The following is a 113,181-nucleotide window of genomic DNA, read 5'->3' as shown; positions in this document are numbered from 1 at the left end:
CTGACGGTTGTGCGCCACTTCGGCGAGGACCTTGGCCGTCTCAACAGTGAATCGTGGCTGGGGGACGCTTGCGTCCGTGGTTCCTGTGTCTGGCATGGTTCCAGCCTACGCGCCTAGGCGCCTGTGGCCGCGCCTGCTCCGGTGCCCGCGCCTGTGCCCGTGCCTGTGCCCGTGCCCGGAACACCGGGCCATACCCACGGCTCCCGCGGCAGCGCCGACGGGTCAAAGGATGGCAGGACCCGCGGCAGCGGGCCGGGCGGGAGCCCGAGCGATTCCAGGATGATGTCCCGGACCCGGCCGGCGTCCAGCCCGGCGTCGGCCAGGTCGGCCAGCGTCACCGCACCGTCGCGCTTGGCCAGCCGGGCGCCGTCGGAGTTAACCACCAGCGGCACGTGGGCATATTCCGGAACGGGAATATTCAGGAGTGAGGCCAGGTACGCCTGCCGGGGCGTGGACGGCAGCAGGTCGTCCCCGCGGACCACCTGGTCAATACCCTGCGCGGCGTCGTCCACCACCACTGCCAGGTTGTAGGCAGTCACCCCGTCATTGCGGCGGAGCACAAAGTCGTCCACCACGCCCGTGTAGGTGCCGTGCAGCAGGTCCTCCACCGTCCAGCCGGTGACGGCCGAGCGCAGCCGGACAGCGGCAGGCCGGATGGTCCTCTTGAACTCACGCTCCGCCGGGTCAAGATTCCGGCACGTCCCCGGGTAGGCGCCCTGCGGGGCGTGCGGCGCGGACGGCGCCTCCTGGATTTCACGCCGGGTGCAGAAGCATTCATACGTCAGCCCGGCGCCAGCCAGGCGGCGGATCGCCTCCGCATACAGCGGCTCGCGTTCCGTCTGGCGCACGACGCCGCCGTCCCAGGTCACGCCGACGGCCGCCAGATCGCGGAGCTGCTCCGCCTCTGCACCCGCACGGGCACGGTCCAGGTCCTCCACGCGCATCAGGAACCGCCGGCCGGTGGAGCGGGCGAACAGCCAGGCGAGGATCGCCGTCCGGAGGTTTCCGACATGGAGTTCGCCGGAGGGGCTCGGGGCAAAGCGGCCGGCTGAAGTCATGGCTCCAGCCTAGGCGTTTTGGCCATGGAGGTTGGCAGTGCCCCAGACATAAGCCCGGACGACACAAGAGCCCCTCAGCTACCGATGACTTCGGGGATCCGACGTCGGGAGCTCAGGGGCTCTTGCCGTGTTTGCGGAGAGACGATGCGTGAACAAGAGTCAATCAGCGGCAGCCTCCTTGCGGGAAACCTTTTCCAGGGACCGGGTGGTGTGCCGGGGGTCCTGTAGCCTGCGGGATCCGGCGGTGGCCTGCGTCCCTTTGTTGCCATCATTTCAGCAGAAGACCTACAGTAGGCGCAACGAGCATGCGTTCTACTGGTCAGACTGATCAGTCGCCAGGGCGCCAGCAGGCAGGAAGTGATCAGATTGCAGGAACTCGATCCAACGGACCGGCGGATCCTTGCCGCACTGGACGACGACCCCCGCGTGCCCATCATGGTGCTGGCACAGAAGCTGGGCCTGGCGCGCGGAACTGTGCAGTCGCGCCTGGAGCGGATGACGGCGTCGGGCGCCCTCCGCCCCAACAGCAGCAGGGTGCTGCCTTCGGCGCTGGGCCGCGGCGTGGCCGCAGCGGTGAGCGCCGAACTGGACCAGAGCCACCTGAACGAGGCAATCGCCGCCCTGCGCAAGATCCCCGAAGTCCTGGAATGCCACGCGCCCGCCGGCGACACCGACCTCCTCATCCGCGTGGTGGCCAAGAGCCCGGATGACCTCTACCGCGTGTCCGAGGAGATCCGCCTCTGCCCCGGAATCGTCCGCACGTCCACCAGCATGTTCCTGCGCGAAGTCATCCCGTACCGCACCACCGGGCTGCTGGACGCCTGAAAGTGCGAGGCGGGGTGCGCGGGGTACTTCTCCCCATCGCCGCCTCCAGCCGGAGGCATTAGGCTGGCCGTGGACTTCAACAGGGGGAAATGTGGCGGGGAACTTCTACGGTGCGGACGTCGCACAGCTACGCCAGCTCGCAAAAGAGTTGGCGAAAAGTGCCAGCCGGCTGGACCAGCTGGGACAGCAGTTGGGCACCTCCATCGCCTCCAGTCCGTGGAAGGGCAACGACGGCGACCGCTTCCGCAGTGATTGGAAGGGAGCCCATTCGAAGGTGCTCCGGGAGGCTGCCGCCGGGATCCAGAACGCCTCCAAGGCCTTGCTGCGGAATGCCGACCAACAGGATCAGGCCAGCACGAGTTCAACCGGCGGCAGCAACGGCGGCAACGGCGGGCCGGCCGGGCCCGGCGGCGGCAATCCACAGACGGACGGCGCCGCTCAGGAACTGACGGACAAACTCAACGGCATGACCGCCGAGGAACGCCAGGACTACCTGGAAAGCGATGAGTTCAAGCAGTGGGCGCTGGCCAACCCGGACGCCGCAAAGTCCGCCCTGGACGCAGCGGCCGACTCGGGACTGATCGAGAAGAATTCGCCGGCGTATTCGGCGTTCCTCACCGACTACTGGAACCAGCAGGCCATGCGGGACATGGGCATCGATCCCGCGGACTGGGATACGTCCAAGGGCACGGAATACAACTGGGAGACCATCAAGAAGGTCTACGACTTCTACGGGCAGGCCTACCTGTCCAACCCGGACCTGCAGTGGGCCGGGATGGCCAACATGATCGGACCGTCGTTCGCCGGCGGGTTCAAGGACATGGCCATGCTCCGGGACCTTGCGCAGCAGATCGCGGACAACCCGGCGTCGGACATTCCAGTGCCGGTCCTGGACCAGATCGAACAGCTGGCAGGCATGACCGACCAGGAAATCAAGTTCTACGAGACCAGCATGCTGGACATGAACAAGGAGATCTTCCTGGACCAGGCCCGGCAGCACCAGGCCTACATGAACGGCGGCCTGGCGGAGATCAACCGGCTCCGCGACTCCGGCGCCATCGACTACCCCACCGCCCGCGCCTGGGCCCATGTCGATTCCGGCGACCCCGCGCAGGTGCAGGCAGGAAACACTGCCCTCCTCTACCGGGAGCAGAACGAAATCATCGCCGACGACTACGACACCATGCGCAGCCATCCCGGCGGCGAAGCCGTGACCTACATGGTGACCTTGGCCGGGGAACCGTCCATCCCCGGCGCCAGGAGCTACCCGGAAGTGTTCCCCTACAAGTTCAGTGTGGAAAGTCCGGGCCCGGAAGACGTGCCCTTCACCAACTGGGACAACCCCACCCAGTTCCGCACGGACTTCACCACCGGCTTCCCCGATGGGAACATCGCCAATGCCGACCAGCGCTGGGAGCTCATCAAGCAGGACACCCTGCCGGCCTACCAAAACCTGCTGGCCACTGACCCGGCAGGAGCCCGGCAAATCATCGGCTCGGATTTCAACGACCGCGTGGACCAGTACCGTCCCACGAACAATATTCCGGGCATCATGGACCGCTTTGCCTCGGGCTTCGACGCCGAGGTGCACCAGTGATGCCCGCGCTGCCGGCTGTCCGCCCGCGCCTTAGGCGGCAGGCCGCCGTCGTCCGCCGTGTCCTGGCCGTGCTGGGCCTGGCCGGAAGCCTGGCCCTCACCGGCTGCCAGCCCAGCAGCCCCAACACCACCGAACCGACGTCCGCCGCATCATCTTCTGCAGGGAGCACCGTGAGCACCTCCGACTTTTCCACCCTCGACGCCGCCGGAGTGGACCGGATCCGCGCCACTAGAACCGCGCGGCTGGACATGAGTTCGGGTTCGCTGAAGAAGGCTGACGTGCGGGTCACCGAGGACAGCTCCGGTCCGGAAATCAACACCCGCGACGCGGGCAAGATCGCGCTGACCATTGTGGCCCCCAACGGCGAGATCGCGGGCGACACGGACCGGATCCGCTTCAACACCACGGACCAGAGTCCGGATTTCAGCGAGGTGACCTACTTCCTGACCGCAGATTCGGCGGCTGAGTATTTCGGCCTGATCCGCGACGGCGTTCAGCGCTATGGAATCGACAGCGACTCCGCTGAGCGGTGGATTTCCTCGACGGAGAAGGACCCTGAGGGAAAGAGTGACTTTTCCATCACTCCGGGAACGTCCACGGGGTTGGAGGTCAACTACGACCTCCGGTACGACGGCGCCAAGGACACCCAGGTGATCATCGTCCACGTCAGCCCGGCAGCCTGACCGGCAGGCTTCGCCGGAATCCGGGACGCCTAGACCGGCGGACCGGCGTTCGACTTCAGGTTCTTCATCACCAGCGTTGACGTCAGCCGCTCGACGCCGGGCAGCGACGTGAGCTCGGAGTCGTAGAAGCGCTGGTAGGCGGGCAGGTCCTCGGCGATAACCTTCAGCAGGTAGTCCGGCGAGCCGAACAGCCGCTGCGCCTCCACGATATTGGGATTGTCCGCCACCCGGTTCTCGAAGATCTCCATGGTGGGCCGGTCCACCTGCCGCAGCGTCACAAAAACGATCGCTTCAAAACCGAGCCCGACGGCGGCCGGGTCGATGTCCGCGCGGTAGCCACGGATCACCCCCGAGGACTCCAGGTCACGCAGCCGCCGGTGGCACGGCGCGACGGTCAGTCCCACCTTTGCGGCAAGCGCGGTGGCCGTCATCCGGCCATCCGTTTTCAGGTGACGCAAGATATTTCTGTCAATGTGGTCAATCACGCAATTATTTTACCCACCGGCGGCATTTCCTGAGTAAATCAGGGAACACTTGTGGCGGCAATTTACCTAGAGTTTCTCCTATCAGCACACCGTAGGAGGCCGCCCGTGAATCCCCAGTTGTTCCTCGCATTCCTGGTGGTTGCCGGCGCCCTGGCCTGCACCCCCGGAGTGGACTGGGCCTACTCCATTGCGGCCGGCCTCAAACAGCGCAGTTTCGTCCCCGCCGTGGCCGGACTTTGCAGCGGCTACGTCCTGCACACGGTGCTCATGGTGGCGGGGCTGGCTGCCCTGCTGGCCGGCGCGCCCGGCGTGCTTGGCTGGCTGACTGTGGCGGGAGCCGCTTACCTGCTGTGGCTTGGCTTCGGCACCATCAGGTCATGGCGCGGCGCCAGTTTTGGCCCCGGAGCGGCCTCCCCGGCAGGCTCTAATCCGGCGGACTCCAAACAAGCGGAATCCAACCAGTTCCGCACCTTCCTGCAGGGCGTCGGCACGAGCGGCATCAACCCCAAGGGGCTGCTGTTCTTCGTGGCACTGGATCCCCAGTTCGTCAGCCCGGAAGCGTCCCTGCCGGTTCCGGTGCAGTCCGGGCTGCTGGGCCTGACCTTCGTCCTGCTGGCGGGCGTGGTGTACACCTGCGTGGCCCTGCTCTCCCGGAAGCTGCTGCACTCACGGCCCGGGGCTGCCCGGCGGGTGACCCTTGCCAGCGGGATCATCATGGTGGCGCTGGGCACCGTGCTGCTGTCTGAGCAGCTCATTCCGATGGTGGCCGGGATCGCCTGGCAGTAGCACCGCCGTCGCACTCTCAGACCTTGCGCTCCATGAACCACTCGGTGAAGGCGGACGCGCGGCCGTCCGGGCCGAGCCGTATCACCCAAAGGTTCTCGTAGCTGGGGCGGTCACCCAGGTAGTTGGTGCGGCCCTGGACAAAATGCAGGTCGCCGTCCGAGCCGAGCGGTTCCCATTCGAAGGTCCACTCCTCCGGCTCGTCGGCCTCGGTCAGCCAGTGTTCCACGATCTGCTCATGCCCGCGCCACGCGTGCGGATCGTACGGCCGGGTGGCGTAGACGGCGTCCTCCGTGAAAAGAGCGCGGATATCGTCCGGCTTGTTGGTGGTCCATGCGGTGACGTACTTTTCCATCCACTGCCTGATTGCATCGCTCATTGGTCCGTTGTACCGCGGCCCGGCATTGCCCACAAGGGCCCGCTGCGCCGGGCCGGCCTGCCCCGGACGAGGAGCTCTATTCCCGATCCAGCTGCTTCCATTCCTGTTCCCACAGCCTGCGCTCCTCGACGTCTTTGCGGATGACTTCGAAGGTCTCGAGTTCGGCCGGCCGGCCCCGCAGCCAGTCCCGCGGGTTCAGGGATTTGCGGCCGTTGTCCAGCAGCAGGAGCGCGCGGTCGGTCATGGCGTCGTTCCGCAGCGACAGGTGGGTCTTGCGGCGCCGCAGGACCTCCTTGAGGGCCGACTGGGCGGCGGCGCCGGCCCCCAGCCGGCGGAGGGAACGCGCCCGCACCAGCAGCAGCGCGGCGGAGAGGTCATCGGAGTTGAGGAGCCCTTCCGTCCACACCACCACCTCCTTGTCGCGTCCCAGCGCGTGGGCCAGTGAGCACCGGGCCAGGGCCGCCGGCAGCGACGGCGGCAGCGAGGCCACGGTTTGCAGCGCCGCCTCAAGGTGGCCCGTTTCCCGCAGTGAGTGCGACAGCGCCAGGAACACGGCCTCTTCGCTGAACAGGACCGGCACCTCGATGCGTTCGGCGACTTCAACCCGGGTGACCACACGCGTCAGGTAGCCCGACGCGAACTGGTTGGCGTCGTCGTCGTTCCTGGTGGTGAGGCCCCGCTGCAGGAGCTCGGAGGCCCGCAGGTAGCCGCCCTGTTTGTAGGCGAGGAGCCCGGCCATAACGTAGCAAAGCCCGGCCCAGCCGGGATAGGCGCGGCCGGCGGCGATCAGCCAGTTGGGGTCGGCGTTGTGGAAGACCGCCTCGTACACTGCCTTGGCAGCCTTTCCGGGGAGCCGCTTCATCCGGGGGACGGGGCCGTCCACGCTTAGCAGCGCGGCGTTCCGGCCGCCCAGGGCGCTGTGCAGGATGCCGCCCACGCCGTCTGCGATGTCACGCACCGGCGTGCGGACCAGCCCGTCGCCGAACGGGGTGAGGTCGCGCTGGTCGCGATAGATCGGTCCTGAGGTCTGTCCGGCGCTCATTCTTCCATGCTAGTGGTGCACGCTTGGCGGCTGCTGGGAGGGCCTCCGCGCAGCTAGCTGGCTGCGGCCACCCAGACGCCGATCACCCAGGTGCTCGCCGCCAGGCAGGCCAGGCCGAACTCCACCAGCATGCCCAGCCCGGTCGCTTTCAGGGCAGCCCAGCTGGTTGTCATGGCGGTGCGGAAATCGCGGGTGCGGTGCGATTCACTGAGCAGCAAACCGGCGGCGAATCCGACAAAGAGGCCCACCACCGGGATGAGGAACATGCCCACCACGCCAAAGACGAGACCCGCCACCACGCTGCGGCTGGGGATGCGGTGTTCCTTGAGCTTGCGTCCCGTCAGGACGGCACTGGCCGCCATTCCTGCCAGGACGAACACCAGTCCGATGCCGAAGACCACCCAGCCGGCCGTTCCGGCGCCACCCCAGATGGCCCAGGCCAGCAGGCTCAGTCCGATGAGGATGCTGCCCGGCAGCACGGGAATGACGGTGCCGGCTACGCCCACCGCGATGGCAAGGCCGCAGAGGACAGTCACGAGGATCTCGGGGTTCATGCCCCCAGTCTAGGGTTGCCCGGCGACGGTTCCGGCGGGGATGCCCGCCAGGGCCCCGCGGGCACCTGCGCGGGGTCCTTCCTGGCGCCCGGCGGGCAGGACGCTGTCAGATGCGACGACGGCGGCGCCACCCCAGCACGGGAGGCGCCGCCGTCGAACTTTCTGGCGGAACGTGTTCCGCGGTTACTCGGCTTCGACCGCTGCGGCGACAGCGGCGGAAACGGCCGGTGCGACGCGCGGATCCAGCGGGCTGGGCACGATGTAGTCGGCGGACAGCTCAGGCTCGGCCAGCGCAGCGATGGCGCGCGCCGCGGCGAGCTTCATGGCGGGAGTAATCCGACGGGCACCGGCATCCAGCGCGCCCCGGAAGATTCCCGGGAAGGCCAGCACGTTGTTGATCTGGTTGGGGAAGTCGCTGCGTCCGGTGGCCACCACGGCGGCGTAGCGGGAGGCGACCTCGGGCAGGACTTCGGGGTCCGGGTTGGACAGCGCGAACACGATAGAGCTGTGGTTCATGAGCTTGAGGTGCTCCTCGGCCAGCTGCGAGGAGGAAACGCCGATGAACACGTCCGCGCCGAGCAGGGCCTCGCCCGGGCCGCCGGTGATGCCGCGCGGGTTGCTGCGCTGCGCCATCTGGGCCTTCTTGCTAGCGGGATCGGCCGCGATGTCCGCACGGTCCTTGTTGATGACGCCGCGGGAGTCCAGCAGGACAACGTCCTGGATGCCTGCAGTGAGCAGGATTTCGGCGACGGCGATGCCGGCCGCACCTGCACCGGACACGACAACGCGGAGTCCTTCGAGTTCACGGCCGGTCACCTTGGCAGCGCCGGTCAGCGCCGCCAGGACCACGACGGCGGTGCCGTGCTGGTCGTCGTGCATGACCGGGCAGTCCAGGGCTTCGATGAGCTTTTCCTCAAGCTCGAAGCAGCGCGGGGCGGAGATGTCCTCAAGGTTCACGGCGCCGAAGCTGGGGCGCAGGCGGACCAGCGTTTCCACGATTTCGTCCACATCGGTGGTGTTGAGGACCAGCGGGATGGAGTCCAGGTCGCCGAAGGACTTGAAGAGCGCGGACTTGCCTTCCATGACGGGCAGGGACGCGCTGGGGCCGATGTTGCCGAGGCCCAGCACGGCGGTGCCGTCGCTGACCACAACCACCAGGCGCTGGGCCCAGGTGAGGGTCTTGGCAAGCTCCGGATCGGCGTGGATGGCGCGGCTGACCTGGGCAACGCCCGGCGTGTAGGCAATGGAAAGATCGCGCTTGGTGGCCAGCGGGACCGTGCTGGAGATGGACAGCTTGCCGCCCTGGTGGGATTCGAAGATCTCCTGGTCGGTCAGTACGGTCGGCTGCTCGGCGGAGGCGGTACCGGCGGAAATGCCGTCAGCGGGAGTGATGGTTTCAGTGGACACTTCGTTGTCTCCTGGGGCTAGCCGTGGGCGCACGGCACAAATGACGCTCAAGCACATAGGAGGCTCAAGATGGGCTGGCTGGAACTTGTGCGGCCCAAGGGATGGCGGGACCGCGGTGAAGCTCCTGCGAGGTACGGGCTGCTAGCCACTCCGGTCCTGCAATGGTAAACAGACGCGCAGCGGCCGAATGGACACTGGGCCGACCACCGGCCGTGATAAAACGTTTTTTCATTCATTTAGGTGATCCACGTCACAGAAACATGCCTCCAGAAGCGAGCCACTGGTCTAGACCAGTTACGCGTCGCTACTGGCAAAGCGTCGCTACTGGAGAAGCGTGGCTAGCGGAGAAGGAGTGCCCCGGGCGCTCCTCATGGACTAGCACCGGGTCAGCAGCGAGCAGGCTTTCTTCAGGTCTTCCTCGGCCTCAAACAGCGACAGCCGGCGGCAGCGGACTGACTGCACCAGGCCGGAGACCGTCAGCAACAGCACACGGGACTTGGCGGCGTCGCCGCTTGCCACCGTCACCGCCTGCTCGGCCAGGGCGTCGATCTCCCGCAGGAGAACCGTGGTGTCCTTGTCCTTCGCGTAGACGCCCTTGCTCAGGCACTGCTCCACGGCCGGCTGCATCAGCCGCATGTGGAAGATCTCCATCACCACGCCTGCCAGGGAATGCACGCGGCTTCCGTCCGACTCCGGCCAGCTTCCCACCTGCAGCTCGCCCAACTGCTTCCGGTACAGCCCCAGCATCAGGTGCGTGGGGGACGGAAAATACCGGTACAGGGTGCCCAGCGGGACGTTGGCCTTGTCCGCGACCTCGGAGAGGCTGACGGAGTCCAGGCCCTTCCGGGCAAATCCGGCGGCGGCATCCAGGATCCGGGCATAGCGGATCTGTTGTCGGGGCAGGGTCGGCGGCGCAGCCATGGGGGGAAGATCTGAATTGAGTTCAAGCATCAGCAGCGTTCCGGGAGTGGGTTTCGTACAGCGGTCAGGCGATCCCCATCAGAGCACTGCCGCAGCAATTCGAGTCCACTATACGGCACCGTTCCCGGCGCTCATTAGTCAAAACGGTGTGCTCTGCCGCGGCGCCCCGCGGCCGGTTTCAGTCCACGCCCTTGATCTTCACTACGAACACGGCGCCCAGCAATCCGATCACCGCGGCCGCGATATACAGCGACACGTAGCCGCCCCACAGCGTAACGAACGGGAACGCAATCAGGGGTGCAAGGACCTGCGGGAGCGAATTGGCGATGTTGATGACACCGAGGTCCTTGCCGCGGTCCAGAGCACTGGGAAGGACCTGGGTGATGAGGGCAAAGTCCACAGCCAGGTAGGCGCCGAAGCCGATGCCCAGGACCGTGGCGCCCGCAATGGCACCGACCCAGGTGGGGGCGAACGCGAGAATCAGCGATGCGACGGCGATGATCACGGACGAGGCGATGACCAGCGGCTTCCGCTTGCCCATGCGGTCGCTGAGCGGGCCGCCGATCACGCTGGTGATGATCACCATGACCGCGTACAGGCCGGTGAGGATCAGGACGCCGAAGGCCGGTTCGATCCCCTGCGTCTCTTTCAGGTGGACCGCATCCGCCAGGAAGAACAGCAGGTAGAGAGTCACCATGTGATTGCCGATGTTCACCAGCAGCCTGGTCAGCCATGCCCACGCAAAGTCCGGGTAGAGAACAGGCGAGATCCAGAAACCCCTGGCAAAGCCAGCCAGGCTGAACGGCGGGCGGGCCTGCGCGGGCAGCGGCACGTCATCGCTCTTGAAGAAATACAGTGCGACACCGGCAATCAGCGCCGCCGCACACACCAGGTATCCCAGGCCGAAGTTCCCGCTGACGACGGCCGCGATCACCGCGCCGATCAGGATTCCTACCGTCTGCCCCATGGCGGCGAGCCCGCCCACGGCGCCGCGCTGAGGCACAGGCACGCGGTCCGGGATGGCCGCGGTAATGGCGGCATACGCGCCGTTGCAGCCGGCCTGGACCAGGCACCAGAGGATGGTCATAACGGCGACGTTCGGCGCCCCGGCAAGGGCGATCAGTGCGGCGGCACCCAGGATGGCCCCGAACACCACCCACGGGACGCGGCGGCCCAGCCGTGACGTGGTGCGGTCACTGAAAGCGCCGAAGAGCGGATTCGCCACAAGGGACACAGCGGCGCCAGCTCCGGTGACGAGCGCCAGGATGGCTTCCTTGTCGCCCTCGCTGAAGTGCGCGGCCTGCTGTCCGAGTAGAACCTGGATGGGGCCGAAGAACGCCGCGTTGATGCCCACGTTCACCAGCACCACGCCGGTGGTCCAGAGTGGACGGACGCGCCGTTCGGGCTCGGCGAGCGCCGCCGTCGAACCTCCGCCCGGCGACGCAGCAACAACGGAGGGGTCCGGGACGTGCCCCGGCAGATCGGACAGGCTCATTGCGGCTCCCCCGGGAACAGATGATCGGTGTCCGATCAGACTATCGTGGGCATGACAGCCTGCATGCGGGTTGTCCACAGCCAGTTCCGAGGAGGACCAATGACCGCTTCCCCCGCAGACACCCCCGAGAGCCGCAGCATCAACACCGCCGACCTTTATGACGAGCGGGGCGAGGAACTCGATTCCATCGCGCTCCAGTTCCAGTCGCTGGGCGGACTCTCCCACTTCAGCGGGCCGGTGCGCACCATCCGGTGCCTTGAGGACAACGCCCTCGTAAAGTCCACCCTGGGAACCCCCGGCGAGGGTGCCGTCCTGGTGGTGGACGGCGCCGGATCCCTGCGAACGGCCCTGATGGGGGACATGATTGCGGCGAGCGCGGTCGCAAACGGCTGGGCCGGCGTCGTCATCAACGGGGCCGTCCGGGACCGTGAGGTCCTGGCGGACCTGCCGCTCGGCGTCAAGGCGCTGGGCAGCAATCCGCGCAAGAGTGCCAAGGAAGGCGCCGGCGAAACGGATGTGGAGCTGGAGATCGACGGCGTCACGGTGCGCCCCGGCGCCATGATCTGGTGCGATCCGGACGGAATCCTGGTGGAACGCTAAGTTAATTCCTCATTTCGGCGGGGCAGGGGAACAAATCTCAAAGTAAGATAGTTACTGAAAGCAACTATCAAGCTTGATTCCCTTTTCTTTGTAATGGAGCAGTCATGTCCAAAACCGCCGCCGGGCCCGTAGCCGGGGACGTCCTGACGAAGCGTCAGACCATCACAGTGATGGTGGGTCTCATGCTCGGCATGTTCCTTTCCTCGCTGGACCAGACCATCGTGTCCACGTCGATCTACACCATCGCCAACGACCTCGACGGGCTCTCCCTGCAGGCGTGGGCCACCACCGCGTACCTCATCACCTCCACGGTGAGCACCCCGCTGTACGGCAAGCTCAGCGACATCTTCGGACGAAGGCCGCTCTACCTCGCCGCGATCGTGATCTTCCTGGCCGGCTCCCTGTATGCCGGCTCCGTGCACTCCATGACCGAACTGGCCATCGCCCGCGGCATCCAGGGCATGGGCGCCGGCGGCCTGCTGGCCCTCGCGCTGACCATCATCGGGGACATCGTGGCCCTGAAGGACCGGGCCAAGTTCCAGGGCTACTTCATGTCCGTCTTCGGCATCTCCTCCGTCCTCGGCCCCGTGGTGGGCGGCGCGTTCGCCGGCTCGGAGTCCATCCTGGGCTTCGACGGCTGGCGCTGGGTGTTCTTCATCAACCTGCCCATCGGCCTCGCCGCACTGGCGGTCGTGTTCCTTTACCTGCACCTGCCCGCCAAGCACGTCAAGCAGAAGATCGACTACTGGGGCGCCGCCGCCATTACGCTGGCCATCGTTCCACTGCTCCTGGTGGCCGAGCAGGGCCGCAGCTGGGGCTGGACCTCGGCGGCTTCCCTCCTCTGCATCGGGCTGGGCGTCGTGGGCATCATCGCGTTCCTGCTGGCTGAGAAGCGCGCCGGCGACTACGCCCTGATTCCGCTCCGCCTGTTCCGCAACCTCACATTCGGTCTGTCTTCGCTGCTGAACTTCATCATCGGCATCGGCATGTTCGGCGCCATCGCGATGCTCCCGATGTACCTGCAGCTGGTCAAGGGCCTCACCCCCACCGAGGCCGGCCTCATGATGATCACCTTCACCGTGGGCATCCTCACCGGTTCCATCACCGCCGGCCGGACCATCTCGGCGTCGGGCACCTTCCGGATCTTCCCGATCATGGGGACGGCCGTCCTGACCGCCGCCGCCGTCGTGATGGGCTTCTCGCTGGGCGTGGACACCGGGCTCTGGGTTCCGGGCGTCATCGCGGTGTTCTTCGGCCTGGGCCTGGGCTTCTGCATGCAGCCGCTCACGCTGGCCATGCAGGTCTCCGTCCCGGCGAAGGACATGGGCGTGGGCACCTCCTCGGCCGCGTTCTTCCGGTCCATGGGCGGCGCAGTGGGCACCGCGGTGTTCATCTCCATGCTGTTCAGCCTGGCCGCGGACAAGATCGCCACGGGCATGAAGGACGCCATGCAGAACGCCGACTACCTGAAGGTCCTCAAGGACCCCGCCATGGCCGCCGACCCAGCCAACGCCAAGCTCTACGAGTTCTTCCAGAACGGCGCCACCAACGATTCCCTCAACGACACCAGCTGGCTGCACACGGCCAATCCCGTGCTCACCCGCCCCATCACCGAGGGCTTCGCGCAGTCAATCGACGCCGTGATGCTCACCGCCGCAGTGCTCACCGGTATTGCCTTCCTGATCAGCTTCGCCCTGCCGAACAAGAAGCTGACGGACCCGAAGGCCGTCTCCAAGGAGTCGGTACCGGCGCACTAGGCCACCCGTTCGCGCGAACGTCACGGCAGGCAGCCTTTCGGGCTGCCTGCCGTTTCGTTTCCGCGGAAGTCCGGGACGGCCGTCGGCCACGGCCGCTAGAAACCTGCACAGCGTGACGCCGCGGATGAGGCCCCCGGCCAGGCCGGAGACGACGACGGCGGGACCACCCGCCGTCGTCGGCCCTCCTTCCCTAAGTGGAACCTCACAGCGTGAAGTGGCACACTGTTTAGCGCGTGTGCGCCGGCCAACAGGGCCGGTTCCGTGGTCAACGATGTCCGCACAGCCAAAAACCCAACGCGTCAAAAGCCCAAGGGAGATCCATGTCCACATCCAGCACTGAAGGCCGCCCTGGCGTTCCCCGCAAGGTGATCGGCCTCGCAATCGCGGGAGCAGTGGGAGGGTTCCTCTTCGGCTTCGATTCCTCCGTCGTCAACGGCGCCGTAGATGCCATCAAGGGCGAATTCGCCCTCAGTGAGGCCGTCACCGGCTTCGCCGTGGCCGTCGCCCTCCTGGGCTGCGCCGCCGGCGCCTACCTGGCGGGCAAGGTGGCCGACAAGTACGGCCGCATTCCCGCCATGAAGCTCGGCGCCGTCCTGTTCCTGGTGAGCGCCGCCGGAACCGGCTTCGCTTTCGGCGTCTGGGACCTCATCTTCTGGCGCCTGGTGGGCGGGCTCGGCATCGGCCTGGCCTCGGTCATTGCCCCGGCGTACATCTCCGAGATCTCGCCCCGGCACGTCCGCGGCCGGCTCGCCTCGCTCCAGCAGCTTGCCATCACCACGGGTATTTTTGCCGCCCTGCTCTCCGACGCCCTGTTTGCCAACACGGCCGGCGGCGCGGACCAGCCGCTGTGGCTCGGCATCGACGCCTGGCGGTGGATGTTCCTCGCCGGCGCCGTGCCCGCCGTCGTGTACGGCTGGATCGCGTACACCCTGCCGGAATCCCCGCGCTTCCTGGTGTTCAAGGGCAAAGAGGACGAGGCCCGCAAGGTGTTCCAGACCATCGCCCCGTCCGAGGACACCGACCGCCACATCCGCGAAATCCAGTCCGCCATCGAGGAAGACAAGCTCGCAGGCCAGAAGGGCTCGCTCCGCGGCAAGGTGTTCGGCCTGCAGGCCGTGGTGTGGATCGGCATCACGCTGTCCGTACTCCAGCAGTTCGTCGGCATCAACGTGATTTTCTACTACTCCACCACGCTGTGGAAGGCCGTGGGCTTCCAGGAGAAGGACTCGCTCACCATCTCCGTGGCCACGTCCGTCACCAACATCCTGGTCACGCTGGTGGCCATCGCACTCGTGGACCGCATCGGCCGGCGCCCCATCCTGCTGGCCGGCTCCGTGGGCATGGCGGTTTCGCTGGGCGCCATGGCCCTGGCCTTCGCCTCGGCCACCGGCTCGGGCGAGGAGATTTCGCTGCCCGGCGCCTGGGGTCCGGTTGCCTTGGTGGCCGCGAACGTCTTTGTGATCAGCTTCGGCGCTTCCTGGGGCCCGCTGGTGTGGGTGCTGCTGGGCGAGATCTTCCCGTCCCGGATCCGCGCCCGCGCCCTGGGCCTTGCCGCGGCTGCCCAGTGGATCGCCAACTTCGCCATCACGCTGAGCTTCCCCGTGATGGCGGCAGGTTCGCTGCCGCTCACGTACGCCATGTACGCGCTGTTCGCGGCGGCGTCGTTCTTCTTTGTGATGTTCAAGGTGCCGGAGACCAACGGCATGTCGCTGGAACAGGCGGAAACGCTGTTCGTGCCGAAGGGGACCGTCAAGGTCTAGCCGACGCTCTCAGCACCCCGCGCGAGCGGACAGATAAGGCCCATGCTCTTCGCGAGCATGGGCCTTATCTGTCGCCGGGACCTTCTCCGGGACTGTCTCCGGGGGTCCGCCTTAGACCACGTGGGGTTCGTGGGCTGCCAGGTATCGCCGTCCGCCGAAGGCAACGGCGATGGCCGCCACCATGGCCAGCGCCCCGGCGAAGAACGGAACCTGCGGGCCGAAGTGCTCACCCAGCTGGGCCGCGGCAAAGGGTGCCAGGGCGCCACCCATCCAGCGCACGAAGTTGTACCCGGCAGACGCCACCGGCCGCGGTGAATCCGAAACGCCCATGGCCAGTTCCGTGTAGACCGTGTTGTTGATGCCCAGCAGCGCCCCGGAAACAACCACCAGGACGACGACGGCAGGCACCGAGTGCCCGGCAGCCAGCCCCAGCCCGGCCAGGTCAAGCATGAGAACGGCCAGGGTGCCCATCAGCACCTTTGTGGCCCCGAAACGGTTCTGCAGGACGGGGGCCACAAAGACGGAGAACACCGCGACGGACACACCCCAGCCGAAGAACACCCCGCCGATTCCGTAGGCGTCCATGCCGAGGATGAACGGCGTGAAAGCCAGGATGGTGAAGAAGCCGTAGTTGTAGAACAGGCCGCTGGCCGCCGTCGTGCGCAGTCCCTTGTGGCCCAGGGCCAGCAACGGGTCGCGGAGCCGGACCTTCCGCTCCGGGAGCGGGGTTTTGGGCAGCAGGGCGATGAGCGCGATGAAGGCTGCGGCCATGAGCACCGCGGTTCCGAAGAACGGGGCACGCCATTGCCAGCCGCCCAGCAGGGCGCCGAGCAGCGGGCCGAGGGAGATGCCCAACCCCAGTGCCGCCTCGTAGAGGATGATGGCCGTCCCCGCGCCGCCGCTCGCGACGCCCACAATGACGGCCAGGGCGGTGGCCACGAACAGCGCGTTGCCCAGGCCCCAGCCAGCGCGGAAGCCGATCAGTTCACCCACGCTGCCGGACAGTCCGGACAGGGAGGCGAAGACCACGATCACGGCGAGGCCGATGAGCAGGGTCTTCTTGCCGCCGATCCGGGAGGACACAAAGCCGGTGATCAGCATGGCCACGGCAGTAACCAGGAAATAGCTCGTGAACAGGAGCGAGACCTGGCTGGGCGTGGCGTCCAGGTTCTTGGCGATCGCCGGGAGAATCGGATCCACCAGGCCGATGCCCATGAAGGCGAACACGGCAGCGAGCGCCGTGGCCCATACCGCCTTTGGCTGCCTGATCAGGGAGGCCTTTTCAGCCTCGAGGGTTTCTTCCACTGCCGGCCGCGTGGCGGCGAGCTGGCCTTCCATGAAGGGTTCTCCTAAGTCTGGGATTCTAGTTCTGAACGGTGCTGTTGATTTTTTCGATCACCGGCAGTGCCGCGGCCAGTGCCTGACGTTCGCTGTCGCTGAGGGTCACCAGGATTTTCGCCATCACGGCATTGCGCCGCTCGTTTGCGGAGGCGACGGCGGCCCGGCCTTCCGCCGTCAGCACAACGCGCACGGCGCGGGAGTCGTCGGGGTCGGGATCGCGCCGCACAAGGTCTGCTTTTTCCAGCTTGATGATCTGCTCGGTGGCGCTGGGCACCTTGACGCCAAGGTTCCGGGCAATCTCACCCACGCGGACGCCGTCGTGAAGCAGCATCTTGAGCGTGCTGAGCTGGGCGGCGCTGAGCTCACCCTCGTTATCGAGGCGGCGGACCAGGTAGACGCTGTGCCTGAGGGCCTCGCGGAATTCCTGGGCGAGGTTCTGCAGGGAGGCCGGCGGTAGTTCAACATCACTCATAGTTAGGTAGCCTAATAGTTAGGGTACCTAATAGTCAAGAAGTCAGCTCACTGGATTAGAGCGTGAGTTTCATGCCCTCGTGGCTGGCCGCAAAGCCTAGGCGTTCGTAGAAGCGGTGGGCGTCCTTGCGTGACTTGTCGGTGGTGAGCTGCATCAGGGCGCAACCCCGGCGGCGGGACTCCTCCGCGGCCCACTGCACCATGGCCGCTCCGATCCCGAGGCCACGCAGCCGCGCCGACACCCGGACGGCTTCGAGCTGGCTGCGCCAGGCGCCGCGGCGGGAGAGGCCCGGGATGAAGCTCAGCTGGAACGTGGCGACAACCGCCCCGGCCGGTTCCCCCGGCTCCCCCGTCTCCAGGAGCTCGCCGACGACGAGAAGGTGGGCCGGATCGCCGTCGATCGCCTCGAAGGCACGCTCGTACGGCGCCATTTCCGAGCTGTCCTCGCGCGTTGCACCCAGCTGGTCGTCGGCCAGGAGTTCCAGGATGTCGGGAAGGTCTGCCCGGGTGGCGTGGCGGAGGCGGAAGGTCCCGCCGTCGACGTCGAGGGTGAGCAGGGCGGATGGGTCATGTTGCGCTGAAGTCACCAGCCCAGCCTGCCACAGCCAACGCTCTCTCACTCCCTGTCCCCAAGCCCCCAACGCTCTCTCACCTTTCGCGCGGAAACCACAAACGCTCTCTCACCTGATGAACTGCGGTGAGAGAGCGCCTGCGTAAACCGGACCGGATCTAAGAGAGGGTCGCCGAAAAACCGACGGAAAGTGAGAGAGCGTCGGGCTCTGGGAAGTGCGCGCTAGACCTTGGCCTCCGCTTTGACTTCTTCCACCAGTGCCTCCACAGCCGCGAAGAGCGGGTGCTCGGCGGTCAGGCCGGTCACCTTTTCCGTGGCCTCCGCAGCCGTGGACGATGCCACGATCTGCGCCAGCTCGGCTGCTTCGGCGTCCGCGGGGTCGTTGAAGCGCAGGGCCGCCGCAATGGCTCCCAGCAGCGCCTCGGGCACGATTCCGCGTTCGGCCAGCTCCGCCGCCGGGCCGATGAACCGCTCGTGCCGGCTGAGCTTGCGCAGCGGCGCCCGCCCCACCCGGTTCACGGTGTCCGGCAGGTGCGGGTTGGTGAACCGGCCCAGGATCTTCTCGACGTAGGCTTCCTGTTCCTCGCGGTTGAAGCCGTGCTTGTGGATCAGCAGCTCCTTGGTCTCGTCCAGGACTGCACGCACATCGGCGGCGACGTCCTGGTCCGCCATGGCCTCGGAGATCTTCCCGAGCCCAGCCTCGAACCCAAAGTAGGCGGCCGAGGCGTGGCCGGTGTTCACGGTGAACAGCTTCCGCTCGATGTACGGCTCCAGGTTGTCCACAAACGTGGCACCCGGAATGACCGGCGCATTGTCCCCGAAAGGCGTGCGGTCGATGACCCACTCGTAGAACGTCTCCACCGTGACATCCAGGCCGTTGCCCGGCTCCTGGTTGGGGACGATCCGGTCAACGGCCGTGTTGGCAAACACGGCCGCAGCCTCGAGCGGTCCCGCGGCGGCGTCCCATTGAGCCGCCACTTCGTCCCGCAGGATGTCGGTGGCATTGATGGCGTTCTCGCACGCCATCACCTGCAGCGGAGCCAGCCCCGCCGCCCTGGCAGCAATGCCCTTGGCGATCACCGGTGCCACGAACTTCAGGATGTGCGGCCCCACCGCGGTGGTGACCACGTCCGCCGTCGCGATTTCCGCCACGACGTCCGCCTCCTGGGTTCCGGAGTTGAGCGCCCGGAAGTTGTCCACGGTACGGACCGTGGGGTTCTCCCCCACTTCGTGGACGTCATAGCTGTCCGCGGCGGCGAGCTGCGAGATCAGTTCCTCCGCGACGTCGGCGAACACGAGCTCGTAGCCTGCCTGGTGCAGCAGCAGCCCCACGAAGCCCCGGCCGATGTTCCCGGCCCCAAAATGAACTGCCTTCACTATGCGTTGACCTTTCCGAAGAGTTCCAGCACTTCGTCCACCGTGGTGGCCGCCTCAAGCTGGGCCACCTGGGCCTTGTTGGTGAAGACCTTGGCGATGGATGACAGGATCTGCAGGTGCTCGTTGTTGATGCCGGCGACGCCCACTACGAACTTGACCTCCTTGCCGTTCCAGTCGATGCCGTTCGGGTAACGGATCACGGACACCGCGGATTTCATGATGTGGTCCTTGGCGGCGTTGGTGCCGTGCGGAATGGCCAGGAAACTGCCCATGTAGGTGGACACGGATTCCTCGCGTTCGTGCATGGCATCGATGTAGCCGCTGTCCACGGCGCCGCGGTCCAGCAGGAGCCTGCCCGCTTCGTCGATGGCGCCGTCACGGGTGGTGGCCGTGCCGTTGAGGATCACACTGTCTGCCACCAGGATGTCCGACGGCGGTGCGGCCTCAGGTGCGGCCTCAGCAGTTGCCGGGGCGGCAGCAGCGGCGGCAGGGGCAGCCGCTCCTTCGGTGTTGCTGCTCTTGACCAGCTCCACGATCTCGTCATACCGCGGGCTGTTCATGAAGTTGTCGACGGACACGTGCACGGCACTGGCCGTGGCGGGCTTGGCCCGTTCGGTCAGGTCCTGGTGCGTGATCACAACATCGTAGGTGTCGCTCAGGTTGGCGATGGCGGAGTTGGTGACCTTGACGTCGGGGAAGCCGGCCGCCTTGATCTTGTTCCGCAGCACCGAGGCGCCCATGGCACTGGAGCCCATGCCGGCGTCGCAGGCAAACACAATGTTCTTGATGGGACCTGCCATCACGGCGGTGGTTGCTCCCGCGCCGGTCAGGGTGGAGGAGACGGAGCTCTTCTTGCCCTTCATGGCTTCCATCCGGGAGGTGGCGGCGCTGAGGCTGTCCTCCTCGGTTTCACCGACGGGGGTCTTGCTGGACTTCAGGATCACGGAGGCGATCAGGAAGGACACCGTGGCGGCGAGCAGCACGGACAGTGCCACCCCGAAGTAGCTGTCGCTGGCGGTCGCGGCGAAGACGGCGATGATGCTGCCCGGGGCTGCCGGGGAGCGCAGTCCGGCGCCGGTGAGCACCAGGGTGAAAATGCCGGTCATGCCGCCGCCGATTGCGGCGAGGATGATGATGGGCTTCATCAGCACGAACGGGAAGTAGATTTCGTGGATACCGCCGACGAACTGGATCAGGGCAGCACCGGGGGCTGACGCCTTGGCCAGGCCCTTGCCGAAAATCATGTAGGCCAGCAGGATGCCCACGCCGGGGCCGGGGTTGGCTTCGAGCAGGAACAGGATGGACTTGCCATTTTGCAGGGCCTGTTCCGTGCCGAGGGGTGTCAGGATCCCGTGGTTGACGGCGTTGTTCAGGAACAGCACCTTGGCGGGTTCGATGAAGATGCTGGTGAACGGCAACAGGCCGTTGGTGACGAGCCATTCGACGACGGCACTGGCGCCGTTGCTGAAAGTCTTCACCACCGGGCCGATCACCAGCATGCCGAAGATGGCCATGAGGGCGGCCACGATGCCGGCAGTGAAGTTGTCAATCAGCATCTCGAAGCCCGGCTTGACCCGGCCTTCCCAGACCTTGTCCAGCTTCTTCATGATCCAGGCGGTCAGCGGTCCCATGATCATGGCGCCGATGAACATGGGGATGTCCGTACCGACAATCACGCCCATGGTTGCGGCCGCGCCGACGACGCCGCCACGCACGCCGTGGACCATCCGTCCGCCGGTGTAGCCGATCAGGAGCGGCAGGAGGAAGGTGATCATTGGCCCGACGAGCTTGGCCAGTTCTTCATTGGGAGTGAAGCCGGCCGGAATGAAGAAGGCCGTGACGATGCCCCAGGCGATGAAGGCGCCGATGTTCGGCATGATCATTCCGGACAGGAACGTCCCGAATTTCTGGACGCCAACCCGCAGGCTGGTGCGGGGTTTTGCAACTGTCTCTGTTGCCATGTGATTTCCTAACCGTGATTCCTGCTGCACCGCAGGATGGTCCGATATTTTCGACGACTTAGCTGGAGGAACTGGTGGAGATCCGGTGGAGCCATTCGAGAAAGAGCTTGAGTTCCGAGCTGGAGAGCTGGTCCGAGTGCGACGCCTGGAGCGCGGCGTTCAGGGCGATTGCTGCCACCACGACCGACGACTTTCCGGAGTCTTCCGGGGTGCCGCTGGCCTGTTCCGCGGACACCGCAAAAATCATGGCGTCCCGGGTCATGGTGGATAGTTCAAGGTTCCGGTCCGCGGCAGGCTCCGCGATCAGCATGAGCGTCACGCCCACGTTCGCCGCCAGGATGCTCCTGGCTGCCTCACGCGGCTGGACGTTCAGCTGCCCCGCCACCGCAGCCTTGTTCAGCATTTCCTCCATGAGGGCCTCGGCATCGGCGACGATGGCCGGGCGGCTCTCAGGGCGAATGTTGCCAAACATGACCAGGTAGAGTTCCGGCTGGTTCAGCCCGAACTGGACATGGTTGTCCCACATCCGCCGGATATCTTCCAGCGGCTGGCCGGACGGCGCGAAATCGCGTTCACCGGCCACGTACTCTTCGAACCCCGCCGCGACGACGGCGTCGAACAGCCCTTCCTTGTCACCGAAGTGGTGGTAGAGCGTCGGCGCCGAGACTCCTGCCAGCTGCGTGATCTGGCGGGTTGAAACGGCCGCGCCCGCCGATTTGGCCAGCAGCTCGGCGGCCGCACGCAGCAGCCGAACTTTGGGCGGAAGCTGGCCATCGAAACTCATAACCGCTACCCTAGCACCTATAGCAACGCTATATGAAGTGCATCACATACAATTTTTTCAGGCACCGCAAACGCCGTCGGACGTAGCCGTTGCGACGGTCCGGGCAACCGCCCGGGCAGACGAACGGCGGGGCCTGCTTACCGGCAGAGAATGAGGACCTTCAGTGCAGAACTTCCCAGGAGTAGGCGTCAGCCCCGGCCGCATCATCGGCACCATCCGCCAAATGCCCAAGCCCATCAGTGAACCGCCAGCGGGCGAGCAACTGCCCGCCGGAGTCACGGCCGAGGACGCCACTGCCGCCCTCAAGACGGCATCGCAGGCCGTGCATGACGAGCTGAAGGCACGCGCCGCCCACGCCACGGGCGACGGCAAGGCCGTCCTGGAGGCCACGGCACTGATGGCCAAGGACACCATGCTGATCAAGGGCGCGGCCAAACTGGTTGCCCGCGGCGTCTCGAGTGAGCGCGCCATCTGGGAGTCCGGCTCCTCCGTTTCTGAAATGCTCCACAACCTGGGCGGCTACATGGCCGAGCGCGCCACCGACGTCCTGGACGTGCGCGCCCGGATCGTCGCCGAGCTGCGCGGCGTGCCCGCACCCGGAATCCCCGCCTCCAACACGCCGTTCGTCCTGGTGGCCGAAGACCTGGCGCCGGCCGACACCGCCACCCTGGACCCGAACAAGGTCCTGGCTCTCGTCACGGCGGGCGGCGGACCCCAGTCCCACACGGCCATCATCGCCCGCTCCCTTGGCCTGCCGGCCGTTGTGGCGGCAGTCGGTGTGGACCAGCTCCCGGACGGCATGGAAGTCTATGTGGACGGCGCGGCCGGTACCATCACGGCCGAGCCCGACGATTCCCTGCGTGCCGCAGCAGAAGCCTGGGCGGCCACCGCTTCCCTGCTCGCCGAATTCAGCGGAACGGGCGCGACGGCGGACGGGCACCTGGTGCCCCTCCTCGCCAACGTCGGCGGCGGCAAGGATGCCGAAGCGGCAGCCAAACTCGGCGCGCAGGGCGTAGGGCTCTTCCGCACCGAATTCTGCTTCCTGGAACGGGACACCGAGCCCTCCGTGGAAGAGCAGGCCGCGGCCTACAAGAGCGTCTTCGATGCCTTCCCGGGCAAGAAGGTTGTGCTGCGGACGCTCGATGCCGGCGCCGACAAGCCGCTGCCCTTCCTGACCGACTCCACTGAGCCCAACCCCGCCCTGGGCGTCCGCGGCTACCGCACGGACTTCACCACGCCCGGCGTCCTGGACCGTCAGCTGGAAGCCATCGCGCTGGCCGAGAAGCAGTCCGAGGCGGACGTGTGGGTCATGGCCCCGATGATCTCCACGGCGGAAGAAGCCGCGCGCTTCGCCTCCATGTGCGCCGACGCCGGGATCAAGACCCCTGGCGTAATGGTGGAGGTCCCCTCGGCCGCCCTGACCGCCGAATCCATCCTGCGCGAGGTGGGCTTCGCCAGCCTCGGCACCAACGACCTCACGCAGTACGCCATGGCCGCCGACCGGCAGCTCGGCCCGCTGGCCGCGCTGAACACCCCCTGGCAGCCCGCCGTGCTGCGCCTTGTTGGCCTCACTGTGGAAGGCTCGCGCGCCGAGGGCCACAACAAACCCGTGGGCGTCTGCGGCGAAGCGGCAGCGGATCCCGCCCTCGCCGTCGTGCTGACGGGACTGGGTGTCACCACACTGTCCATGACCGCACGCTCGCTGGCGGCTGTGGCCGCCGTGCTCAAGACCGTCACACTGGCCGAAGCGCAGGACCTGGCCAAACTGGCGCTGTCCGCACCGAGTGCCACCGAAGCCCGGGCCTGGGTGCGCGAAAAGCTGCCCGTCCTCAACGAACTCGGCCTCTAACGGCCGCCGCCCACTCATAACCCTTTCAGGAGAAGCAATGCCCGAACGTACCGCAACCATCGCCAGCCGATCCGGCCTGCACGCCCGCCCGGCCGCACTTTTTGCCGAGGCGGCCGGCAATGCCGGCGTTGACGTCACCATTTCCATGCAGGGCGAGCCGGCGGACGAGGCCCTCGACGCCGCCAGCATCCTTTCGCTCATGACGCTGGGGGCGGCCAAGGGGGACGTCGTGGTACTCCGGGCCGACGGCGACGGCGCGGACCAGGCGCTGGATTCCTTGGTCGCGCTCCTGGAGACGGACCTCGACGCCGAATAGCGCCGCCGGTTTCCGGATCACAGGACAAGGCCGGGTCGCGCGGGGGCGCTAGGATTTCCGCATGGCACTGATTGCTCCCCGCGTGACCGCCGGGCTCCCCGGCGATGAAGCCTTGAAGCTGAAGCACGCCCTTAACGACAGTCACGACATCACGGTGTTTGTGGACGGCACGGTCCACCGGCTGCCGCCCCAGGCACGGGACGCCGTCGTGGACCTCCTGAGCCGCTTCAGCCGCGGCGAAGCCGTCACGGTCAGCAGCGTTGAGGAAATGCTGACCACTTCCCAGGCCGCTGAACTCGCCGGGATTTCGCACACGTACCTTCGCAATATGACGGACCGCGGGGAAATTCCCGTGGAGTACCGCGGCACGCACCGGCGGATCAGGCTGGCGGCCGTCATGGAATGGCTGGAAACGCAGAAGAAGGCCAAGGCGGCCGGCCCCGACGAGCGGGTTTGATGTAGCGCCGGACGCAATTTGTGAAGCAGTGATAAGGATCAAGCAACGATCCCCGTTCTTCGCCAAAACGCCGTAAAGGCCGGGGTTACCCTTTATTCGTGGGTAAGTTCAGAGGGTGGCATATTGTGGCGGGATTCGCCGCGATGCTGCTGACTGCCGCCCTCGGACGGGTCATGGGACTGAACGACACGGCCGCGTTTACGGCGAGCTGCGTGGCCTTCGTCGCGGTCTCCAAGGGCCTGGAAAGCCATCTAGCCCGGCGCCGCCGCGAAGCTGCCGAGCGCGACGGCGGCTCGTCATAGCCGGGCGCAATCGCCAGCGTCCGCCCCGGATCCCGGCCTACGTCTGAACGGCGGAATGCCATTGACACGTGGCGGACCCGGTCAGCAGAATTGTTAGCGATAACACAACCGCCGGTGGACGTTGGTCCGGCGCGAAAGGGATGCGATGCGCACTGAGGCCACCGAACTGCCCGGACTGGACAGCCACCCGGTCAGCTCCAGCATGACCCGCGGGGCCGTGCCGGAACTGAATTGGGCCGGCAATTACCGCTACACCGCGGCTGCCATCCACCGCCCACGCACTCTCGAGGAAGTCCAGGAAGTGGTGGCCGGCGCCTCGAAGATCCGCGCACTCGGCTCCCGGCACTCCTTCAACGACATCGCCGACTCCCCCGGCTCCCTTATCTCGCTGGAGGACCTGGACCCGGGCATCCGCATCGACGCCGCCGCACGCACCGTCACGGTATCCGGCGGGACCCGCTACGGCACGCTCGCGGAAAAGCTGGAGACCAACGGCTTTGCGCTGCCCAACCTCGCCTCCCTTCCGCACATCTCCGTGGCCGGCGCCATCGCGACCGCCACCCACGGTTCCGGGGATGCCAACGGAAACCTGGCAACCTCCGTGGCGGGGCTGGAAATCGTGGCAGCGGACGGAACCGTCCACCATCTCAGCCGGGGCGGCTCGCCCGACTTTGACGGCGCCGTCGTGGGCCTCGGCGCGCTGGGCGTGGTCACCAAGGTGACCCTGGACATCGAACCCACCTTTATGGTCCGGCAGGACGTCTTTGAAGCACTTCCGTGGGAGATGGTGCTGGAGGATTTCGACGCCGCCACCTCCAGCGCGTACAGCGTCAGCCTGTTTACGGACTGGAGCGGTGACGCCCTCGCCCAGTCCTGGCTGAAGAGCCGCGTGCCGGGCGCCGACGCTGCCGGCTCCGGCCTGCCGGCGTACCGCGGCGGGACGTTCTTCGGCGGCACCCGTGCCACGGTTGCCAGGCACCCCCTGCCCGGAGTTTCGGCCGAAAACTGCACCGGGCAGCTCGGAGTCCCCGGGCCGTGGTCGGAGCGCCTGGCCCACTTCCGGATGGCGTTCACGCCAAGCAGTGGCGAGGAACTCCAGAGCGAGTTCTTCGTCCGCCGCGAGGACGCCGTGGCCGCCATTGCGGAACTGCGCGCCCTCTCGGACCGGATCACGCCGTTGCTGCTCGTGTCGGAAATCCGCACCGTGGCAGCAGACCGGCTCTGGCTCAGCACGGCGTACGGCCAGGATTCGGTGGGATTCCACTTCACCTGGAAGCAGCGGCAGGCCGAAGTGGAGGAGCTGCTCCCGGTGATGGAGGAGGCACTTGCGCCATTCAGCGCCCGCCCGCACTGGGGCAAGCTGTTCCATGCGGGCGCCGACTCGCTCGCAGGACTCTACCCGCGCTTCGCCGACTTCAAGGACCTTGCCGAACGGATGGACCCGGAGCATAAATTCCGCAACGACTTCCTGGCCCGGAAGGTCTTCGGCGAGTAGGGACCGGGAGTTAAATCCGGGGCCGCCCGGACCAGCGGCGGGCCTTGAGCGCCGCGTGGAGTTCCAGCCGAACCATGCCCTTCAGCGGGTCCACGCCCAGTACCTGCCGGATGCGGCCCAGCCGGTTGTAGATGCTGCTCCGGTGCAGGTGCAGCTTGGTGGCGACGTCCTGCACGGACCCGTCGTTGTCGTACAGGAGTTCCAGCACGGGGAGCAGCTCGCCGTTCCGGTCGTGGTCTTCGAGGATGCGCGAGTAGACGGAGCCGGCGTCGGTCCACGCCCCGGCGCCGCCGCCTGCCGAAGCCAGCAGCTGGTAGACGCCCGTGGCCCGGCAATCCACCAGCTCGCCCAGCTGCGGGTCCACGGCTGCGGCCTGGGCAGCCTGCCTGGACTGGGCGTAAGCATCCGCCAGTTCGCGCGGCTTGGCGAAGCCCTCACTCGTGCCGAGGATGATCCGGCGCACCGGCCGGCCGGACCGCTTGGCGAGTTCAAGCTGGTAGTGCACCAGCACCTGTGCGTGGGCCGCACGCCCGGTGGACTCCCGGAACAGGACCACCGCATGTGTTTCCGTGCCTGCGCTGAACAGCGCCGCGTCCACGCCGATGGTGGCCTGCAGCGCCGCGGAACGGTGGATCAGCGTTGAGGCGATGGGATCGGATCCCTCCGCCCAGCCGTCGGCGTCGAGCACGGTGACCAGCTGCCACGGACCGCGCCCCTGCACTTCCTTCCACCCGCCCACAGCTGCCACCGCATTCGTTTCGCCCCGGCACGCGCTCAGGAACTCCTGCTCCCTGCGGCGCCTGAATTCCGATTCAGCGGTGTTCGACTCCAGGAGAAGTCCGGACAGCAGCTCGAGTTCGTCCCGGACGCCGGGCAGCTGGGTGAGGATCGCCGTCGCGCTTTGGTCTTCGATGTCCTGCTGCACCCACAGGTAGCCCACGCGGAAGCCGCGCACCAGCAGCGGGACGCAGACGCGTCCCAGCATGCCCAGCTCCTCGTTGGCGGGCACGACGACGGGACGCACCGCTGTCGCGATCCCGTGCGAGAGCTGCCACGCCTTCACATCCGCCGGCACACGCTTGCTGAGCAGGAAGTTCACGCGGACGCGGTCCGCGTGCGACTGGTTGGAGCTGTAGGCGAGCAGGACGCCGTCGAGATCCTCCAGCGAAAGTCCACGGCCGAGCTTCTCGGCCACCTGCTCAACGAGCTGTTCCACATCCTGCTGGTGCATGGTGCCACCTTACTGCCCGGCGCCGACGGAACGTGAACGGACACCAGGCGACACCTGACGCTTCACCACTCGACAGATGTCTAGGCCGCGGGCGGGAAAACCCCTGAAACAAGCGGAAGACACCTTGTCCGAACTGCGGCATCGTGTCGGCTACCTCACATGCGGATTTATTCTGGAAGTACCAGATTCCCCGCACATCCGGCCCACAAAGCCCACCAACGATGGAGCCCAAGAAATGATCATCGGCGTCCCCAAAGAGATCAAGAACAACGAATTCCGCGTGGCCATCACCGCCGCCGGAGTCCACGAATTCCGCACCCACGGCCACACCGTTCTGGTGGAACGCGGCGCAGGCCTGGGCTCCGGAATCACTGACGAGGAATACGCCATCGCCGGCGCCGAAATCGTCATCGAAGCCGACGATGTCTGGGCGCGCGCCGACATGGTCATGAAGGTCAAGGAGCCCATTGCCGCGGAATACCACCGCTTCCGCAAGGGCCTGATCCTCTTCACCTACCTCCACCTGGCTGCCGAGCCGGAACTGACCCGCGAGCTCATCAACTCGGGCGTCACCGCCATCGCCTACGAGACCGTCCAGGAAGGCCGCACCCTGCCGCTCCTGGCCCCGATGTCCGAAGTGGCCGGCCGCCTGTCCGTCCAGGTCGGCGCCACCTCGCTGATGGCACCCGCCGGCGGCAAGGGCGTACTGCTGGGCGGCGTCCCGGGCGTCCGCCCCGCCAAGGTGGTTGTCCTCGGTGCGGGCGTGGCCGGTACCAACGCCGCCGCCATGGCCCTGGGCCTCGGCGCCGACGTCACCATCCTGGACATCAACATCAACCGCCTCCGCGAACTCGACGCCCTGTACCAGGGACGGCTGAAGACGGTCGCGTCCAACAAGTACGAAATCGAAAAGTCCGTGGTGGACGCGGACCTCGTGATCGGCTCCGTGCTTATCCCGGGCGCCAAGGCACCCAAGCTGGTCACCAACGAACTCGTCTCCCGGATGAAGCCCGGCTCCGTCCTCGTGGACATCGCCGTGGACCAGGGTGGCTGCTTCGAAGACACCCACCCCACCACGCACCAGGAGCCCACCTACCGGGTCCACAACACGATCTTCTACTGCGTGGCAAACATGCCCGGCGCCGTTCCCAACACGTCCACGTACGCACTCACGAACGTGACCCTGCGCTACGGCGTGGCCCTCGCCAACCTCGGCGTCAAGGCCGCGTTCGAGAAGGACCCCGCACTGGCCGCCGGCCTCAACATTGCCGCCGGCCACGTGGCGCACCACTCGGTCTCCGAAGCGCACAACCTGCCGCTCGTAGCCGACTGGCACGAGCTGGTCTCCGCGTAAACCTTAGTTCGTCCGGCTGCGCTGGACGACACACATCCTCGGCGTGCTCGCTCTTTCGTCGCTTAGACGCACGCTGCCGGATGTCTGTCGTCTAGCGCAGTTTTGGTTAAGCCGTCGCCGTCGCCAGTTCCCGTGCTTGTTCGATGAGTTTGAGGACCTCGATGGGGCCGGCCGGGTCCACAGGCAGCGGCAGGGGCGAGGCCGTGCCGCCGTCGTGGATCTTGGCCGCGAGGAGCCGGTAGAACTCCGGGTAGGCGCCGCGCTCGGTGGGCAGGCGGTCCAGGTGGCCGTCCCGGCCCAGGAGCCCTGCCCAGTCCGTGTCTTCGATGCCGTATTCGGGGTCGAGCGGGCTGCCGCCGGCCACGATGTAGGGCTCCTGCGGGTCGACGCCGTGCTTGGTAAAACCGCCCTCGGAGCCCAGGAGCCGGTACCGCGGTCCCTGCTGGGCGCAGAGCATGTTCATCCAGAGGTGGCTGACCACGCCCGAATCATGCTGCAGCGCCACGAACACGTCATCGTCGGTCCTTTCGCCCGGCCGCCGGGCCCGGAGTTCCGCATGCGCCACCGTCGCCGGGCCGAACAACTGCAGCGACTGGTCGATGAGGTGCGTGCCGAGATCGAAGAGCACCCCGCCGCCGTCGTCCGCCGTGGCTTCCGCTTTCCACGCCTTCGAGACCTCCGGGGACCAGCGCTCGAACCGCGATTCGAACCGGGTCACGCCGCCCAGCACGCCGCTTTCCAGCAAGCCCTTCACCGTCAGGTAGTCGCCGTCCCAGCGGCGGTTCTGGAAGACGGTCAGCACCCGCCCCAGCCGGGCGGCAAGCTCCAGGAGCTCCTGCCCTTCGCTGCTGCGCACCGCAAAGGGCTTGTCGACGACGACGTCGAGCCCCGCCTCCAGCGCGGCCCTCGCCAGCGGGTAGTGGGTGGCCGGCGGCGTCCCCAGGACCACCAGGTCAAGGTCCTCGGCCAGCCCCAGGATGTCGGCCGGGGTGTTCACGAGGCGGGCGGCAGGGTAACCGGCGGACGCCTCAGCCTGCCGGCCGGCGTCGGACGTTGAAATAACGTCCAGGGAATATGACGGATTGGCGGCGATCAGCGGCGCGTGGAACACGCGGCCCGAGAGGCCGAAGCCGGCGACCGCCGTCCGGATCGCGGGTTTGCCCGGGCCGGTGCCGGGGGTTGCTTCAGTGCTCATGGTCCAACGCTACCCCCGCACGCCCCCGCGGGGACGGCGAAGGCCGGCACCCCGCGTGAAGAGTTCGTGTGAACAGATCACGGGAATGCCGGCCCTGGCGTTACTGCTGTCAGGCTATGGTTACTTCTTTTCCCAGCCGAGGGTGGTCCAGTCCGGAACCTGGGACAGGCTCTTGAACAGGGACGGGCCGTAGTTGGCCAGGCCGGTGCGGACGAAGGAGATCTGCGGGCCGTTCATCACAACACCCATGGAGAAGTACTTGGCCATGTGCTTCTTTTCAACTTCCATGGCCGCCTTGTTGCGCTCGGCGTTGTCTTCAATGCTGCTGAGCGCCTTGATCTCGGCATCCAGCTCGGCGTCGCCCAGCTCGTTTTCGTTGGTCTTGGAGTCGTAGAACTGCTTGACGGCGTCCGTTGCGTCGGCACCCACGGTGTAGCCGGAGACGCTCAGGAAGAAGTCGCGGCTGCCCAGGACCTTGCCGAAGTCGGCAGAGGCGCGCTGGTCGATCCCTACGTCCATGCCGCCGGCCTGGAGCTGCTTCTGCAGGGTCTGCACGAATGCCAGGGTGGTGGGGTCGTCGCCGAAGTTGCTGATCTTGAAGGCGGCCGGAACGCCGTCCTTCTCCATGATGCCCGCAGCGTTGGGCTTGTAGCCGGCATCGGTCAGCACCTTCTTGGCTGCTTCTGCACCGGATTCCGTGGCCGGGTAGTTGTCCTGGTAGTACTTGGAGAACGGAAGCAGCATCATGGAGCCGGAGCTGGTTTCTTCCCAGTTCAGACCGTTGAAGCGGACCTTGCGCAGGGCTTCGCGGTCCACGGCGGTGAAGATTGCCTTACGGATGGCGACGTCCGTGAGCGGAGCCTTCTGCGCGTTGAGATTCAGGCCGCCGGCGAAGAGCCGCTGGCCGCGGCGGATCTCGGAATCCTTGGTGCCGTCCAGCTGCTTGTACGGGGTGATGGTGTTCGCGGAAACGCCGTCAATCTCGCCGTTCTTGAAGGCGGCGATCGCAGCGCTGCTCTCGAGCTGGCGGAACACCACCTTGTCGAGGACAGGCTTGTTGCCCCACCACTTGTCGTTCTGGGCCAGGGTCACGGTCTTGGCGGCGCTGTCGTACTTGTCCAGCTTGAAGGGTCCTGCCATCCACTCCGGGTGCATGTCGCCGGTGAACCCGGTGTTGAATATCTCGGGAGTGTTCACGGCCGGGTGGATCAGGCCGGTGAAGAGGGCATCCAGCGGGTAGACGGGCTGGGTGGTGGTGACCACCACTTCCTTGTCACTGGAGCCGGCCTTCACGGAATCAACAAACTCGTAGGCGCCGGAGCTGACGATGTCGATGTCCTTGTTTTCGCCCTTGAGCATGTTCCAGGTGTTCTGGAAGGCCTTGACGTCGATCGGCGTGCCGTCGTTGTAGGTGGCTTTTTCGTTCACCTTGATGGTGATGGTCTGCTTGCCGTCCTTGACTTCGCTCTTGACGTCTTCGCAGAAGTCCTTGTTCGGAGTCGCCGTGCCGTCGAAGTCGAAGTTCCAGCAGCCCCAGGTGCCGGCCTGGTCGATGGGGCGGTGCAGTGCGGTGTTGTCCGCGCTGTTGCCGTTGTTGGAGAAGCCGTTGAAGTCCGGACCGATGTTGCCCAGCGGAAGCGTCACGGTGCCGCCGGGTTCCAGGTCCTTGGCATCCTTGGCGTTAATGCTGATCAGCTTGGTGAGGTCACTGCCGGCTTCCTGGCCCTTGCCTGCGTCGGGACCCGTGGGAGTCCCGCCTCCGCCACAGCCGGTGAGCGCGAGCGCTGCCGCTACAGCGGCCACCCCGCCAATCTTGGTCAGATTCTTCATTGTTTTCCCTTCATTCTTTGGTGCGAGAGTTGGTGCTTTGGGGATCGGGCAAGTTAGGGGCTGTCGTGGACAACAAGCATGTCCGCGTCGAGTTCACCGTCCGGGAAGAAGCAGGCGAACTGCTGGTCGGCGGTCTGGACGGCCGCCCGGGCCGCCCGGACGGCCGCGGCGGCAGTGGCCGCGGCGGCAGTGGCCGCGGTGGCCGGGGCCGCTTGCGGCGAAGAGACCGGTTCCAGCGGCGGCTCGAGGGTGAGGCATTTTTCCTGTTTCGCGGCAGGGAGCGCGGCAAACACCGGGCAGCGGGTGGCGAAATTGCAGCCCTTGGGCGCATCGAGCGGCGACGGGAGGTCGCCTTGCAGGATGATGCGTTCGCGGGTTCGTTCCAGCTGCGGGTCCGGCACCGGGATTGCGGACAGGAGTGCCCGGGTGTACGGGTGGCGCGGGTTGTCGAACACGTTGTCCACGTCGCCAATTTCCACGATCTTGCCCAGGTACATCACTGCCACGCGGTTGGAGATGTGCCGCACCACGGACAGGTCGTGGGCCACCATGAGGTAGCTCAGGCCGAGTTCCGCGCGCAGCTTGTCCAGGAGGTTGATGACGCCGGCCTGGACGGAGACGTCGAGGGCGGACACGGGTTCGTCGAGGACCACCAGCTTGGGGTTCACCGCAAGCGCGCGGGCGATGCCGATGCGCTGCCGCTGGCCGCCGGAGAACTGGTTGGGGAACCGGTTGACGTGGTCCGGCTGGAGGCCCACCAGTTCCATCAGTTCCATGATCCGCTTCCGGATCGCGGGCTTGTCCAGGCCGGCGTTTTCGAGCGGCTCGGACAGGACCTCAAAGACGGTGAAGCGCGGGTCCAGCGCACCGGTGGGATCCTGGAACACCATCTGGAGTTCCTTGCGCATGGCGGTTTTGGTCCGGGCATCGGAGGCAGCCTTGTTGCTCAGCCCGCCGATGGTCACCTCGCCGTCCTGGTCCTTGTGGAACTCCATGATTTCCAGCAGGGTGGTGGTTTTCCCGCAGCCGGACTCGCCCACGATGGAGAAGCACTCGCCCTCGCGGATGTCGAAGCTCAGCCCGTCCACGGCCTTCACGGTGCCGATCCGGCGCTTGATGAGCGACCCCTTCAGGAGCGGGAAGTGCTTCCTGACGTCCCTCAGTTCCAGGACCTTCCTGCGTTCAAGCCGCGGGACGGCATCGAAACGCGAGACCGGCACGGCCGGGGCGTGGAAGATCTCGTGGACGTCCACTTCGGCACCCAGTGAGTCGGTCTTGATGCAGGCCGCCTTGTGGGCACCGCTGCCGGCCATGCCGCTTCCCGCTCCCCGCGGACCGCTCACCGGCCACAGCTCCGGTTCCCCCTTCAGGCAGGCGTCGCTCACCAGCGGGCAGCGCGGGGCGAAGGAGCAGCCGGTGGGCTCGTGGATCAGGTTCGGCGGGATGCCTTCGATAGGCACCAGCGAAGCCTTTTCGGCAATGTCCACGCGGGGCACTGCGCCCAGCAGGCCCATGGTGTACGGCATCCGCGGGCTGTAGTAGATATCGTCCACGCTGCCGGTCTCCACCGGCTTTCCCGCGTACATCACCATGATGTCGTCCGCCATGCCGGCCACCACGCCAAGATCGTGCGTAATCATGACGACGGCGGCGCCGGTCTCCTCCTGCGCCGTGTGCAGCACCTCCAGGACCTGCGCCTGGATCGTGACGTCCAGCGCCGTCGTCGGCTCATCCGCGATGAGCACCCGCGGGTTGTTGGCGATCGCGATCGCGATCATGACTCGCTGGCGCATGCCGCCGGAAAACTCGTGGGGGAACGCCTTCAGGCGGTCCTTCGGGCTGGGAATGCCCACCATGCCCAGAAGTTCGACGGCGCGGGCTTCCTTGGCCTGGTTGCTCATCTTCGGGTGATGGACCGTCAGCGCCTCGATGATCTGGTGGCCCACCGTGTACACGGGGGTCAGGGAGGAGAGCGGGTCCTGGAACACCATGGCGATGTCGTTGCCGCGGTACCGGCACATGGCCTTGTCGCTGAGGCCCAGCAGTTCCTTGCCGTTCAGCTTCACCGAGCCGCTGATTTCGGCGGTGGTGGGCAGCAGGCCCATGATGGCCAGGGAGGTCACGGACTTGCCTGAACCGGACTCGCCCACGATGCCGAGCGTCTTGCCCGGCAGGAGGTCGAAGTCGACGCCCCGGACGGCGTGGACCACGCCGTTCTCCGAGTTGAACCGGACGTTCAGGTCCCGGACGGAGAGGACGGCCCCTGCCGCGCCGTCACCTGCGGCATGCAACCCGGCGACGTGCAGGCGCTCGGCGGTCATTTCGGCGCCGGCGGTGGTTTCGCGGCTCATTTGTTCCTCTTCCCTGCAGTCTTTTTGGCGCTGCCGACGGAGCTGGAGCTGGGATCGAAGGCGTCGCGCAGGCCGTCGTTCATCATGGCCAGCGAACCGGTCAGCAGGAACATCACCACGAGCGGGACCCAGAACATCCACGGGAACGTCTGGACCTGGGACGTTGCCTGGTTGATGAGGACGCCCAGGCTGACGTCAGGGACCTTGATGCCGATGCCGATGAAGGAGAACGCGACTTCGGCCAGGATGGCGCCGGTGACGCCGCGGGTGACGTCCAGGACCAGCAGCGATCCGATGTTGGGGACCAGGTGCCGCCAGACGATCCGGCGGGCCGGGATGCCCATGTACTGGGCTGCCTTGACGAAGTCCCGCTGCATGAGCGACATCGACAGGGAGCGGATCAGCCGGGCGGTGCCCATCCAGCTGAAGACCAGGAGCACGATGATCAGCAGCAGCCAGCTGGGCAGGTTTTCCCGGAGGCCGTTGCCGCCGCCGCTGGTGGCGACCGCCACGACCAGCAGTGCCGGCATCATGATGAGGGCTTCGAGGATGAAGAGCATCACCTTGTCCACTTTGCCGCCGAAGTAGGCCATGGTGCAGCCGTAGACGGCGGCGATCAGCACCGAGACCAGGCCGACCACCAGGCCGATGAGGATGGAGATCCGAGTGCCTTCCACCATCAGGGCGTAGAGGTCGATGCCGGCCTGGGACGTACCCAGGAGGTGCTCCCCGGACGGCGGCATGCCGATGTTGAAGGGGTCGATGGTTTCCTTGTCCCAGGGGGAGAGGATGCCTCCCACGAAGGAGAAGACCGTTAAGGCGAGGAAGATGACCAGGCCGGCCACGGCGGTCTTGTTCCGCAGGAAGCGCCGCAGGATGATCGCGGACTTGGCGATCACGACGTCGTCGTTCTCTATCCTTGCTTCCTCGGCCACGGCGGCGGGGTCGATCGCGTTCAGGTTGGTCATGGCTACTGCACCCGCACTCTCGGGTCGACAAGGGTAGTGGCGAAGTCCGCGAGGATCGCGCCGATGGCGAAGATCACCGAACCGTACGCGAGGGTGGCCGTGGCCGCGTTGACGTCCTGCAGGGCGATGGCGTCGATGCTCCACGAACCCACACCCGGCCACGCGAAGATCTTCTCTGCGAAGAAGCCACCGGCGAAGATGGCCGGAATGGTGAAGGCGATGCTTTGCGCCACCGGGATGAACGAGACGCGCAGGGCATGGCGGGCGATGGCCTGGTTTCGGGTGAGTCCCTTGGCCCGGGCCGTCCGGACGAAATCCGCGTTGACGTTGTCCAGCAGATACTGGCGCTGGGCGATCTGGTACGTGCCCCAGCCCACCAGGGTGATGGCCAGGGTGGGCACCGTGTAGTGGGCCACCATGTCAACGAACTGGACCCAGGCGCTGCCTTCCAGCCCGGGCGTGGAAATTCCGGTGACGAAGAAGATCCGTTCGCCGATGGTTTCGTTGACGTTGATGGCGCCGAGCTGCACCAGGAAGTAGGCGATCGGCGCAGGCACGATGTACACAAGGTAGCTGTAGGACGTGATCACACGGTCCTGGAACTTGTACTGCCGGGCGGCGGTGTACACACCCAGCGCAACCCCGATGACGAGGGTCAGGACGATGGAGGCCAGGAACAGCCGGGTGGAAATCCACACGCGGTCACCGAACTCGGCGTTGATGAAGGCGCCGTTGGGGCTTCGTCCCCAGTCCCAGCGCGTGACCACTGCCGTCAGCCAGTCGACGTAGCGTTCCCAGGGGCTGAGAGTCGGATCAAGGCCCTTGAGCCGGAAGGAGTTTGTCACCTGCTCGGGCGTCGGCCGTGGAATGCGTTCCTGCTCCAGCAGCGCGGGCTGAAGCGTACTGACGGCCAGGAAGTACCCCGCCGTCGTAGTCAGGAAGATCATGAGCAGGTAGGTGGCTGCCCTTTTGGCGAGGTAACGGAACATGTCTGCCTAGCTCCGGATCGCCGGTGCCAGTCCCGCGCCGCGCAGTGACGGCGGCTCCTCGGATGAGCCGCCCCGGGCCGGTGTCATATCAGCATTCACAGCAGGTGATCCTTCCGTTATCTCCCGGACCGGCAGGGGTTCCGCCGCCGATCCGGGATCATGGCCAGCGGGTGTCTGGCCGCCCGCAGGCCCTGGGGGCCTTGTCCTTGTGGACTATGTTGCGGGTCACATTCCAGAGGAAACTACCACATATGGGGAACCCTCCACGGTGCCTAAAAGCGGAAACACGGGCGTCCTGTACCAGATCGTTATGAATAAATCACGAGGATTGATTTGACTGGCCGGACGGGGCGCCATGGACTAGCCTTCGTCCGGTTGAGACACGCCGTCCGGGCGGGGGACGCCTCCGGGGCAGCTGACCACGCGCGTGACGAGTTCGCGCCATGACTCCGCGAGCCGTTCCGGGGCCACATGGTGGACCCGCACCGCGTACAGCAGCCGCTCCGGGTCCAGGGTTGAGCTCAGCGACATCGCCATCAGCCAGGGATCGGCGGTGACGCCCGCGGCCTGCAGGAGCATTTCGATGTGCCGGTGCCACAGGACGGCGGCCGGCACGTCGTAGCGGTTGTAGGCGGAGGCGTCCGCGGCCCGGGCCAGCTCGCCAAACTCCAGCACGTAGGCGATCCGTTCCGCGCCGAACGCCACAAGCCGGTCCAGCGGCGGCGCCCCGGGGCCCAGGGGCGGGGGCCCGAACATGAACCGGCCCTGGAATGCGGCCTCCGAGTCGCTGAGCAGCGTCATCATGAGCCCCGCGCGGGAGCCGAACCGCCGGAAGACCGTGCCCTTGCCGACGCCGGCGCGCCCGGCCAGCCTGTCCATGGTGAGGCCGTCCGCACCGCACTCCTCAATGAGTTCGCGGGCAGCCTTGAGCAGCAGCTCCCGGTTTCGGGCGGCGTCGCTGCGTTCCGCTTCCCCGCCGAGCGGCGATCCGGAGCGGATTGGGATGAGGCTCACAAGAAATATTCTAGCCCCGGGAATAATATGCGGACCGCAGTCCGTTTAGCATGGATGAAGGCACCAACAGCCTCCGCAAACCAAACAGCCGGCGGATCCCTCCCGCGGCCAGATACTAGGAGTTCACATGTCCAAGAGCACCGTACTTACACTGGTCGGCAGCCTGCGCGCCGAATCCACCAACCAGAAGCTCGCCGAGGCCATCCAGCTGAACGCGCCCGAGCAGGTTGAAGTTGTCATCCACGAAAGCCTGGGCAACATCCCGTTCTACAACGAGGACATCGACGTCGAAGGCCAGGTTCCGGCTGCTGCCGCCGCGCTCCGCGCCGCCGCGAATGACGCCGACGCCCTGCTGCTGGTCACCCCGGAGCACAACGGAACCGTGCCGGCCTCACTCAAGAACGCCATCGACTGGCTGTCCCGCCCGTTCGGCGCCGGTGCCCTCAGCGGCAAGCCCACCGCCGTCGTCGGCACCGCCTTCGGCCAGTTCGGCGGCGTCTGGGCACAGGACGAAGCCCGCAAGGCTGTCGGCATCGCCGGCGCCCGTGTCGTTGAGGACGCCAAGCTGGCCGTTCCCGGCTCCATGGTCCGCTTCGCCGAAGTCCACCCCAAGGACGACGCCGAGGTCGTGGAGCAGATCAAGGGCGTTTTCGCTGCCCTGGCCAAGGCCGAAACTGCTGCCGAAGCAGCCTGATTCGCCACCCCTGAAGCCCCCGGCAACCGCCGGGGGCTTTTGCGTCACCAATCCGTGATGGAGCTGACGCAAAACCGTCACTTGGCACCTGTTCCGCACACCGACGCCCCGCCGTAACGTGGAGACGGGGGACGTGCGAGAGCTGGAAGTGCGGTGCCTTCATGATGGTGATGCCTGGGGTCCGGGCAGTTGCGGCGGCCGCCGCGTTGATACTTCCGCTGTGGCTCGGATCCTGCTCGCTGCCCCTGTCGGCAAACCCGGCCGGCACCACCGCCCAGCCCGGCAGCGTGCCCGAACCGCAACCACTCCCGCCGCCATTTCCCGGGGCCACAACCGAGGCCCCGCTCCCGGCCTCAGCCGGATCGGAAATTGCGGCCTCCGGCCCCACGGCCAAACCCAGAACGGGCGGCAGCATCACGCCGCAGGCCGGCGGCGACGACGGCGCCGCGATCATTGATGACTCCGGCTCCGTCACCGGCTCCGCGTCCACAGCTCCGGGCTCTCCCGCTGCGGGCCGTTCGGGCAGTTCCGGATCCGGGAACCCGGCGGCGCCGACCAAAGCCGCCGACGACGACCAGGCTGCGCGCGGGCGGTTGTCCGGCGGGACGCCGGTCTACTTCGTGGCACTGGATGACGGCGGCAGCTCAGGCGTGCGGTTCGGTTGCAACGACAGCCTCGTGGCCGTTACCCATGACACCGCCGCGGCCCAGGAACCACTCCAGGCAGCCCTCGATTTCCTGCTCGGCGGCAGCGATCCCCCGGAGGGCCTGTACAACTCGCTGGCCGGCTCCGCGCTGAAGTACGTTTCCGCCTACTTTGACGGCACCACCGTGGTGGTGAACCTGACCGGGACCATCCGGCCGGGCGGCACCTGCGACATTCCCCGGCTGGAAGCCCAGCTCACGCACACGGCCGTTTCAGCCGTCGGTGCGGCGCGGGCGGAGATCTATGTGGACGGACGGCGGCTGGCGGACGTCCTGAGCCTCCGGTGAGCCGCCTCCGCCGGGCCGGGGCCGCACTTGCCGCCTAGCCTTTCCGGAACAGCCCATCCATGGCCTCGTGGCTGCGGGCGCCGGCCAGTTCGGACCAGTTGCCGTCCCCGAGCACGTCGTCCGCCACCCGGGACACGGTGGCATAAGCAGCCTTCGCCGTGTTGCCGCCGATGCTGACCCGGCGGACGCCGGCGTCGTGCAGTTCGCCCACGGAGGGCGCTCCCAGGCCGGCCAGCGCGTTCAGGGGCGCGGCGATCCGCCGCGACAGGTCATGGAGCAGGTGCAGGTCCTGCACGCCGGGCACGAAGATCCCGTTCGCCCCGGCCGCAAGGTATGCCTCCGCACGCTGAAGCGTTTCCGGGAAGGCGGTCTCCGGAAACCGGCCGGACAGGTAGGTATCGATGCGGGCGTTGATGAACAGGTCAACGCCTCCTTCCTCCGCTGTGCGGCGGACGACGGCGATGCGTCGCGCCTGCTCGTCAACGTCCGTTAGCGGATCATCGCCTGAGTCCTCGAAGTTGACGCCCACAGCTCCGGCCGCCAGGACGCTGCGGATCGTTTCCTGCAGCTCAGCATCGTCGAACGCACCGCTCGAACTTGCATACCCCGTCTCAATATCCGCTGTGACCGGCAGCGCCGTAGATGCCGCAATCCGGCCCAGGGCAGCCATGGCGAGTTCCCGCGGCAGGTGGTTGCCGTCCGGAAAGCCGAGGCTCCAGGACAGGGCGGAACTGGAGGTGGCCAGCGCGGTCGCCCCTGCTTCTTCCACGAGGCGGGCGGAGGCCACATCCCAGACATTGACCAGGACCAGCGGCGCCGGGCCGTCGTGCAGTGCGTGGAAGGCGGCAGCCAGGGGTCCGAGGCGACTCTGCGTTGTCATGGCTCTATTCCATGCCCTGCGCCGTCCCAGGTAAAGCAATTCGGTCCCCGCGCCGAGGGATGATTCAGATTTTCAGCAACAAACGTTGCCTAATTGACAACAACTGGCTGTATCCTGTCAGTGTGACCCACGAAACACTTGATGCCGCCGCAGACATCCTGCCGGCCGAGGCAATTGACGCAATCGAACGCGCGGCAACGTCCGCCCACCGCCACGATGAACTTTTCTCGGAGCGCGCAGCAAACATCAAGCAGTCCGCCGTCCGCGACGTCTTCGACATCTCCCTGCGCCCCGGCCTGGTATCGCTGGCCGGCGGCAGCCCCTACCTGCATTCGCTGCCGCTGGAGCGGCTAGGCCAGACAGCGGCGAAGATCATTGCCGAACAGGGCATGACCGCCCTCCAGTACGGCAGCGGCCAGGGGACCGAAGAACTCCGCACCCAGATTTGCGAAGTGATGGCAGCGGAGGGGATCCTCGACGCCGATCCCCGGAACGTGGTGGTCACCGCCGGCTCACAGTCAGCACAGGACGTGGCCACCAAGGTCTTCTGCGACCCCGGCGACGTGGTGCTGGTGGAGGACCCGACGTATGTGGGCGCCCTGAACACCTTCGAGGCCTACCAGGTGGAGGTGGCGCCCGTCCCCATGGACGAGCACGGCCTGGTCCCGGATCTCCTGGAAGCCCGGATCGCCGCCCTCCAGACGGCCGGGAAGAACATCAAGTTCCTGTACACCATCCCGAACTTCAACAACCCGTCCGGCATCACCCTCGCCGTGGAGCGGCGGCAGGAAATCGTCGATATATGCCGGAAAGCGAATATTCTGGTTTTGGAGGACAACCCCTACGGACTGCTCCGCTTCGAGGGCAAGCCGTTCGCTCCGCTGCGGGCCGCCAACCCGGACGACGTCATCTACATGGGCTCCTTCTCCAAGATCTTCGCCCCGGGGCTGAGGATCGGCTGGGCCCTGGTGCCGGCGCACCTTCAGCGCCGCTACTACCTGGCCTCCGAAGCCGTGACGCTCTGCCCGTCCACCCTGAACCAGATGCTGGTCTCGGCCTACCTGCGGGACTACGACTGGATGGGGCAGATCGAAACCTACCGCGGGCTATACGCGGAGCGCTGCCAGGCCATGCTCGCCGCCCTCGAGGAGTACATGCCCGAGGGACTGAGCTGGACCCGGCCCGAGGGCGGCTTCTTCGTCTGGGTCACCCTGCCAGAGGGTGTGGACACCTACCCCCTGCTTCGCAAGGCAATCGACGCCGGCGTGGTATTCATCCCCGGGGCGGCGTTCACCCATTCGGACGAACCCTCGAACAAGCTGCGCCTCGCTTTCAGTGCCGTGCCTCCCGAAGCCATCGCCGAGGGAGTGCGGCGGCTCGCGCCGGTACTGCGGGACGCCATTGCTGCGCTGTAGCCTGAATCATTACTGCATGCGGCCCACCATTTTTCATTAGGCTGACCAATCCCTGAGGAGCAGGACTATGACCGGAATTATTGTTGTCGGCGTTGACGGCAGTGAGACTGCCATGCGGGCCGCGGAAACAGCCCAAGGGCTCGCCGCCTCCCTGGACGCGACGCTTCATGTGGTGACCGCGTTCGACAGCGACCGCACCGAGGTTTACGGCAGCGGCAGTGACCGGTTCATCGTCTCCGATGCCGGCGAGGCCGAGAAGGTGGCCAAGGACGTGGCGGCACGGCTGAGCAGGGAAGGCCTCAAGGTCACCTATTCCTCGGCCCGGGGCAAGCCGGCGGAAGCCATCATCAGGGAAGCCGAACGGTTCGACGCCCGCATGATCGTGGTGGGCAACCGCCGGATGCGCGGACTCGGCCGGGTCCTGGGAAGCGTCGCCAACAGCGTGGCGCACAACGCGCCCTGCGACGTTTACATCGCGAAGACCGACGTCGCCGACTAGGACCTCCGGCTAGGGCGTCTTAAGCAGCCTGCGCAGGATCTTCCCGGACGCGGACTTGGGGACCGCCTCGATGAACTCCACCCGGCGGATTTTCTTGAAGGGCGCCACCCTGCCGGCGACGAAGTCCATCACGCCGGCTTCGTCGAGCGTCCCTGCCTGCCCGCCCGGCTGGCGCACAACGAAAGCCATCGGGACTTCCTGGCCGTCGGCATCGGGCGTCCCGATCACGGCGGCATCCGCGATGCCGGGGTGCGTCAGCAGCAGGGCTTCAAGTTCCGCCGGGGCGATCTGGTAGCCCTTGTATTTGATGAGTTCCTTGAGCCGGTCCACGATGGTCACCACGCCGTCGGCCCGGACCGTGGCGATGTCGCCGGTATGCAGGAACCCGTCCGCGTCCAGGGTGTCTGCTGTTTCCTCCGGGCGGTTGAGGTAGCCCAGCATGACGTTCGGACCCCGGCACAGCAGATGGCCCGGGGCACTGGTGCCCGCCGCGGGGACGCCGATGTCCTCACCGCTGGCGGGGTCCACCAGCCGGCATTCCATGTTGGGCACGGTGAACCCCACCGAGCTCACGGGAACGTCGGGTGCGCCCACCGGGATCAGGTGCGACACCGGGCTCATCTCGGTCATCCCGTAGCCCTGCAGCACGCGGCACCGGAGCCGTTCGGCGAGGGCAGCGCCGAGTTCACCGTCCAGCGGTGCGGCGCCCGAGAGCGTCGTGTGGACGGAGCCCAGATCGTAGTCGGCAACAAGCGGGTGCTTGGACAATGCCACGGCCACGGGAGGGGCGATGAACAGGTAGGTGCATTTGTGGTCCTGGATGATCCGCAGGAACTCGGCGAGTTCGAAGCGGGGCATCGTGACCAGGCAGGCCCGCTCCCGCAGGGCAAGGTTCAGCAGGACAGTCAGGCCGTAGATGTGGAAAAACGGCAGCAAGGCAAGGAGCCTGTCCTGGTCCTTCACGTTCAGCAGCCCCCGGGACTGTTCCACGTTGGCCACAAGGTTGCGGTGGCTGAGCTTGACGCCCTTGGGCCGTCCGGTGGTTCCGGAGGAATACGGCAGGACCGCCACGTGGGTTGCCGGGTCGAAGGAAACGGCCGGAACCGGCGCCCCGGCGGTGAGCAGGTCCTTCAGCGACGGGTGACCTGCGGCGCCGTCGAGCACCACCAGCCGGTCCGCCGGAATTCCGGCGCGTTCAGCGGCTTCCTCGGCCCCCGGGAGCAGCGCTGACACCGTGAACAGCCAGCTGGCGCCGGCATCCTCCAGCTGAAGCGCCAGTTCGTCGGCGGTATAGAGGGAGTTGACGGTGGTGACGGTGGCACCGGCGCGGAGCAGGCCGTGGAATACGGCCGCGAAGGCCGGGACGTTCGGGCAGAGGATGGCCGCGACCCCGTGCGGGCCCAGTCCGCGCGCGGACACGGCCCCCGCCACTGCATCGATCTGCTCCAGCAGCTGCCGGTAGGTGGTTTCCGCGCCGTTCGCGCCGTCCACGACGGCGGTCCGGTCCAGGTCCGCTTCCGTGATGCCGCCGAAGAGGTACTCATAAATGCTTTGGTCCGGAATGACCACGTCCGGGAAGGGGCTCGAAAACACGCAACATCTCCTTTGATTTGCTCCAGCAGCCGGGGGCCGGTGAGGGCGGCAACTGGTGCAACTCTAGTGCGGCGTGTCAAGGACGGAACCTCACGCGCTTGACCGGCGTCACTCCCCCTGGTGGGCAGCCTCACCCGTTTTCCGGCGGAATCACGCGGTTTACAGCGATAAAATTAGAAGGTGCTCGATGGTGCGGACATCCGAGTACCACCGACTTCAGGGGAACATTATGCTGACTCTTCAGCGCCGCCAGCTCGTAGGCCACGACATCCTTCTTGCCCGCCACGGGAACCACATCAGCATGATGCGTGTGGACCGCGCCAACGACCGGGTGATTGCTTTCCTCGACGACGGCTCCACCGACTCCGCACCCAACCTCATCACGCCCGGCCTGAACCTGCCGGAGACCATCCGCAGCGTCATGCGTGATGACTGGAAGTTCTTCGCCGTCGTCACCGCGTGCGTCACTGTCTTTTCCGGTCTGATGATCACAGCGGCTGTCGCCCTGAGCGGAATGACTTCCGATCCGGCCCTGGCCCAGATGCTCTCGAACTACCCCGCCTACTAGGCGAACTCCGCCGCGGGCCCCGCTGCCCGGCTGCCCGCCCTACTCCGGCTCGTCGACGGCCGGAAACGTTGGCAACGAATCAAACAGTGCCAGGAAACTGTTCAGGAGCGGTGTTTCATTGCCCAGGTTCCACGCAACGGCAAGGTCAACCGGATACAGTCCGCGGAGCGGACGAAACACCACGCCCTGGAAGGAAAACATCCGGGCGGTCATGGGCACGAGCGCTATGCCCATCCCGGCAGCCACCAGCGACAACAGCGTGGACGTTTCCCGGGCTTCCTGGACGAGCCGCGGCTGGAAGCCGGCCTTGCGGCAAGCATCGATGACAATGCTGCTCACGGCCGAGGACCCGGGGTAGCCAATGAAATCATGCGAGGACAGATCCGCAAGGTCCAGCGGCCCCTTCCCGGCCAGGAGCGAATCCGCAGGAAGCGCAGCCACCAGCTGATCCTGTTCCAGCAGCTTCAAGGCGATCTCGCCCGAACCCACCGGCGGCCGAAGGACGGCGACGTCGAGCCGGCCCTCCTCGAGGGCAGCCTCCATTTGCGGGGTCAGCATTTCGCCCTGGACCGTAATCCGCAGGCCTGGAAGGGCCCGGCGCGCGGCCTGGACCACTGCCGGCATTAGCCGGTAGGTAGCTGTGCCGGTGAATCCCACCCGGAGCACGCCCGTGGCACCGGCCCCCACCTGCTGCACATCCGATTCCAGCGCCTCAAGTTCGTGCAGCAGCTGCCTGCCCCGGTCCAGGAGCAGCTGCCCGGCAGGGGTCAGGTCCACCTTGCGGGTGGTCCTGACCAGCAGCTGCGTTCCCAGCTGGTCCTCGAGCTGGCGGATCTGCTGCGACAGCGGGGGCTGGGCCATGTGCAGCCGGACTGCCGCCCGACCGAAATGGCGCTCCTCGGCCACGGCAATGAAGTACTTGAGGTGTCGCGTCTCCATCGGTGCCTCTCGACTGGAAGTCCTGGTACTGATCAAGCAGTACTAATCCAGCAGGAGGGCTGGCTCCTCAAGGATCGCGGCGACGTCGGCCATGAAGCGCGCCGAGAGATCGCCGTCCACTACGCGGTGGTCGAAGGAACCGCCAAGGGTGGTGATCCAGCGCGGAATGACTTCCCCGTCCAGGACCCAGGGCTTCTGCTTGATGGTGCCGAAGGCCACGATGGCCACTTCGCCGGGGTTGATGATCGGAGTGCCGGTGTCGATGCCCAGCGCGCCTATGTTGGTGACAGTCAGGGTGCCGCCCTGCATCTGGGCAGGCTGGGTTTTTCCCGCCCGGGCTGTGGTGGCCAGGTCATTGAGCGCCAGGGCCAGTTCCTTGAGCGAAAGGTCCTGGGCGTTCTTGATGTTCGGCACCATCAGGCCCCGCGGGGTTGCCGCTGCGATTCCCAGGTTCATGAAGTGCTTGACGTGGATCTCGGCGGCATCGCTGCCGTCGGCGCTGTCCACCCAGGTGGCGTTGACGCTGGGATTGCGGGCGGCTGCCCAGATCACCGCTTTGGCGAGGATCAGCAGCGGGGAGACCTTGATGCCTTCGAAGTCGCGGGATGCCTTGAGCCGCTTGACGAACTCCATGGTGCGGCTGGCATCCACGTCCACGAAGATGCTGACGTGCGGTGCGGCGAACGCCGACTCCACCATCGCCTTGGCAGTGGCCTTGCGGACGCCCTTGACGGGAATCCGCTCGATGCGCTGGTCCTGCGGCCGGCCCGACTTGCCCCAGAAGGTGTCCGCCTTGTCCACTTCGGCGTCGCGCTGGGCCTGGTAGCTCACCAGGTCCTCGCGGGTGACTTCGCCCCGTGCACCAGTGGCCACGACGTCCGCGAGGTCAATCCCGAGGTCGCGGGCGATCTTTCGCACCGGAGGTTTGGCCAGGACCTTGTTCACCAGGCCGCTGATGGTGCCGCCGAGGGTGGGGCGCACCGCGCCTTCTTCGGGGGCTGCGGCAGCATCGGGGGCCGACGGCGCCCCGGCGTTGATCCAGATGCCCTGGGACTCGACCGGCTCGGTCATTGGGACAGGCTCGACCACCGGGGACGGCGCTGCGGCTGATGCCACAGGGGCCACCGCGGACGGCGATGCCTTGCGCGGGCGGCGCTTGACGGCGTCGGCCTTGGGGCCCGAGCCAACCAGCGGGCTGGCCGCACCACCGGTGACGGGCACGGCACGGGCTGCCGGCGCCGCAGTGTCTTCCGCAGGCAGGGTTCCATACATCGGCGCGGCCGGGGCAGCTGCGGCCGGAACCGGCGCATCCGCGGGCGTGGGGTCGCCGGACACGGCGTCACTCACGCTGATGATCGGAGTTCCGACGTCGACTGTCACTCCCACGGGCACGAGCAGTTCGGTGACGGTGCCCGCAAACGGCGACGGCAGTTCCACGAGGGACTTGGCCGTCTCGATCTCGCACAGAATGTCGTTGATGGCGACGCTGTCTCCGGGCTTGACGTTCCACGAAACGATCTCGGCCTCGGTGAGCCCTTCGCCCACGTCGGGGAGGTTGAACTTGTTTACAGTCATGGGGTCCTCGGTTTGAAAGGCATCGTCAGTGGGGAGGCTGTCAGCAGGCAGTCGTCAGTAGGCGAAGGCGCGGTCCAGCGCCTCGAGGATACGGTCGATGTCCGGCAGGTAGTCTTCTTCCACCTTCGCCACGGGGTAGGGCATGTGGAATCCGCCAACACGGATCACGGGGGCTTCGAGGGACAAGAACGCCCGCTCGCTGACCCGGGCCGCGATTTCGCCGCCGATGCCGCCGAACGTCGGTGCCTCGTGGGCCACGACCAGCCGGCCGGTCTTCTTCACGGATTCGGTGACGGTGTCGAAGTCGATCGGCGAGATGGACCGCAGGTCGATGACTTCCACGCTGTGGCCGTCCTCGGCGGCGGCGGTTGCCGCGGCGAGGGCCACCGGAACCAGCGGACCGTAGGCCACTACGGTGGCGTCGGTGCCTTCGCGCAGGACGTGGGCCTTGAACGGGTCCGCCGAGGCACCGGGTGACTCGGTGTCGACCTCGCCCTTGAGCCAGTAGCGCCGCTTCGGTTCGAATACGATCACCGGGTCCTGGCAGTCGACGGCCTGCTGGATCATCCAGTAGGCATCGTGCGGGTTGGACGGGGTGATGATGCGCAGGCCGGCCGTGTGGGCGAACAGCGCTTCAGGGGACTCCGAGTGGTGTTCGATCGAGCCGATGCCGCCGCCGTACGGAATACGGATGACGACCGGCACCGTGAGGTTTCCGTTGCTGCGCGCGTGCATCTTGGCCAGCTGGGTGGTGATCTGGTTGAAGCCGGGAAACACGAAGCCGTCAAACTGGATCTCGCACACGGGGAGGTAGCCGCTGAGGGCAAGTCCGATCGCGGTGCCGATGATGCCGGACTCGGCCAGCGGGGTGTCCACGACGCGGTCGGCGCCGAATTCTCCGATCAGACCGTCGGTGACGCGGTAAACGCCGCCGAGCGGACCGATGTCCTCGCCCATGAGCAGGGTGCGGGGGTTGTTGTTCAGCGTCGCGCGCAGGCCCTCATTGATGGCCTTGGCGATGGTCATGGTGGTCATCGGTTGGCTGCCCCGTCTGTATCTGCCTCGACTGTTTCCGATTCGTCGGCGAATCCTGCACTGTATTCCTCGAACCAGGCCAGCTCCTCGGCCACCAGCGGGTGCGCTTCGGCGTAGGTGTTGGCGAACGCCGTGCGGATGTCCGGGGTTTCGAGGTCGTGGGTCGTCTTGCGCACGTAGGCGGCGAGCTCATCGCCGTCAGCCTTGACCTTGGCGAAGAAGTCATCGTCCGCCAGGTTTTCGGCGCGGAGGTACTTCTCGAGCCGCTCGAGGGGGTCTTTCGCCCTCCACTGCGCTTCCTCATCGGAGCCGCGGTATTTCGTGGGATCGTCGGCGGTGGTGTGGGCGCCGACCCGGTAGGTAAACGCCTCGATCAGCACGGGGCTCTTTCCTTCGCGGGCGCGCTCCAGTGCCCACTCTGTGACGGCATGGACTGCGATGACGTCGTTGCCGTCCACCCGGATGCCCGGGAAACCGTAGCCCTTGGCGCGGTCCGCGAGCGGGACACGGGTCTGCACGGTGCTGGGGACCGAGATGGCCCAATGGTTGTTCTGGCAGAAAAACACCACGGGCGCGTTGTACGACGAAGCGAACACCATGGACTCGTGCACGTCGCCTTCTGAGCTCGCGCCGTCGCCGAAGTAGACCATGACGGCCGCCTTGGGCTCCTGCGGCTGGCCCGGCGTGGCGTTGGCGGCCGCGAGCTTCTGGTCACGCTGGATCCCCATGGCGTAGCCGACTGCATGCGGAGTCTGCGCCGCAAGGACCAGGGTGTACAGGTGGAAGTTGGTGTCCTTGGGGTTCCAGCCCCCGTTGGACACGCCGCGGAACTGGCGCAGCAGCTCAGCCAGGTCGACGTTGCGGGTCAGGGCCACCCCGTGCTCACGGTAGGTCGGGAAAATGTAGTCCTGCGGCTGGCTGGCCCGGCCCGAACCGATCTGGGCGGCCTCCTGGCCCGTCAGGGGCACCCACAGGGCAAGCTGGCCCTGCCGCTGGAGCGCGGTCGCCTCCTGGTCGAAGCGCCGGATGGCCGCCATGTCGGCGTAGAAACCCCGCAGCTTTTCAGCGTCCAGGCGGTTGGCATAGGCGGAGAAGACCGGGTCTTCACCCAGGGTGCCGTCCGGGCCCAGGAGCTGGACCATCTGGGTGGGAGGTTCACCCAGCACGGCCTCGGCTTCCGCCTCGAGCTGGTCGTCTACCCCGGTTCCGTCGAACTCGGTAGCGGGCAGATGTGTGGCGCCCATACCGTCTCCTTGCTTGCCGCTCACAAGAGCGTCGCAATCTCGCTGGGATATATGCCGGATCGGGAATACATTCCTGATCCGGCATATATTTTGGCTTACTGTCCCTTACTTTATCCGCAGTAGGCGGACGCGGGGCGTTATGTTAAGCGCTAGGAACGCCGTGGCGCCTTTGTATAGTTCGCACAGAGCTTGAGGAAACGGCTGTTCGCTTCCTCTTCCCCGATGCTTACCCGGACGCCCTCGTTGCCGAACGCCCTCACGGACAGGGCACTTTCACCCGCCAGTGCTGCGAACTCCGCGCTGTTCTCGCCCAGATTGAGCCACACGAAGTTGCCCTGCGCGTCCGGCACAAACCAGCCGAGTTCGCGCAGCCCGGCCGTGACGCGGTCGCGCTCGTCCACGAGGCTTTGTACCCTTTCTACAACCTGGCTGAAGTTCTGCAGCGAGGTCATAGCCGCCCGCTCGGCGATCTGCGATACGGCGAACGGCGTGGCGGCCACCCGGAGGTGCTGGGTGAGGTCCGGGTGGGAGACGCTGTACCCCACGCGGAGGCCGGCCAGCCCGTGGGCCTTGGAGAAGGTCCGCAGGACCACCACATTCGGGTGCTTGCGGTACATCTCGATACCGTCCACAGCGTGCTCGGCCCGCACGAACTCCTGGTATGCCTCGTCAATGACGATGACGACGTCGGCAGGGACAGAGCGGATAAACCGCTCGGTTTCGTCGGTTTCGAGGATGGGACCGGTGGGATTGTTGGGAGTGCACAGCAGGATGACCTTGGTTCGCGCGGTCACCGCGGCTGCCATGGCATCGAGGTCGTGGCGGCCGTCGGGCGTCAGGGGAATCCTTACACTTTCAGCGCCGGCGAGGCCGACACAGATGGGGTAGGCCTCAAAAGACCGCCAGGCGTAGATGACTTCATCGGCTTTGCCGTCATCGTTCTGCCCGGCAAAGGTCACCAGAAGCTGGTTCAGCGCTCCCAGGCTGCCCGCGCCCGTGACGATGTCTTCGGCAGGAACCTGCAGGAACTCCGAGAGGGCCCCCCGGAGTTTCGTGCTGAGGGGATCCGGGTAGCGGTTGAAGTCGGTCTGGTCCGCGATGGCCTGCAACACTGCAGGGATGGGCGGAAGCGGGTTCTCGTTGGAGGACAGCTTGTAGCTGGCTAGGCCCTCGACGGCGGCGGGAGGCTTGCCGGCGGCATAACGGGGAAGCCTGTCCACGACCGGACGGGGCCTGATTCCCCCGGCAGGGTTCTCTGGTGAAGTCATGCCAACTAGCCTACTTCTCCGGTCCTGCCGCTTTCCTCCGCCGTGTGAAAGCATGGGCCCATGTTTTCTTTCATCGTGCGGGTTCTCATCAATGGCCTTGCCCTCTGGATTGCCAGCTGGATACTGCCCGGCCTGGACATCTCCACCACCGCAACGACAGAAGCCGTTGCCCAGGGCGGCGTCACACAGGGAACCGACCCGCTGGGCATTATTCTTGCCTACCTGTTCATCGGCCTGATCTTCGGTTTGGTGAATGCGTTGGTGCGGCCGATCGTCAGCCTACTGTCCCTGCCGATCACGATCCTGACGCTGGGGCTGTTCACTATCGTCATCAACGCCGCCATGCTGTACCTGACCTCCTGGCTGAGCAGTTACACCCCCGTCCACTTCACCATCGACTCCTTCTTCTGGACGGCTGTTCTGGCGGCCATCATCATCACGCTGGTCTCCCTCGTGGCGGGCAGGATCACGGGCGTCCGCCGTTAGCGCGCAACCCACCTGGCAGCGCCCAATAGCGGCCGGTCCGGCTGGCGGGCAGGCGTAACCCGGGGCTCCCGGTTCACGGCGAAACGGGTTGCTGTCCCTGCGCCGCCGACTCCGAGGACTCCGGCCAGGACCGCCGTGTTGGCGATCAGGGAGGGGTCTTCGCTCGCGGACACCGCCCTTGCCCCAGCCTCGTAGTTTTCAAGGTTGTGGCCGGGCCCGAGACCTGGGTCTTTGCCCGCCGGGGTGACCACCCGGTCCGTCAGCGTGACGGTGACCCTGTCCCGGGTGTCCGCGTTCGGAATTCCGTCGCTGCCGGGGACCCAGTCCTGGCGGTGTTCGACATGAAGGGACGTGATTCCGGCTTCGGGGGTAATTCCGCCCACCGGCGATCCGGCCGTGAGGACATACTTCAGGTCGAATTCGGCCAGGAACGCCTTGTCGCTGCTGAGGTTCATGGCATGCACCCCGCCCTGGCTGTAACCGACAGCCACCACCTGGTCGCCCTTGGAGGCCCCTGCCTGGTGCAACGCCGAGGTGACGGCGGCATTGAGCTGCTCCGAGCCGTATCCCAGTGCCTCTACGATTCCTGCCTCATCCAGCGGGTTCACTCCTCCGGGCGGATCCGTGGGCTGCGTGCCGGGGATGATGACAATGAATGCTTTGTGCCCGCCGTTATCGACCTGAACCACCTCTATCGTTCCGTGCCCGTCCGCATCCAGCTTCCGGAGCCGGGCGAGCAACCCGGCCGGGGAGGTGTCGACGTCAACGTCGCGTGTCAGTTCCTCTACCGCGGTGACGGGCCGGGGCTTCAGCCGCGGAAGGTAGTTCTCCGCCAGCCTGCGAACGAAGGCGCCCGAGGCTGAAATGTGCCGCCCGGCAGCCACCTCTGCGGCCAGTGCCCTGGCGAGGTCCTCTTTCGGTGCAATCGTGCCCAGCAGCATGATCGATGCCTGCAGCGCGACGGCCTCGGCCGCGTCACGGCTGGGGTAGTTGGCCTGGGTCAGATCCACGAACAACAAAGGCAGGAAGCCCCAGCCGTCCTCCGGCAGGCGGATCCCGGCGGCGGCCAGCGACTCCGCCCTTTCGTAGTCGCGGTGGCTTGCGCGGACCTGGTCGCTGAGGCGCTGGAGCTCTTCCCTGACGGCGCGCACCGATTGACCGCCTTCACCCACCGCGATGAGTGCCGCCGTGCCGCTGGGCCGTGGATCGTACTGGTAGGGACACAGCTCTTCCCAGATCCGGCGGATACCTATCTCCACGGCGGCGAGTTCGTCAGCCATGCCTTCCAGCTCGGACACACCGGCCATGAGTTCCTCCAGCTGGAAGCGGATTCCGCCCACACCACCGCGGATCCGCATGCTCCCGTCCGTGGCCGGCTCCAGCGGTCCCAGCGGCCCGCCGCTGCCGGAGGGTGTGGCCTCTGCCATCAGTACCCGCCCCCGGGCGTCCGCTGGGATGAGAGCGGGACCTGCTGTGAGTGGCGAAGCACGGCTTCGTAAGCCGCCATCAGCCGCTCCCGTGCCCGGTCCAGCGCAGCCGCCTGCAGCGAGATGGCGGTGCGGTATGCCTGCCCTGCCGGGGACTGCCACTCAGCAAGCTGCACATGGCGGAACCTGAGCATCGATGTATCGAGGCCATGGGCGAAGCGGGCGACCCGCCAGGCCAGCTGCTGCACTTCGAAGCTCCGCGATCCGCACGCGTTGGCATCTGCTGCGGTGATGCTGCCGCTCATTTCAGCTCCCCTGACGTTGTTTGTTCTGCATGGTCGGTGATGACGACGCTACGGAGCGGCCTGCAGGCCTGGTACCGCCGGCGTCGACTATGTGGAAAACGGCGGGCGCCCCGGCAACCTCGGCGCTGGGGAGGAGAAGTCACACGGACTCCGCGCTTAAGGGGCGGCGCGACTTCGTGAAACAATCAGCACATGCCTGAAACTGCCGCCACAGCTGACACCCGTACGCCTTCCGGACGCCTGGCCCTCGCCGCGTCGCAGGACAAGATTGCCCTCGGCCCGCTGGACGGCCGGTACCAGTCCGCCGTAGCGCCCCTGGTGGACTACCTGTCCGAGGCGGCCCTGAACCGCGACCGCGTGGCCGTGGAAGTTGAATGGCTCATCCACCTGACCGGCAACAACGTGCTGCCGGGCGCCGGTCCGCTGACGGCTGAACAGCAGGACCAGCTCCGCGCGATCGTGACCGAATTCGACTCCGCCTCGGTCACCGAGCTGGCCGAAATCGAGGCCGTGACGGTGCACGACGTCAAGGCTGTGGAGTACTACATCGGCCGCAGGCTCCCGGCCATCGGCATTGAGCGGCTGACCGCCATGGTGCACTTCGGCTGCACGTCCGAAGACATCAACAACCTCTCCTACGCCCTGGGTGTCAAGGGCGCTGTGGAGGACGTGTGGCTGCCGGCCGCCAGGGCCCTGGTGGCCCAGATCAGCAAAATGGCTGACGACAACCGCAGCGTGCCCATGCTCTCCCGCACGCACGGCCAGCCGGCCACGCCCACCACGCTGGGCAAGGAGCTGGCCGTCATCGCGCACCGCCTGACCCGCCAGCTGGACCGTATCGCGAAGACGGAATACCTGGGCAAGATCAACGGCGCCACCGGCACTTACGCGGCACACGTGGCCTCGGTGCCGGGCGCAGACTGGCAGCAGGTTGCGAAGTCGTTCGTCGAGGGCCTGGGCCTGACCTGGAACCCGCTGACCACGCAGATCGAAAGCCACGACTGGCAGGCGGAGCTGTACGCCGACGTCGCGCGGTTCAACCGAATCCTGCACAACGTGTGCACGGACATCTGGAGCTACATCTCGATCGGCTACTTCGCGCAGATTCCGGTGGCAGGCGCCACGGGTTCCTCCACCATGCCGCACAAGGTCAACCCGATCCGTTTCGAGAACGCCGAAGCCAACCTGGAAATCTCCTCCGGACTGCTGGATGTCCTCGGCTCCACTCTGGTCACCTCGCGCTGGCAGCGCGACCTCACCGATTCCTCCAGCCAGCGCAACATCGGCGTGGCGTTCGGGCACTCCCTGCTGGCCATCTCCAACGTGGTCAAGGGCTTGGAGCGCCTGGACGTGGCTGAGGACGTCCTGGCCGCCGACCTCGACACCAACTGGGAAGTGCTGGGTGAGGCGATCCAGATGGTAATGCGCGCCGAAGCGATTGCCGGTGTCGAAGGGATGGAAAACCCTTACGAACGGCTCAAGGACCTCACCCGCGGACAGCGCGTGGATGCCGCCCGGATGCAGGAATTCGTGCAGGGCCTGGGCCTCTCCCCCGACGCCGAAGCGCGGCTGCTTGCCCTGACGCCCGGCAAGTACACCGGCATCGCCACCGAGCTGGTGAACCACCTCAAATGAGGCTTCTGCTGATCCGCCACGGCCAGACCCCCGGGAACGTGCTGGGCCAGCTGGACACCGCACACCCTGGGCCTGGCCTCACTGAGCTGGGCGAGCGCCAGGCCGAGGCGCTGTCGCGTGCCCTGGTGAATGAGCCGATCCAGGCCCTCTATGCCTCCACCCTGATCCGGACGCAGATCACGGCTGCTCCCCTGGCGCGTCTCCAGGGCCTGGAGGCCGAAGTGATCGAGGGCATCCACGAGATCGAGGCCGGGTCGCTGGAAAAACAGACGGACCACGAATCGCACAAGCGGTACCTGGGGACCATATTCTCCTGGGCCGACGGCGACCTGGACCGCCGGATGCCGGCCGGCCCCAGCGGCCGGGACTTCTTCGACCGCTATGACGCCGCGATCGCTCAGGTCGCGCAACGGGCGAATGGCCTCGGGGATTCCTCGTCCGTGGCCGTGGTCAGCCACGGCGCAGCCATCCGGGTCTGGGCCGGCCTGCGGGCCGCCAACATCGAACCGGACTTTGCTGTCAGGCACGTCCTGGACAACACGGGCATCGTGGCGCTGGAAGGGGACCCCGACACCGGCTGGGAGCTCATCCACTGGGACGACAGCCCGGTGGGCGGCCTGGCTCTGGCCGACCCCACTGCCGAGGACCCCACCGGCGGACCTGCCTAAGCGCCTCCTGCCCGCAGGCACTGGACTGCTCCCCCGAACGCGTTCATGATGAAAGCAGGCGTGGGGACAGGATGGTCGGCCGCGGCGTGCGGTTGCTCCCGCGCAGTGGAGGCGCAGTGGCATGTCACGCAAGGCGGTACACCCCGAGCACGCCCCCGCCGGCGGTCTGCTCGGCGTCGACGAAAAGTTCCTCGCGGCCTACTACGAGCACGTAGCGCCGGAGGATCTCCAGGGTTACAGTTCCGAGAACCTGGAACAGCGGGCCCGGCGCCATGCCAAGCTGGCAGACACCCGTCCCGCGGGGACGGCGGCCGTCGACATCCTGAATGAAAGCGACGCGAGTGTCCTGCTCGTGGTTGCCGACGCCATACCGCATCTGCTGCATTCGCTCACCGCGGAGCTGACCCGCCAGGACGAATCCATCCGGTTGCTGGTGCACCCCAATTTCCTGGTGCGGCGGGATCCGCAGACGGACCGGTTGGCGGAAGTGCGTCACGGGCCGCCGCCGACCGGAGCGGCGGGTAACATCGCCGGCACCGCGGCAGGGCACACCACGGCAGTGCACACCGCGGCAGCGCACACCGCACGGGACCGGCGGGTGTGGTCGGCCGAGACCTGGGTGGCGGCGGAGATAGGGCGCCTGGCGGGGCCGCGGGCCATCGCGGAGCTCATCGGCAACGTGCGGCGTGTCCTGGCTGACGTTCAATTGGTCGCCGATGACACGCCGGCGATCCACACCAGTCTGGCGCGGGCCGTCACTTCCCTGGACCGGCTGCCCGCCGGCATGATGCCGACCCCTGAGCAGCTCGGGGAACTCCTGACCTGGCTGGACCGCGGCAACTTCATGTTCTTGGGATACAGCGAGTATGAATACCCGACGGCGGGCGGCCCGGACAGCGTAAGGCTGGCACCCGGCACGGGGCTGGGCCTGCTCAGGGACGGACGGCCGGAAGCCCTCCAGCCGGTCACCGGGCTCCCCCATTCGCAGGTTCTGACGATCGCCACCTCCGACCTGAGGTCCTCCGTTCCCCGCCCGGCCTACCTGGACGAAATCCTCCTACGGACCTTCGACACCGCGGGGACGGCCACGGGCGAAGTGCGGTTTGTGGGCTTGTTCGCCCCCGGCGCCACGGGCCGCTCGGTGCGTCGCATCCCGATGATCCGGGACAAGGTCCTTGCTGTCCAGGAACGGTTCGGTTTCACCGAAGCTTCCCATCCGGGCCGGCAGCTGCTGGCGGTCCTCGAGTCGTTCCCGCTGGATGAACTGTTCCACCTGGACGTGGACGAACTGGCCAGGCTCTCCCGCGAGATCCTGCTCCTGCAGGCGCATCACCAGACGCGGGTGTTCCTGCGGCCCGACACCTACGGCCGCTTTGTGTCAGCCTTGGTGTTCCTCCCCCGGCACAGGTACAGCACCGCAGTCAGGCTCCGCATCGAACAGGAACTCAAGCACGCTTTCGGCTCCTCATCCCTCGAATTCGAAGTCCGTTTAAGCGAATCCCCCATGGCGCGGGTTTTCTTCCGGATATTGCTGCCTGCCAGCGGCATGCCCGACGTCGATCCGGGCGTACTGGAGCGAAGCGTGGTCAACGCAACGCGGACCTGGGCCGAGGGGCTGGATGAAACGCTCCGTGACAGGTTGCCGTCAGCAGAGGCAAGCCGGCTGTCTGCGCTGTGGTCGGCTGCGTTCCCGGCCAGCTACCGGGCGGATTTCGAGGTCGAGGATGCCGTGGAGGACATCCGCCGGTTTGAGCAGTTCGATCTCGACGGCGCCGGCGGACGACCGCTGGACGACCCTCAGCTGGCCGTTTACGTCCGGACCGGAGCGTCCCCGACGCTGGCCGAAGACGCGCGGATCCGGCTTTACCTGACCACTGCCCACAGCCTGACGCGCATCCTGCCGTTCTTCCACAACCTCGGCCTGGAGGTGCTGAACCAGCGGCCATTCGACGTGATGCGCGGGAGCAGCCGGCCGTTGTTCCTCTATGACCTTGGCGTCCGTTACCCCGCCGGCGTGGATCCGGCCGGGACCAGCGGGCTGCTGGCGGACGCTTTTGGGGCGGCGATGCGCGGCGACTCGGAATCGGACCGGTTTGACGGCCTCGTCCTCCGCGAAGGCATCGAATGGCGTCAGGCGGCCATTCTTCGCAGCTATGCCAAGTACCTCCAGCAACTGGGCACCACCAACTCATACGGCTTCATGGCCGACACCCTGCTGGCCAACGTCCGGGCAACCCACGGGCTCCTGGCCCTGTTTCAGGCAAAGTTTGATCCGGACCTGGACGTGCCTGGCCGGTTCCGTGATGCCGACGCCGTCCGGAAAGACCTGCTGGCGGCGATCGAGGACATTCCCGTCCTGGACGCCGACCGGCTGTTGCGCACCTTCATGAACCTGGTGGAATCCACGCTGCGGACCAACTACTTCCAAGGGAAACCCCATCTGAGCTTCAAGCTGAACCCCGCCGCCATCGCGAACGCACCGTTTCCCCGCCCCAAGTACGAAATCTGGGTGTATTCGCCCCGGGTTGAAGGCGTCCACCTGCGCTTCGGGCCACTGGCCCGCGGCGGGCTGCGCTGGTCGGACCGAAGCGAGGACTTCCGCACCGAGGTCCTGGGCCTGGTCAAGGCCCAGAACGTGAAGAACTCAGTGATCGTGCCCACCGGCGCCAAAGGCGGTTTCTACCCCAAACAGCTGCCGGACCCGTCCGTGGACCGCGAAGCCTGGCTGACCGAGGGCCTGGAATGCTACCGGATCTTCGTCCGCGGGCTGCTGGACCTCACCGACAATCTGGTCGCAACGGCGCACGGCGAAACAGTGGTGCCGCCCGAGCGGGTGGTGCGTCACGACGTCGACGATTACTACCTTGTGGTGGCGGCGGACAAGGGAACAGCATCCTTTTCCGACGCCGCGAACGCCGTGGCCGGGGAATACGGCTTCTGGTTGGGCGATGCCTTCGCCTCCGGCGGCTCCGTGGGCTACGACCACAAGCAGATGGGGATCACGGCCCGCGGGGCCTGGGAATCGGTGAAACACCACTTCCGCGAGCTGGGCGTGGACTGCCAGGCGGAGGACTTCACCGTCGTCGGCATCGGCGATATGAGCGGCGACGTCTTTGGCAACGGCATGCTCCTCTCCCGCCACATCCGCCTGGTGGCCGCCTTCGACCACCGGCACATCTTCCTCGATCCGGACCCCGATGCCGAGGCATCGCTCGAGGAACGGCGGCGGCTCTTTGCCCTGCCACGCTCCTCCTGGGCGGACTACGATCCCGCGCTGATCAGCGAAGGCGGCGGGGTACATTCCCGCCGGGTCAAGGCCATCAGCATCACGGATGAGGTCCGGAGCTCACTCGGCCTTGCCCCGGGCACCCGTTCACTGCCGCCCCATGCGCTCCTGCAGGCCATCCTCCGGGCACCGGTGGACCTGCTGTACAACGGCGGCATCGGAACCTATGTCAAAGCCTCTGCGGAGGGCAACGCGGAGGTAGGCGACAAGGCCAACGACCCCATCAGGATCAACGGCAAGGAGGTGCGGGCGAGGGTTATCGCCGAGGGCGGGAACCTGGGAATCACGCAGCTCGGGCGGATTGAGGCCGCGCTTTCCGGCGTCCTGCTGAACACCGACGCGATCGACAACTCGGCCGGGGTGGACTGCTCGGACCACGAAGTGAACATCAAGATCTTCGTGGACCGGATGATCGCTGCGGGAAAGATGGCAGTACCGGAACGCGCAGCCTTCCTGCATTCCCTCACCGACGAAGTGGCCCGCCTCGTGCTCGCCAACAACACCGACCAGAACGTACTGCTCTTCAACGACCGGCACCTGGTGCGCGAGTGGAGCCCGGGCTTCGAACGGACCATGGACTGGCTCGAGAACGCCACGGACCTGGACCGCCGGCTGGAGGGCCTGCCAAACAACGAGCAACTCGAGGAGCGGCTGCGGTCAGGGAAGACCCTGACCTCGCCGGAACTGGCGGTGCTGGCCGCCTACGCCAAGATCGAACTGGCGGCGGCGCTCAATGCCAGCGACCTCGCCGAGGATCCGTGGTTCCGGCGCGTCCTCAGAGGCTATTTTCCGCGCCAGCTGTCCGAACGGTTCGAGGCGGAGCTGGAGACGCACCCGCTGCACCGCCAGATCGTGTGCACCGTGGTGGCCAACGACATGGTCAACCTCGGCGGCATCACGTTCGCGTTCCGCGCCATCGAGGAAACCACGGCACGGGCCGCAGCCGTGGCCAAGGCCTTTGTCGTGGCACGTGAGGCCTACGACCTGCCGTGGATCGTCAACCGGCTGGCCGCGCTCCCTGCCGGATACCCCAGCGAACACGCCGCCGAAGCGACGCTGCACATGCGCAGGGTCCTGGACCGCGCCACCCGGTGGTACGTCACGCACGACCACCGGGACCAGCCTGTCGCCGAGGCACTGGGACGGATCCTGCCCACGCTGGAAGCCCTGCGCACCCGAACCGTGGACTACCTCCGCGGCTCCGATCTGGACAGGGTGCAGGGCAGGCTCGCCCACTGGGATGCCGTGGGGATGCCCCGGGAGCTTGGCCTGCGCGCCTCGGACCTGCTCGAAAGTTTCGGGCTGCTGGACATTTCCCTGGTTTCCGAACAGGTGCACGAACCGATCGAAACCATCGCCGACGTCTACTACGCGGTGTTCCAGCGGATCGGCGCCGCCAACCTGCTCCTCAGGATCACCGACCTGCCGCGGCAGAGCAAATGGGAGGCACTGGCACGGGCGGCCCTGCGCGATGACGTGTATTCGGCGGTGGCGGACATGACAGTTTCGGTGATGGAGACAACGCAGGTTCCCGACGCCGGCGGTTCCGACTCCGTCGAGCGCATCGTGGCCTGGGAACGCGGGCACCAGGAGCAGCTGGGACGGATCAAGGACACCTTCGCCGAGGTAACCCGGCCGGGCAACGTGGATATCGCTTCCATTTCCGTGGCGCTCAAGCTGCTGAGGACGCTGGTCCGGCGCTGAGTCGCGGCAGACGTCCGTGAATCCACAGTTCTCCGGACGCTTACCCGCAGGAAACACCGCGGAAACCGCCCCCTCTTAGGCTTATTTTGCATAACCCTTCGGCGAATCGAGGCAGAGATGCAGACCAACCCCCGTCTCAACATCAGGCAGGTCACTTGGGCCAACCCCGTGGGCGCCGACCTGCGTGCGGCACAGCAGGCGGAACTGGACGCCCGCTTCGGCACGAAGGACCACGAACCCGGCCCGCCGCCGTCGGAAGTGGACACCGCCGTATTCCTGGTGGCCTACGAGAAGAGCTCCGGGCAGCCGGTGGGCTGCGGCGGCTTGAGGATGCTGGACTCCACGACGGCGGAGATCAAGCGGCTGTACGTCCTGCCCTACACGCGCGGTTCGGGTGTGGCAAGCTCCATCCTCGCCGCACTGGAAGCTCACGCCCACGGCATGGGCGTCACCTCGATCACCGCCGAAGCCGGCTCCGCCCAGACGGACGGCCGGAACTTTTACCAGAGCTGCGGCTTTGACGAAGTGCCCAACTTCGGGCCGTACATCGGGGTGGAACACTCCTACTGCTACGCGAAGACGATCGATTCGCACAGCGCCGCCCACACGGCCATGGCCTGACGGCGGCAGGAGCCGGCCGCCGTCGTCCCCTGGCGGACCGCACGTGGCGGACCGCGTCTGGCGGACCGTCACACTGCGGCAGGCGGCCCGCCGTCGGCTAATCTCGCATTATGGAATCGGCAGACATCACTTTCCGCACGCGCAAATGGGTGCGTCCTGAAGACCTCAACGCCAACGGCACGCTGTTCGGCGGGAGCCTGCTGAAGTGGATCGATGAGGAAGCGGCGATTTACGCCATCCTGCAGCTCGGCAACGGCCGTGCCGTCACCAAGTACATTTCCGAAATCAACTTCGTCAGCTCGGCGGTCCAGGGCGACCTCATCGAGATGGGGCTGACTGCCACCCGGTTCGGCCGGACATCGCTGACCATGCGCGCCGAGGTGCGGAACATGATCACCCGGCAGAGCATCCTCACCATCGAGGAAATCGTGTTCGTGAACCTCAACCAGCACGGCAAGCCCGAACCGCACGGGTACACCGAGATCACCTACGACCGCGACCGCATCCCCACGCACCACCTGACGGAGACCCTGGAGCAGGACTGACCCTGCGCCAGGGTGTCGACGGCGAGCGGGCTTAGCGGCTGAGCCGCCCGGCCACGCTGAGAATCCTGTCCCTGATCGGCTGGGCGGATTCTGCGAGCACGAGCCTGGTCATTGCCGACGATGCCACCCGCAGGGCCTGGCTGCGCAACACGCGCCGTTTGTCGTACGCCTTGAGCGCCTCCGGGAGCGGCCGGGAATTGAGCAGGTCCGCAAGCGTGACGGAGTCAACCAGGGCTTCGCAGGCTCCGCGCCCAAGATTGGGCGTCATGCCGTGGGCGGCATCTCCCACCAGCACGGAGCCCGCCCGCACGTAGCTGCGCAGGGCAGGCACGGTCCAAATGCGCTGGGCGAGGGTCCCCTCCGGTGTTGCCCCCGCCAGGACACGGACGATTCCGGCCGCTTTTCCGGAAAACCGACGGCGGGTGAGGTCCAGCGCCGCTTCGACGTCGATGCCGCCAGGTCCGAGGTCTGACCGGTAGGAGGCGTACCAGTAGGTCCGCTGCCGGGAAGCCGGCGCGATGCCGAACAATTCGCCGCGGCCCCAGTATTCGCCGCCGCTGTCCGCAGGAACAGGTTCGTTGATGACGCCGCGCAGCGCGAGGTAGGGGCTGAGCCGTTCCCGGGACCGCGGACCCCAGTAGGCCCCGCGGACCACGCTGTGCACGCCGTCGGCCCCGACCAGCAGGCCGCCAGCGGGCAGCGAGGTCACCGCCCCAAACACACGGGTTACCGAATCCGGCACGGCGGCGTCCAGCTGCCGGAGCAGGTCCGCCCGTGAGATGCCGATGACGTCTGGTGCCCCGGCCCGAAGCCACGCTTTCCCGGTGGCATTCCGCAGCGCCATGGCTTCAAAGGCGGACCCTGCCGCCCGGATTTCCGGCAGGATCCCGACGGCTTCGAGGGCCCGCTGGGCCTCGGGCCACATAGCCAGGGACGTTTCCACTGCCGGGAGGACGTTCCGCTGCTCGTGCACGGTGACGTCGAAGCGGTCCGGGTCAAGCGTCGCGGCTAGTGCCAGCCCGGCAATGCCCCCGCCGACGATGGTGATGGCGTCCATTCACCGAGTCTACGGCGAAGGCGTCAGGGTCTACGCCGTACGTGTCAGGCGGACGGCCAGCCGGTGTAGGCCTCGGCCAGGTAGGCCCTGCCATGGCGGGAAGAGACCACCGAGTTGAGTTCGCCCAACTGGCGTGCGCGGGAAAAGTCATCGGCATCCACCGGCGTGTGGAGCATGGAGGTCATCCAGTAGGAGAACTGCTGGGCCTTCCAGACGCGCTCCAGGGCGCGGTCGCTGTAGGCGTCCAGCAGTGCCGTGGAACCTCCCTTGTAGAAGCTTTCCAGCCCTTCGAACAGGACCTTGACGTCGTGGATGGCAAGGTTCAGGCCCTTGGCACCGGTGGGCGGCACGGTGTGGGCGGCATCGCCGGCCAGGAACAGTTTGCCGTGGCGCATGGGGGCGTGGACGAAGCTGCGGAACTTCAGCACCATCTTGTCGATGACCGGGCCCTCCTTGAGCTCGAATCCGTTGCCGTTGACCCGGCTGCGGAAGGCGTCCCAGATGCGGTCCTCGCTCCAGTTGTTCACGTCTTCGTTGGGATCGCACTGGAAGTACATGCGCTGGACGGTCTCGGTCCGCTGGCTGATCAGGGCGAAGCCGTTGTCCGAGTTGGCGTAGATGAGCTCATCGGAGCTGCGGGGCGCCTCAGCCAGGATGCCGAACCAGGCGAAGGGGTATTCGTGGAAGTACCACTTGCGGTCTGCCTCGGGGATCTGGAAGCGGCAGTGGCTGCGGGAACCGTCCGCACCGGTGATGAAGTCGGCCTGCAGCTCGTATTCCACGCCGTCGGAGTCCGTGAACCAGACCTTCGGCGACCCCTCGATGTCGTGGATGGTGGTGTCGGTGACGCTGTAGCGGACGTCGCCGCCGTCGGCCTCACGGCGTGCGGCCAGGTCCATGAACACGTCGGTCTGCGGGTACAGCCACACCGACTCCCCCACCAGGTCCTTGAAGTCGATCCGGTGGCTTTCGCCGTTGAAGCGCAGCTCGATCCCGTCGTGCCGGTCGCCGTCCCGCAGCACCCGGTCCGAGACCCCGCTGTCCACCAGCATGTTCACGGTGCCGTGTTCCAGGATGCCGGCGCGGACCGTCTCCTGGATTTCCTTCCGGCTGCGGATTTCGATGACGGTGGATTCGATGCCGGACTTGGCGAGCAGGTGGGAGAGCATCAGTCCTGCCGGACCGGCACCCAGGATGGCCACTTGGGTGGTGATGATTTTTCGGGCTGCCATGGTGTTTCCTCGCTTCGTTGCGGGGCCCGGCGGGGAGGTGTCCGGGGCCTGTTGGATCGTCTGGCTACAGTGTGCTCCCGCAGGAGTGATCCGCGTTACAAGGATTCCGTTGAATGGAATTCGCCCGGCGAGCCTCTCCTAGTCCCGGACCTTAGTCCCGCCCCTCCGGCAGGCTTTGCGATTCACCGAGGCGTCGCCCGATTCCCCGGGCTGCTGTCTGCAGCGCCGGCACCAGCGCCTGTAGGCGCATCTCGCGCAGTGGAACCACGACGCCGATGGCCGCCACCGTCCGCTTCTTGCGGTTCATCACCGGGACGGCAATGCCCCAGGTGTCCGGATCCACCACGCCGGCGAGCTGGGCGTAGCCCTGGTGCGCGGCCTCCCCCAGCTGGATGCGGAGCTCTTCCACCGTCAGCCTGCCGGCAGGATCCGTAAAGCCTGCCAGGTATTCCGCCTGGACCGCGTGGGGCTGGTTGGCCATCAGGACCAGCCCGGCGGAGGACACATGCACCGGCATCCGACCGGCTACCTGCGCCCGGTTGGCCACGGAGCCGCGCCGCGACAAGCGCTCGACGAAGAGGGCCTCCCAGCCGTCCAGCACGGCGAGGTTCACGTTCTGGTTGAGTACCTGCTGGATGTCCTCCATGAACGGCATGGCAGCCCGGCGCAGTTCGAGTGTGGGCGAATTGCGGTTCACCAGCTCCCACAGCCGCAGCCCGAGCTGCACCGAGCCGCCGGATCCGACATCCAAGAGCCCGTGTCCCGCCAGCTGCCGGACCAGCCGGTGGGCTGTGGTGAGCGGAAGCCCGGCCCGGGCCGCGAGTTCGGAAAGCGGCAGGACGTTGACGCCTTCCGGAAAGGCGGCGATGACGCGGACCACGCGGTCCACCACTGAGTCCCCGGAGCCCGAGTTGGCCACATTTCTCCTTCCATTGAATGGTTTGAAGTGTCCCACACAACAGGGGCCAGTGGTACAAATCTCAGGAGAGGGAACGTTCGGTCCCGGCCGGAGCCACGGAGAAACCAACCGGCAAGAAATCAACTCTGAGGTAGCTATGTCAACGACGTCGTTGGAAAACAAATCACGCTGGCCTGTCTGGCTGTGCTGGCTGGCCATGGTCCTGGACGGCTTTGACCTGGTGGTGCTCGGCACCGTCATCCCGACCCTCATCAAGACCCACGATCTCGGCTTCGATGCCGTCGGCGCCACGTTCGCCGCAACGATCTCACTGGTGGGCGTGGGGCTGGGAGCGCTGTTCATTGCGCCGCTCTCCGACCGCTTCGGCCGACGGAACCTGCTGGTTGCCTGCGTGACGTGGTTCTCCATCTTCACGATTGCCGTGGTCTTTGCTCCTAACGTTGCCGTCTTCAGCATCTTCAGGCTGCTGGCAGGCCTGGGGCTGGGCGCCTGCCTCCCGGCCGCCCTGGCTTACATGAACGACTATGCCCCCGCAGGATCCGCCGGCAAGTCCACCACACGGACCATGACCGGCTACCACGCCGGGGCCGTGGCCACCGCCTTCCTGGCACTGATGGTCATCCCGGACTGGCGCATCATGTTCGTGGTTGGCGGTGTGGCCGGCTTCGTGCTGGTTCCGTTCCTCTGGTTCAGGCTTCCCGAGACGCTGCCGGCCGTTGTATCCCTCCCTGCGCTCTCTCCGGCGTCCGGCACCCATGCCACCAAGGCCGCTGAGCCCGCCGTCGAAGGACGCGCCAGCTTCCGGGACCTCGGCCGGAAACCGTACCCGCTCGTCGCGGCAGGCGTCGCCGTCGCCTCCTTCATGGGTCTGCTGCTGGTGTACGGGCTGAACACCTGGCTGCCGCAACTCATGTCCTCCGCCGGTTACACGCTCAACGCCGGACTCTCCCTGCTGCTCGTTCTTAACGTGGGCGCGGTGGCTGGCCTGGTGGTGGCCGGCATTCTCGCCGACAAGCATGGAACCAAAAAGATAGTGCTTCTCTGGTTCTTCCTCTCCGCCGTCTTCCTCGCAGCGCTCAGCGTCAAGATCCAGAATGAACTGCTCCTGAACGCGGCCGTGTTCGTAACAGGCGTCTTCGTCTTTAGCTCGCAGGTGCTGGTGTACGCCTGGGTCAGCCAGCTGTTCCCGGCCCGGCTGCGCGGCACTGCACTGGGCTTCGCCGCTGGTGTCGGACGCCTTGGCGCCATCCTCGGCCCGGCCGTGACGGGCACCCTGGTGGCCGCCGGAATCGCCTACCCCTGGGGCTTCTACGTCTTCGCCGGCGCGGCCGTCCTCGCGGTGGCGGCCCTCGTCCTGGTGCCGCAGGCGGTCACCGCAGCGGCAGGCAAGCGGACCGCCGTCGGGCCTTCCTAGCGGCCGGGCGCTCCAACCGAGGCGGTCCCAGCGGCGGGCCTTCCTACACGGCTATGCGCCGGGCGTGGTCCCACGCCCGCATCCGCCGCCAAACGGCGGGGGCACTCACAACGGCGATTCCGACGGCGGCGCCGATGACCGTCTCCACGATCCTGTCCCGCAGCAGGACTTCAGGGACAGCGGGCGCCGCCAGCAGCGTGGCACTGAGTGCCAGCGGCGTCACGAATATTTGCGCCAGGACGTACTGGCGGGCGATGAACATCTCGGCGCCGAACTGGCACGCGGCGATCACCAGGACCATCTGCCACGGGGCAGGATTCAGCAGCAGCACACCGGCCAGAACGATCAGGCCCAGCACGGTGCCGATGATTCTCTGGATCCCCCTGGCCACACGGTGTCGGGTGGTCCGGCCCACCAACGGAACGACCGCAGCCACCATGGCCCAGTAGTTGTGGCCGAAGCCGAGCCACTGCCCCACAATGGTGGCCAGCGTGCCGGCAAGCCCCGCCGCCACGACGTAACCCACCGCTTCGAGCCAGGCGGTGCGCTTCTCTTCCTGTGTTAGCCGTGCCGGCGCCGGCATGGCCCAAGGCGTTCGGCGGCTCCGCACCAGGCGTGAGGAAATGCCGATCAGCAGGCAGAAAACGGTGGTGAGAATAGCGACGACCATGCACTGCCAGAGCGGCGGCTGGTTCGGAATCGAAGCAATGGCCGCGAAGGCGAAGATATGGAACAACGAACCCGCCGGCCGGTGGCGCCACAAGGCAATCACCAGCGAACACGCGCCGGCAACCACCGTGGTGGCTGCCACCTGCGTCCAGGTGCTCGCGGTGTCCGACAGCCCCAGGGCCTGGCCGGCGCGGGCAGACAACGTGGCCATGAGGATGACGAGCAGCATGAGGGAACCGGCGCGCATCTGGATGAAGAGCCGCTTCCGGTGGAGCTCCCCGCGACCGTAGATTCCGGTGAAGGCACCGAAGGAGGCAAAGATCGCCAGGTCGCTCCGGCCGATCAGGACCAGGATGATCAGCGGAACAAAGACCCCCACGGCGCAACGGATCGCGACCTGATGGTCGTTATTGCCGGGGGCAATGGTGAACATCTCGGCGAAAAGCTTCAAGGGGGTCACGCCTTTCCGTACGGTGCCAGTCTGATGGCGGCAGCGTTGGCGTCCATTTCAAATCCTACGCCCGGCCGTTCGGCGGCCCCCTTGAAGCGGCCCGGCTCCGGTGGCAAGCTCGCCTCCCCGGGAGCGTCCGGAAGGGCCGGGCTGGTAGTGTCTATGGGTTAAATTACCGACTGAAACGCATACCGGAGGTACCCATGCTCAAAGGATTCAAGGATTTCATCCTTCGCGGCAACGTGATCGAACTGTCCATCGCCGTCGTCGTCGGCACGGCGTTCACGGCGCTCGTCAGCGCGTTCACCACCAACATTGTGAACCCGATCATCGCAGCCGCCGGCGGGGTCCAGACCGAGGGCCTGGGCTTCGCCATCTGGCCCGGCAACAGCAAGACGTTCGTCAATATCGGCGGCGTCATCACCGCGTTCGTGACCTTCCTCATCACTGCCGCCGTGGTCTATTTCATCTTCGTGGCGCCCATGAACAAGATCAATTCGCTGGTGAAGAGCCGGCTGGCGACGGCGGAGCCCGAGGAGGAGCCCATACCCGCGGACACCGCTCTGCTGGCCGAGATCCGGGACCTGCTGACCCAGCTCGCAGGGACCGACAGCGAACTCACCACCGCCGGATCGTCAGCGAAAGAGTCCGAAGGCTCCCGCTGACGATCCGGCCGTCAGGCGCTGGCCGCGTCTGTGCGCCGGAAGCCGCCGTTCCATTTGCCCCGCCGAACGGTGACGGGAATTCCGGCCGCCGCGAGCCGGACCGAACGAAGCACCCTCGACTGCTCGCCGGGGGTCAACTGGTGGTACACCGGCAGGACCACCAGCCGGTCCGCCAACCGCTCGGTGACCGAGAGGTCCGCCACGCCGGTGTCCCGGTCCCAGTACGCCGGCTGCCGATGGACCGCCGTAAGCCCGACGCCGGCAGAAATACCGTCGCGCGCCAGCCGCTCCAGGAGCTCGTCCCGCGGCAAGGCAAATGACGGCAGCACCTCCATCCAGAAGGATTGGAAATTGCTGGTGCCGTAGTCCGGGTCCTTGATGAACCGCAGCCCTGCGATCCGTGCGAGCGCGAGCTGGTAGCTGGCGACAATTTCCCTGCGGTGGGCTACTGCCTCGTGCAGCCGACCCAGCTGGACCAGGCCGATGGCGGCCTGCAGATCTGTCATGCGGTGATCCAACCCCGCGTCACTCCCGGCGTCGTCACGAAGGTCCCGGACCGCGGCGGCCCACGCCTCGTTCCGGGTGGTCAGCATGCCGCCTTCGCCGGTGGTCAGGACCTCACACGAATCGAAGGACCACACGGTCAGCTCGGCGCCGGCACCCACCGGCTGTCCCTGGTAGGTGGAGCCCACGCCGCAGGAAGCGTCCTCGATGACTGTGATGCCTAGCGGATCACACAGCTCGCGTATGGGTTCCAGGTCAACCGGCATGCCGCCCTGGTCCGCCACGATCACCGCCCGGGTTGCCGGTGTCAGGGCCTCCTCGATGGTTTCGCGCGATACATTGCCGGTTCCGGACTCCACATCGGCAAAAACCGTCCGGGCGCCCAGGCGGCTAACGGCGTCGGCGTTCGCAACTGAACAGAACGAGGGCAGAACGACGTCGTCCTGCTGTTGAACCCCGGCCACCCTGAGCGCCAGGTGGAGGGCAGCGGTCCCGCTGGACACTGCGACGGCGTGCGGCGCCTGCTGCGCCGATCCGAACGCCTCTTCAAACTGCCCTACGCGTGGCCCTTGCACCGTCCGGCCCGAAGAAAGCACCTGCACAACGGCGTCCGCTTCCTCCGGTCCGAGCCACGGCCTCATGACACCGATGTGGCTAACCGCACGGTCTTCGCTGATGGTCACCGGGACCTCCCGCTCGTCAAAAAAGAAATGGTATGCCCTTCCATTCAACGCGCCACTCGACGGCGCGGTCACGAGAGTCACGTACGCGCCTTTTCCCGCGGGGCGCCGCCGTCGCAGTGCGTATTACCCGCTTGGGAACCGCGGTGCTGCCCGGCGGGTAGGGCAGTACTTGGATTCCTTGCCGCCGGGCACCCCGGGGTTACTTGTGCGGGGCGTTCCGGAGGGGCGCCGGTCAGGGGCGCCGGGTCCCCGGGGTGCCCGGCGTAGCTCAGGTCCGGCGTTCCCGGTCCGGAACAGGGACCCTGAACGCGTCTTCCAGGAGGCCTTGGTCAGCGGGTGACGGATGGTTGTCAGCGAATTCTCTTGGGCGCCCGGAACTGCGTACCTGCCGTTCGGGCGAGTCCACCTCGGGACCGCCGGCATGTTTTGCCGGCTTTTCCTTGGTCCGCCGGCCGGCGCTGGCCAGCTCGAGGGAACGGGCGATGGAGACTGCTCCGAAGACAAGCACTACCCCGCCAACGCCCACGATGATCAGGGTCCGCAACCGGCTGGAGAACATCTCCTCTGCCTGCCCTGGCCCATCCACCGGAAGCGCCGAAAACAGGTAGCTCTCATCCGCGCCGTTGATCTTCTGCACGTCGTGCAATGTGCTGGTGAGACGGTTACCCAGTGCGACGGCGGTGTCCACCGCCTGTTCGGGCGAGGTACCGGAAGCAGAGAGTTCAAGGAGCATACCGGAGCCTAAGCTGCTGGCGCGAGACACCGAGTATTCAGTACCCAGACCCTGTTCCTGCAGGCTCTTGACTGTTTCCTGGGCACCCAGTTTGGTGATCAGTACCTGGGACAGCAGCGTGCTGTCCGGGCTTCTGAGGTACGGGTTGTCCCCGTTAATCTTGGCCAGCTGAGGGCTCGTTTCCAGTTCGAGAGCCGTGGGCACTTTCGGAGTGATAAGCGCGTAGGTCGTGGTGGCCTGATAGGTGCGCTGGCCGAAGAACATTACGTAGACACAGGCAACTACCGTGAGCACCACCACTGGCATTGCAACCCACTTGTGCCGCCAAAGCGTCTTGATTACGGAAATCGGATCCATGGTTTCTTCCTACCCCCAAGTGACTTTGCCGGTGTTAACCCGGGAGGGGTCGTTCCGGCCTTCGTTCAGTTGATTCTTGACCATCAGCCAGGAGGCTCCTGACAGACCTATGAAAAACGGCACCAGCAATGCGAAGACCTGAAACGACATCGAATCGAAGGTTGCCGACACTATGGTGGCGATGAGCCCGGATGCCGCACAGGCCGCGGCAAGCAACTTCAGCTCGTTGCCCTGCGCGTTCCTTGCTGCCGCCAAACCAGCAAGCGCGGGGACCGCAAGGTACGCCAGCAAAGCACATAGCCCGATTACGCCCATCGTCACAGCAACCAGCAGGTACTCATTGTCGAAGTTGTCTTTCGCCTCGGCTGGAAGCCAAGTCCCGGGGCCGGTGCCGAACAACGGGCGGGCAGAGACCAGGCGGAGTGCGAGCGGGTAGTCGTCGGTGCGGTACGTAATAGATGAGTCCGAGCTGCCTGCCGTACTGGTGTTGAACAGTGTGCTGATCAGTCCAGGAACTCCGACAAATAGACCGGCAGCGCCCACCGGTATGAGGACAGCCGACCAGCGTTTGGCTGTCCTGGGGAGGAATGGGATGGTGATCACTGTTGCGATAACGAGGCCGATGAGTCCTGATCTGGAAACCGTCATGGTATTTGCGAGCACAAGGAGGCACACCAAGATCCAGTGCATTCCCTTCCTGCCCCTCCGGTCGTGCAGGGCGCGCCAGATGGCCAACGGGAGCAGCATGGCGCTGACCACACCCAACTCGATGGGGTGTAGCGTAGTTCCCGCCACCCGCATCAACGCCCCCCGGGATTGAAACGCACTCGGGCTCCCATTTTCAGTAAATCCGACCATCAGCGCCGGCAGCGAGTCCAGCGGATTCCAGCGAGTCGTGAATTGAATCAAGGCAACTACGCAACACACCGCCCCGCCAGCCAGGACCCAACGGACTAGCGCCATGGCATCATCCATGGTGCGGACGGACTCGGTGGTCACAAAGGCAATACCGGCTGCAGCAAACATCAAGAGCATCCAGCGGTCCGCGGCGGCACGGCCTTCGACAGTGCTGGCGCCACTGAGGCCGGCGAAGAGGTGGGCGTAGCTAACGCAGGAAGCCAGCAACAGAAGCAGGACGGCTGCCCTCCCCGGGTGCCGGAACCTCAGCGGATCATGCAGGCCCAACAAAGTAGAGACAGCCCACAGCCCGAACAGCCCAAGGGCCAATAGTTCTGGAAGGCTTCCGCTTGCGCCGACTGGCGCAAGGACCATATAAGGCGGGACGGCCAGAACGCAGAACATGGTCACCTTGAGAAACCGCGGCGGACCTTTTTTCCCAACCGAGACGGCATACGGTGTGTCCTCGAAACTCATGGCCCCGCACTTCCGGTTGGTCCAAGAACGCGGCTGCTTTCGTCCCTTTCCCAGACTCCCGATCCCTTTGCACCTTGGCGGCCAACAATGGCAAGCCCCAGGTATACGGCGGCGTTTGCGGCAGTCAGCGGACCACGGACGGAACGGAGAACTTCCGTCAAGGTCTGCCGTGCCGTAGTGGCCTGTCCCGCGGCCGCATTCTGTTCGGAGTTGCCTCGGTACACCCTGTGAAGCACTGCAATCTGGTCCCTAAGCGTCCGCGGCGGACAAAACACCACCGGCTCCACGTCGAGCACGGACTTTTCTGAGGGTGCAAAAAGGCGGTCAACAAAGAGATCGTCGGCGGTCCGGTCGGGAAAGCGCTTAAACCGCCGATGCCCCATTTCGGACAACCCGTAAACACCGCCGGCCCAGAGCCCGTTTCGGACTGAGGGCAAACGCGAACGCGTCTGATAGTACGAGTGGATTATCGGGTGGGCGCCCCGAAGATCGTAGTGCACGGCCGGACGTGCCGCCAGGGGTCCGCCGGGCACCAGCGCGTTGAACACTCCTCGAAGAGCAGCCGGGCTGATCTGCACGTCCGCGTCCAAGTAAAGCCTGGGCCACAGTGAGGCTGCCGTATCACCGGCGTTTAGGGCTCCAGGTTTGGACGCCTCGCCCGACTCCAGCACGGTTACCCCTTCAAACGTGCGGGCGATTTCCGCAGTGTTATCAGTGCAGCCGTTGCAGGCGACGATCACTTCTATCTGACCCGATGCAGCAAGTGGCGCCAGCGGTGCAAGTGCCCGTGCGATGACGTTGCGTTCGTTGTGGGCGGGGATAATTACCGCGCCCGCGGGGAATTCTGTTGATCTCCTGTCGGTGCTGTCGGACCGGGTTGGACCCGGCAACTGAGGCCAGCTTCCTTCGTCGATCACCGTCTGCAGCACGCCCCGCCGGTCCGATTTCCAGCACCTGAGCGCTTCTGAGAGCACGACGGCGCCGCGGAATGCCGCTGCGTATACCGACGAGTGGTACTTGCGGATGTAGCGGATACGGTTGACGGCGAGCAGTGCGTTTAATTTTGCCGAGCTGCCCGAGCCGCCCCCGTCGTGAACCATGGTGGCCGCCGGCTCATACCAAACGGTGCCTCCCAGCGCCCTCAGCCGTCGGAAAAAATCAGTCTCCTCGGAATAGAGGAAAAACGACTCATCCCATTCAAGCGAATCAGTCAGGTTCCGCCGTACCATCAGCGCGGCACCTGTCGCCCAGTCAACTGTGTGAGGATGGGCATAGCTTTCAGGACTCAAGTCGATGGTTGCCAACCAGCCGGGCCGGTTGGGGGCATGCCGCCCCAGCAGCGCGTCGCCGAAGGCACGTGTGACGCCAGGTTCGCGAAAGAGGGTCCTACTCGTTGCACCGTCAGCGTCAGTCAATCGGGGGACCACGGCTCCGGCACGGGAAGCGCGCAGCCGGTGCAGCATCTTCTGTAGGCTGCCTCGACCCACCCTAAGGTCAGGGTTGAGCACGAGCACTGCCGGTGCGTCGCCGGCGCTTCGCATGGCGATGTTGATGCCGGCTGAATAGCCAAGATTTCCTCCCGTGTCGAGGACGATGGCATCCGGATTGCCCCGCCGTATTATCTCTACAGTGTCGTCACTGGAGGAGTTGTCGGCGACGACGACGCGCAAAGTCAGATCCTCCGTTTCCGCCCGAAGGCTGTCCAGGAGACGGCCGATATTACCGCCGCTGTTATACGTCACGACGACGGCGACGACGTCCGGCGAGCCCTCAAGTCCGGTGAACTGGCCGGGTGTCCGCGGCGCTGGACTGGCCGAGGACGGCCGCTCGCGCACGACAGGCGGTACCGTGCAGGAAGCAGTCCGCAACTTGATGTACGCCTGCGGGCCGTCAATAAGGTAGCGGCTGGCGAGTCGTTTAGGCTCCAGTGCGAGGCGGTAGCCCCATTCCAACCCGTGCTCGCTGGCCCATTGAGGTGCGCGCTGCACCCTCCCTGCCAGGAAGTCGACAGCCGCGCCGAATGCCAGGAGCACTGGCGCCCCGGTGGATGCCCCGTAGCGGTCGATCCACAGCTCTTGGCGGGGCTTGCCGAGCCCGACGTACAGAATCTGGGCGCCGGCGGCCGCAATGTCCTTGGCAATCTGTTCTGAGCGTTCGGCAGAGGCCAGTTCATCCCTGTCCGGCGACCACATCCCGGCCACCAGCAAACGGGGGTGTTCCTCCTCGATCTTCCGGGCCAGCAGCCGCTGGTTTTCCGCGGAGCCACCGAGAAAACCGACCCGAAGGCCCAGTTGCTCAGCCCGCGTCAGCAGCGGCGCGGCGAGGTCACTGCCGGCCAGCCGGGGCCAGCGGTGCCCGGTCAGCCTTTGGGACTGCGACACGAGCGGCGCACCATCGAGCAAATAGAGCCACTCGACCGTGCTGGCTGGATCGGCGTGCAGCGTGCCTTCCCATCGGCCACCGACACCAAAGTGGTGCAGATGGTCGAGATTGACGGAGGCTACACCCATTGGCGGAAGGCCGAGCTCTCCGGCCCGATCCAGGATTAGTTCCAGGGCCGGCTCCGGATCCATCAGATCAACCGGGGTGCCACCCAAGATGACTTTGTTGACATCCAAGTTTTCCATGTCGCCCCCTCAGTTCGTTTGCGCGGGCACGAGCTGCCCGTTGGTTTCGAGGTAACGCCGGCCAGTGACCGGGCAGAGCCAACTGCCGCCGTCGTCCTGCTTGAGCGGGTGGCCCGCTTCGCCCACCCAGCCCATTTGGCGTGCCGGCACGCCAGCCACCACGGCATAGGCCGGGACATCCCTGGTGACGACGGCGCCAGCGGCGACGGTAGCCCACTCGCCGATGGCGATGGGTGCGATACAGACGGCGCGGGCTCCGACGGACGCGCCTTTGCCGACGGTAACGCCGACGGCCACCCAGTCGTCGGCTCCCTTAAGCGTTCCGTCGGGTGTGATTGCCCGCGGGTGCAGGTCGTTGGTGAGCACGGCGGCAGGCCCAATAAAGACACCGTCGGACAGCCGCGCCGGTTCATAGACGAGTGCGTAGTTTTGGAGCTTGCAGTTGTCCCCAAGCCGAACGGCAGGCCCAACGTAGGCGCCGCGGCCGATATTACAGTTGCTGCCCAGGGTGGCCTGTTCCCTAATCTGCGCCAAATGCCAGACCCGGGATCCGTCTCCGATGCTGGCGGACTCTGCCACGTCTGCCGATGGGGCGATGGTGATCATACTGTTCCTTCCAGGAATCACTGAGCCGGCCGCGGCCGGAGTCACTCGGGTCAAATTGCGCGGCGGGCGTGCTGGCACGGTGGCCAGCGCCCCGAGCAGTGCACCCAGCGTGTTGTTGGCCACATCCCTCAGCCCCGCATGGCGCTCGCTCAGCACCAAGAATTGGATGGTTTCCATCCCGGCGGAACAAACCAAGCCGACTGCGACCGCGAGCCACCACCGGCGTGCCGGCAAGAGCAATGCGACAAAAACTCCCAGCGGCACAAACAGAACGACGTTGGCGGCACTTTCCACGTGTCCATAGCGAATATCCGACGTTAGGTCATATTTCTGCAGTGCTGACAAGACCTCATTTACGAAAGTCACCAGGGGCCGGTCCACCGGCGTAGGCCAGAACCCTGTGCAGGCCAAGACTGTTGCGTACAGGGCCAGTAGCGTGAGCAGTATCCAGCGGCGCGCCGTCCCTTTCATCGATTGATCTCCGTCCGCAGCTCGTCCAGCACATGACGGGTGGTTGAATTTGATGTACCGGAGTTGGACTGGATCTGGACGGCGATATCTGAGCTCCCGAATCGCGCAATGAAGTCCTCCAGCCGGCCTCCCGTCAAAGGGCCGCCCTCCCAATAGCTGTGGCACAGGTTGGAAGGTTCGACGAAGGAGCGTTGCTGCTCGGTTCCAAAGTGCTGAACGTAAGTACCGTAAAGAATGAACTCACTGATGTGGAGCTGGGCTCCGACAGCCGTTGCCCACGGCGTTCCCGTAACTGCTTCAATCCGAGCCAGACAGCCGGTGAGCAGCTCGGGGTCCCACGTGACGATGCCAGCCACGTAATCCGGGCGGGCCCCGGGTTCCGGGGCCGGCAGCCCCAAGAGCTTGTGAGCGGTCCGTGTCCACAACACGTGACGGCCCATGTCATCCGTGACGGCATCCGGCTTTTCGTACAAACGCACCGTGCCGTCCTTGAAGAACAGATCCGTGGACATCGTCCGTAGGAGTTCAACGTCGGAGTCGATGATTACCACGGCCCCGCAGCCCAGTTGCCTTGCGGCAGACAGCTTCAGAATCTGTTGAAGGACCCACCCGCGAACAGGAGGCCACGGCCGGCGAAGATTCAGCGCGCTGAACCGCAACATAGCTGGCAGGATTCGAACCCGCTTGACCGCGGCGGCCAGTCCGGCGGTAGGAATAAACCCGTCTGGCAGGAAGTCGGCCTCAGCCCACACGCGCAGCCGGGGCGATGCCAATGAACGGAACAGCTCAAGGTCCCGGCGAGGGACAATCACGTGATGGACAACAGACTCCGCGGTGAATTCCAGCACCGATTGATGCAACCGGACAAAACGCTCGTAGTCGGGCCTGAACGATGGCGTAAGGATCGCGATCGTATTCATCGGACTGCCCCTTTCGTGTTGTGAGCGTCATCGACCCTGCTACCTCCGGTGCCGCGGCCACCCTGGTGGCGGACGGCTCGTTTGAGTGCCCTCGCCAACTGCGGGACGCTGCGGATTGTCAAGAACGGCCGTTCGCATGCGAGAAAGAACGCGTAGGCGGCCAAAAGGGAAGCCGGAATACCCACCGCCAGGAGGATCCAGAACGCCGGGGCACCGCTAAGGCCGGCGGGCTGCACAACATAGCGGCGTAATAGTTCAAGAGCCAGGGCGTGGACGAGGTAGATGCTGAAAGCGAATTCTCCGGTGAATGCCAGAGGCCGCGCGGCCAGTAGTCGGATCAGCCATGCCAAACGGCCCTGGGCTAGGGCGTTGAACAATGCGGCCGCGGCGCCGCCCACAACGAGATCCATCCAAAAATACTGCGAGACAACCCACACAGAACCAGCCAGCGTTGCGGCCGCGACGAATCCCAGAATCAGGACCGCCGCGAGGATGACGCTGGGAGTCGCCAAGAGTCCGCGCCGGGACAACCTCGCTGCGGCCGCGCCGGCCACAAACAGCACCAGGAACGCCGGCGTGAACCGGTCCAATGCACCGATTTCCGGAATGAACTGGCCCGCCACATGCTGAGCAATAGCCAGCAGAGCCACCGCGATCACGGCGACCGCTGTCCTGTACCGTCTGAAGCACAGAAGCACCAGCGGAAACAGAAAATAGATGTGCCATTCAACGGCGATTGACCAGAAAACCCCGTTCGGGGGCGTGCTTCCGATGGCGTCCTGCACCAGCAGAAAATGAACGAGGATGTCTCCCGCAGTCAGGGGGGTGCCAGTCGGGGAACTGATTAGACCGGTCAGGATCAACACAACAGAAATGGCTAGGGCAGCCCAGTATGGGGGGACTATTCGCCAGAATCGCCGGCCAAAAAACTTCCAGGCGCCATCCTTGAGACGCATTCCATGACTGGCTGGTGACAATGTCAACGAAAAACCGGAGACCACAATGAAGACCGAGACCGCCAGGTGACCATAGACCATCCAGTCAGTCAGCCAGGGACCGTTGTTTCCGGGGTAGCCCCCGTAGCTCAAAAGCCAACAGTGGTGGAGCACGACAAACACTGCGGCCAGGGCCCGGAGACCATCAAGCCATTCAACCCGTGCGGCGGGCGCAGTGGGGCCAACTGTCGGAACCGACGTAGCAGAGGTCAGATCTTTCACGAGGCCCCACCTGCAATAATTCGCGCGACCTCGGCCTGCGCCCCTGCCCAGCTTGGTCCCGTATGGGAGGCAGCGCGTATGGAGCGATCAGCCCGATGCGGATCCGTTACGACTGAGCCAAGCGCGCGGGCCAGCTGTGAAGGCGAGGGTGCCGCCCATACTGCTTCGGGGTTGGTCAGGACCTGACGGGAGAACTCGTGGTCATTGAGAACCGCTATATTTCCCGCGGCCAGCATCTCGGCAGCCACCAGGGTGATGTTGGTGAAGGAGAGGGCAAGGCCCGTAATGGTGCGGTTGTATAGCTCGTTCAGTCCGCGTGCGGTCAGCGTCCCGTGCTGGGTGAGGGGAATACCCCAACCCCGGACGCGGGAACCATAAATGTGGATCTCCTGGGCCGGGTGAAGGGCGTGAAACTCCTGCAGCGCCAGCCGCCCCAAGTCATAGCCGCGCCTGTCCGTGTCCGGGCGGGCAAAGAAGACGATGCCCGAGCGTTGCCGTGAACTGATCAAGCGGTAGGCAGACAAGTCGCTCCCAAAAGGGATGACTTCGGAGTCCACGCCTGCTTCGCGGCGCAAGGCGCCTGCGACGAACTGCCCTAATGCGATGTGTGTGAAACCGAAGCGGTAGCTGTCCTCAGCCAGGGCGTAAAGTGAGCCACGGGCGTAGAAGTATGGTTCGTAGTCCTGGATGAAGTAGAACGGCCTGGTCACAGAGCCCGCGGCTATCCGTGAAGCCAACACATGGGCGGTGTCCCAGGAACTGGCAACACAAGAATCAAAACTATCGAGATTGGCCGGGACTGCCTTGATATCGGCCTCTAACTCCGGCCAGTTGGCCCTGATCAGCGCCCGTTGCCTGTCCAGCTCTCCTCCGTGCCGGTCATACAACAGAACTGTGCAGCGGTGCCCGCGTTCTTCCATGCCCCGCACCATCCGGAAGAACGTCGTATGGCCGCCCGATCCGGCCCCCGGGGGCGTGCAGATCCATCCGATGGCTTGGGACTCAGCTAAGGGGGTTCGCTCTGAAGCACGCCCAACTGCCGGGCTGGCTATGTCACCGGCTTCCAATGGGAAGTCCAAGGAACGAAGGTCGAGTCGCTGCTCCAGGCTGTGGTAAACCCGGCGAACCGCTCGCTTGGATGTTTCCTTCAGCCCTCTAGCTCTGGCCCGCGCCAGCACTTCGCGAATATCGATGGCGCTCATCGATTTGCCCCTGTCATGGCATTCCGCAGGCTCGCCACGACGTGCTCCTGCTGACTGACGGTGATGTGCGGGTAGAGGGGCAGCGACAGGATCCGACGGGACGCCGCCTCGGCAACCGGAAAGCTGCCGGATTCCAGCCCCAGCTTCTGCCAAGCTTCAGTACGATGGACCGGGACCGGGTAGTGAACGCCGGTGGACACTCCCGACTGCTGCATGTCTGCCGCAACCCGGTCCCGGTTCTCAAGCCTGACGACGAAAAGGTGCCATACGTCCGAGTTCCCCGGTGCAGATCGGGGCAGCCGGACACCTTCCACATCCGCCAGCAGCTCCTGGTACCGCGCTGCAGCCTGGCAGCGCATTTCGTTCCAGGCATGGAGCCGCTTGAGTTTGGTCAACAGCACCGCGGCCTGGATGGTGTCCAGCCGCGAGTTGCACCCCATCACCTCGTGCTCGTATTTGCGTTCGCTGCCGTGCGCGCCAAGCAGCCGGACCAGGCGGGCGGCATCGTCGTCGTCGGTGATGACTGCACCGGCGTCACCTGCGGCACCAAGGTTCTTTCCCGGGTAGAAGCTGGTGGCCGCTATGTGGCCCAGCGTGCCCGCGGGCCGGCCGAACCGTGCCGCGCCCTGCGCCTGCGCGGCATCCTCAATGATCACCGCGCCGCACTCTTCGGCGATAGGGGTCAGCCGCTCCACAGGGGCAACCTGGCCAAAAAGATGCACAGGAAGGATGGCTGCGGTGCTGCCGGTCACGCGGCGCCGGACCGATTCCGGATCCAGCAGTAGATGCTCTTCGTCCACATCCGCAAGGACGGGCACGGCACCCACGCGTACTACAGCTTCCACACTCGCGATGAAAGTGTTCGCCGGGACGATCACTTCCTGCCCGGGCCGGACGCCTGCGCCCAATAGCGCGAGTTCCAGCGCATCCGTGCCGTTTCCGACGCCTATGCAGTGGCGGGCCCCGAGAAAATCAGCGTACTGCTGCTCGAACAGCTCAACCTCCTTCCCCCCAATGAAGGCGGCTCGCTGCAGGATGTCCTGCAACTGGGGGGCCAGTTCGTCGTGGATTTCCGCCTGCTGAGCGACGAGGTCCACCAAGGGGACTCGTATGTCCGTCGGAAAGGTCATGTTCCGCTCCTTAGTTTCAGTGACTCAGCGTCGCCAGCCTGTGCGTGGTTGCCCGCAGCGTTGGCGGCAGTAAGGGATTTCAGGCTGGCAAGCGATTGCATGGCATAACGACGAGTGAGAAGCACGTACAGCGCAAGTCCCGCGAACCCCCCGGCCACCACGGCGAGGAAGGGCTCGCGAACTGCTCCCGCCACCATCCATCCCAGCAGCCCGGACAGGGCGGCGGCAGCAGCCCTGGGCAGGCATACCAGCAGCATCGCGCCGATCCGTGCGCCCACTGTGCGGCGGACGACGAGGAAGTAGACCGGCAGCACGACAAACCAGATCACCGCTGCCTGGCCTGCGCCGACGCCCGCCAGGCCCCCGTACCGGGCCCCGGCCAGGAGTGCCGGGAGCAGCGTCACGAACCAAACCACCTGGACCCAGAACAGGCCCACTGTCCGCCCGGCTCCGACACACAGGTCAGCCAGCATCTCGGTGAGGATGCGGCCGGCCCCAAAAATGCCCAGTCCGATCATTGCTGCGGCCGCGGCGCTCCATGCCTCACCGTAGAGAACATGGATCAGCGGACCGGACAGACCGACCAGGAGAGCAGAGGCAGGAAGGGCCAGGTAGGCCACGGACCCGAATGCTGCAGGCGCGGCTCCGGCAAGCATGCCCGCTTTGTGGAGACGGCCGAACGTAGGAATGGCAACGGTACGGATCACGGCGGTAATGAGGCTGCTGGGCAGGCTCGCAAGGTTAAACGCCAAAAGGTAGACGCCCAGCTGCGCTGTGCCGAGGGTCCTGCCCACTATGACGTAGTCCAGGTTCAAGGTGGCAAAGACAACGAGGTTTGCCAGGGCCAGCGGCAGGCCCAGTCGGAGCACGTAGGCAGCCTCGGCGCGCCGGAACCCCGGCAGGAAACGCTGGGGCGTCACCCGCCAGTAGCCGATGGTCGTTAGCAGTTGCCCGCCAAGCCTCGACCAGGCCAAAGCGAATGCCCCCCAGCCGTCCAATGCCATCGGAATTGCTAGCGCGAGAGTGCACAGCGCACCCGCGATTTCCACGAGAGCCCGTGGCCGTTGGAGGTAGTTCCGCCAAACCATGGCGGCGGGCACTCCGGACAGGCCGGACAGGAGGATGGTGAAAGCCATGATCTGAACGACAGGTGCCGCAGAAGGATCACCCATTGCTCCTGCGAGTAAGGGTGCGCCGGCAAAGACCGCAGCCGTGATGGCGGCGCTCGTCACCAGGCCGATAGTGAAGATGGTTGGCGCAATCTCAGCTGGATCGCGGTCTGCACGCCCGAGTGCTGCTGTGGCACCCAGCTCCGTGACGTTCATGGCGATGGTCTGCACTACCAGGGCGATGGCGAGAACGCCGAAGTGTTCGGGAGCGAGGATTCGGGCAAGGAGCAGGGTGGTGACGAATTGCAGCACACGGCCTGAGCCGACTCCCACGGCGCCCCACAGAAGCCCGCCCCTGAGACCAGTCCTCACGGTCTCCAGGCCCGCCTCAGCCTTTTCTGGCGCGCTCACGATATGCCTGCTTTTCGCCAGATGGTCCAGCGGACCCTGTCCACCTGGCGCCGGTAGGCTTCGATCATGCCCTGGAAGCCGGTAGGCGCGGCACGCCGTCCGGCGCGGACCAGCCTGTACCGCAGCGCCCTGCCGCGCAGCGTGGACTCCGCCGACGGGCGGGCCAACGTGGCCACGTCCATGAGGGACAGGGACACGGAAACGGCGCCACCCGCGTCGAGGTTCCGTTCCGCCAGCAGGAGCGACTCCCGGCTGACTCCGTGCCGGGCCATCCTGTGCAACCGGGCAGCAGCAGGCAGTTCCGCTGCCAGTTCGGCGGTGGCCAGCACATTGAAGGCGTCCAGCCGATGCTTCAGGTCTACCTGCATGGTGTCGAAGCTGGTCAGGTGCATGTTGTGCCCGTGCACGCGGTAGTAGGCCTGTGCGGGGCCGTTGATCCGGCCGACATCCCAACGCGCGGCAGTCCTGACCCAGTATTCCAAGTCCCCGGAATGCGGCAGTTCGGCGTTGTACGGACCCACTTGGCGCAAGGCGTCGGTGCGCATGACGACTTCCGGGGAGAGGATGAAGCACCGCCCCCGCCAGCATGCCCACCGCAACCACTCCCCGCCGGGCCAGACGGTCCAGCTGCCTCGCCGGCCGGGAGCCGGGATATCGGGCACGCCCTCGTCGTCGTTGAATTCCACGGGCATCCCGTAAACCATGCCTACTCCCGGATGCGCCTTCATCAAGTCCGTGGCCCGCCCCAGCGCACCGGGCGCCAGCAGGTCATCTGCAGAAACGAGTGCCACGAATTCCGTCTCTACGCGCGCCAGGCCGTCGTTGTACGTGGCGATGTGGCCCTGGTTCACTTCATGGCACACGACAGTTATGCGCGGATCCGCGGCGGCCAGCATGCGGGCAACCTCAGCCGACCCGTCCGGAGAGGCGTCGTCCACGATGATCACCCTGGTTGAAACGCGTTCCTGGGACAGCGCGCTGTGCACGACGTCAGCCAGGAAATGCCCGTAGTTGTAGCAGGGCACCACTACGGTGACCCCTGAGGTACCGGCAAACTGGACGGGTTTGGCGCTACGCATCAGGCCACCGCCATTGCGCGTTTGACGGCCCGCGCCGGAACACCGACCCAGGTTTCTCCGGCCGGAACGTCGGCCAGGACGACGGCCCCCATGCCCACCGTGGCACCGGCGCCGACGGCCGTCCGCTCCCGCACGCAGGAGTTCATGCCGAGATACGCGGCCCGCCCCACCCGGACGCCTCCGCCGAGCGAAACGCCGGCCGCAAACGTGGCAAAATCCTCCACCACATCGTCATGGGTGAGGGTCACTCCGGGCATCACCACCACGTGGTTTCCGATGGTGACGTCGGCCGTCAGGGTGACATGGCCCAGCAGGATGTTGCCGTGGCCGATCCGGCATCCCTCCGGCAGCCGGACCGAGGCGTCAACCACTGTGGCGTACCGCCGGTCGGGGAACCCGAGCCCGGCCAGCCTTTCCACTATCCCGGCCCGCCCGCCGCCTGCTCCGACGCAGACCACCACCTTCGCGTCCGGGTAGTTGAGCGCGTCGCTGACCGGTCCCAGGATGTGCGAGCCGTCCATCGTGGTGCCCGCCCTGCCCGGGTCGTCGTCGAGGATGCCCACAACATCGAACTGGCCGCTGTCGCGCACTGTGGCTAGGACTTCGCGGGCGAGCCCGCTGGCTGCGATGAGAATCAGGTCAGCCACGGTTTCCCTCCCCGCTTGCCAGCCGGATGGACCGCAGCACCCGGGACTGCTCGCCCGGCGTCAGCTGGTGGTACACGGGCAGGATCAGGGTGTTGTCCGTCAGGCGTTCGGTGACGGACAAGTCGGCGTCTCCGGTGTCCCGGCCCGCGTAGGCAGGCTGCCGGTGCGCGGCCATGATTCCGCGGCGGGCGGAGATCCCGTCGCGTGCCATGCGCTCCAGCAGTTCCTCGCGGTTCAGGGGGAAAGAAGGCAAAACCTCCACCCAGAAGGACTGGAAATTGCTTGTGCCGTAGGCGGGGTCGCGGACCAGCCGCAAACCCTCAACGCTTGCCAGGCCGGACTGGTACCCGGCCACTATTTCGCGGCGCCGGGCCACAGCCTCGGCCAGCCGGCCCAGCTGGACCAGTCCCACCGCGGCCTGCATGTCAGTCATCCGGAAGTTGAATCCGGCTTCCAGGTACTCCTCCGCCGGGGCCAGGAGGGCGGCATGGCGGTCGTTGGCCGAGACGCTCATGGCATGTTCACGCAGCCTTCGCGCACGGCCCGCCCACTCGGCGTTCCGGGTGGTCAACATGCCACCCTCACCAGTGGTCAGGATCTTGCGCGGGTGGAAGGACCACGCCGCTAAATCGGCGCCGGCGCCGACGGGACGGCCCTGGTACGTGGAGCCCGCACCGCAGGCTGAATCCTCCACCACCGTGATGCCGAGTGGGTCGCACAGCGCCCGGATCGGATCCAGATCCACCGGCATTCCACCTTGGTCCACCACGATCACAGCTTTTGTGGCCGGCGTCAGGGCGGCGGCGACAGTCTGTGCCGAGACGTTGCCGGTTTCCTCGTCAACGTCGCAGAACACCGTCCGCGCTCCCACATAGCCGGCAGCGTTGGCGGTGGCAATGAAGGAGAAGGACGGCACCACCACGTCGTCGCCCGGACCGAGGCCCGCCACCTTCAGCGCCAGGTGCAGGGCAGTGGTGCAGTTGGAAACCGCGACAGCGTACATCGCCTCCTGCGTGGCGGCGAAGGCCTCCTCGAACTGCACCACCCGGGGCCCCTGGGCCACCCAGCCGGAGGCAATCACCTCAGCGACCGCCTCCGCTTCCTCGATGCCAAGCCAAGGCTTCATCACGTTGATCCGGCTCACGGCCTGATCCTGGCTGACGGTCACCGCACGCCTCCCACCCGGGCGGCGGCAATCTCGCCGCGCAGCGGACGCCACCAGTCCACGAGTTCCCGGAGCCCCTCCTCAAGTCCTGTTTCAGCCGCGAAACCGAGGTCCAGCCGGGCAGCGGAGGTGTCGGCAAGGCGTCGGACAACACCGTTGATGGCGCGGTCCGGGCCGTGCTCCACCTGCAGGTCGGAGTCCATGGCCCTCAACAGTGCTTGGGCAAGTTCCAGCAGGCTGGTCTCTTCACCGCTGGCCACGTTGTAGACGCCCTCGCGGACTCCGCTACCGGCAGCCAGGATGTTGGCGCGGGCGACGTCCCTGGTGTGGATGAAATCCATGGTCTGCCGTCCGTCCCCGAAAATCAGCGGCGGCTGCCCGTCCGCAGTGCGCTCCATCCAGCGGACCAGCACCTCCGTGTAGAGGCCATGGACGTCCATCCGGGGTCCGTAGACGTTGAAGTAACGCAGCAGGACATAGTCCAGGCCTGTCATGGCCCGGAAGCTGCGGGCCATTCCCTCGTTGAAGGACTTCGCGGCGCCGTAGAACGTGTCGTTGTTGTGGTGGTGGTGGCGCTCGGTGGTGGGGAAATCCTCTGCCATCCCGTAGACCGATGCGCTGGATGCTGCCACCAGCTTGCCCACACCGTGCTCGGCTGCCGCTTCAAACACATTGAATGTGCCGTCAACCAGCACTTCGAGGGCCAGCCGCGGCTCCTCCGCGCACTGCGTGATCCGGATGGCCGCCTGATGGAAGACGATGTCTTTGCCGCGGGTGAGGTCATGGACCAGGTCCCGGTCGCGCAGGTCCCCTTCGACGAGTTCGATCCTGCCCGTGGCAGCTGCCTCGTCGAGATTGGCGCGGCGGCCGCGGACCAGGTTGTCCAGGACGGTTATCCGCTCAACTCCTGCGGCGATCAGATGGTCGACAACAGTGGATCCGATGGTGCCGGCCCCGCCTGTGACCAGGACCCGTGCGCCCTGCAGCATGCTCATCGCCGTCCCTCCAGCTGGGTTTCGTTTCCCGTGACGGGGACGGACTGTCCGTCGCCGCTGAGGCTGCGGCTTACCGCTTCCAGTACCGACAGCACCCGAAGGCCGGATGCCCCGCTGGTCCGCGCCGGCCGGTGATGCCAGATGCTGCTGGCAAATTCCGCCACCATCTGGCCAAGGGCCTCATGTTCCGGCAGCGCGGGGGACCAGGTGTCGCCCAACCGGTAGGAAATGGCGAAGGCCTTCTTCTCAGCGGGAGAACGGTATTTCCGGTCCAGACTGACGCCGCGGTCGTACACGCTCAGCCGTTGCTGTGGATTCAGGTCATCCCAGACGAGCGTCCGTTGCGAGCCGCCCACCACCATCTGGCGGATCTTGGTGGGGCTGAGCCAGTTCACGTGCACGTGCGCCATGGCATCGTTCGGCAGGGCAAACGTTAGGTGCCCCACGCAGTCCCGCCCGGTGCCAAGCGGATCCGCGCCGTGGGCCGCCACTTCCGCCGGACGGAGGCCGCCCGGCAGGATGAAGTCGATGATGGCAAGATCGTGCGGAGCAAGGTCCCAGAAAACGTCCACGTCGGGCTGTACCAGACCCAGGTTGATCCGCACCGAGTCGATGAACAGGATCTCGCCCAGGGATCCGTCGGCAATCAGTTCACGAATCTTCAGCACCGCGGGGGTGTAGCAATAGGTATGATCGGCCATCAGGACCAGCCCGCGGTTCTCCGCTTCTTCAACCATCTCCACGCCTTTGGCCCTGCTGTCGGCCAGGGGCTTTTCCACCAGCACGTGCTTTCCGGCCCGCAGTGCTGTCAGGGCGATGCCATGGTGGGTGTGCGCCGGCGTGGCAATGGCCACCGCATCGACGTCGACCGTATCCAGCAGCTCGTCGATGGACTCGCAGACCGGAACGCCGCCGTTCGCTGCCGCGAGCTTGACGGCGCGGTCGCGGTCCATATCCACGATCGCGGCCAGTTTCCAGTCGGGGCTCGCGTTGAAATTCCGGGCGAGGTTAGGCCCCCAGTAGCCGGCTCCGATAACGGCTGCCCGCAGCGGTGCGGCGGATGCCATAAGGTCAAGGTCCCTACGGTAGGACTCCTGTGACGATTCCATATCTGTCCCCTCCACTTAATACGCGCCCGCAGGCATGCACATTGCTTTGAAGGTCCGCCACATGATGATGACGTCCCCCATGATCGACCAGTTTTCGACGTAGTAGAGATCGAGCCGCACTGCCTCATCCCAAGGCAGGTCCGAGCGGCCGTTGACCTGCCAGAGGCCGGTGATTCCGGGCTTGATGAGCAGCCGCCGGTGGGTGTGCCGTTCGTAGGCCTCCACTTCGCGCTGCAGCGGGGGCCGGGGTCCCACCAGGCTCATTTCGCCGGTGAGGACATTCCAGAACTGGGGCAGCTCATCAAGTGAGTAGCGGCGCATCCAGCGCCCGCAGCTGGTCACCCGCGGGTCGTTCTGCATTTTGAACAGCACGCCGGCCCCTTCGTTGCGTGCCATCAGGGCGGCGAGCGACGCCTCAGCGTCGGTCACCATGGAACGGAACTTGATCATCCGGAACGGCCGGCCGGCCTTGCCGACGCGCTCCTGTTTGAAGAACACCGGTCCCGGACCGCTGCGCTTGACGATGACCGCAAGGACCAGGAACAGCGGCGAGAGCAGGACCAGGGCCACCGAGGCGCCCGCGATGTCCAGCAGCCGCTTGAGGACATGCTTGCCGCCGCTGTACTGCGGGACGTCCACGTGCATCAGCGGCAGGCCCTCCACAGGCCGCCAGTGAATCCGCGGCCCGGCCACGTTGGTCAGCGTGGACGCGAGCACGAGTTCGGCGGAGTGCTCCTCCAGCCGCCAGCCCAGCTCCCGGATGTACTGGTTGCCTCCCGGCACCGGGCCCGCCACAATAACGGCCTCGGCTCCGCACTTTCCCACTGTCCGGACAACGTCATCGGTGGAGGACAGCACGGGAACACGGTGCCCGTCGACGTCGAGCGTCATCCCCCGCCGGGCTCCCGGGAGGGACACCCCCAGGATTTCGTAGGCCGCACCGGTCTTCTTGGCGATCCGCCCCAATACGTAGCGGACATCCTCGGGCTGGCCAATGACTACTGCCTTTACCAGGAACTGGCCGTCGGCCTGTTTCCGGTTGTACCAGCGGCGGGTGAACCACCGGTTCCCCACAAGAGCCAGGACACCCAGGGGAAACGACGCGACGTAGAAGGCCCAGGCGGGCTCCAGCCGAAACACCACCAGGAACACTGCCAGCACGCCAAAGACCCGGGTGGTGGCAACGGCAACGCGTTTGTATTCACTGGAACCGACGCCAAGGACCTTCGGGTCCCGTGTCCGGTAGAAATGGAGGGCCCCGGTCCATAACACCACGAGGCCTGCGGCCAGCACCGCACCCACAGCGTTGTCCCGGCTTTCCGCAAAGGAGTGGCCGCCGTCGAACCGGATCACGTATCCGATCAGCACCGAAAGAACTACTACCAGGGAGTCGGTCATGCGGAGGAAGCGGGCCAGGAAACGGGCCCATTCGCGGCCGGAAAGCTTGCGTTCTGCCGGTTGCCCTGCCGGGCTTCCGGGGGAACGCCCGACGACGGCGGATCCGGCGGAGGCAGCGGAACCGGCGGGGGATCCGACGGCGCCACGCGGCGGACTGGCGACGGTCCCGGAACTTCCCCCGGGCCCGAGGAATTTCATGACGAACGGGCTGGTCTTGCCCAGTTGACTCATTTCGGCCCCCACACATTTATGGAGGACGAGCGCGATACGCGAGCAGACGACGTCGCCACTGCCTATCCCCCCGACCATTGGTAGGCGGCACCGGATGATGCCTTCCCCAATAAAAGCCGTGGGCCTGTGTCCCCGTCACGAGGGCCACCTACCCGGCTTTGCCCACATGGCGTCGGGGCCATGGACGGGTATTACTCGGACGGATAGCGGCTTGTTAGGTGATGGCGCCGGGAACTACGTGACGCCTCATGACCCGGGACACCCGGGCCTACCTGCGGGCGAGCCGCCGTCCAGGGTCCGGCGGCCCCGCCGGACCTCCCTCCTCCGGCCGGAGCAAGTACTCGGAAAACCGCGCCGTTTCAAGGATGTTGGCGTTCGTGACGCGGTTGCAACGCCGCGGAAACAGGGCCCGGACAAGATGTGAGTATGAAGCGCAAGGCACAGTCACCCGAATCGGCCGACTTGAGCTGCGAAGTTTGCGGACAGATGCCGGAACCCACAAAAACCCGGTTGACCCTGGCGAACATCGCCGTCATGCTGCCGATTGAGCTCCTTGTCCATGCCGCCGTGGTGGAAACGCACCTCCCGTACGTGGCCAAAGTCCTCGTCCTCACCCTGACTGCCACAGTCCTGGTGATCTGGGTGGCTGAGCCTTCCGCGGCCAGGATGCTGAGGAACTGGCTGCACGCTCCTGCCCTCCGGCACCGCAAGCGGCTGAACACTGCACCGGCCCTGTGGCGCGCACGCACAGTGCTGCGCGACGAGCCAGGGTCGCTTCAAAAGATCACGGAGGCCTTGGCCCGGCTGGACACCAACATCCTCAGCATCCACCTCCATCCGGTGCCAGGCGGCGTCATGGACGAGTTCGTCCTGTCCGCACCGGGGCACCTTGGCGAGCGGGAGATTCTCGAGGCACTGCGCGACGGCGGCGGGAGGCACTCCCACCTCTGGCCCACCACGGCCCTTGCCATGGCGGACGGCCAGACCAAGGCGCTGAGCCTTGCCGCGCGGATTGCCGGCAACCCGGATGAGCTCCCACTGGCGGTCGCCGAGCTGCTTTCGGCGAGGATCGTACCCGTGACCGCGGAGGGCCGCGAAGAAACCCCGGCCGTTGCCGACGACGGGACAGTACTTAAGATCCCGACGGCCTGGCACGGTCCCATCACCTTTTACCGCCCGGGTGAGCCCTTTACGCCCGCAGAATCGGCGCGGGCGCACCGGCTGGCTGAGCTGGCCGAGATCCTGGCGCATAGCGACAGCCGGTAGCTGCCCGCAGTCACAATCGGTAAATAGGCTGCCCGGCGGGCATTGCCGAAAAAACCCTTGACAGTGGCAGGGGTCACTTCTATCTTTAATTTTGGGATCCCAAAACGGGATCCCAAAAGTGACCACTCTCCCGGACCTCTGGCCATCCGCATCGCGGACCCAAGATCAGGCCCGGACAGTACGGCCGCCGCCCGATCAGGCCCCGGCCAGCCACAGCACCAGAGTCTTTCCCCTGCCCGCAATCTTCCCCGTGAAGGAGAAGCTGTGTCCCTCCCCAGTACCGAAACCGACCCAACAGTCCAGTCCCCCGAAGGCCAGACCGGCAAGGACGGCGTGCAACGGCGCACCAACGTCCGCTGGAAACTCTTCCTGCTGCTCCTCGTCCTCGTCGCCGTCAACTACATCGACCGGGGCTCCATCTCCGTGGCGCTCCCCATCATCCAGAAGGAATTCAACCTCGCCCCTGAGCTGGTGGGCCTCCTGCTCTCGGCCTTCTTCTGGACCTACGCCCTCATGCAGATCCCTGTCGGCCTGCTGATCGACAAGTTCGGCCCGCGCAAGGTCATGACAGCCTCCTGCGTCGGCTGGGGCGCCGCAACGGCCGCCTCAGGCATGGCCGGCGGCTTCCTGAGCATGTTCATCGCCCGGCTTGGCATCGGCATCACCGAAGCAGGGGTCATGCCCGCCGGCGGCAAGCTCAATGCCATCTGGATGCACAAATCGGAACGCGGCCGCGGCGCCACCATCCTCGACGCCGGAGCTCCCCTCGGCGCCGGGCTGGGCGGCATCCTCATCGCCGGATTGATCGCCGCCACCGGCAGCTGGCGCAGTTCCTTCGTCATCGCCGGTGCCGCCACCGTGCTTATGGGCCTCGCCGTCTGGTGGTATGTCCGGGACAACCCTCGCCAGCACCGCGGCGTCAACGCAGCCGAGGCCGAATACATCGAGGCCTCCCATGCAGCAGAGGATGCCGAGGCCGAACTGGACGGCAGCAAGGGCAAACGCGCCCTGCTCCCCTACCTGAAGTTCCGCTCCTTCTGGGCCATGTGCTTCGGCTGGCTGGGCTTCAACGGCGTGTTCTACGGCCTGCTGACCTGGGGCCCGCTCTACCTTGCCCAGGCAAAGGGCTTCGACCTGAAGACCATCGGCTGGTCCACCTTCGTGATCTTCGGAGCCGGCTTCGTCGGCGAGATCCTCGGCGGCACCCTCGCCGACAAATGGCGGGCAGCCGGCGCCTCGGCCAACCGCGTCATGCGCACCCTGCTGGGAATCTCCAGCGTCGTAGTGGTGGGCGGCCTCATCGGGGTGACCGTCGTGGCGGACCCGACCACCGCCGTCGTACTCCTCTCCGTGGTGATGTTCTTCCTCCGCTGGGTGGGCCTCTTCTGGAGCATCCCGTCCATCCTGGGCGGCCGGACCAACGCCGGTGTGCTGGGCGGCGCGATGAACTTCAGCGGAAACATCTCCGGCTTCGTCACTCCCATTGCCGTCGGCCTGATCGTGGGCGCCACCGGCTCCTACACGTGGGCACTGCTGTACTTCGTGGGATCCGCCATCATCATGGGCGTGTCCGTCCTGATGCTGGACTACAACAAGCGGCTCCCTGTCTAAGCGGCCGGCACACGACCCTGGGCACGCAGCCCTAAGCTAGGCACCGCAGCACCTCTCCCGGCGCCGGGAGCGCACCACCCGTCACGAAAACCCGAATGGAGCACCATGCTTACCGCAGAAGAAACCCAGGACAAGGACCGCCCCCTTCGCGAGACTGTCCGGGACACGCTCCGCACGCGGATTTTCGAAGGGCATTACGCTCCCGGCACCCGGCTGGTTGAACGAGACCTTGCAGCCGAGTTCAACGTGTCGCGGCTGCCGGTCCGGGAGGCGCTGCGGATGCTGCGCCAGGAAGGCCTCCTCAGCGACCGGGGAGCCCGCGGCGCCGAGGTCAGTTCGCTCAGCCCCAAGGACGTGGAGGATCTCTTCGACGTCCGCCAGTCGCTGGAGGTGCTGGCCTGCCGGCTGGCCGCCGTCCGCGCAACACCGGATGACCTGGCCTACCTTGACGGACTGCTGGACGATGCCCAACGATGCCTCGCCAAAGGCGCCGTCATGGAGGCGCACCGGGCCAACAGTGAATTCCACGACGCCATCACCCGGATCGCGGACAACGGCTTCCTCAAGTCAGCCCTGGAACCCCTGCAGGGCCGCATGCACTGGCTGTTCCGGCACGTCAGCGACCTGCCCGAACTGATCCAGGAACACCGGGAGCTCTATGGCGCCATCGCCAGCGGCGACCCCGACCGCGCCGCCGCCCAATCGGCGTCGCACATCGGCAAATACCGCGAACAGTTCCCCGACGACTTCCAGAAAACAGAACCCGCCCTTCACCGGAAGAAAAAATGAAACTCCTTGTCATCAACCCCAACATCAGCGACGACGTCACGGCGCTGATCGAATCGGAAGCCCTGCGCTCCGCCTCACCGGGCACCGAACTGGTGGTCCGCACCGCCGGGCACGGCGTCGAATACATCGAAACCCGCTTCGAATCCCTGATCGCCGCCGGCGCCGTGGCCGAGGTGATGGCCGAATACACCGGAAAGGTGGACGGCGCACCTATCGACGGCGCACCCATCGACGGCGTCGTTGTCGCGGCCTTCGGCGACCCGGGCATGCCCGCACTGAAGGAACTCACGGACGTCCCCGTCATCGGCATCACCGAGGCCGCGCTGTGCGCCGCCGCCCTGCAGGGCCACCGCTTTTCCATCATTGCCATCTCGGACCGGATCCGGCCCTGGTACCGCGACTGCGTGGAGCGCTTCGGCCTCGGCGGCCGGCTGGCCTCCATCCGCTCCATCAACGAAAGCCTTAACGGCATCGGTTCCGTACAGCAGGACTTCAAGGAAACGCTGCTGGCGCTCAGCCGCCAGGCCGTCACCGAGGACGGGGCCGACGTCGTCATCCTCGCAGGTGCGCCCCTCGCCGGCCTGGCCCGCGAACTCCGGGGACAGATCCCGGTTCCGGTGGTGGACGGCATCTCCGCCGGCATCCGCATGGCGGAGGCCGTCGTCGGACTGCAGTCCGGACCGCACCGCGCCGGCGCCTTCGCGCCGCCACCGCTCAAGGCCCGCAAGGGCCTCTCCGAAAACCTCGACGCCGCCCTGGCCGCCGCACAGTCGGCACACACCGCGGCAACAAACGCCGCTTCAACGAACTAGGAGGACAATGATGTCCCGCACTCCAGACCTCGTCATCGCCCACGGCACCGTGGTCAACAGCTTCGGCCGCAGGAACGCCCACGTGGTGGTCCGCGACGGCCGCATCGACCAACTCATCGACGCGACCGAACCCGTCCCCGCCGCTGCCCGGACCATCGACGCCACCGGCCGGCTGGTGGTTCCCGGCGGCGTGGACGGCCATTGCCACGTGGCCCAGGTAACCGGACGCTTCCGGACCCTGGACGACTACCGCACCACCTCCACGGCAGCACTCTGGGGCGGCACCACCACAATCATTGACTTCGGCATTCCCCGCGACGCCCAGGAAACCCCGCTGGCGGCCGTGCTCCACAAGAAGGAACTGGCGTTGGAATCCCGCTGCGACGTCGCCCTGCACGGTGCCGTTGTCAGCTGGGATGAGACCGTGCCCTGGCAGCTGGAGCAGCTGGCAGCCGAAGGTGTCCGCTCGGTGAAGATGTACACCACCAACCGCGGCACCACCATGGCGGACGGGGACACCATCCTGAAGGTCATGCGCGAGATGGTCCGGCTGGACGGCCTGACTTACATCCACGCCGAACACGACCCCATCATCAGCGACTGCACGCAGCAGCACGCCGACGACGGCCGGATCGGCATCGAGCACCTGCACCGGACCCGCCCTGAGCTGGCCGAGGAAATCTCGGTCAAGGAAACCCTGGCAATGGCCGAGTACACCAAAGCCCCCGTGTACTTCGTTCACCAGTCAACCCCGGGCGCCGTCGATCTGGTCACCGAGGCCCGTGCCCGCGGCCAGGAGGCCTACTCCGAGACGTGCCCGCACTACCTGACGCTCGATGACACCGTCTACGGGTCCGCATTCCCGGAGTGGTACGCCTGCTGCCCGCCCATGCGCAGCCCCGAAACCGTCGCCGCCCTCAAGGAACGGCTCGCCGACGGCGCCATCCACACCGTCTCCTCGGACCACTCCTGCTATGACCTGTCGCAGAAGCGTGAACGTACGGACGACGTCCGCGCCATGCCGCACGGCCTTCCGGGGGTGGAAACCCGGATGCCCGTCACCTTCACAGCCATGGCTTCAGCCGGCAGCTCGGTGGAGGCCTTCGTGGAAGTTTTCTCCGCAGGCCCGGCACGCATCAACGCGGTCCCCGGCAAGGGGACCGTCGCCGAGGGCTTCGACGCTGACCTGGTGGTCTTCGACCCCGCCGAAGAACGGACGGTCGACGGCGGTGCGCTGCACATGGGCACTGATTTCTCGCCGTTCGACGGCCGCACGCTCACCGGCTGGCCCGCCGTCGTGGTGTCCGCCGGACGGGTGGTTCTCGACGCTGACGGCTTCCACGATCCAGGCGCCGTGGGGCGTTTCGTGGCCCGCAACGGCTTCCGCGAGCACCTCTCGTCCGGTGCGGGTGCCGCCGCGGATTCGGCCGCAGCCACTCCCGCAACCCTCTCCGCAGCAAAGTAGGAGCCACCATGCCATCCGCAGCACGCAAGACCCGCATCGGCATGATCGTGCCGTCCTCCAACACCTGCCTGGAGCCGCAGAGCTACCGGATCCTCGGCGGCCGGGACGACGTCACCATCCACTTCACCCGGATCCCCGTCACCAGGATCGCCCTCGACGACTCTTCAGACAAGCAGTTTGATCCCGCTGTGATGCGCGCCGCCGCCGAGCTGCTGGCAACGGCAGACGTTGATGTCATCGCCTGGAACGGCACGTCCGGTTCCTGGCTCGGCGCGGACCACGACCGCGAGCTAGTCGGGGAAATCATGGACGCGACGGGCATCCCGGCCACCACGTCCACGCTCGCCTACCTGGCCGCATTCGAGTCCTTCGGCACGGAACGGATCAGTCTCTTCACGCCGTACACGGAGGACGTCAACCGCGCGATCATGGCCTCCTACGAGGCGGACGGCATCAAGACCATCGGCCACCGGGCCCTGGGGCTGAGCGACAACGAGTCGTTCGCCCGGGTCACGGACGATGAGATGCGGCCCGGATCACTGGAGCTGGCCGCAGCCCGCCCGGATGCACTGATCTACCTCTGCACCAACCTGTACGGCGCCAATATCGCCGCGGAAGTGGAGGCAGAAACCGGCGTTCCGGTGCTGGACTCCGTTGCCGTGACGCTGTGGCACTGCCTCAAACTTGCCGGGTCCCCCTTGCTCGCACCGAGGTGGGGCAGGCTGCTGGCGGACTGATTCAGTCAGCCAGAAAGCAGCCCAGGCAAGAACCGACGGCGGCCCCGCCCACTGGGAGCGGGCCGCCGTCGAACCTTTTGTGTCTGTTGTGCGCCTCCGGCTAGGCGTCGGCCGGCGCGTTCATTCGGACGGTCAGCGCACCGGGAAGCATGGTCATGTTGACGTACTTGGTGTCGCCCTCGTGATCGCCGTCGAGCTGGTAGTCGTCGGCATGTTCAAACGTGATTTCGACAGTTTTTCCCTGGAAGAACTCCACGGACGTGTCACGGCCTTTGCCCTTGCCGATCATGCCGGCCACAACGGAGAACCAGCCGAGCTTGCCCCGGGGCGCCAGGACCACCACGTCCAGCAGGCCGTCGTCCACCTTCGCGTCGGGGAAGATTTCCAGGCCGCCCTGGACCTTGCCGCAGTTTCCCACCATGACGCTGCGGACCCGGCGGTGTGCCACCGACTTTCCGTCGATGACGATGTTTGCCTTGACCGGTTTTCCCGGAAGGTTCCGGATCCCCGCGTCCACATAGGCCAGCCAGCCCACTTTGTCCTTCAGGTCCTCGTTGGTGTCCGCCATGATGGTGGCGTCATAGCCCATGCCCGCCATCACCAGGAAGAGCTGCTCCTTCTCCGGATCGCTCCGGACTGCCTGGACAACGTCGATCTTGCGGTCCTCGCCCGTCAGGGCACCCGCCATCGCGCCCTCGATGTCGGTGACGTCCATCCCGAGGTTGCGCGCCAGCAGATTGCCGGTGCCCAGCGGCAGCAGCCCCATCGGGGTGTCCGTGCCCGAAAGGACCTCAGCCACGCACCGCACGGTGCCGTCGCCGCCGGCAGCAATAACGACGTCGGCGCCCCGCTCAAGCGCTTCCTTCGCCTGCCCGACGCCCGGGTCCTCCTTGGTGGTTTCGATCCACAGGGGTTCATCCCAGCCGGCGTCTGCGCAGTGTTTGGCCATCAGGCCCCGGACATCAAAGTCCACCGGCTTGGCGGGATTGATGATGATGGCGGCGCGTTTGTTTTCCTGGGTCATGGCATCCTTCACAGGCAAATGGTCGGGGGTTCTCCCAAAGTGAAGCGTAACTGAAATCCGGGACTTGCTACCCTGCCGCAACGCGGACCGGGCACCTAGGCTCAGCAGCATGAACACGTCTGGGCCGGGGCCGGAAACAAAAGATCTCACCGTTCATGAATGCTGGCAGCACCTTCGTTCCGCGTCCGTGGGAAGGCTGGCGGTCATCAGCGATGCGAAGCCGGAGATCTTTCCGGTCAACTACCTGCCGGACGAAGGTACGGTGCTTTTCCGGACAGGTCACGGAACCAAGCTGGACGCCGTCCTCGCCGGAGAGCCGGTGGTTCTTGAAGCGGACGGGCTGAACATCTACGGGACCATTGCGTGGAGCGTTGTGGTCAAGGGAGTCGCCGAGGCCGTGCAGCCCGGTGAGGACGCCCCCGCCGAGACGCCGTCGCCGTGGCAGGAGGGTGCCAAGGACATCCTGGTCCGCATCACGCCCAGTGAACTGAGCGGGCGCCGGTTTGTCATCGGCCCGCCCACCAAATGGTGGCCGCCCGTGGAACCGGTCACCCTGCCCGGGCACCAGCAGCAGGTCGGGCACCAGCAGTAAAGCGCCCGCCAAGTGAGCCTGCTAGTGCTTGGCTGAGAGGTCCGCGGATATCAGCCGGGCCGTCTCCACCGTTTCCTTTTGCACCATTTCCAGGTAGGCCTTGGGGTCCGGTTTGGTGGCCACCGACTGGGCCTGGAGCGACACGTTGATGGCTGCCACCACCTTGGTGGGGCCGTGGTAGACCGGGGCCGCGATGGACATCAGGCCAAGTTCGAGTTCCTGGTCCAGCAGGCACCAGCCCTGCGCGCGGACCGTGTCCAGCGCTGCCACGAGGTCTTTTTTGGTGCCGATGGCGCGGGGAGTCAGCGGCTTGATCTCGGCCTCGGCAAGGTACTTCTCCAGTGCCGCCGGGGGGAGCGCGGCGAGCAGCACCCGGCCCATGGACGTGGCGTAGGCCGGGAAGCGGGTCCCCACGGTGATGCCGATGTTCATGATCCGGCGGGTGGTGACCCGCGCGATGTAGGCGATGTCCTTCCCGTCCAGCACAGCGGCCGACGTCGACTCTCCCAGCCGCAGCGACAGTTCCTCGAGGTGCGGCTGCGCGAGCTGCGGCAGCGACAGGCCGGACAGGTAGGCGTAGCCGAGCTGCAGCACCTGCGCCGTGAGGGCAAAGGTCTTCCCGTCCGTGCGGACGTAGCCCAGCTCCACGAGCGTGTGCAGGAAGCGGCGGGCGGTGGCGCGGGTCAGGTCGGTCCGGGCGGCGACTTCGGTGAGGGTCATCACCGGGTGGTCGGTATCGAAGGCGCGGATCACGGCCAGCCCGCGGGCGAGGGACTGCACGTACTGGTCACTGGCCTGGGGCGCAGATGAAGGCCTGGGCGCGGTCTCTGCTGCTGCGTCGGTCATGGTTACCAATCCTATTAGCCTGCGCGGCGCCGGTCCCCCACAGCCCTTGAGCGCGAACGGGCAGTTCCGGCCCCGCCCTTGAGCGCGAACGGGCAGATAATGCCCTCAGATCGGGGATTTGAGGGCATCTGCTGCCAGTTCGCGCCGGGGTTTGGGCCTTAGGTGTCCGTTCGCGCTGGGCGCGGTTAGCGTTCGACGGCGGGGGCTGCTGTGAGGGGGACGGGCACCAGGGCCTGGAGTTCCTCAAGGGTGCAGCCGAACGTCTCGCGGACCTGAACGCCGTCCGGACCGGTCAGGAAGACGGCCTTGTCCGTGTACACGCGGGTCACGCAGCCCACGCCGGTGAGCGGGTAGGTGCAGGCCTCCACGATCTTGGACGCGCCGTCGCGGGTCAGGAGCGTCATCATCACAAAGACGTCCTTGGCGCCGGTGGCCAGGTCCATCGCGCCGCCCACGGCGGGGATGGCGTCCGGTGCGCCGGTGTGCCAGTTGGCGAGGTCTCCGGTGGCGGAGACCTGGAACGCGCCGAGGACGCAGATGTCCAGGTGCCCGCCGCGCATGATCGCGAAGGAGTCGGCGTGGTGGAAGTAGGACGCCCCCGGCAGTTCGGTGACGGGGATCTTCCCGGCGTTGATGAGGTCGCCGTCGATCTGGTCCCCTTCAGCCACCGGGCCCATACCGAGCATGCCGTTCTCGGTGTGGAGCGTGATGTTCTGCTCCGGTTCGAGGTAGTTGGACACCAGGGTGGGCTGGCCGATGCCCAGGTTCACGAACGAACCGGGCTTGATGTCGCGGGCCACCAGGCGGGCAAGGTCGTCGCGGCCCAGGGGCGCGTCGGATGTCTGGATGGATGCTGTCTGGATGCTCATCTCAGGCCACCTTCACTGAATTACTAACACGGACAATGCTGTTGACGTAGATGCCGGGGGTCACGACGTTTTCCGGGTCGAGTCCGCCGGTCGGGACGATCTCGGAGACCTGGACGATGGTGTGCTTGGCCGCAGCGGCCATGATCGGGCCGAAGTTGCGTGCCGTCTTGCGGTATACGAGGTTCCCGACGCCGTCGGCCTTGAGCGCCTTGATCAGGGCGACGTCGGCGTGGATGGGGGTCTCGAAGACCTGGCCGCGGCCGTCCAGGATGCGGGTTTCCTTGCCCTCGGCCAGCATGGTGCCGTAGCCGGTGGGGGTGAAGAAGCCGCCGATTCCTGCGCCGGCTGCCCGGATGCGCTCGGCCAGGTTGCCCTGCGGGACCAGTTCGAGTTCGATCTCGCCGGCCTTGTATTTGGCGTCGAAGTGCCAGGAGTCGGACTGTCGAGGGAAGGAGCAGATCATCTTCTTCACCCGGCCTTCCTTGATGAGCAGGGCCAGGCCCTGGTCGCCCTGGCCGGCGTTGTTGTTCACCACGGTCAGGTCCGTGGCGCCGCTGTCCAGCAGCGCGTCGATCAGTTCGAACGGCTGGCCGGCGTTGCCAAAGCCGCCGATCATCACGGTGGAACCGTCCTTGATGCCGGCGACTGCCTCGCCGACGGTGTCAATGAAATTCAGCATGGTTAGCCCTTAACTCCGGAAGTTACGTTTTCGAGGACGACGGCGAGGCCTTGGCCGACGCCGATGCAGATCGCGGCGACGCCCCAGCGTTCACCGGAGGCCTGCAGGGACCGGGCCAGGGTGCCCAGGATCCGGCCGCCGGAGGCACCCAGCGGGTGGCCCATCGCGATCGCGCCGCCGTGCCGGTTCACAATCGAGTGGTCGATGCCCCAGGCGTTGATGCAGGCCAGGGACTGCGCGGCGAACGCTTCGTTCAGTTCGACGGCGCCCACCTGCTCCCAGCTGATGCCCGCCTTCGCGAGGGCCTTGTTCGCCGCCTCCACCGGGGCGTAGCCGAAGTACTGCGGATCGTTCGCGTGCGCGCCGCGCCCGGCGATCCGGGCCAGCGGCGCCATCCCGAGGATCCCGGCCGCGTTCTCACTCCCGATCCAGGCCGCGGACGCCCCGTCCGAGAGCGGGGACGCATTCCCGGCGGTCACGGTGCCGTTCTCGGCCCGGAACACGGTCTTGAGCCCGGCGAGCTTCTCCGCCGAGGACCCGGCCCGGATCCCCTCGTCCCGGACCAGGTCCGTGCCCGGCACCGGCGCCACGAGGTTGTCGTAGAACCCCTCATCCCAGGCCGCGGCGGAGAGGTTGTGGGAGTTGGCCGCGAACTCGTCCTGCTGCTGACGGCTCACCCCGTACTTCTCGGCCAAACGCTCGGTGGCTTCGCCCAGGGAGATGGTCCAGTCCTTCGGCATCGCCTTGTTCACCAGGCGCCAGCCCAGCGTGGTCGAGGCCAGGTTCAGGTCCCCTGCCGGGTAGGGCTTCTCCGTCTTGGGCAGCACCCACGGGGCCCGGGACATCGACTCCGCGCCGCCGATCAGCATCAACTCCGCGTCCCCGGCGTTGACCTGGCGGGAAGCGATGATCGCCGCGTCCAGCGAGGAACCGCAGAGCCGGTTGACCGTGGTGCCCGGGATCGACACCGGCAACCCGGCCAGCAAGGTGCCCATCCGGGCCACGTTCCGGTTCTCCTCGCCGGCGCCGTTCGCGTTCCCGAACACCACCTCGTCGATCCGCTCAACATCGAGCTTCGGAGCCCGCTTCACAATCTCACCGATCACATGCGCGGCAAGATCATCCGGCCGGACACCGGCAAGGCCGGAGCCGAACTTCCCAAACGGGGTGCGCACGGCATCGTACACAAAAGCCTGGTTCATGAGGTTGCATCCATTTCTTTAAAAACCTGTTGCGCGGTCTTGAAGGCGGTGTTCGCGGAGGGGACTCCGCAGTAAATGGCGGTCTGGAGCAGGATTTCCTTGATCTCGTCCCTGCTGAGGCCGTTGGTGATGGCTGCGCGGACGTGCATGGCCAGTTCTTCCCAGTGCCCGTGCGCCACCATCGCGGTGAGGGTGACCGCGGAGCGCATCTGCCGGGTCAGGCCTGGACGGGTCCAGATGCCGCCCCAGGCGATGCGGGTGATCATGTCCTGGAAGTCCTCGGTGAAGGCGTCCTTGTTGGCGTTCGCGCGGTCCACGTGCGCGGCACCCAGCACCTCGCGGCGGACCACCATGCCGCCGTCGTAAATTTCCTGGCTGGTGGCGTCCGGCTGGACCACGCCGTGCCGCTCTGTGCCTGCGCCAGTACCGGTGCCTGTGCCTGTGCCTGTGCCTGACACTTCCGCGCCGCTCACTTGGCTGCTCCGCTGGTTTCGCTCCAGGTAATCAGGCTCTTCAGCAACTCGGCAACGTGGGCGGGCGCCTCGGCCGGAGCCAGGTGTGCCACGCCCTCGAGCGTCACCGCGTTTGCGGTCCCGCCGCCGGCGGTGATGCCGTCCGCGATTTCCTTGGCGAACGGCGGCGGCACCACGGAGTCCTCCGCGCCCGCCACGGCCTGGGTGGGAACCCGGATGCTGCCCAGCTCAGCGCGGACGTCGAATCCGGCCAGGGCTTCGCAGCAGAAGGCGTAGCTGAAGCGGTCGGCGTCGCGCAGGGAGTGCAGCAGGCGGCTGCTGACCTCGGGCTCACGGTCCATGAAACCGGCGGCGAACCAGCGCTGCGCCGAACCCTGGATCATCACTGCGGTGCCCTGGGCGCGGACGGTCTCGGCGCGTTCCAGCCAGCCTTCGGGCGTGCCGATCTTGGCGCCGCTGCACTGCACGGAGAGGCTCTTGAGGCGTTCGCCGTGCTTGATGCCCAGCTGCAGTCCGGTGGCCCCGCCGAGGGACACGCCCGCGTAGTGGAACCTCTCGCCCGGGGCGATTGAGTCGACAAGGTCGACGACGGCGTCAGCCAGTTCGGCGACGTCGAACGTTTCCGTCGCGGCCGGTGAGACGCCGTGGCCGGGCAGGTCCCAGGCGACGACGTCGAAGTCGGTCCCGAGCAGGGCGCCGGCCTGCGTCCACAGCACTGAGGACGTCCCCAGCGACGGCCCCACCACCACGAGGGGCTTGTCCCCCAGCGGTCGCTGCGGGGAGAGCAATACTGCCTTGACTGTGGGTCTAGCCACGGGAGTCTCCGTTCAGGTCTTCTTGGATAGGGGTGCGCGCAAAGTCGGGGTAGGCGGCCAGGATGCGGCGGGAAATTTCGGCGGCCTGCCCCAGGTAGCTGGCAGGATCCAGGAGTTCTTCCAGCCGGTCATCGGACACCGCGCTGGCGGGTACGGTCTCGCGCAGCAGGCGGCGGTACGTTCCGGGCTGTTCTGCGGGCGGAGCCTGGAGCGTCCGGTCCACCACCTCCTGGAGCTGCTGCTTGCCGTTCCTGCCGTCCCGCTCGTCAAGCAGCGGCGCCACGGCGGCGGACACTCCTTCGCTGAGCAGCAGTGGCCCGGACAGCTCCAGGTTGCGGCGCATGGCATCCGGGAAGACCCGGACGCCTTCGGCGAGCTCGCGCAGCTGCCCGGCCGCGCCGAGTGCCAGGCGGAGCAGCTGGCGGAAGGCCGGCCATTCACTGTGCCAGGCGCCGTCGGGACGCTCGTCGTTGAAGTTGGCCGCTGCCAGGTGCAGCTGTGCGGCCAGGTTCGGGGCCTGTAGTGCCGCGCTGCGGACCAGCACGGACAACACCGGGTTCTGCTTCTGCGGCATCGCCGAGGACACTCCGCGGCCGGCAGCCCGGGGTTCGGCGAGCTCGCCCACTTCCGGCCGGCTGAGGAACAGCACGTCGGAGGCCATCTTGCCCAGGGCATCGGTGACGCCGGCCAGGGCATCGCCCAGCGACGTGACGGCCAGCCGGTTGGTGTGCCACGGCCCGGGCGCTGCCGCCAGGCCAAGGTGCGCGGCGAGGTTGCCCGCCAGGTCGAAGGGCGTCTCCACCGAGTCCTTGGTGAGCACTGTTCCGGCCGCCAGCGTGCCCGCGGCGCCGCCGGTCTGCAGCGGCAGCTCCACGGCCTCGAGGCGCCGGGCCGCAGCGGCCAGGCCGTGGAACCATTGCGCCGCCTTCAGCCCGTACGTAAACGGCAGCGAGTGCTGCGTCAGGCTCCTGCCGACGCACAGCGTCTCCGCATGCTGCTCCGCCATGTCCGCCAGCGCCGTCGTGATTCCGCGAAGGTCCGTCACGAGCGCGGCAACGGCGTTCTTTGCCAGCAGCATCAGCGCCGAATCCAGCACGTCCTGGCTGGTCAGCGAGGTGTGAACCGCGCGCAGGGCACCAACACTGCCACCCGGGCCGGCAGCGTCCACGCCATCCGTATCCAGTGCCTTGACCTCGGCACGGAGGTCGGTGAGCAGCGGGATGACCGGGTTGGCGCCGCCCTGTGCGCGGACAGCGATGCCCGCCACGTCATAGCGGTCCACGTCCGCCGCGGAAGCCACGACGGCGGCGGAGCCGGCCGGCGCGAGGCCGGCCTTCTCCAGCACCGATGCCCAGCCGGCCTCGACGGCGAGAATCGCCGCCAGGACAGCCCGGTCCCCCGTCAGCGCCGCCACCGAAGGCGACGCCGACACGGGACTGAGGAGCCCGACGTCGCCGTCGGACAGGTGGGAAGCAGTCACTGGGAGGCGCCCTCGAAGTCGAGGAAAACGGTCTCGCCCTCACCCTGCAGCCGGATGTCCCAGGTGAGTCCGCCGTCGGCGTCGCGGCGCGCAATCAGCGTGCTGCGGCGTTCGGGGTCCAGGGAGGAGAGCAGCGGATCAGCTGCCAGTGCTTCCTCGTTCTCCGGCAGGTACACACGGGTGAAGAGCCTGTTCATCAGGCCGCGGGCAAACACTGCCACCGAAATGAACGGAGCCGCCGCTGGTTTTCCGGGGACGGGCTCGGTGGGGCCGGGATTAACCGTGGTGAAGGTGTACACGCCGGTGTTGCCCACCGCGCTCCGCCCGAAGCCGGTGAACGTGTATCCGTCGCGGACCAGTGAGCCGGTGCGGTGCACCACCTTGCCCTCGGAATCCGGCTGCCAGATTTCCAGGATCGCGTCCGGGATGGGGTGTCCGGCGCCGTCGTACACGGTGCCCTGCAGGCGGATGGAGCCCGGTGAACCCGGAGCCAGCAGTTCACGGTCCTTCTCGTACGGGAGGGCGTAGCCGTAGAAGGGGCCAACGGTCTGGCCGGGGGTTGGGGTCAGCTTCGTGGTGTTATTCATCCGACTATTCCTCTTCGCCATCTGTGCCGAAGGCTTCGTTTTCGGTCCAGGTCCGCTTGGAGCCCGTCAGGACGATGTCCCACTTGTAGCCGATGGCCCACTCGGGCTTGGTGAGGTCGTGGTCGTAGGTGGCCACCAGGCGGTCCCGGGCATCCTGGTCCACGATGGACTGGTAGATCGGGTCCAGCGGGAAGAGCTGGTCACCGGGGAAGTACATCTGGGTGACGATGCGCTGGGTGAACTCCTGCCCGAACAGCGAGAAGTGGATGTGCGCAGGCCGCCAGGCGTTGAGGTGGTTCTTCCACGGGTACGCGCCGGGCTTGATGGTGGTGAAGCTGTAGGAGCCGTCGGCCCCGGTGATGCAGCGGCCCACGCCGGTGAAGTTGGGGTCGAGCGGGGCGGGGTGCTGGTCCCGCTTGTGGATGTAGCGGCCGGCGGAGTTGGCCTGCCAGATCTCCACGAGCTGGCCCGCCACGGGACGGCCGTCACCGTCGAGCACACGGCCGGACACCAGGATGCGTTCGCCCAGGGGTTCACCGTTGTGCTGGATGGTCAGGTCCGCTTCCAGCGCGTGCACGTCCATGTGTCCGAAGGCCGGCGAGTACAGCTCGATGGTCTCCGGATCCGCGTGGTGCAGGTCCTTGGTCGGGTGGCGCAGGACGCTGCTGCGGTAAGGTGCGTAGTCCAGCCTGGGCTGGATCTCCGGCTTGGCGCCGTTCTTGAGCGCCGCCGCGTAGGCCTCGCCGATCGACTTCATCTCGGCGCTGAGGTCCGCCTGCGATTCCGCAGCGGCATCAAGCGGCGCGGAGGTCTTCGGTGCGGCTTCGGTTCCGGCCTGGCGCGCCGCGTCCGACACGTCTTCGGTAATCGGGTCGGCGTTGAAAATCTCAAGGTTGATGTCTTCAGGCACAGCAGCCTCCTTTCAGATATTGATGGTTGGAGATGGTTGGTCAGTTCAGGTGGTCCGGCCCTGCTGGTGCAGGTAGTCGTACTGGACGGCGTGCCGCACCGGCGCGTTGGGCGCGCCGTAGCCGTCGTAGCCGCCGCGGCGTTCCACCACTTCGAAGAACACGCTGCCCACGGTGGCGGTGTAGAAGTGCAGGAACTCGCCGTCGGCATCACGGTCGTACAGGAGGTTCAGCTCCCGCAGCGTGGCCAGGAACGCGGGATCGAGGTCGAACCGGGCGTCCAGGTCCTCGTAGTAGTTGGCCGGGATCTGCAGGAAGTCCAGGCCCCGGGCCCGCGCTGAGCGTGCGGTTTCCACGAGGTCGTCCACGGCGAAGGCGATGTGTTCCTGGTAGGTCTTCCGGTGCGCAGTTCCGGCCTCCGCACCGTCCTGCTGGATGACGGGTGCGAGGTTCAGGACCAGGCGCACGGCGCGGTCGGCCGTCAGCATCACCTGGGAGCGCACCAGCCCGCTGGGGCTTGGCACCTCCGCGAACGGCTGCGGTTCCAGTGCCAGGGCGCTGGTGTAGAAGAGCACGGCTTCGTCAAAGTGCTGCCACGGCTGGGCGAGGTTCACGTGGTCAATCACGGCCATGCGTCCGCCGGCGGCCGGAATTTCCAGGCCTTCGCCGAACTCGCGGGGCTCGCCGAATTCGTTGATCCAGGCGGCGGTGCCGTCCGGGCTGCCCTGGCAGAGGAAGATTTCGGTGGAGTCCGGCGCGGCGAAGCCCTGGAAGACTTCTTCGTTGGCCTGGCTCTTGCGGGGCACGGCGGGAGCCTTGAGCTGCTGGGCGCGGGCGGCGGCAATCACGGGCGAATCGACGTCAAAGCCGAGGGCTGCAATCGCGGGTGAAGAGTTAGAGCCGGCCCCGCCGGACGGATCCTGCTCGTTGATGATCACGCGTGCGTGGCCCATGCTCCACAATTGCACGTCTTTGGTGCGGTGTCTGCCGTTGAATTCAAATCCCAGCTGGCCCAGCACCTCCTCGAGGCCTGCAGGGTCGGCAGCTTTGACCTCGGCGAAGTTGAAGCCTGCCGGTTCGGCCACCTGCGGGAGCGTGGCCAGTTCCATGGGATAGCGGCGGCGGCCGGGGGCCGCAGGCCCACCAACAGCTCCGCTGACGCCAGGCCCACCAACAACGGCACTGTCCGTACGGGCGTCGTTGGCGTCCAGCCACTTGGCGCTCTGCTCCTCCAGCCAGATCAGCGACCGCATGGCGTCCACGGCGGTGCGTTCGACGTCGGACTGGCGGAAGACGTCGTTGAACACCTCCAGCGACACCGGTCCGGTGTATCCGGCACGGACCACGTGGCCCATGAATTTGGCGAGCTCAAACTGGCCCTCGCCCGGGAAGACGCGGTAGTGCCGGCTCCAGGACAGCACGTCCATGGAGAGCTTCGGGGCGTCCGCCACCTGCACGAAGAAGATCTTGTCCGCGCTGAACGCTTCAATCGGCGCGGTATCCCAGTCGCGGGAAAGAATGTGGAAGGAGTCCAGGCAGGTGCCCAGGTTCGGGTGGTCCACGGTTTCCACCAGGCGGTGGGCGTGCTCGTAGTCGTTGACGTATTTTCCCCAGGCCAGCGCCTCGTAGGCCACTTTGACGCCGTGGTCCCCGGCGAGTCCGGCCAGCCGGGCGAGCTGTTCGGCGCGCAGGGAATCGTCGTCGACAGTGGCCGTGCCGACGTTGGAGCAGACCAGGATGGTGTCCATGCCCAGGCGGGACATCAGCTTGAACTTGGCCTCCGCCCGGCGCAGGTTGGCAGCGAGGACGTCTTCAGCAACGCTGTCGAAGTCGCGGAACGGCTGGTAGAGGTCCAGCGTCAGGCCCAGGTCTGCGGCCATCTTCCGGATCTCCTCCGGGCTCAAGGAGGACGTCACGAGGTCCTGCTCGAAGATTTCGATGCCGTCGAATCCCGCGATGGCGCAGGCCTGCATTTTTTCCTTCAGCGTGCCGGACAGGCACACCGTTGCGATTCCGGTGCGCATCAGGCAGCAACCTCTTCGGCGGCCACGAGCTCCAGGAAGTGGGCTCGCATGCGGTCCGCGTCCGGCTCCAGCCCGGTGAAGATCCTGAAGGCGTCTGCCGCCTGGCCCACGGCCATGCGTCCGCCGTCCAGGACTTCGCATCCCTTGGCCCGGGCCTCGCGGACCAGCTCGGTTTCGATCGGGCGGTAGACGATGTCCGCCACCCAGTGCCGTGATTCCAGCAGGGACAGGTCCAGCGGAACGCCGGGGTGAGCTGCCATGCCCACGGGGGTGCAGTGCACCAGACCGTCGGCGAGGGGCATCAGCTGCGGGAGCTCCGCCGTCGTGCGTGCGGTGACGGTGCTGTCCGGGAAGAACCCGGCCAGTTCGGCGGCACGCGCGGCGCAGCGGGCGGCGTCCGTATCCACGAGGTCAAGGTGGCGGACGCCGGCGCTGAGGAGGGCGTACGCGACGGCGGATCCCGCGCCTCCCGCGCCCAGCTGGACCACACGGTCAAGCTTGGCGTCCGGGAGGCCGGAGGCGAGGGCGGCCGCGAAGCCGGAGAAGTCCGTGTTGTGGCCGATGAAGCGGCCGTCGCGGATGGTCACGGTGTTGACGGCTCCGAGGCGGCGGGCGTCCGGCGACACTTCGTCGAGGTGGTCCAGGACCAGCTGCTTGCACGGATGCGTGATGTTCAGCCCGTTGAAGCCGAGGCGGTGCGCGCTTTGCAGGAGATCGCCCACGGATTCACCGGGCAGGCCCAGCTCCAGCAGGTCGATGGGGCGGTAGAGGTACCGCAGGCCCTGCACATCGCCTTCGCGCTCGTGCATGTGGGGCGTGAGGGACGGCATGACGCCATCACCCACGAGGCCCACCAGAAAGGACTCTGCTCGATTGCTCATCCGTTTAGCTCCTTTGACAACGGCATCCGGCGGACCGGGGCGCACTGGGCGCCAGCGGTGTGCCGGGTGGTAGGGATTACAGTACAGGAAAAGTTCACATATTGCACCGATGTTCTTATGACGAACAAATTACGACGACGGCGCATGGCCCCGCGGGCGGCGCACCTCATCGCTGCGGCAGCCTTGCGGCCAGTTCGGAAGCGGCTTCCTGGAGTGCGGGAACGAGCGCCACCAGGTCCTCCAGGCTGAGACGGAAGACCGGCACCGCCGTGGCCAGGGACGCAAAGGCGTAACCCTGGGCATTGAAGACGGGGACGGCCACGGCACGCATGCCCAGCTCGTTCTCCTCGTCCATGACGGCGTAGCCGCGCCGGCGGACCTGGTCTATCTCGGCGCGAAAGGCATCCCGGTCCGTAATGGAAAATTCCGTCAGCGGGTCAAGCGGCAGCTCCTCCACCAGCCGCTTCCGCTCGGAGTCCTCGGCAAAAGCCACCAGGGCCTTGCCCACCGACGTGGTGTGAAGAGCGCCAAGATGCCCCGGATCACTCGTCACGCGGAACGTCTGCGGTCCATCCACTTTGTTGACCGTCAGGTGATGGTTTCCGTCGCGGACGGAGAGGATGGTGGCCTCCCCGGTTTTCTCCGTGACCCGGCGGAGGATGGGCAGCGCCGTGCCGGCAAATCCGTGATGGTTGGAGACGCGCTGGCCCAACTGGAAGACGCGCAGGCCCAGGTGGTAGCGGCGGCCGTCCGGCTCATAATCCACAAACCCGTCCCGCGTGAGCGAGCCCAGCAGGCGGTAGGTGGTACTGAAGGGGAGCTCCGCGCGGCGGGACAGCTCCGCCGCACTGGCTCCCCGCGGCTCATCGCCCAGCAGGACGAGAAGGCCCAGGGCCTTGCCCACCATGTCCGTGCGGGAGTCATCCTTGGCGGCCCTGGACGAGTTCGCCTCTTTGGCCATGGCCGGGGCTGCAGCCACTACGCCCTCAGGCTCTGTGTTTTGGTTCACACTCATAGCTCGATGTTGCCACATTGTGAGAGCTATTTCTAGATGGTGATTATTTTTCTTGACAAGTGACAGCCCTCACAGCCATCATTGCTGTATCGCACAAGTAGCTCTCACCATGTGGCTACTCGTCCGGGTCTTCACAAGGACCACCGGCCGCCGCCACGAATGCCTCCGTCAGAGACGGAGGGCTGGAGACAGGCGGCAGCTGCGAAAATCCTGATCCATCCGCGACAATGTCGTCACACAAAGGAACACCATGAGCCAGACACTCCCGTCCACGACGCCGGGCACCGTTGCACCGGCCGGGACCCCGAAGAAGGCAGCCCTCGCCAGCTTCCTGGGAAGCGCCGTCGAGTACTACGACTTCTTCATCTTCGGTTCCGCCGCAGCGCTGATCTTCCCGCACGTGTTTTTTCCCAGTGCTGATGCCAATGCCGCCATCATGTCCTTCGCCACCTTCGGCTTCGCCTATGTGGCACGCCCGGTCGGCGCCGTCGTCCTGGGCCACTTCGGTGACCGTGTGGGCCGGCAGAAGGTCCTTATGTTCACCCTCGTGCTGATGGGAGCCTCCACCTTCCTCATCGGCTGCCTCCCCGCCTTCAACACGGTGGGCTGGTGGGCTCCCGCCCTGCTGGTGCTCGCCCGCCTGTGCCAGGGCCTCTCCGCCGCCGGCGAGCAGGCCGGCGCCTCCTCCATGACCCTGGAACACGCCCCGGACAACCGCCGCTCCTTCTTCACGTCCTGGACCCTCACCGGCACCCAGGGCGGCCAGATCCTCGCCGCGCTGGTCTTCATCCCCGTGCTCGCCCTGCCGGACGAGATCAAGTACGGCATCGGCTGGCGCATCCCGTTCTGGCTCAGCGCCGTGGTGGTCATCGTGGCCTTCTTCATCCGCCGCACCCTGCACGAACCGCCGGCTTTCGCCGAAGCACAGAAGTCCGCCGCCATCTCCAAGCTGCCGGTTGCCGACCTCCTGAAGCACCACTGGCGCGACGTCCTCCGGGTTGTGGCCTGCGCCTTCATCGCCGCCGTGTCCACCGTTTTCGGCACCTTGGCCATCAGCTACGCCAAGACCGTTGCCGGCGTGGACGGCACCACCACCCTGTGGCTTGTGGTCGGCGCCAACTTCGTGGCCCTCGGCACCCAGCCGCTGTTCGGCATGCTGGCGGACAAGATCGGCCGCAAGCCGGTGTTCATTTACGGCGCCGTGGCCAGCGCGATCCTGACTCCGGTCTTCCTGCTGAGCCTCGAGTCAGGCAGCGTCCCGCTGATGTTCCTGGCCGCCATCGGTTTCTTCGCCTTCGGCTACGCAGCCTCCAACGCCGTCTGGCCGTCCTTCTACGCCGAGATGTTCAGCACCAAGGTCCGGTTCTCCGGCCTGGCCATCGGCACCCAGCTCGGCTTCCTGATGGCCGGCTTCGCCCCGGCGATCGTGGCGGCAATGGGCGGCATCAAGCCCGGCGGCTGGGTCCAGATCAGCATCTTCACGGCCGTCATCTGCGGCATCGCAGCAATCTCGGCCCTCACGGCCAAGGAATCCTTCAAGACTCCCACCCGGGAGCTCGGCCTGAAGTAGCAGCGGCAGCGCGGAAGCCGCCGTCGTGACTCTCTATTGATAGTCACAATGGTTCCGACACGGCGATTCCCTGATCTTCCGACCGGATGCACACATAAGAAGGTCACGACTGCGGCCCGTCCCCTTTGGGGGGCGGGCCGCCGCAGTTTGTCCGGGTGTTTGCGGCCGGATCAGGTGGCGAGCACGTCGTCGAGGTTGTACTTCACGGGCTCTTCCAGTTGCTCGTAGGTGCAGGATTCCGGCTCGCGGTCCGGCCGCCAGCGGACGAACTGGGCGGTGTGGCGGAACCGTTCACCTTCCATGTGGTCGTACTTCACTTCCAGCACCCGCTCGGGCCGGAGCGGGATGAACGACAGGTCCTTGCCCGCGCTCCACCGGCTGCCTTCGGCGTTCCGCGGCGTCCGGCTGCCTTCCTCCTGCTTGGCCCAGGCCCAGGGGTGGCCGTCGAAATCCGTCACCAGGGGCTGGAGTTCCTCGAACAGGTCCTTGCGGCGCTGCATCGGGAAAGCGCCCACCACGCCCACGCTCGCCAGGACGCCGTCGCCGTTGTACAACCCCAGCAGCAAGGACCCGATCCGGTCCGGGCCGCTGGTGTGCACGCGGTACCCCGCCAGAACGCAGTCCGCGGTGCGTTCGTGCTTGACCTTCAGCATGACACGCTTGTCAGGCTGGTAGCTGCCGTCGAGGGCCTTGGCCACAATCCCGTCCAGGCCGGCTCCCTCGAACTGGTGGAACCACTGCTGCGCCGTGCCGTTGTCCCGCGTGGTGGCGGTCAGGTGGACCGGCGCGGAACTGTCCGCAAGGGCCTTCTCCAGCATGCTCCGCCGCTCGGAGAACGGCCGCCCGGTGAGGTCCTCGTCGTCAAGCGCCAGCAGGTCGAACGCCACAAACTTTGCCGGCGTCTGCGCCGCCAGGAGCTTCACCCGGCTGGCGGCGGGGTGGATCCGCTGCTGGAGCGCTTCGAAGTCGAGCCGGTCACCGGAGGCACCCACCAGGACGATCTCGCCGTCGAGCACGCAGCGCGGCGGCAGGTTCGCCTTCAGCGCCTCCACCAGTTCGGGGAAGTAGCGGGTCATGGGTTTGCCGTTGCGGCTGCCGATTTCCACCTCGTCGCCGTCCCGGAAAATGATGGACCGGAAGCCGTCCCACTTCGGTTCGAAGCTCCATTTCGGGCCGGAATCCGGGACTTCGGGCAGGGAGCTGACGGCTTTGGCCAGCATGGGCGCGATCGGGGGCATCACCGGCAATTGCATAACGCCCATTCTTACCCGCCGGTACGCGCCGCACCACCCCTTCGGCGGTGTCCGTCGTGCGGCCAGGCTGCTACAGGGCCTTGACCGCCCCAAGTACCTTGGTCAGCGAATCCTTGGCGTCGCCGAACAGCAGGGTGGTCTGCGGTTCGTAGAGCAATTCGTTCTCGATCCCGGCGAAGCCCGGCCGCATGGAACGTTTGAGGAACACCACCTGCCGGGCGTCGGCCACTTCCAGGATTGGCATCCCGTAGATGGGCGAGCCGGAGGACGTCTTCGCCGCCGGGTTGACCACGTCGTTGGCGCCCACCACCAGGGCGACGTCGGCGGTCTTGAACTCCGAGTTGATCTCGGTCATTTCCTTCAGTTCCTCATACGGCACGTTGGCCTCCGCGAGGAGCACGTTCATGTGCCCCGGCATGCGGCCGGCCACGGGGTGGATGGCAAAGTCCACCTGGATTCCGCGGAGCTGCAGGGCCTTGGCCAGTTCCGCCGCGGTGTGCTGGCCCTGGGCTACGGCCAGGCCGTAGCCGGGAACGATGATCACGCGCTGCGCGTAGCCCAGCAGCACGGCGACGTCCTCCGCGCTGGACGAGCGCACCGGCCGCTCACTGACGGCGGTGGATCCCGCCGTCGAGCCTCCCCGGAACGCCCCGAAGAGGATGCCCGCCACGCTGCGGCCCATGGCGGCAGCCATGGCCCGGGTCAGGATGGTACCGGAGGCGCCCACCAGGGTGCCTGCCACGAGCAGCAGCACATTGCCCAGCACCAGGCCGGAGGCCGCGACAGCCAGGCCGGTGAAGGCGTTCAGCAGCGAAATGACGATCGGCACGTCCGCGCCGCCCACGGGCAGCACCAGGAAGATTCCCGCGGCGAGTCCCAGCACCAGCAGCGCCAGCGCCAGGGGCAGCGAACCGGTCAGGACGACGGCGGCCCCGGCACCCGCCGCGGCCAGCAGCACCGCCGCCATGATCACAGGCAGGCCCGGGAAGACCACCGGCCTGGTGGTCATGAGCTCCTGCAGCTTGGCGAAGGTAACGGCGGAGCCGGCGAAGGAGACCGCGCCCACCAGCAACGTGAAGGAGATGGCCAGCCGGACCCAGGCGTCCTCCGTGTGTGCCAGTTCAAGGAGCGCCACAAGGGCAGCGGCGCCGCCGCCCACTCCGTTGAAGGCGGCCACGAGCTGGGGCATCTGGGTCATCTTCACGCGCCGGGCCACGGGGGCGGCCACCGCGGAGCCTACGGCGATTGCGCCGAGGATCCAGGGAATGTTGTCCAGCCGCGCCGAGAGGAACACAGTGGCCACGCCCAGCACGGCTCCCGCGGCACCCACGAGGTTGCCGCGGCGCGCGGTGCGCGGTGAGTTCAGGCCCATGAGGGCGAGGATGAACAACACTGCCGCCAACAGGTAGAGGAGTCCCGTCCAGGCCGGGTCCAGGATGCTCATCGCGGACCCTTCCCGTCCCTGCGGCCGCGGAACATCTCCAGCATCCGGTCCGTCACCACGAAGCCGCCCACCAGGTTGGCGGTGGCCAGGACGACGGCCAGCAGCGCCACGGCCAGTACCCACGGGTCGGCCGCCTGACCGGCCACAATGATGGCGCCCACCAGGATGATGCCGTGGATCGCGTTGGCGCCGGACATCAGCGGTGTGTGCAGCGTGCTGGATACTTTCGAGACCACCTCAAAGCCCACGAAGACCGCCAGTACGGTGATCGTGAGCAGGCTGATGCCGTCCATCAGGCCACCCCCTCGTTGTCGGGCTGTTGGTGCGCGGCAGCGAGGGCTTCCGCCGTGGGCGCGTGCCGGACCTCGCCGTCGTGCGTCAGGCAGGTGCCGGCCACGACTTCGTCGCCGAAGTCCAGGGTGAGCGCGCCGTCGCGGACCACCAGGGCAAGGAGGTTGGCCACGTTCTTGGCATAGAGCCGGGAGGCATCGGCCGGCATGGCCGACGCGGCGTCCTTGAGGCCCACCAGGGTCACGGTGCCCTGGCCGTCGGCGGTATCCACCTGGATCTCCTGGCCGGGGACCGAGCCTTCCACGTTGCCGCCGGATTCGGCGGCGAGGTCCACCACCACGGAGCCGGGCCGCATACCCTGGACCATCTCCCGGCTCACCAGGAGCGGTGCCCGCCGGCCGGGGACGGCCGCCGTCGTAATCAGGACGTCCGCCTGGGCCACATGCGGTGCCAGAAGCTGGCGCTGCAGGGCACCGCGGTCCGCGCTGAGCTCGCGGGCGTAGCCGCCGGACGCTTCGGCTGTTTCCAGATCAAGTTTGATGAAGGTGCCGCCCATCGAGGCGACCTCGTCCGCCGACGCGGGCCGGATGTCGTTCGCCGAAACCCGGGCGCCCAGCCGCTTTGCCGTACCGATGGCCTGCAGGCCCGCAACACCCACGCCGAGTACCAGCACGCGCGCCGGCGGGATGGTTCCGGCGGCTGTCATAAAGAGCGGGAAGAAGCGCGGCAGGCGGATGGCCGCCTCGAGTACGCAGCGGTAGCCGGCCACCAGGGCCTGGGAGGACAGGGCATCCATCGACTGGGCGCGGGAAATCCGCGGCACCAGTTCCAGCGCGAAGGATGTCACCCCGGCGTCCGCCAGGGCCCGCACCGTGGGTAATTCGGACGACGGCGACGCCAGGCCGGCTGTGACGGCACCGCGGCGCAATGCCGCCGCCGTCGTTGCTTCCAGCGGCCGCACGTGGGCGAGGATGTCGAGGGATCCGGGATCCAGTTCGGGGACGATCCGCGCTCCGGCCCGGGCATACTCCGCGTCGCTGTGGCCGGCCGCGGTTCCCGCGCGGGATTCGACCAGGACCTCGAGTCCGAGGCCAATCAATTGCTGGACCGTCTCCGGGGTCGCGGCCACCCGTCGCTCGCCCTCGCGGCGCTCCCGCGTAATGCCCAGTTTCACCCGCCACTCCCTTTCCAGCGTCGTCGCTGTCCGGTGTCCCGCTGTCCCGGGTCGGTATGGCTAGAGTCTATGCAGAAAGAGCCCGCTCCGCCGGTGCTTTCCTCGACACACCTCCGCCGCGCGGGTAGACATGAACGATGGCAACTATCGGTTTTCACGCGTCGCATGAACAGATCAGCCCGGGCCGGCTACTCCAGGACGTCCAGCTTGCCGAGCGGGCGGGCTTCGGTGCCGCAATGTGCTCGGACCACATCGAGCCCTGGTCCGCCCGGCAAGGCCATTCGGGCTTCGCCTGGTCCTGGCTGGGCGCCGCACTGGCCACAACCTCGCTCCGGTTTGGCGTGGTCACAGCACCGGGCCAGCGCTACCACCCGGCCATCATCGCGCACGCCTCGGCCACCCTGGCGGACATGTTCCC

Annotated in this window: 103 protein-coding genes and 1 pseudogene (2 of these 104 only partly in view); 35 read left to right on the top strand and 69 right to left on the bottom strand. The window is 66.4% G+C overall.

Annotated elements, in window-relative coordinates; translation table 11 throughout:
• A protein-coding gene (locus AC6JAC_RS01025) for an HD domain-containing protein (protein WP_028271499.1) crosses the window boundary here: on the bottom strand, nt 1-96 show its start. 510 nt of this gene lie to the left of the window's left edge; the window shows 96 of its 606 coding nt (coding positions 1-96); its start codon is at nt 94-96; its stop codon lies beyond the left edge, outside the window.
• 17 nt (nt 97-113) lie between these two features.
• The gene (gene gluQRS / locus AC6JAC_RS01020) at nt 114-1,058 is read right to left on the bottom strand and encodes a tRNA glutamyl-Q(34) synthetase GluQRS (RefSeq protein ID WP_497963075.1); all 945 of its coding nucleotides are present in this window, start codon (nt 1,056-1,058) and stop codon (nt 114-116) included.
• Between the two features lie 366 nt (nt 1,059-1,424).
• Here gluQRS and AC6JAC_RS01015 point away from each other — a divergent pair, with 366 nt between their 5' ends.
• The 3 genes from AC6JAC_RS01015 (at nt 1,425) to AC6JAC_RS01005 (ending at nt 4,163) form a co-directional block, all read left to right on the top strand.
• Nucleotides 1,425-1,883: an Lrp/AsnC family transcriptional regulator gene (locus AC6JAC_RS01015; RefSeq protein WP_200939327.1), complete on the top strand. Its 459-nt coding sequence runs from the start codon at nt 1,425-1,427 to the stop codon at nt 1,881-1,883.
• Between the two features lie 91 nt (nt 1,884-1,974).
• On the top strand, nt 1,975-3,480 hold the full coding sequence (locus tag AC6JAC_RS01010) for a WXG100 family type VII secretion target (RefSeq protein ID WP_497963073.1): 1,506 nt from the start codon (nt 1,975-1,977) through the stop codon (nt 3,478-3,480).
• Nucleotides 3,480-4,163 carry a hypothetical protein gene (locus tag AC6JAC_RS01005; protein ID WP_497963071.1) on the top strand — a complete coding sequence of 228 codons (684 nt, stop codon included), beginning with the start codon at nt 3,480-3,482 and terminating at the stop codon, nt 4,161-4,163. The genes AC6JAC_RS01010 and AC6JAC_RS01005 overlap by 1 nt, the downstream gene beginning before the upstream one ends.
• 29 nt (nt 4,164-4,192) lie before the next feature.
• Here the strand turns inward: AC6JAC_RS01005 and AC6JAC_RS01000 are convergent, their stop codons facing one another.
• Nucleotides 4,193-4,648: an Lrp/AsnC family transcriptional regulator gene (locus tag AC6JAC_RS01000; protein ID WP_082506758.1), complete on the bottom strand. Its 456-nt coding sequence runs from the start codon at nt 4,646-4,648 to the stop codon at nt 4,193-4,195.
• Between the two features lie 105 nt (nt 4,649-4,753).
• Here AC6JAC_RS01000 and AC6JAC_RS00995 point away from each other — a divergent pair, with 105 nt between their 5' ends.
• Nucleotides 4,754-5,434 carry a LysE family translocator gene (locus AC6JAC_RS00995; RefSeq protein ID WP_497963069.1) on the top strand — a complete coding sequence of 227 codons (681 nt, stop codon included), beginning with the start codon at nt 4,754-4,756 and terminating at the stop codon, nt 5,432-5,434.
• A gap of 16 nt (nt 5,435-5,450) precedes the next feature.
• Here the strand turns inward: AC6JAC_RS00995 and AC6JAC_RS00990 are convergent, their stop codons facing one another.
• The 6 genes from AC6JAC_RS00990 to AC6JAC_RS00965 all read right to left on the bottom strand — a co-directional run bounded on the left by AC6JAC_RS00990 (nt 5,451) and on the right by AC6JAC_RS00965 (nt 11,229).
• Nucleotides 5,451-5,810 (bottom strand): nuclear transport factor 2 family protein, encoded by a 360-nt coding sequence (locus AC6JAC_RS00990; RefSeq protein WP_028271492.1) that lies wholly within the window; start codon nt 5,808-5,810, stop codon nt 5,451-5,453.
• Nucleotides 5,811-5,886: 76 nt separating this feature from the next.
• Nucleotides 5,887-6,852 carry a hypothetical protein gene (locus AC6JAC_RS00985; RefSeq protein WP_497963067.1) on the bottom strand — a complete coding sequence of 322 codons (966 nt, stop codon included), beginning with the start codon at nt 6,850-6,852 and terminating at the stop codon, nt 5,887-5,889.
• A gap of 53 nt (nt 6,853-6,905) precedes the next feature.
• Nucleotides 6,906-7,406, bottom strand: a complete 501-nt coding sequence (locus tag AC6JAC_RS00980) for a DUF456 domain-containing protein (protein ID WP_028271490.1) — start codon at nt 7,404-7,406, stop codon at nt 6,906-6,908.
• A gap of 183 nt (nt 7,407-7,589) precedes the next feature.
• The gene (locus AC6JAC_RS00975; RefSeq protein WP_081818902.1) at nt 7,590-8,813 is read right to left on the bottom strand and encodes an NAD(P)-dependent malic enzyme; all 1,224 of its coding nucleotides are present in this window, start codon (nt 8,811-8,813) and stop codon (nt 7,590-7,592) included.
• 375 nt (nt 8,814-9,188) lie between these two features.
• Nucleotides 9,189-9,764: a TetR/AcrR family transcriptional regulator gene (locus AC6JAC_RS00970; protein WP_028271488.1), complete on the bottom strand. Its 576-nt coding sequence runs from the start codon at nt 9,762-9,764 to the stop codon at nt 9,189-9,191.
• Nucleotides 9,765-9,912: 148 nt separating this feature from the next.
• Nucleotides 9,913-11,229, bottom strand: a complete 1,317-nt coding sequence (locus AC6JAC_RS00965) for an MFS transporter (protein ID WP_497963064.1) — start codon at nt 11,227-11,229, stop codon at nt 9,913-9,915.
• Nucleotides 11,230-11,328: 99 nt separating this feature from the next.
• Between AC6JAC_RS00965 and rraA the strand changes: the two genes are divergently transcribed.
• The 3 genes from rraA to AC6JAC_RS00950 all read left to right on the top strand — a co-directional run bounded on the left by rraA (nt 11,329) and on the right by AC6JAC_RS00950 (nt 15,346).
• The gene (gene rraA / locus AC6JAC_RS00960) at nt 11,329-11,829 is read left to right on the top strand and encodes a ribonuclease E activity regulator RraA (RefSeq protein WP_347897347.1); all 501 of its coding nucleotides are present in this window, start codon (nt 11,329-11,331) and stop codon (nt 11,827-11,829) included.
• Nucleotides 11,830-11,933: 104 nt separating this feature from the next.
• Nucleotides 11,934-13,586, top strand: a complete 1,653-nt coding sequence (locus AC6JAC_RS00955) for an MDR family MFS transporter (RefSeq protein ID WP_347897345.1) — start codon at nt 11,934-11,936, stop codon at nt 13,584-13,586.
• A gap of 320 nt (nt 13,587-13,906) precedes the next feature.
• Nucleotides 13,907-15,346: a sugar porter family MFS transporter gene (locus AC6JAC_RS00950; RefSeq protein WP_497963062.1), complete on the top strand. Its 1,440-nt coding sequence runs from the start codon at nt 13,907-13,909 to the stop codon at nt 15,344-15,346.
• A 111-nt stretch (nt 15,347-15,457) separates the two neighbouring features.
• On the opposite strand, the gene AC6JAC_RS00945 is transcribed toward AC6JAC_RS00950, so the two are convergent.
• The 6 genes from AC6JAC_RS00945 to AC6JAC_RS00920 all read right to left on the bottom strand — a co-directional run bounded on the left by AC6JAC_RS00945 (nt 15,458) and on the right by AC6JAC_RS00920 (nt 21,851).
• Nucleotides 15,458-16,684: an MFS transporter gene (locus AC6JAC_RS00945; RefSeq protein WP_497963061.1), complete on the bottom strand. Its 1,227-nt coding sequence runs from the start codon at nt 16,682-16,684 to the stop codon at nt 15,458-15,460.
• 25 nt (nt 16,685-16,709) lie between these two features.
• Nucleotides 16,710-17,159 carry a MarR family winged helix-turn-helix transcriptional regulator gene (locus AC6JAC_RS00940; RefSeq protein ID WP_497963059.1) on the bottom strand — a complete coding sequence of 150 codons (450 nt, stop codon included), beginning with the start codon at nt 17,157-17,159 and terminating at the stop codon, nt 16,710-16,712.
• A gap of 55 nt (nt 17,160-17,214) precedes the next feature.
• A complete protein-coding gene (locus AC6JAC_RS00935) occupies nt 17,215-17,748 on the bottom strand; it encodes a GNAT family N-acetyltransferase (protein ID WP_497966739.1) in 534 nt (177 codons plus the stop codon).
• 203 nt (nt 17,749-17,951) lie between these two features.
• Complete coding sequence (locus AC6JAC_RS00930) at nt 17,952-19,106, bottom strand: mannitol-1-phosphate 5-dehydrogenase (RefSeq protein WP_028271480.1); 1,155 nt, start codon at nt 19,104-19,106, stop codon at nt 17,952-17,954.
• On the bottom strand, nt 19,106-21,067 hold the full coding sequence (locus AC6JAC_RS00925; RefSeq protein WP_497963057.1) for a PTS mannitol transporter subunit IICBA: 1,962 nt from the start codon (nt 21,065-21,067) through the stop codon (nt 19,106-19,108). The genes AC6JAC_RS00930 and AC6JAC_RS00925 overlap by 1 nt, the downstream gene beginning before the upstream one ends.
• A 58-nt stretch (nt 21,068-21,125) precedes the next feature.
• Nucleotides 21,126-21,851 carry a TetR/AcrR family transcriptional regulator gene (locus AC6JAC_RS00920; RefSeq protein ID WP_028271478.1) on the bottom strand — a complete coding sequence of 242 codons (726 nt, stop codon included), beginning with the start codon at nt 21,849-21,851 and terminating at the stop codon, nt 21,126-21,128.
• 163 nt (nt 21,852-22,014) lie between these two features.
• Here AC6JAC_RS00920 and ptsP point away from each other — a divergent pair, with 163 nt between their 5' ends.
• The 5 genes from ptsP (at nt 22,015) to AC6JAC_RS00895 (ending at nt 26,270) form a co-directional block, all read left to right on the top strand.
• On the top strand, nt 22,015-23,700 hold the full coding sequence (ptsP, locus tag AC6JAC_RS00915) for a phosphoenolpyruvate--protein phosphotransferase (protein ID WP_028271477.1): 1,686 nt from the start codon (nt 22,015-22,017) through the stop codon (nt 23,698-23,700).
• A gap of 37 nt (nt 23,701-23,737) precedes the next feature.
• The gene (locus tag AC6JAC_RS00910) at nt 23,738-24,016 is read left to right on the top strand and encodes an HPr family phosphocarrier protein (protein WP_028271476.1); all 279 of its coding nucleotides are present in this window, start codon (nt 23,738-23,740) and stop codon (nt 24,014-24,016) included.
• Between the two features lie 61 nt (nt 24,017-24,077).
• Nucleotides 24,078-24,473 (top strand): helix-turn-helix domain-containing protein, encoded by a 396-nt coding sequence (locus tag AC6JAC_RS00905; protein WP_028271475.1) that lies wholly within the window; start codon nt 24,078-24,080, stop codon nt 24,471-24,473.
• Nucleotides 24,474-24,571: 98 nt separating this feature from the next.
• The gene (locus tag AC6JAC_RS00900) at nt 24,572-24,775 is read left to right on the top strand and encodes a hypothetical protein (RefSeq protein WP_028271474.1); all 204 of its coding nucleotides are present in this window, start codon (nt 24,572-24,574) and stop codon (nt 24,773-24,775) included.
• Nucleotides 24,776-24,977: 202 nt separating this feature from the next.
• The gene (locus tag AC6JAC_RS00895) at nt 24,978-26,270 is read left to right on the top strand and encodes an FAD-binding protein (protein WP_231511254.1); all 1,293 of its coding nucleotides are present in this window, start codon (nt 24,978-24,980) and stop codon (nt 26,268-26,270) included.
• Between the two features lie 10 nt (nt 26,271-26,280).
• Here AC6JAC_RS00895 and AC6JAC_RS00890 read toward each other — a convergent pair whose 3' ends face one another.
• On the bottom strand, nt 26,281-27,501 hold the full coding sequence (locus tag AC6JAC_RS00890) for a helix-turn-helix domain-containing protein (protein WP_028271472.1): 1,221 nt from the start codon (nt 27,499-27,501) through the stop codon (nt 26,281-26,283).
• A 235-nt stretch (nt 27,502-27,736) separates the two neighbouring features.
• On the opposite strand from AC6JAC_RS00890, the gene ald reads away from it, so the two are divergent.
• Entirely contained in the window at nt 27,737-28,855 is a 1,119-nt protein-coding gene (gene ald, locus AC6JAC_RS00885; RefSeq protein WP_028271471.1) for an alanine dehydrogenase, read from the top strand.
• A gap of 106 nt (nt 28,856-28,961) precedes the next feature.
• Here the strand turns inward: ald and AC6JAC_RS00880 are convergent, their stop codons facing one another.
• From AC6JAC_RS00880 to AC6JAC_RS00855, 6 genes are all read right to left on the bottom strand, one after another.
• Nucleotides 28,962-30,050, bottom strand: a complete 1,089-nt coding sequence (locus AC6JAC_RS00880; protein ID WP_028271470.1) for a Gfo/Idh/MocA family protein — start codon at nt 30,048-30,050, stop codon at nt 28,962-28,964.
• A 120-nt stretch (nt 30,051-30,170) separates the two neighbouring features.
• Nucleotides 30,171-31,880 carry an ABC transporter family substrate-binding protein gene (locus tag AC6JAC_RS00875; RefSeq protein WP_028271469.1) on the bottom strand — a complete coding sequence of 570 codons (1,710 nt, stop codon included), beginning with the start codon at nt 31,878-31,880 and terminating at the stop codon, nt 30,171-30,173.
• 53 nt (nt 31,881-31,933) lie between these two features.
• Complete coding sequence (locus tag AC6JAC_RS00870; protein WP_028271468.1) at nt 31,934-34,231, bottom strand: dipeptide ABC transporter ATP-binding protein; 2,298 nt, start codon at nt 34,229-34,231, stop codon at nt 31,934-31,936.
• A complete protein-coding gene (locus AC6JAC_RS00865; RefSeq protein WP_028271467.1) occupies nt 34,228-35,199 on the bottom strand; it encodes an ABC transporter permease in 972 nt (323 codons plus the stop codon). Before AC6JAC_RS00865 ends, AC6JAC_RS00870 begins: the two co-directional genes overlap by 4 nt.
• 2 nt (nt 35,200-35,201) lie before the next feature.
• Entirely contained in the window at nt 35,202-36,188 is a 987-nt protein-coding gene (locus AC6JAC_RS00860; RefSeq protein WP_028271466.1) for an ABC transporter permease, read from the bottom strand.
• 360 nt (nt 36,189-36,548) lie between these two features.
• Nucleotides 36,549-37,202, bottom strand: coding sequence for a TetR/AcrR family transcriptional regulator (locus AC6JAC_RS00855; protein ID WP_051628925.1), 654 nt, complete (start codon nt 37,200-37,202; stop codon nt 36,549-36,551).
• A gap of 127 nt (nt 37,203-37,329) precedes the next feature.
• Here AC6JAC_RS00855 and AC6JAC_RS00850 point away from each other — a divergent pair, with 127 nt between their 5' ends.
• On the top strand, nt 37,330-37,896 hold the full coding sequence (locus AC6JAC_RS00850; protein WP_347897317.1) for an NAD(P)H-dependent oxidoreductase: 567 nt from the start codon (nt 37,330-37,332) through the stop codon (nt 37,894-37,896).
• 161 nt (nt 37,897-38,057) lie between these two features.
• Nucleotides 38,058-38,888, top strand: a complete 831-nt coding sequence (locus AC6JAC_RS00845; RefSeq protein ID WP_231511252.1) for a GerMN domain-containing protein — start codon at nt 38,058-38,060, stop codon at nt 38,886-38,888.
• A 34-nt stretch (nt 38,889-38,922) separates the two neighbouring features.
• On the opposite strand, the gene AC6JAC_RS00840 is transcribed toward AC6JAC_RS00845, so the two are convergent.
• Nucleotides 38,923-39,768: an isocitrate lyase/PEP mutase family protein gene (locus tag AC6JAC_RS00840; RefSeq protein WP_051628924.1), complete on the bottom strand. Its 846-nt coding sequence runs from the start codon at nt 39,766-39,768 to the stop codon at nt 38,923-38,925.
• 122 nt (nt 39,769-39,890) lie between these two features.
• Here AC6JAC_RS00840 and AC6JAC_RS00835 point away from each other — a divergent pair, with 122 nt between their 5' ends.
• Both AC6JAC_RS00835 and AC6JAC_RS00830 read left to right on the top strand, forming a co-directional pair.
• A complete protein-coding gene (locus tag AC6JAC_RS00835) occupies nt 39,891-41,183 on the top strand; it encodes an aminotransferase-like domain-containing protein (RefSeq protein ID WP_028271462.1) in 1,293 nt (430 codons plus the stop codon).
• A 67-nt stretch (nt 41,184-41,250) separates the two neighbouring features.
• Nucleotides 41,251-41,682 carry a universal stress protein gene (locus AC6JAC_RS00830; protein ID WP_028271461.1) on the top strand — a complete coding sequence of 144 codons (432 nt, stop codon included), beginning with the start codon at nt 41,251-41,253 and terminating at the stop codon, nt 41,680-41,682.
• A gap of 9 nt (nt 41,683-41,691) precedes the next feature.
• On the opposite strand, the gene AC6JAC_RS00825 is transcribed toward AC6JAC_RS00830, so the two are convergent.
• Nucleotides 41,692-43,275: an AMP-binding protein gene (locus AC6JAC_RS00825; protein WP_028271460.1), complete on the bottom strand. Its 1,584-nt coding sequence runs from the start codon at nt 43,273-43,275 to the stop codon at nt 41,692-41,694.
• A 229-nt stretch (nt 43,276-43,504) separates the two neighbouring features.
• Here AC6JAC_RS00825 and AC6JAC_RS00820 point away from each other — a divergent pair, with 229 nt between their 5' ends.
• Entirely contained in the window at nt 43,505-43,843 is a 339-nt protein-coding gene (locus AC6JAC_RS00820) for a hypothetical protein (RefSeq protein ID WP_028271459.1), read from the top strand.
• Between the two features lie 39 nt (nt 43,844-43,882).
• Here the strand turns inward: AC6JAC_RS00820 and AC6JAC_RS00815 are convergent, their stop codons facing one another.
• From AC6JAC_RS00815 to AC6JAC_RS00795, 5 genes are all read right to left on the bottom strand, one after another.
• The gene (locus AC6JAC_RS00815; protein ID WP_043438742.1) at nt 43,883-44,782 is read right to left on the bottom strand and encodes a LysR substrate-binding domain-containing protein; all 900 of its coding nucleotides are present in this window, start codon (nt 44,780-44,782) and stop codon (nt 43,883-43,885) included.
• Between the two features lie 42 nt (nt 44,783-44,824).
• Entirely contained in the window at nt 44,825-46,357 is a 1,533-nt protein-coding gene (locus AC6JAC_RS00810) for a dihydrolipoamide acetyltransferase family protein (RefSeq protein WP_028271458.1), read from the bottom strand.
• A gap of 54 nt (nt 46,358-46,411) precedes the next feature.
• Nucleotides 46,412-47,392, bottom strand: coding sequence for an alpha-ketoacid dehydrogenase subunit beta (locus AC6JAC_RS00805; RefSeq protein ID WP_028271457.1), 981 nt, complete (start codon nt 47,390-47,392; stop codon nt 46,412-46,414).
• The gene (pdhA, locus tag AC6JAC_RS00800; protein WP_028271456.1) at nt 47,389-48,636 is read right to left on the bottom strand and encodes a pyruvate dehydrogenase (acetyl-transferring) E1 component subunit alpha; all 1,248 of its coding nucleotides are present in this window, start codon (nt 48,634-48,636) and stop codon (nt 47,389-47,391) included. The genes AC6JAC_RS00805 and pdhA overlap by 4 nt, the downstream gene beginning before the upstream one ends.
• Before the next feature lie 149 nt (nt 48,637-48,785).
• Nucleotides 48,786-49,904, bottom strand: coding sequence for a histidinol-phosphate transaminase (locus tag AC6JAC_RS00795; protein WP_028271455.1), 1,119 nt, complete (start codon nt 49,902-49,904; stop codon nt 48,786-48,788).
• A 60-nt stretch (nt 49,905-49,964) separates the two neighbouring features.
• On the opposite strand from AC6JAC_RS00795, the gene AC6JAC_RS00790 reads away from it, so the two are divergent.
• On the top strand, nt 49,965-50,390 hold the full coding sequence (locus tag AC6JAC_RS00790; protein ID WP_028271454.1) for a phage holin family protein: 426 nt from the start codon (nt 49,965-49,967) through the stop codon (nt 50,388-50,390).
• Here AC6JAC_RS00790 and AC6JAC_RS00785 read toward each other — a convergent pair.
• Together AC6JAC_RS00785 and AC6JAC_RS00780 are read right to left on the bottom strand one after the other, a co-directional pair.
• Complete coding sequence (locus AC6JAC_RS00785; protein WP_051628923.1) at nt 50,387-51,817, bottom strand: alpha/beta hydrolase family protein; 1,431 nt, start codon at nt 51,815-51,817, stop codon at nt 50,387-50,389. The two genes, AC6JAC_RS00790 and AC6JAC_RS00785, sit on opposite strands and share 4 nt — an antisense overlap.
• Nucleotides 51,817-52,122: a hypothetical protein gene (locus AC6JAC_RS00780; protein ID WP_051628922.1), complete on the bottom strand. Its 306-nt coding sequence runs from the start codon at nt 52,120-52,122 to the stop codon at nt 51,817-51,819. The genes AC6JAC_RS00785 and AC6JAC_RS00780 overlap by 1 nt, the downstream gene beginning before the upstream one ends.
• Nucleotides 52,123-52,314: 192 nt before the next feature.
• Between AC6JAC_RS00780 and purB the strand changes: the two genes are divergently transcribed.
• The 5 genes from purB to AC6JAC_RS00755 all read left to right on the top strand — a co-directional run bounded on the left by purB (nt 52,315) and on the right by AC6JAC_RS00755 (nt 60,581).
• Nucleotides 52,315-53,757 carry an adenylosuccinate lyase gene (gene purB, locus AC6JAC_RS00775; RefSeq protein ID WP_028271452.1) on the top strand — a complete coding sequence of 481 codons (1,443 nt, stop codon included), beginning with the start codon at nt 52,315-52,317 and terminating at the stop codon, nt 53,755-53,757.
• Nucleotides 53,754-54,425, top strand: a complete 672-nt coding sequence (locus AC6JAC_RS00770) for a histidine phosphatase family protein (protein ID WP_028271451.1) — start codon at nt 53,754-53,756, stop codon at nt 54,423-54,425. Before purB ends, AC6JAC_RS00770 begins: the two co-directional genes overlap by 4 nt.
• 121 nt (nt 54,426-54,546) lie before the next feature.
• Nucleotides 54,547-59,415, top strand: coding sequence for an NAD-glutamate dehydrogenase (locus AC6JAC_RS00765; protein ID WP_497963047.1), 4,869 nt, complete (start codon nt 54,547-54,549; stop codon nt 59,413-59,415).
• Between the two features lie 117 nt (nt 59,416-59,532).
• Complete coding sequence (locus AC6JAC_RS00760) at nt 59,533-60,036, top strand: GNAT family N-acetyltransferase (protein WP_347897290.1); 504 nt, start codon at nt 59,533-59,535, stop codon at nt 60,034-60,036.
• 110 nt (nt 60,037-60,146) lie between these two features.
• Nucleotides 60,147-60,581 carry an acyl-CoA thioesterase gene (locus tag AC6JAC_RS00755; RefSeq protein ID WP_081818901.1) on the top strand — a complete coding sequence of 145 codons (435 nt, stop codon included), beginning with the start codon at nt 60,147-60,149 and terminating at the stop codon, nt 60,579-60,581.
• A gap of 31 nt (nt 60,582-60,612) precedes the next feature.
• Here AC6JAC_RS00755 and AC6JAC_RS00750 read toward each other — a convergent pair whose 3' ends face one another.
• The 3 genes from AC6JAC_RS00750 to AC6JAC_RS00740 all read right to left on the bottom strand — a co-directional run bounded on the left by AC6JAC_RS00750 (nt 60,613) and on the right by AC6JAC_RS00740 (nt 63,789).
• Entirely contained in the window at nt 60,613-61,638 is a 1,026-nt protein-coding gene (locus AC6JAC_RS00750; RefSeq protein WP_028271448.1) for an FAD-dependent monooxygenase, read from the bottom strand.
• A 44-nt stretch (nt 61,639-61,682) separates the two neighbouring features.
• Nucleotides 61,683-62,870 carry a 4-hydroxybenzoate 3-monooxygenase gene (locus AC6JAC_RS00745; RefSeq protein WP_028271447.1) on the bottom strand — a complete coding sequence of 396 codons (1,188 nt, stop codon included), beginning with the start codon at nt 62,868-62,870 and terminating at the stop codon, nt 61,683-61,685.
• A gap of 151 nt (nt 62,871-63,021) precedes the next feature.
• Nucleotides 63,022-63,789, bottom strand: a complete 768-nt coding sequence (locus tag AC6JAC_RS00740; RefSeq protein ID WP_028271446.1) for an IclR family transcriptional regulator — start codon at nt 63,787-63,789, stop codon at nt 63,022-63,024.
• A 136-nt stretch (nt 63,790-63,925) separates the two neighbouring features.
• Between AC6JAC_RS00740 and AC6JAC_RS00735 the strand changes: the two genes are divergently transcribed.
• Nucleotides 63,926-65,203 carry an MFS transporter gene (locus tag AC6JAC_RS00735; protein ID WP_028271445.1) on the top strand — a complete coding sequence of 426 codons (1,278 nt, stop codon included), beginning with the start codon at nt 63,926-63,928 and terminating at the stop codon, nt 65,201-65,203.
• A gap of 43 nt (nt 65,204-65,246) precedes the next feature.
• Here AC6JAC_RS00735 and AC6JAC_RS00730 read toward each other — a convergent pair whose 3' ends face one another.
• Nucleotides 65,247-66,323 carry an FUSC family protein gene (locus AC6JAC_RS00730; RefSeq protein WP_028271444.1) on the bottom strand — a complete coding sequence of 359 codons (1,077 nt, stop codon included), beginning with the start codon at nt 66,321-66,323 and terminating at the stop codon, nt 65,247-65,249.
• A gap of 203 nt (nt 66,324-66,526) precedes the next feature.
• Here AC6JAC_RS00730 and mscL point away from each other — a divergent pair, with 203 nt between their 5' ends.
• Nucleotides 66,527-66,988, top strand: a complete 462-nt coding sequence (gene mscL / locus AC6JAC_RS00725; RefSeq protein ID WP_028271443.1) for a large conductance mechanosensitive channel protein MscL — start codon at nt 66,527-66,529, stop codon at nt 66,986-66,988.
• 11 nt (nt 66,989-66,999) lie between these two features.
• On the opposite strand, the gene AC6JAC_RS00720 is transcribed toward mscL, so the two are convergent.
• From AC6JAC_RS00720 to AC6JAC_RS00640, 17 genes and pseudogenes are all read right to left on the bottom strand, one after another.
• Nucleotides 67,000-68,175 (bottom strand): DegT/DnrJ/EryC1/StrS family aminotransferase, encoded by a 1,176-nt coding sequence (locus AC6JAC_RS00720; RefSeq protein WP_081818900.1) that lies wholly within the window; start codon nt 68,173-68,175, stop codon nt 67,000-67,002.
• 268 nt (nt 68,176-68,443) lie between these two features.
• A complete protein-coding gene (locus tag AC6JAC_RS00715; protein WP_051628921.1) occupies nt 68,444-69,265 on the bottom strand; it encodes a YveK family protein in 822 nt (273 codons plus the stop codon).
• A 9-nt stretch (nt 69,266-69,274) separates the two neighbouring features.
• A complete protein-coding gene (locus AC6JAC_RS00710; RefSeq protein ID WP_051628920.1) occupies nt 69,275-70,639 on the bottom strand; it encodes an O-antigen ligase family protein in 1,365 nt (454 codons plus the stop codon).
• A complete protein-coding gene (locus tag AC6JAC_RS00705; protein WP_081818899.1) occupies nt 70,636-73,266 on the bottom strand; it encodes a WecB/TagA/CpsF family glycosyltransferase in 2,631 nt (876 codons plus the stop codon). The genes AC6JAC_RS00710 and AC6JAC_RS00705 overlap by 4 nt, the downstream gene beginning before the upstream one ends.
• A gap of 9 nt (nt 73,267-73,275) precedes the next feature.
• Complete coding sequence (locus AC6JAC_RS00700; RefSeq protein ID WP_028271442.1) at nt 73,276-73,872, bottom strand: acyltransferase; 597 nt, start codon at nt 73,870-73,872, stop codon at nt 73,276-73,278.
• Nucleotides 73,873-73,965: 93 nt separating this feature from the next.
• Nucleotides 73,966-74,343, bottom strand: a pseudogene (locus AC6JAC_RS00695) (VanZ family protein); the annotation flags it as partial.
• Nucleotides 74,340-75,263: a DUF6492 family protein gene (locus tag AC6JAC_RS00690; RefSeq protein ID WP_051628919.1), complete on the bottom strand. Its 924-nt coding sequence runs from the start codon at nt 75,261-75,263 to the stop codon at nt 74,340-74,342. The gene AC6JAC_RS00690 and the pseudogene AC6JAC_RS00695, both read right to left, overlap by 4 nt.
• The gene (locus tag AC6JAC_RS00685) at nt 75,260-76,480 is read right to left on the bottom strand and encodes an acyltransferase family protein (RefSeq protein WP_197024952.1); all 1,221 of its coding nucleotides are present in this window, start codon (nt 76,478-76,480) and stop codon (nt 75,260-75,262) included. The genes AC6JAC_RS00690 and AC6JAC_RS00685 overlap by 4 nt, the downstream gene beginning before the upstream one ends.
• On the bottom strand, nt 76,477-77,682 hold the full coding sequence (locus AC6JAC_RS00680) for a rhamnosyltransferase WsaF family glycosyltransferase (RefSeq protein ID WP_028271441.1): 1,206 nt from the start codon (nt 77,680-77,682) through the stop codon (nt 76,477-76,479). The genes AC6JAC_RS00685 and AC6JAC_RS00680 overlap by 4 nt, the downstream gene beginning before the upstream one ends.
• Nucleotides 77,679-78,812 (bottom strand): DegT/DnrJ/EryC1/StrS family aminotransferase, encoded by a 1,134-nt coding sequence (locus AC6JAC_RS00675; protein WP_043438733.1) that lies wholly within the window; start codon nt 78,810-78,812, stop codon nt 77,679-77,681. Before AC6JAC_RS00675 ends, AC6JAC_RS00680 begins: the two co-directional genes overlap by 4 nt.
• The gene (locus AC6JAC_RS00670; RefSeq protein ID WP_197024951.1) at nt 78,809-80,332 is read right to left on the bottom strand and encodes a lipopolysaccharide biosynthesis protein; all 1,524 of its coding nucleotides are present in this window, start codon (nt 80,330-80,332) and stop codon (nt 78,809-78,811) included. The genes AC6JAC_RS00675 and AC6JAC_RS00670 overlap by 4 nt, the downstream gene beginning before the upstream one ends.
• Complete coding sequence (locus AC6JAC_RS00665) at nt 80,329-81,411, bottom strand: glycosyltransferase family 2 protein (protein ID WP_051628917.1); 1,083 nt, start codon at nt 81,409-81,411, stop codon at nt 80,329-80,331. Before AC6JAC_RS00665 ends, AC6JAC_RS00670 begins: the two co-directional genes overlap by 4 nt.
• Nucleotides 81,411-82,058 carry a NeuD/PglB/VioB family sugar acetyltransferase gene (locus AC6JAC_RS00660; RefSeq protein ID WP_028271437.1) on the bottom strand — a complete coding sequence of 216 codons (648 nt, stop codon included), beginning with the start codon at nt 82,056-82,058 and terminating at the stop codon, nt 81,411-81,413. Before AC6JAC_RS00660 ends, AC6JAC_RS00665 begins: the two co-directional genes overlap by 1 nt.
• Nucleotides 82,051-83,226 carry a DegT/DnrJ/EryC1/StrS family aminotransferase gene (locus AC6JAC_RS00655; protein WP_028271436.1) on the bottom strand — a complete coding sequence of 392 codons (1,176 nt, stop codon included), beginning with the start codon at nt 83,224-83,226 and terminating at the stop codon, nt 82,051-82,053. The genes AC6JAC_RS00660 and AC6JAC_RS00655 overlap by 8 nt, the downstream gene beginning before the upstream one ends.
• Nucleotides 83,223-84,218, bottom strand: a complete 996-nt coding sequence (locus tag AC6JAC_RS00650) for an NAD-dependent epimerase/dehydratase family protein (protein WP_028271435.1) — start codon at nt 84,216-84,218, stop codon at nt 83,223-83,225. Before AC6JAC_RS00650 ends, AC6JAC_RS00655 begins: the two co-directional genes overlap by 4 nt.
• Nucleotides 84,215-85,327 carry a Gfo/Idh/MocA family protein gene (locus AC6JAC_RS00645; protein WP_028271434.1) on the bottom strand — a complete coding sequence of 371 codons (1,113 nt, stop codon included), beginning with the start codon at nt 85,325-85,327 and terminating at the stop codon, nt 84,215-84,217. Before AC6JAC_RS00645 ends, AC6JAC_RS00650 begins: the two co-directional genes overlap by 4 nt.
• Before the next feature lie 15 nt (nt 85,328-85,342).
• The gene (locus AC6JAC_RS00640; RefSeq protein WP_043438731.1) at nt 85,343-86,956 is read right to left on the bottom strand and encodes a sugar transferase; all 1,614 of its coding nucleotides are present in this window, start codon (nt 86,954-86,956) and stop codon (nt 85,343-85,345) included.
• A gap of 426 nt (nt 86,957-87,382) precedes the next feature.
• On the opposite strand from AC6JAC_RS00640, the gene AC6JAC_RS00635 reads away from it, so the two are divergent.
• The 6 genes from AC6JAC_RS00635 (at nt 87,383) to AC6JAC_RS00610 (ending at nt 93,636) form a co-directional block, all read left to right on the top strand.
• On the top strand, nt 87,383-88,222 hold the full coding sequence (locus AC6JAC_RS00635; protein ID WP_043438729.1) for an ACT domain-containing protein: 840 nt from the start codon (nt 87,383-87,385) through the stop codon (nt 88,220-88,222).
• 264 nt (nt 88,223-88,486) lie between these two features.
• Entirely contained in the window at nt 88,487-89,833 is a 1,347-nt protein-coding gene (locus AC6JAC_RS00630) for an MFS transporter (RefSeq protein WP_028271431.1), read from the top strand.
• 105 nt (nt 89,834-89,938) lie between these two features.
• On the top strand, nt 89,939-90,622 hold the full coding sequence (locus AC6JAC_RS00625; protein ID WP_028271430.1) for a GntR family transcriptional regulator: 684 nt from the start codon (nt 89,939-89,941) through the stop codon (nt 90,620-90,622).
• Nucleotides 90,619-91,434 (top strand): aspartate/glutamate racemase family protein, encoded by an 816-nt coding sequence (locus AC6JAC_RS00620; protein ID WP_028271429.1) that lies wholly within the window; start codon nt 90,619-90,621, stop codon nt 91,432-91,434. The genes AC6JAC_RS00625 and AC6JAC_RS00620 overlap by 4 nt, the downstream gene beginning before the upstream one ends.
• Nucleotides 91,435-91,444: 10 nt before the next feature.
• Complete coding sequence (locus tag AC6JAC_RS00615) at nt 91,445-92,899, top strand: amidohydrolase family protein (protein ID WP_028271428.1); 1,455 nt, start codon at nt 91,445-91,447, stop codon at nt 92,897-92,899.
• A gap of 8 nt (nt 92,900-92,907) precedes the next feature.
• On the top strand, nt 92,908-93,636 hold the full coding sequence (locus AC6JAC_RS00610; protein WP_028271427.1) for a maleate cis-trans isomerase family protein: 729 nt from the start codon (nt 92,908-92,910) through the stop codon (nt 93,634-93,636).
• Between the two features lie 100 nt (nt 93,637-93,736).
• Here AC6JAC_RS00610 and AC6JAC_RS00605 read toward each other — a convergent pair whose 3' ends face one another.
• Nucleotides 93,737-94,660, bottom strand: a complete 924-nt coding sequence (locus tag AC6JAC_RS00605) for a diacylglycerol/lipid kinase family protein (protein ID WP_028271426.1) — start codon at nt 94,658-94,660, stop codon at nt 93,737-93,739.
• 109 nt (nt 94,661-94,769) lie between these two features.
• Between AC6JAC_RS00605 and AC6JAC_RS00600 the strand changes: the two genes are divergently transcribed.
• Complete coding sequence (locus AC6JAC_RS00600; protein ID WP_028271425.1) at nt 94,770-95,252, top strand: pyridoxamine 5'-phosphate oxidase family protein; 483 nt, start codon at nt 94,770-94,772, stop codon at nt 95,250-95,252.
• Between the two features lie 21 nt (nt 95,253-95,273).
• On the opposite strand, the gene AC6JAC_RS00595 is transcribed toward AC6JAC_RS00600, so the two are convergent.
• The 12 genes from AC6JAC_RS00595 to AC6JAC_RS00540 all read right to left on the bottom strand — a co-directional run bounded on the left by AC6JAC_RS00595 (nt 95,274) and on the right by AC6JAC_RS00540 (nt 106,977).
• Complete coding sequence (locus AC6JAC_RS00595) at nt 95,274-96,098, bottom strand: IclR family transcriptional regulator domain-containing protein (protein ID WP_028271424.1); 825 nt, start codon at nt 96,096-96,098, stop codon at nt 95,274-95,276.
• A gap of 185 nt (nt 96,099-96,283) precedes the next feature.
• Nucleotides 96,284-96,967, bottom strand: coding sequence for a 3-oxoacid CoA-transferase subunit B (locus AC6JAC_RS00590; protein ID WP_028271423.1), 684 nt, complete (start codon nt 96,965-96,967; stop codon nt 96,284-96,286).
• 1 nt (nt 96,968) lies between these two features.
• Nucleotides 96,969-97,646 (bottom strand): 3-oxoacid CoA-transferase subunit A, encoded by a 678-nt coding sequence (locus AC6JAC_RS00585; protein ID WP_028271422.1) that lies wholly within the window; start codon nt 97,644-97,646, stop codon nt 96,969-96,971.
• Between the two features lie 2 nt (nt 97,647-97,648).
• Nucleotides 97,649-98,848 (bottom strand): thiolase family protein, encoded by a 1,200-nt coding sequence (locus AC6JAC_RS00580; protein ID WP_028271421.1) that lies wholly within the window; start codon nt 98,846-98,848, stop codon nt 97,649-97,651.
• Nucleotides 98,845-99,321, bottom strand: a complete 477-nt coding sequence (gene pcaC, locus AC6JAC_RS00575; RefSeq protein WP_442853346.1) for a 4-carboxymuconolactone decarboxylase — start codon at nt 99,319-99,321, stop codon at nt 98,845-98,847. Before pcaC ends, AC6JAC_RS00580 begins: the two co-directional genes overlap by 4 nt.
• Nucleotides 99,318-100,136, bottom strand: a complete 819-nt coding sequence (locus tag AC6JAC_RS00570) for an alpha/beta fold hydrolase (RefSeq protein ID WP_028271419.1) — start codon at nt 100,134-100,136, stop codon at nt 99,318-99,320. The genes pcaC and AC6JAC_RS00570 overlap by 4 nt, the downstream gene beginning before the upstream one ends.
• A complete protein-coding gene (locus tag AC6JAC_RS00565) occupies nt 100,129-101,601 on the bottom strand; it encodes a lyase family protein (protein WP_497966736.1) in 1,473 nt (490 codons plus the stop codon). The genes AC6JAC_RS00570 and AC6JAC_RS00565 overlap by 8 nt, the downstream gene beginning before the upstream one ends.
• Before the next feature lie 11 nt (nt 101,602-101,612).
• Nucleotides 101,613-102,203, bottom strand: coding sequence for a protocatechuate 3,4-dioxygenase subunit alpha (gene pcaG / locus AC6JAC_RS00560; protein ID WP_028271417.1), 591 nt, complete (start codon nt 102,201-102,203; stop codon nt 101,613-101,615).
• A gap of 4 nt (nt 102,204-102,207) precedes the next feature.
• Complete coding sequence (gene pcaH, locus AC6JAC_RS00555; protein ID WP_028271416.1) at nt 102,208-103,113, bottom strand: protocatechuate 3,4-dioxygenase subunit beta; 906 nt, start codon at nt 103,111-103,113, stop codon at nt 102,208-102,210.
• A gap of 45 nt (nt 103,114-103,158) precedes the next feature.
• On the bottom strand, nt 103,159-105,135 hold the full coding sequence (locus AC6JAC_RS00550) for a bifunctional sugar phosphate isomerase/epimerase/4-hydroxyphenylpyruvate dioxygenase family protein (RefSeq protein ID WP_028271415.1): 1,977 nt from the start codon (nt 105,133-105,135) through the stop codon (nt 103,159-103,161).
• The gene (locus AC6JAC_RS00545) at nt 105,135-106,016 is read right to left on the bottom strand and encodes a shikimate dehydrogenase (protein WP_028271414.1); all 882 of its coding nucleotides are present in this window, start codon (nt 106,014-106,016) and stop codon (nt 105,135-105,137) included. The genes AC6JAC_RS00550 and AC6JAC_RS00545 overlap by 1 nt, the downstream gene beginning before the upstream one ends.
• 166 nt (nt 106,017-106,182) lie before the next feature.
• Complete coding sequence (locus AC6JAC_RS00540; protein WP_043438754.1) at nt 106,183-106,977, bottom strand: IclR family transcriptional regulator; 795 nt, start codon at nt 106,975-106,977, stop codon at nt 106,183-106,185.
• 304 nt (nt 106,978-107,281) lie between these two features.
• Between AC6JAC_RS00540 and AC6JAC_RS00535 the strand changes: the two genes are divergently transcribed.
• On the top strand, nt 107,282-108,601 hold the full coding sequence (locus AC6JAC_RS00535; RefSeq protein ID WP_028271412.1) for an MFS transporter: 1,320 nt from the start codon (nt 107,282-107,284) through the stop codon (nt 108,599-108,601).
• A 170-nt stretch (nt 108,602-108,771) separates the two neighbouring features.
• Here the strand turns inward: AC6JAC_RS00535 and AC6JAC_RS00530 are convergent, their stop codons facing one another.
• From AC6JAC_RS00530 to AC6JAC_RS00515, 4 genes are all read right to left on the bottom strand, one after another.
• Complete coding sequence (locus tag AC6JAC_RS00530; protein WP_028271411.1) at nt 108,772-109,854, bottom strand: ATP-dependent DNA ligase; 1,083 nt, start codon at nt 109,852-109,854, stop codon at nt 108,772-108,774.
• Nucleotides 109,855-109,924: 70 nt separating this feature from the next.
• Entirely contained in the window at nt 109,925-111,298 is a 1,374-nt protein-coding gene (locus AC6JAC_RS00525) for an NAD(P)(+) transhydrogenase (Re/Si-specific) subunit beta (protein ID WP_028271410.1), read from the bottom strand.
• Nucleotides 111,295-111,591: an NAD(P) transhydrogenase subunit alpha part 2 gene (locus tag AC6JAC_RS00520; protein WP_028271409.1), complete on the bottom strand. Its 297-nt coding sequence runs from the start codon at nt 111,589-111,591 to the stop codon at nt 111,295-111,297. Before AC6JAC_RS00520 ends, AC6JAC_RS00525 begins: the two co-directional genes overlap by 4 nt.
• Complete coding sequence (locus AC6JAC_RS00515; protein WP_051628916.1) at nt 111,591-112,763, bottom strand: Re/Si-specific NAD(P)(+) transhydrogenase subunit alpha; 1,173 nt, start codon at nt 112,761-112,763, stop codon at nt 111,591-111,593. The genes AC6JAC_RS00520 and AC6JAC_RS00515 overlap by 1 nt, the downstream gene beginning before the upstream one ends.
• Before the next feature lie 137 nt (nt 112,764-112,900).
• Between AC6JAC_RS00515 and AC6JAC_RS00510 the strand changes: the two genes are divergently transcribed.
• Nucleotides 112,901-113,181 carry the start of a TIGR03885 family FMN-dependent LLM class oxidoreductase gene (locus AC6JAC_RS00510; RefSeq protein WP_028271408.1) on the top strand. The gene runs 706 nt beyond the window's last position, so 281 of the gene's 987 nt are visible here — the first part of the coding sequence; it begins with the start codon at nt 112,901-112,903; its stop codon lies off the right edge, out of view.

The organism is Arthrobacter sp. KUASC02, assembly GCF_059739395.1.
This window is presented reverse-complemented; position numbering and strand designations above follow the sequence as displayed.

Coding starts and splice junctions, on each gene's coding strand:
- AC6JAC_RS00920 (WP_028271478.1), bottom strand. CDS start 21,851: ATGAGTTTCGATGGCCAGCTTCCGCCCAAAGTTCGGCTGCTGCGTGCG.
- AC6JAC_RS00645 (WP_028271434.1), bottom strand. CDS start 85,327: ATGGAATCGTCACAGGAGTCCTACCGTAGGGACCTTGACCTTATGGCA.
- AC6JAC_RS00755 (WP_081818901.1), top strand. CDS start 60,147: ATGGAATCGGCAGACATCACTTTCCGCACGCGCAAATGGGTGCGTCCT.
- AC6JAC_RS00985 (WP_497963067.1), bottom strand. CDS start 6,852: ATGAGCGCCGGACAGACCTCAGGACCGATCTATCGCGACCAGCGCGAC.
- pcaG (WP_028271417.1), bottom strand. CDS start 102,203: ATGAATAACACCACGAAGCTGACCCCAACCCCCGGCCAGACCGTTGGC.
- AC6JAC_RS00865 (WP_028271467.1), bottom strand. CDS start 35,199: ATGACCAACCTGAACGCGATCGACCCCGCCGCCGTGGCCGAGGAAGCA.
- AC6JAC_RS00710 (WP_051628920.1), bottom strand. CDS start 70,639: ATGAGTTTCGAGGACACACCGTATGCCGTCTCGGTTGGGAAAAAAGGT.
- AC6JAC_RS00760 (WP_347897290.1), top strand. CDS start 59,533: ATGCAGACCAACCCCCGTCTCAACATCAGGCAGGTCACTTGGGCCAAC.
- AC6JAC_RS00595 (WP_028271424.1), bottom strand. CDS start 96,098: ATGACCGACGCAGCAGCAGAGACCGCGCCCAGGCCTTCATCTGCGCCC.
- rraA (WP_347897347.1), top strand. CDS start 11,329: ATGACCGCTTCCCCCGCAGACACCCCCGAGAGCCGCAGCATCAACACC.
- AC6JAC_RS00845 (WP_231511252.1), top strand. CDS start 38,058: ATGATGGTGATGCCTGGGGTCCGGGCAGTTGCGGCGGCCGCCGCGTTG.
- AC6JAC_RS00965 (WP_497963064.1), bottom strand. CDS start 11,229: ATGAGCCTGTCCGATCTGCCGGGGCACGTCCCGGACCCCTCCGTTGTT.
- AC6JAC_RS00650 (WP_028271435.1), bottom strand. CDS start 84,218: ATGAGCATGCTGCAGGGCGCACGGGTCCTGGTCACAGGCGGGGCCGGC.
- AC6JAC_RS00950 (WP_497963062.1), top strand. CDS start 13,907: ATGTCCACATCCAGCACTGAAGGCCGCCCTGGCGTTCCCCGCAAGGTG.
- AC6JAC_RS00750 (WP_028271448.1), bottom strand. CDS start 61,638: ATGGACGCCATCACCATCGTCGGCGGGGGCATTGCCGGGCTGGCACTA.
- AC6JAC_RS00890 (WP_028271472.1), bottom strand. CDS start 27,501: ATGCACCAGCAGGATGTGGAACAGCTCGTTGAGCAGGTGGCCGAGAAG.
- AC6JAC_RS00905 (WP_028271475.1), top strand. CDS start 24,078: ATGGCACTGATTGCTCCCCGCGTGACCGCCGGGCTCCCCGGCGATGAA.
- AC6JAC_RS00765 (WP_497963047.1), top strand. CDS start 54,547: ATGTCACGCAAGGCGGTACACCCCGAGCACGCCCCCGCCGGCGGTCTG.
- purB (WP_028271452.1), top strand. CDS start 52,315: ATGCCTGAAACTGCCGCCACAGCTGACACCCGTACGCCTTCCGGACGC.
- AC6JAC_RS00860 (WP_028271466.1), bottom strand. CDS start 36,188: ATGTTCCGTTACCTCGCCAAAAGGGCAGCCACCTACCTGCTCATGATC.
- AC6JAC_RS00605 (WP_028271426.1), bottom strand. CDS start 94,660: ATGACCCAGGAAAACAAACGCGCCGCCATCATCATCAATCCCGCCAAG.
- AC6JAC_RS00620 (WP_028271429.1), top strand. CDS start 90,619: ATGAAACTCCTTGTCATCAACCCCAACATCAGCGACGACGTCACGGCG.
- AC6JAC_RS00585 (WP_028271422.1), bottom strand. CDS start 97,646: ATGCTGAATTTCATTGACACCGTCGGCGAGGCAGTCGCCGGCATCAAG.
- AC6JAC_RS00545 (WP_028271414.1), bottom strand. CDS start 106,016: ATGAGCAATCGAGCAGAGTCCTTTCTGGTGGGCCTCGTGGGTGATGGC.
- AC6JAC_RS00745 (WP_028271447.1), bottom strand. CDS start 62,870: ATGGCAGCCCGAAAAATCATCACCACCCAAGTGGCCATCCTGGGTGCC.
- AC6JAC_RS00955 (WP_347897345.1), top strand. CDS start 11,934: ATGTCCAAAACCGCCGCCGGGCCCGTAGCCGGGGACGTCCTGACGAAG.
- AC6JAC_RS00870 (WP_028271468.1), bottom strand. CDS start 34,231: ATGAGCCGCGAAACCACCGCCGGCGCCGAAATGACCGCCGAGCGCCTG.
- AC6JAC_RS00715 (WP_051628921.1), bottom strand. CDS start 69,265: ATGGATCCGATTTCCGTAATCAAGACGCTTTGGCGGCACAAGTGGGTT.
- AC6JAC_RS00925 (WP_497963057.1), bottom strand. CDS start 21,067: ATGGCAACAGAGACAGTTGCAAAACCCCGCACCAGCCTGCGGGTTGGC.
- AC6JAC_RS00945 (WP_497963061.1), bottom strand. CDS start 16,684: ATGGAAGGCCAGCTCGCCGCCACGCGGCCGGCAGTGGAAGAAACCCTC.
- AC6JAC_RS00940 (WP_497963059.1), bottom strand. CDS start 17,159: ATGAGTGATGTTGAACTACCGCCGGCCTCCCTGCAGAACCTCGCCCAG.
- AC6JAC_RS00550 (WP_028271415.1), bottom strand. CDS start 105,135: ATGCGCACCGGAATCGCAACGGTGTGCCTGTCCGGCACGCTGAAGGAA.
- AC6JAC_RS00690 (WP_051628919.1), bottom strand. CDS start 75,263: ATGAATACGATCGCGATCCTTACGCCATCGTTCAGGCCCGACTACGAG.
- AC6JAC_RS00735 (WP_028271445.1), top strand. CDS start 63,926: ATGTCAACGACGTCGTTGGAAAACAAATCACGCTGGCCTGTCTGGCTG.
- AC6JAC_RS00980 (WP_028271490.1), bottom strand. CDS start 7,406: ATGAACCCCGAGATCCTCGTGACTGTCCTCTGCGGCCTTGCCATCGCG.
- AC6JAC_RS00790 (WP_028271454.1), top strand. CDS start 49,965: ATGTTTTCTTTCATCGTGCGGGTTCTCATCAATGGCCTTGCCCTCTGG.
- AC6JAC_RS00840 (WP_051628924.1), bottom strand. CDS start 39,768: ATGACAACGCAGAGTCGCCTCGGACCCCTGGCTGCCGCCTTCCACGCA.
- ald (WP_028271471.1), top strand. CDS start 27,737: ATGATCATCGGCGTCCCCAAAGAGATCAAGAACAACGAATTCCGCGTG.
- AC6JAC_RS00535 (WP_028271412.1), top strand. CDS start 107,282: ATGAGCCAGACACTCCCGTCCACGACGCCGGGCACCGTTGCACCGGCC.
- mscL (WP_028271443.1), top strand. CDS start 66,527: ATGCTCAAAGGATTCAAGGATTTCATCCTTCGCGGCAACGTGATCGAA.
- AC6JAC_RS00700 (WP_028271442.1), bottom strand. CDS start 73,872: ATGATCACCATCGCCCCATCGGCAGACGTGGCAGAGTCCGCCAGCATC.
- AC6JAC_RS00590 (WP_028271423.1), bottom strand. CDS start 96,967: ATGAGCATCCAGACAGCATCCATCCAGACATCCGACGCGCCCCTGGGC.
- AC6JAC_RS00675 (WP_043438733.1), bottom strand. CDS start 78,812: ATGACCTTTCCGACGGACATACGAGTCCCCTTGGTGGACCTCGTCGCT.
- AC6JAC_RS00880 (WP_028271470.1), bottom strand. CDS start 30,050: ATGAGCACTGAAGCAACCCCCGGCACCGGCCCGGGCAAACCCGCGATC.
- AC6JAC_RS00640 (WP_043438731.1), bottom strand. CDS start 86,956: ATGAGTCAACTGGGCAAGACCAGCCCGTTCGTCATGAAATTCCTCGGG.
- AC6JAC_RS00970 (WP_028271488.1), bottom strand. CDS start 9,764: ATGCTTGAACTCAATTCAGATCTTCCCCCCATGGCTGCGCCGCCGACC.
- AC6JAC_RS00530 (WP_028271411.1), bottom strand. CDS start 109,854: ATGCAATTGCCGGTGATGCCCCCGATCGCGCCCATGCTGGCCAAAGCC.
- AC6JAC_RS00875 (WP_028271469.1), bottom strand. CDS start 31,880: ATGAAGAATCTGACCAAGATTGGCGGGGTGGCCGCTGTAGCGGCAGCG.
- AC6JAC_RS00795 (WP_028271455.1), bottom strand. CDS start 49,904: ATGACTTCACCAGAGAACCCTGCCGGGGGAATCAGGCCCCGTCCGGTC.
- AC6JAC_RS00525 (WP_028271410.1), bottom strand. CDS start 111,298: ATGAGCATCCTGGACCCGGCCTGGACGGGACTCCTCTACCTGTTGGCG.
- AC6JAC_RS00705 (WP_081818899.1), bottom strand. CDS start 73,266: ATGGAAAACTTGGATGTCAACAAAGTCATCTTGGGTGGCACCCCGGTT.
- gluQRS (WP_497963075.1), bottom strand. CDS start 1,058: ATGACTTCAGCCGGCCGCTTTGCCCCGAGCCCCTCCGGCGAACTCCAT.
- AC6JAC_RS00820 (WP_028271459.1), top strand. CDS start 43,505: ATGCTGACTCTTCAGCGCCGCCAGCTCGTAGGCCACGACATCCTTCTT.
- pdhA (WP_028271456.1), bottom strand. CDS start 48,636: ATGGGCGCCACACATCTGCCCGCTACCGAGTTCGACGGAACCGGGGTA.
- AC6JAC_RS00785 (WP_051628923.1), bottom strand. CDS start 51,817: ATGGCAGAGGCCACACCCTCCGGCAGCGGCGGGCCGCTGGGACCGCTG.
- AC6JAC_RS00635 (WP_043438729.1), top strand. CDS start 87,383: ATGAAGCGCAAGGCACAGTCACCCGAATCGGCCGACTTGAGCTGCGAA.
- AC6JAC_RS00770 (WP_028271451.1), top strand. CDS start 53,754: ATGAGGCTTCTGCTGATCCGCCACGGCCAGACCCCCGGGAACGTGCTG.
- AC6JAC_RS00680 (WP_028271441.1), bottom strand. CDS start 77,682: ATGAGCGCCATCGATATTCGCGAAGTGCTGGCGCGGGCCAGAGCTAGA.
- AC6JAC_RS00815 (WP_043438742.1), bottom strand. CDS start 44,782: ATGGAGACGCGACACCTCAAGTACTTCATTGCCGTGGCCGAGGAGCGC.
- AC6JAC_RS00895 (WP_231511254.1), top strand. CDS start 24,978: ATGACCCGCGGGGCCGTGCCGGAACTGAATTGGGCCGGCAATTACCGC.
- AC6JAC_RS00810 (WP_028271458.1), bottom strand. CDS start 46,357: ATGACTGTAAACAAGTTCAACCTCCCCGACGTGGGCGAAGGGCTCACC.
- AC6JAC_RS00910 (WP_028271476.1), top strand. CDS start 23,738: ATGCCCGAACGTACCGCAACCATCGCCAGCCGATCCGGCCTGCACGCC.
- AC6JAC_RS01005 (WP_497963071.1), top strand. CDS start 3,480: ATGCCCGCGCTGCCGGCTGTCCGCCCGCGCCTTAGGCGGCAGGCCGCC.
- AC6JAC_RS00625 (WP_028271430.1), top strand. CDS start 89,939: ATGCTTACCGCAGAAGAAACCCAGGACAAGGACCGCCCCCTTCGCGAG.
- AC6JAC_RS00830 (WP_028271461.1), top strand. CDS start 41,251: ATGACCGGAATTATTGTTGTCGGCGTTGACGGCAGTGAGACTGCCATG.
- AC6JAC_RS00665 (WP_051628917.1), bottom strand. CDS start 81,411: ATGCGTAGCGCCAAACCCGTCCAGTTTGCCGGTACCTCAGGGGTCACC.
- AC6JAC_RS00990 (WP_028271492.1), bottom strand. CDS start 5,810: ATGAGCGATGCAATCAGGCAGTGGATGGAAAAGTACGTCACCGCATGG.
- AC6JAC_RS00850 (WP_347897317.1), top strand. CDS start 37,330: ATGTCCAAGAGCACCGTACTTACACTGGTCGGCAGCCTGCGCGCCGAA.
- AC6JAC_RS00540 (WP_043438754.1), bottom strand. CDS start 106,977: ATGGCCAAAGAGGCGAACTCGTCCAGGGCCGCCAAGGATGACTCCCGC.
- AC6JAC_RS00610 (WP_028271427.1), top strand. CDS start 92,908: ATGCCATCCGCAGCACGCAAGACCCGCATCGGCATGATCGTGCCGTCC.
- AC6JAC_RS00805 (WP_028271457.1), bottom strand. CDS start 47,392: ATGACCACCATGACCATCGCCAAGGCCATCAATGAGGGCCTGCGCGCG.
- AC6JAC_RS00580 (WP_028271421.1), bottom strand. CDS start 98,848: ATGAACCAGGCTTTTGTGTACGATGCCGTGCGCACCCCGTTTGGGAAG.
- AC6JAC_RS00600 (WP_028271425.1), top strand. CDS start 94,770: ATGAACACGTCTGGGCCGGGGCCGGAAACAAAAGATCTCACCGTTCAT.
- AC6JAC_RS00520 (WP_028271409.1), bottom strand. CDS start 111,591: ATGGACGGCATCAGCCTGCTCACGATCACCGTACTGGCGGTCTTCGTG.
- AC6JAC_RS00615 (WP_028271428.1), top strand. CDS start 91,445: ATGTCCCGCACTCCAGACCTCGTCATCGCCCACGGCACCGTGGTCAAC.
- AC6JAC_RS00780 (WP_051628922.1), bottom strand. CDS start 52,122: ATGAGCGGCAGCATCACCGCAGCAGATGCCAACGCGTGCGGATCGCGG.